The organism is Paenibacillus sp. F4 (assembly GCF_002894905.1).
GTDB classification, from domain to species: domain Bacteria; phylum Bacillota; class Bacilli; order Paenibacillales; family Paenibacillaceae; genus Paenibacillus; species Paenibacillus polymyxa_B.
Map to the genome: position 1 here is coordinate 198,477 of NZ_POVS01000004.1, position 115,343 is coordinate 313,819.

Here is a 115,343-nt window from a genome sequence, read left to right on the forward strand (position 1 = left end):
ATACGCGGCCATACACGTCCGCCTGCTGCCTCGTAAAGCTTCAATAAACGAGTAAGCTCTACTTCTCCGAACAAAGTATAGTAACTCGTAAAATCAATCGCCGGATCAGCTACTTCGGCCTCGGTCCAGTCCAGCATTCCAGTAACCTCTGTATTCGAAGAGACTAGAATATGGCCTGGGTGCAAATCGCCGTGTACAAGTGCGGAATATTCCGGCCAGTAGCTATCGTCTGCCAGCCAGGTTTGCCATCGTTGCCACAGCTCACCAGATACACCAAAGACGCGCCTTATTTCCTTCATCCGCTGGGCCATCAATTGCCGAACTTCGTCGTGCTGCTTTACGCGGACACCGAAATCTGCTGCCTGTTGGTGATCCGTCCGGTGCAACGCGGCTAAGGCTTTAGCGAGCGAAGCAACGAATCTTTCCGTCAGAGCCTCAGGATTGATGAACCATACGTAGCTTTTGGTTTCCATATCAATGGTAGCGGCAGGAGTGCCCTTCAGTTGAGGGTAGGCGATGAACTCTGGACTATACACTTGCCAATCCGGTACCGCTACAGGAAGAGTATCCCGAATCAACTGAAGCACTTTGTGCTCGTAAGCGGCTGATTGGACCACATCTGTTCGTCGCGGTGTACGTAGAACCCAAGGGGTACCCTGAATGTCTTTGGCGAATAGTGCACGGAAATCTAGCCCGGACTCGTTGAGCTCCAATCCTTCATGTAGTATGTGAAGCCCGTTGCTTTTGGCAAGGGCCAATATATCGCTAACGTCTTTTGAGTTAGTCAAGGAACGCTTTTCAGTCATATGAAACACACCTCATTGTTCAGATTTAGTTAAAAAAAAGGTAACTTAAACAAGCCTCAACCTTCCATTTAAAAAAACGGATTGAGCTTCATTGAAAAGCCTATCCTTTTATCTGAGACGCATGTAGTGAGTACACATGAAAGAGCAAACCTCCTTTACAAAATAGGGCATCTAACCCAGCACCAATATAACATCCTACATTGGAGGATGTCTACAATACGAGGAATAATATAAATGGCTACCCCGGTTCGCTTATCTGTGGGTTAGAGAAGTTTTTACAAGCTGCACATAGCAGGATACAATGGAAGTGTTAAAGAAAGGAGACGGATACTTTTGCAAAATGAAGAGAAAAAGACCGATTCCAAATCCGGCTCATCCAAATGGTACCTTGGTAGTGCAGCAGCATTGCTTCTTCTGAAAGGTAAGTCGTTACTCGCCCTATTAAAATTCAGTAAATTTGGCGGTGCGCTGATATCTATGGCGATAACGATTGGCACGTATGCGATCATTTACCCGTGGGGATTTGCGGTCGGGTTCGTGTTGCTGTTGTTTGTGCATGAGCTGGGGCATGTATTGGCCGCCAAGCGCAAAGGGCTTCCCGTGTCAGCGCCGTTATTTATTCCTTTTCTCGGTGCGCTGATTTCGATGAAACGGCATCCTTTGGATGCGCAAACAGAGGCGTATGTGGCGATGGGCGGCCCGTTACTGGGCACGGTTGGAGCCATGGCGGTATACGCAGGAGCCTATGCAATGGACAGTCCGCTATTGTATGCGCTGGCGTATGTCGGATTTTTCCTGAACCTGATCAATCTGCTGCCGATTCACCCGCTTGACGGAGGACGGATTGCTACGGCGGTGACACGCTGGCTGTGGTTGGTGGGTCTGTTGGGTGGAATCGTCGTCATTGTATATTTAAAATCCTTTTTGTTTTTCTTTATTTGGGCGCTCTTCGCCTATGATTTATACAGAAAATATGTCAAACGCAATAAAGAAGACGTCAAGGTCCAATCCCTATTGCAAAAGCCGCTGGTTAACGTACAGCATCTGTATGAGCAAGGATATCCGCTGCCCGGACCGGAGCATACGCGTAGATTATCCTTTAATACCTACTCGGATCTGGAGGGGCAGCAATATGTGACGGTGTATATGGAAAGTTTGGATGTGGAACAGACACTTCTGCTGCCACAGCAGTGTCTTGTCCAGCATGTATGGCTGAACGGTGTGGAACATATACCGACGCCGGATGCGTACCAGCTCAGATTGCTGTGTGGGATTGATTACATTCCGTTTGAAAATGATAAATATTACGAAGTGCCCGCATCATCGCGCTGGAAATTTGGCATCAGTTACTTAGCTTTGGCCGTATTCCTGATGGGGATGATGTATGTGGTGCACCAGCATATAGGGGATATTAGGCTGTGATCTGAATAATGAGTGCTTGGTCAAGATTTTAGATCATTAAGGCAACGGTACAGCTTATAGAAAATAGAGACAAAAGAGCGCGACAACCGCGATATTCGGTGTCACGCTCTTTTTTTGATTGAATAACACAGTGGAGCTTTTGCTATCCGTTCTTATATCTTAATTCTTTGTTCATCAGTAATGGGTTTTAACGTCTGGCGGTATTTAAGTGGGCTGGTGCCTGTCCAGCGCTTGAACTGTCTGCTGAAATGAGCCAGACTGGAGTATCCCAGCAGGGAAGCTACCTTGTTGAGTGGCAGATTGGGCTGTTGGATCAGCACCTTAGCCTCATGCAGCTTGGTCTCCGATAGATAGTGACGTGGAGAATAGCCGTATACCTTGCGGAACACTTCCTGGGCATAGCCAGAACTGATCCCGAGGGAAGCCGCCACATCTTCAAGACGGAACGCTTGCTCGCCAGATTCATCTTCCCGATAAGGCTTAAACCTTGATTGAATGGCTTCCATGATGGCCTTGGCATATTGAACGGATGAAGGCGCAATTCTGGGCTCCAAACCGGTAGATATCATTTGCGAGAATATCCCGAATAGCTCAAATAAGGCAATTTGCATACGAAAACGGTCTGCTGTCGTATATTCTCCGCTTTCTTGCACCATGCCAATCCAGCTATGGACGACCTTTTGCAGCTTGGTATTCGTTTCAGTACCCGCTGGAAAAAAGAGCTGATTGCTCTTAATCATTTCCTGACGGAACAATGGATCATCGACATTAAAATGAGAGCTAAAATAGTACATGCCGTTTGGGGATACACATTGACTCACATGCTTGAAACCCGGCGGAATAATTAAAATATCACCTTCCCCAACCGAATATACGTTATTTTCCATAATCGTTTCCTGACGACCTTCTAAAATGAGTACAATTTCAAAACCGATATGAGACTCCTCTGGCATGCACCAATCCGCTTTGACCCGGTGAATATGGGCGCCAAAAAATTTCACATTCCAGTCAATAATGGGCAGCCATTGGCAATCATGAAATAGAGCTGGATCAACATCAGGATTTAATATCATCAGATCACCTTCGATTAGGGCAAATTTTACACCGCTTAGACAATCTCATTGTATCTAACATTTAACTATAATAAAAGAGCGTTTACAAATGCTATAGTATAAGCTTTTATATAAAAGAAAGCGCTTGCGTTGCTATTTTATACGGATTATGTCGGCATTTCTATTATCGGTACTTTATTCGTACTAGCCCGTATATGGGATGCACTTAGCGCTCCGATCTTCGGCGTGATCATTGACCGGGCCAATCTAAAGGGCGGCTTGGTTCGTCTATATCTTGCACTTCGGAGCGATTGGAATCGGATTTTGCAAAATCCTGATAAACCTAATTGGAGGACGACTTGATGAAAAAGCTACTGTACGGTGTTGCTTATTATGATGAATATATGCCATATGACCGTTTGGACCAGGATATCCAAATGATGAAGGATGCGGGCATCAACGTGGTGCGGATTGCCGAATCCACTTGGAGTACGCATGAACCGCAAAATGGCGTGTTTGATTTTACCTCTGTGGATCGGGTGCTGGACGCCATGCATAAGGCGGGCATCGAAGTCATTGTGGGGACGCCCACCTATGCCGTGCCCACATGGCTGGTGAAGGAGCATCCCGATGTATTGGCGACAACGCCTCAAGGCCCGGGCAAATATGGGGCTCGCCAGATTATGGACATTACGAACCCGGTCTACCTGTTCCATGCCGAGCGAATCATACGCAAGCTGATTGGACGGGTGAGTCAGCATCCGGCGGTCATTGGCTTTCAGACGGATAACGAGACGAAGCATTACAACACAAGCGGGCCCAATGTGCAATTGCAATTTGTAAAGTATTTGCGGGAGCGGTTCGAATCGCTGGAGGAGCTAAACCGCAAATTTGGTCTGGACTACTGGAGTAATCGCATCAATAGCTGGGAGGACTTTCCTTCGGTGGTCGGAACGATTAATGGAAGTTTGGGCGCAGCCTTTTCCCAATTCCAGCGCAAGCTTGTGACGGACTTTCTGGCATGGCAGGTCGCGCTGGTGAAGGAATATAAGCGGGAGGACCAATTTGTTACGCAAAACTTTGATTTTGAATGGAGAGGTCATTCCTTTGGTGTTCAGCCAGACGTGGATCACTTTGCGGCATCGCAAGCCTTTGATGTGACTGGGGTGGATATTTACCATCCATCACAGGATGACCTGACTGGCATTGAAATTTCCTTCGGTGGCGATGTAGCGCGTTCGACGAAAAATAACAACTATCTAGTGCTAGAAACGGAAGCGCAGGCCTTTACCCACTGGGTTCCCTATCCGGGGCAATTGCGTCTACAAGCGTTCAGCCATCTGGCTTCCGGGGCCAATATGGTGGCATACTGGCACTGGCATTCCATCCATAATTCCTTCGAAACCTACTGGAAGGGTCTGCTGAGCCATGATTTTGAGCCGAATCCGGTGTATGAGGAAGCACAGACCATAGGGAAGGATTTTGCAAGATTGTCTCCGCATCTGGTCAACCTGAAAAAGAAAAATAAAACGGCGATTCTGGTCAGCAACGAAGCATTGACGTCGATTGACTGGTTTAAATTTAATATGAGCAGCCCGTTGAATTACAATGACATCGTACGTCGTTTGTATGACGAGTTGTATAAACTGAATATCGGGACGGATATCGTTCATCCAGGTACAGAATCGTTTGACGACTATGATCTCTTGATCGTCCCGGTCCTCTATTCTGCCCCAGACGCACTACTGGAGAAGCTGAACCGATATGTGGAAAAAGGTGGTCATGTCGTATACACATTCCGAAGCGGATTTACCGACGAGCATGTGCAGGTAAGAACGTCCCGGCAGCCGGGCGTGATTAGCGAAGCCTGCGGCATTCATTACAGCTTGTTCGTGGAGCCAAAGAAGGTGACGCTTAAGAATAATCCTTTTGAGGTGGCACCAGAGGACAATCAGGTAGATACGTGGATGGAGCTGATTACCCCGACGACCGCCGAAGTGTTGGCCTATTACGATCACCCGCATTGGGGAAAATATGCCGCGATTACGCAAAACCGCTATGGTCAAGGAACAGCGACCTACATCGGCTGTATCGTCAGCCCGGCGGTCATCCGCGAACTATTCAGCTCTGTAGCCAAAAAGGCGGGAGTATGGGGAGTGGATCAGGAAACGTCTTATCCGATCATTGTTAAATCCGGCACGAATGAGCTGGGACGGACAATCCGGTACTATTTTAACTATTCCGAACAAGCAGGCTCGGTGGTATATCCGCATGGAGACGGCAAGGAACTGATTGGGGAGCATGTAGTTACCCAAGGACAAACGCTTACATTAGAGCCTTGGGGTGTTATAATTATCGAAGAAGCGTAAATGATGAATAGTGAGCCACAACCGACTCACGAATAATATCATATAGGTATTCCCCGGGAGTATCCGGTACATGAAGCGCCCCTGCGAATTGCGGGGCGTTTTCGCATATGGCTGAATAGAGGAGTGCATCGCTATGACAACCCGAGCAGTCCGCTGGTTCCGGGCGCTGACGGCCCCGTATCGACGCAGCATTCAGCTCAAGCTGATCTTGACGATGATTGTTCTATCTGTGCTGCCGGTCATTGCTGTCACGGTGCTGGCTGCGGAAAAAAGTAGAGCTTCCATGGAAGCTGAAGTAGTAGAGACGAATATGTCCAATATGAAATGGACGGGGATCTATATCAGCGACCAGCTAGATCGTCTGAATCATCTGATTTACAGCATTCAGATCAGCCCTGATCTGAGCGATTATTTGAATGAGCGCGAGCCTGACAATCTTTCAAGCCAATTTAATGCCCAGCGAAAAATGCTGAATACGATGGCGAATGTGTATTATTCGGCCGGAAGTCATGTGATCGGCATCCAGCTTTATTTGAAGCAATCGCAAACCTTGTTTACCTTCAATAGTATGCAAAATGAAATTACGACAGTGAGCGGTATTCCCCCACAGTATGCCGAGATGTGGCAAGCGAATAAGGATTATTCGATTCGTCCAAGCTCTGCTGACCCGGAACGCTTTACTTTGACGCGCAGTATTCGGCGTTTTGAAGACCAGAAGCAGACGGGGGCTATTTCTTTGGATGTATTGTGGTCGCAATTCGATCAGACGCTGGGCCTCCTGGGACGAGGGGATCAGCATCAGGTGCTTATTACAGATGCAGATGGCAGGGTTATGTATCCAGCACAGGCTCGGCAGTCGCCTCCTCCTGCAAGTGTGCTGTCAGCTCTTCGTGACGTTAAGCCGGGCGCAGGGATGATTCAAACTGCTGAACATTATGTGTTCTATAATGATCTGGATGTAGTTGGGCTGAAGCTGGTCAAAATCGTACCCACTTCCTCCATTAACCACAGCGCTTTTTCAACGATGCTGTATGGTATTATCGTCGGCGTGATTTCAATCCTGGTTTCCATTTGCATTGCCGTTTTCATCGCATGGCGGACTGCACGTCCGATTGTTCATTTGGCGCGTTCCGTACAGGAGCTGGATATGATCAAAGGACCGATTGGACAGCCAAGTACACGCCCGGATGAGATAGGGCTGCTGGAAAGAAGTCTGCATGGGATGGCAGGCCGAATTCGCGAACATATTCAGGCGGAATACAGTATAAATTTGCAAAAAAAGACGGCTGAATTGAAAGCGCTCCAAGCGCAGATTCATCCACATTTTCTACAAAATACGCTGCAAATGATCGGAAGTATGGTGTTTTCGCAAAAGCCGGAGGACACCTATGAAGTCATTCGGTCGCTGAGTGAGATGTTCCGTTACGTGGTACGGGAACCTCAGGATTTGGCCTCTTTACGCGCAGAGCTCGACCATGTGGGACACTATATGCGCATCCAGCAACGGCGATTTCCACAAAGATTGGTGTTTCAGGTGGAGACGGAAGAACAGGCGATGGATATTCGTCTGCCTAAGCTATCACTTCAGCCATTGTTGGAAAACGCGTTTCAGCACGGTCTTGACCGAAAGGCGGGGGCATGGAGAATGGGGATTCGGGTGGAGATTATGAAAGAAGATGTGTGTATTACGGTTTGTGATAATGGAAACGGCATGGCCCCGGACAAGCTGGAAAAAGTACGGGCAAAGCTGGAAAACGCGTCGGAGGAACCGATCTGGGCGCAGGGTAGTCATATCGGATTGAGCAATGTGTCTTCACGCATACGGATGAATTTTGGAGTGCGCTACGGAGTGACGATAGATAGTGAGCAGGGAGTCGGTACACGTGTCACCGTCCGCATTCCATTTAGCTCAGCAGAGGAGGGAAAAGTATGATCAGAGTATTAATTGTGGACGATGAGCCGTGGAACCGCGATATTCTAAAGACATTTGGCACATGGGAGAAACTTGGAATGTTGGTAGTGGGTGAGGCTGAAGACGGAGACGAGGCGTTCAGGCTGGTCGGGGAGTTAGCTCCCCATATTGTGATTACTGATATGCACATGCCGGGTGCGGACGGAGTGGAGTTGCTGCAAGCGCTAAATAACCATTGTCCTGATGTAAAAATCATTGTCGTGAGCGGATATGATGACTTTGCGTATGCCAAACATGCCATCCGTTACAAGGCCGTCGATTATTTGTTAAAGCCAGTCAATCCTGCAGAGCTGAATGCAGTGTTGCTCAAATGCAAAAACGATCTGGAGGTCAAGGCTGCTGAACAGCAGCAAGAAGCGACGGAGCTGGATTATGAGTTTTTTCACAAGCTGACCCGGTATAAGCAACTGCTGCGTCTTTATTTTAATGAGTTGAACCGTGACGGGGTGAACATAACTTGTAGGCAGGTTATGCAGGAGCTGGAGAGTTATGGAGCACCAAGTCCACCTATGCTGGGCAGGCTGGTGCAGGAGCTTCTTTCCCTGCTAAAAGAGCTCACAGCGGATAACGGGCTAGATACTTCTACGGCAAAGGCAGGATTCCCACTGTCGCAGGATGCCGTATCCTCTGTAGAACATGCGCTGGAATTCGTATCGTCGTGCTATGTTCAGGAACTGGATCAGCTCATTCGGCAGCGGAAATACAAAAACAAACTGAATTTAGAAGAGGTACGGCGATATATCGACAGTCACTTTGCTGGGCCGATTACACTGGAGCAGTTGGCAAAAAACTTTTTTGTGAGTAAAGAGTATATGAGTAAGGTATTTAAGCAGGAGTATGGTCAAAATGTAACGGACTACATCGTAGAGCGAAGAATGGAAAACGCGCGGGAATGGCTGGTCAATAAACAGATTTCAATTAAAGCAGTCGCGGAGATGGCAGGATATGAGGATGTGTCTTATTTCTATCGGGTATTTAAAAAGCATTTTGGCATGGCACCCGGTGAAATGAGGAAGGAAGTTTAAAAAAGTCCAATCCAACAAGCTAAGGGCGTCCAATGGCAGAAGTGACCTCCCGCCTTATAATGAAAGCGTATACAAAACGAGCAGTACAAAGGAATTTGTCCTTTATGAAGTTCGCCCAGAGCTGAATAGAGGTTGAAGACCGGCGGCATAGCTGCTTTGAATAACAACTGATTTGCCGATGGGTAACAGTTATTTTCAAAATAGGGGAGGTCATTTTGAATGAAAGTGTGGAAAGGTGTATTGAGCACGATGCTGGTTGGCACGTTATTGGCCGGGTGTGGAGCGAATTCTTCAGGCAGTGACAGCAGCGGTTCCGGTGGAGACGGCAAAACGGTGAATCTCAAAATGTTTATTGCTCAGCCCCGTTTGAAGGAGCACTACGATAAATACATTAATGCTTTCGTAGCGAAAGAGAAGAAAGATAAAAATATCGACGTTACGGTGCAACTGGAGATGCCACCTGCTGACAACGCCGCACAAATTTTGAAGACAAGACTCGCATCCAACGATGCGCCGGACGTATTTGCATTACACGCGGTGAATGAAATTCCTCCGTTTTATAAAGCGGGCTATTTGGAGGATTTGTCCGGTCAGCCTTTTGTTAACAAATTGATGGATAGTGTGAAGCCTTCGGTGACAACCAAAGACGGAAAGGTCGTAGCGGTTCCTTTGGAGACGATCTCATGGGGCTACTTGTACAATAAAAAGATATTTAAGGATTTGGATTTGCAGCCGCCGGGAACGTTGACCGAAATGAAGGCTGTGGTCGAGAAGCTGAAAGCGAATAATGTGAAACCGTTCCTGTTGTCCTACAAGGAATCCTGGATTCCACAGCTGTTTGTGCCTTTGACAGCAGGTGCGATGATGAACACACAGAATAAAGATTTTATCGAACGGATGAATCAGGACCAAGGCTCCTTTTCCGAAATGAAGAGCATGTTCGATATTATTGATCTGGTGAATAGCAACGGTACTGACAAGGCGCTGGAAATCGGCGGGGATGATGGATCGGCTGCGTTTGCCTCGGGTAAAGCGGCGATGTGGATTCAGGGACCGTGGTTTGCAGAAACGATTTTAAAATCGGATCCGAAGATGGATTTTGGGGTAGCACCGCTGCCGATTAATGACGATCCCAATGCGACATTGATCAATTTGTCCACTTCGACTTCGCTGGCTGTATCCTCCACAAGCAAGAACAAGGAGGTTGCGCTCGATTTTGTTAACTATGTGCTGGATGACAAGGATTCTAGCGCGTTCTATGAAGCATTGAAATTTAACCCGATCTCCAAAGTGCATACGTTTAAAAGCTATCCTTGGGTTAATGACGCTACCGAATACGTGAAAGCAGGCAAGTCGTACCAAGATCCATCTATCCCGCAAGCGGTCAAGGACGAGGCAGGCAAATCGCTACAATCCTATTATGCTGGTCAGCTCTCGCAGGATGACGTCATTAAGGCGCTGGATAAGGCATGGAAATCGTATAACAAAGTGAACAAGTAACGGTAACCTATAGAATTACACCAGGAGGGAGAGACTCCATGCCTTTTAAAATCTATAAAAAATACGTCATGCTACTGGCGTTTACGGCCCCGGCGCTGATCTTTTATGCTATCTTCCTGCTCATTCCAACGATCAGCGGCATGTACTACAGCTTTACAGACTGGAACGGATTGAATCCCAATTACAGCTTTATCGGCTTGGGGAACTTTGTGGAATCGTTGAAGGAAGACCCCGATTTTCTCAATTCCCTTTGGTTCACCCTTAAATACGTATTGGTCATGATTGTGCTGCAAAATGTGCTGGCGCTGGCACTGGCAGTGTTGATTGAGTCGCGTACGCGTACCAAAGGATTTTTCCGGACAATATTTTTCATGCCCAATATGATCAGTACCATTATTAGCGCATTTATGTGGACATTCGTTTTTTCTTCCGTGCTGCCACAGATCGCCGAAAAGACGGCTATCGCTTTTCTGGGCCAATCGTGGCTGGGCGACCCGAAAGTATCTTTCTTCTCTATCATTATTGTATCGCTCTGGAATGGTGTCGGTTATATGATGATCATCTATCTGGCTGCGCTTCAAGGTGTACCACAAAGCTTGAAGGAGGCTGCTATTATTGACGGGGCGAACGCATTTCAGACATTGCGAAGCGTAACGATGCCGATGATTACTCATGCGATTACGATCTGTTTCTTCCTGACGCTGAATGGTGCCTTCAAGGTGTATGAGGTCGTATACGGATTGACTGGCGGGGGGCCGGGGCGCAGTACACAGGTGATTACGATGAACATTTATGAGGAGGCCTTCTCCAACAACTTCCGTTATGGTTATGCGAGTGCCAAATCCGTTATTTTGTTCGCGATCGTTCTAATCTTCACCCTGATTCAGCTGCGTGTCATGAAGAAGAGGGAGGTGGAGGCATGAGGCTGAAGAAAGCCAATTCCTTGCTGATTACGCTGATTCTGTGCGTGGGCGCTGTCGTGTCCTTCTTCCCAATCTACATGGCGGTAATTAATTCGTTCAAAACACAGGGCGAGATGTTTGCATCCTTTACGGCGCTGCCGACGAAGCTTCACTTTGAAAATTACAGTCAGGCTTTTCATCAGACTCATTTGCTGAACAGCGCCCTTAATTCCACGATTATTTCTTTTATCGGCATTGGTGGCATTGTGATCTGTTCGGCACTGGCAGGCTACAAGCTGTCTCGTACACAGGGAAAACTGAGCAGTTCGATTTTCTTCCTGTTTGTCGCATCGATGCTGGTGCCGTTCCACTCTATCATGATACCGCTTACACGAATGGCGAAAGATTTGTCCGTTCAAGGCAGTACGTACGGCTTGGCCCTGATCTATATCGGCTTGGGTGTGAATATGGCGATCTTTTTGTATCATGGATTCGTCAAATCCATCCCGCGTGAGCTGGAAGAATCCGCACAAATGGATGGCTGTAATGAGTTTCAAACGTTCTTTCGCATTATATTTCCTTTGCTGCTGCCGATCACAGTTACCATCGCGATTTTGGATTTTCTGTGGATTTGGAACGACTTTTTGCTTCCATTGTTGATGCTGACGGATGTGAACCATTACACCCTGATTCTCTCGACCAATATGCTGTTTGGAGAGTACAACAAGGATTGGTCGCTTATTCTGGCCGCACTCGTGCTGACCTCCATCCCGGTTATCCTGATCTATGCCTTCTTTCAGAAATTCATTATGGAGGGCATCGCAGAGGGAGCGGTTAAGGGATAAGGTGGAAAGCCTTCCTATCAACAGGGAAGGCTTTTTCTCTGATTCAGCTTTTTTCGCGCCAACGTTTCAATAAAAAGATAGGAAGGGTTATAAACAAAATTGCAAAGGCTACAATGATCCACCACTGAGGGTCAATGATATACAAACGACTCCGATCAGCAGAACTGTTGTTATTATGGAAATTCTCACTTTCAACATTGTTTTCTTACTCACCCTAGCTTCTAATTTTGACAGCGTTATGAGGGTGATTGCAGTTAACGCAGCAAAAAATATGGAGGTAAATGAATTATAGATAATACCAACTCCTTGATCTAATTACTCACCCCGGATTTGTTTGGATTTAATGTATAAAACAACAATCCTCCATTAAGACAACTTTCACTTCGAGAAATTAGCTGATAATAAAAAATAAAAGCGAAATGATGATCAAAAATAGATATATACTGGAAATCCGTTTTCCGATCGTAGCTCCAAACTCTTTAGGATTTTTATATCCAATGATTAAACTGGGAATAAAAAAAATACTGGATAGAAAAACGGTGTAGTGAAACCTAGTATTATCAACACTGTTAGACCAGGCGGGCAATCCTAAAAAGGAAAGCAGCTGGTCTCCCAATATGTAATTGCCAAACTCGAAAGAAAAAACCATGCCAAGAAGAGATAAAAGCAGTGAAAGTGATCCCCAACCTATTTTTTTTCTGTTTTTTCTCAACAATTCAAAGATAATTAGTAAAATTACAATTGCTTGTATGCTGTATGTCAACATGATTGAAAACATAAAGTACCTCCTCGAACATTAGAATCCAATGATAAGATGTCAATTTCGGAAATGAGTATACCATTTTTTGGAATGTTTTTATATGCTTTTCAATACAGCGATCGTAAGATCAAATGGAACGCGAAGCGTCTCTAGCCATACAATATTTCATCTGAATGTAAAAGGAGATGATTATGTTGGCTACCTTCTCGGCCGCGCTTCAAGTGAAAAAGCGGATGGCCAAGCGAGTCTTAAAAATGTCCGGTGTCCACGGCATTGGCGTAGGATACAGGGACCCGGCCCATCCCAAAAAGGGAGCCGCTGTCATTGTGTATACGGACCGTCTAGCGTCGGCCTCTACTGGACTCCTGTCGGCCACCGCCTTAGGAAAGAAAACGAACGTTCCAGTCCGAATTGTAAAAACTGGAAAGATCAGAGCCAATGCCACGGACTACAAAGTGCGCATACGCCCGGTCATCGCCGGCTACAGTGTCGGGACGATTGAAGGCTCCGGTTCAACCGGACTCATCGTCGCCCCAACTGGAGCGCCGGCGACGCGTTATCTTTTTAGCAATAACCATGTCCTCAATCCCTCCAATACAGACAATCGGGAGGCTACAATACAGCCAGGCGGAGCCGATGGGGGGACGGTTACTCAGGATCGTATAGGAAGGCTGTATCGTTACGTACGCTTGAATCCCACCGGTACAAACCTGATTGATGCGGCGCTTTCGCTTCCGACCCGTAACAACCTGCTCAATCCGCGTTATGCTACGGTAGGAGCGATTCCAGGTCATGTTACCGCATATCGCATAGGAGAAAGATTGAAGAAGGTTGGGCGTACGACCGGACGGGTCAATGGCACGGTAGAGTCCGTCTATACGGACCTGCAAATCAATTATGGCAGAGAGTTGGGCTTACTGACCTTCGAGGATCAGACGGTTATTAGAGGTACGACTCCCGTATCACTACCTGGGGATTCTGGCTCTGTATGGCTCAGACAGTCAGATAATTATGCAGCTGCGGTCAACTATGCAGGCACGGCAGATGGTCGCTTATCCATAGCCTTTCCGGTGCAGTGGGCGATGCAGGTATTCAACACACGGATAGCCCGCCCCAACGGGGCAGGCAGTGTGCTCAGGGTAGATACAGGTTCTTCCCCTCGCTCCTATACTAGGCAACTTACCAGTGAGGAACTGGTTCGCTTAAGACCAAGAACGACACGCATTAGACGAAGCTAAACGCCCTCCAGATGGAAAAGCTGCCGCTGATCGTCCCAATAAAGCGGTCGCTTTAAAAGCTTTCCGAAGGACTGCTTGCTTCGGAAGCATCATCTCCCCGGATTTCTCCCCTGATTATAGACTTAACTTAAGTAATCCGGGGGTGGAGCTAATATAGGAAGAATCATTCACGATACCAATCATTTACGACGATAATGATTCACGACGCAAATCATTCACGGTACAAATCATTCATAATCTAAAACGTTAACGGCATGAATGAATACATTCTAATCTGCTCCTTCAGCATATGAATGGGCTCCCACATCATGGGCTGTAATGATGCTGCTTGCTGAGGCCAAGCCCCGGATTTCCTGAGCGGTTAGGGCTCTGTTGTAAATAATCAGTTCATCCACTGCACCGTTCAGGTAGGGATCATCAAACTGGGATTTCCCAATGTAGTTCCGGTCTGTCAGTCCAAGGCTGGAAGGCTTGAGCGTCATGTTCGTGTTACGCGTCGCCTCTACACCGTCCAGATACATCATTCCAGTATTGCCTGACAAAGTCACGGCGACATGCTTCCAAACCCCTGTTGCCAGCTCTGGCGCATTCAACTGTTGTTCCTCTCCGTTCCCCGAGACAGTGATAGCAAAGCGCATACCGGTTCCCTCGGCTTTGGGTGTCAAAAACATATACCGATTCGTGCCTGCTCCAAAATCAAACAGGCGTGCCCAGCCGTTATGCGTGTTCACCCGTACCCACGCGGCAATCGTAAAGTCATTTAGGCTGCTAACGATACCACCGGGCAGGCTAGCATAGGCGTCTGTACCGTTAAAGTGCAGGGCATTGCCTTTCCGTCCGGCTCCCCACGCACCTCCATTTACACTGGCCTGCTGTCCATAACCTGACGAATCGGCAGCGGTAGATCCGGCCGTTTCGTCAAATTCATAACGGGCTACAATGTCTCCGGCGGGAGACGGGTTGTCTGTACTCGACTGGATACGGATATCATAGTTGGCTGCCGTACCGATATTCAGTCTGACCGTGGTCGTAGAGCTGTTAGCAGCCGTGACTGATCCGTTTTTTGTGCCGTCTACGAGCACGTCATACGTACCTGCCGCAAGTCCGGTCAAGCTCATAATGGTGGTGTGAGTCGTGCCTGGAGTCGTGTTTTTCAGCGTCAGGCGGATGCTGTTCTTGGACTTAGTCACGATGGCCGAGCTATATTGGTCCCGATTCAGCTCCAAACTCAGCTTTTGGGTGATCAGATGCAGTCGCTGGAATACACCGTCTTTTGGAGTGATCGCGTAGCTGTTACTGCTTTCTGTAACGTCACAGCCATAGCCGAACAAGCCGAATATTGGATCTACAGCAACATCCGAGCTTAGGATTTTAATGGCTCCAAACAGCCCCAGATCGGCTTCCCCGGACATCCCGCGCCATCCGTTAAAGAGGGGGCCGCCGTCCAGACCGAGTGCGCCATAATTGCCCTTGCCCGCCTGATATGTCCACGACACCGCCCCGATATTGGCAGGATCAGAGCTGATCTGTCCCGAGTTAATCGCCCCGATGTTCGCCAGCTTGGCGGCATAGGACAGACGCTGATCCACTTCGGGCTTGGACGAATGCCGACGTGTCCAGTCATCCATCGCATAGCCGGCCAGTGAAGTGGTGTACTGGAAGTTCCACCAATTCTCTCCGGTGATGGTGACCGGATCGGCGTAATAGTACCAGACAGGCATATGACCGCGTGCAGCACGCGTTTTGGCGTTGATTTTGCTCATCATTGTCGTGTTGTTGTTCATTTTGGCGAGTGTATATACGGCTTCTTCACCTGTATTGTCATAGTTATACTCAGAGCCATAAGGATAGGTGGTGTTTTTGAAATTGTTGTACTTGGTAGCCATTTTGGCAATCAGGTCGTTAGCCTCGGTGGTCAAGCCTTCTTCCTGAAGCGCTTTAATAATATCAGGTGTAGTTAGCTCACCCATGAGTCCCGTGTTCCAGTTATAAGCAACAGGGCCTTCATACAACGCTTTAAAAATACGATAAGCACGTAGCAAATATGTGTTTTTGCTATTGCGATAGCTGATCAGGTTGGGATACAGATTGGCAAGTTTATACATGTTAAAAAATGTATTATAAATGTGCGGATAGGCATAGCCCCGGTACGTTGGTGTTGTATTAGGCTGCGGCATCAGGAAATCAGGAACCAGATAATCGGTATGATGGCCTTCCATCAAATTCGTCCAGATGGCCACCTCCAAATAATCATCGACTGCCTTGATTTCAGATGCTACAGGCTTCTGAACGTTTTTCTCCGCCAGAAACTGGCCGTGAGTTAGTCCCCAATCATCACCCCAGCCCCAGTAGCCAGCAAAGCTGTTGCGTTTGGCCTTGTATTGCATCATCCAGTCATCAAAGACCTTGTCCCTCAGGTCGCCCGGCACGTTCCATTGGGTGCTGTTGACCATGAAGGTAGAGTGACGCTGAAGTGCAGCTTCGACTGGCTCGATGGCATAGAACTGGAGAACGGTTTTTTCGCCGTTACCATAGTTTACCGTAATATTGTTATGTCCCAGTCGTCCCAGTGTAAGTTCATATATTTTATGGTTTGTAGGGGCAGTTTCCAGATAGCTGATGGTCGTTTCAGAGGGATATTGCGCTGTGACAGAGGTAATGGATTTGCTGGTATGCAGATCAAATTTGGCCTTGAGATTCGTCGGGAAAATCATACCCGGAACCACGGTCACGTCCACATGTCCCTCACTGTACAGCCTGTCCTTTACAGCCTGCTCGTCCGCTACCTTATAAAATTTAAAGGCATACGTTTTGCTTTCACCAGGAGCCAGCGACAGACTGGTGCTTCCGAGATAGCCACGGTTGGTGCTCTTGATGACATTGGAGTGGATATAGAACACATTCAGTCCTTCGGACCAGCCACCTTGCTCCATAGCCCAAGTGCTGCCGGGATGCTCCTCAGTTCTCCAATGGTCCTGATATTCGAGACCAGCACCCGTTGAGGCATCAGGGATTAGCAGTACATACGGTCCGATGCCGCTAGGTCGTCCAGCGGTAATAAAGGAGCTGTTATGGCCTACAAAGGAGTGTGAGAGTACTCTGGTTTCATAAATTTGTTCATTATTGCCACCGGACCAGTACTCGTTAAACGGAAGCGGCAGTCCCCAATCTCCGATCTCCAGCGTTTGATTAGAGGTGTTTGTTACTTTCATTTGCCAATGCAAATAATCGTTAACCAACGAATAAGTTTCATGTAAAATGAAATTACGTATTCCCTGATTGTTTGATGAATTCTGATAGGCTACCTGGACACTGTTTCCAGAAGAGGTGATCTGGCGCGCATCAGCAGAATTACTTGTCCATGCCCGAGTCCACGCTCCGTTGCCGAGACGATAGGTGAACATGAGTTCACCCAGCCACTGATGATCCGACGTATTCTGTTTAGGTGCGTTGGAGCTGTTCATGACATAGTTGGTATTAAAAGTGTCCCCTACCAGCCGTAAGGAAGAGAGATCGCCGTAATCTCCGACAGAGATGGAGAACACTTGATTAGATAGTTGTACTGCCATGCTATCAACCTCCTAACAAAGGTTCGTGAGCGTGCTCACTACGTTAATATATGTGTGAGAAATACTTTTGCTACCCTATGTATGAGAATTGATAGAAAATAGATTCATATAGATGTCCTAGAGGGCTCTCAATCGTGGAGGTAGAGGTATTATGAAAATTAAAATGGAGTTGCCAAAGATTCCTGTCGACTTGCCCGTATTAAATGAAGAAATGTATTCCTTACGATCCAAAGGCGAATATCGTATGGGTTCTGTAGAGGATATGATTTTGGATAATGTGGAAGCGGTTAAGGTTTCATTAGAGAAGATGACTTTTAAAAATGTAACGATCATGGAATCGTCATTGCCGGAAAGTGAATGGACAGACGTCATTTTTGATAAATGCGATCTGTCTAATGTTCATTTTTCCGGTTCCTTTATCCATCGGGTAGAGTTCAGGAACTGTAAACTGCTTGGAACAGACTTTTCCAGAAGCAGGCTCCAAAACGTTCGTTTTTCGGATTGCTTAGGGGATTATTCGATGTTCCGTTTTGCTAATTTTAAGCAAGTTGGTTTTGAGGATTGTTCTTTAATAAGTGCCGATCTGTATCATTTAACACTACAAAAAACCTTTTTTAACCGTTGCAATCTGGATCAAGCGGTGCTATCCGGGTCCAAGCTCAAAGGGATTGATCTGAGCGATTGCGAATTTGATGGGTTACAGGTGGATATAGAAGATTTGAATGGCTGCATCATTTCACCGCATCAGGCTTCATCATTTGTAGGGCTGTTGGGGCTAGTGATTAAATAAGGGAACTCCTCACTGATTTTTAATATGGTCCCAAGCCTGGCGCAGACGGTTAAACCCTTCAATAATTTGTTGCTCCGTTAAATGGGCAAAGATAAAGCAGGCAGATGGAGGCCCCGGTGTCAGTCGGTAATCGGCGGCATCACGCCATGTGACTCCGTAAAATCGTGCTGTCTGCATCAAATGATGATACTGGTCAGACTCATGCTTCCAGATGGCATAGGCATGTAGTCCGCAATCGTTCTGATGCCAGTGAAACAGTTCACTTAACTGCTGTATTTCACGCTGAAACACGTCGTAGCGTGATCTGTATATTCGAGTCATCCGACGCACATGACGAGCGTAGTCGCCACGCATCATAAAACGTGCCAGTGCTCGCTGTTCTAATCGGGCAGGCGGCAGGGGATCGTATAGTCGTTTGGCAGCTGTCAGCGCTTGGGCTAATTCAACGGGCAGGATTGCAAAGCCGAGTCGAAGGCTGCTGAACATGCTTTTGGAAAAGGAGCCGACATAGATGACACATTCTGTGTGATCCAGTGCTTTTAATGGTTCAATGGGTCGTCCTGCCCAGCGGAATTCACTGTCATAATCGTCCTCAATGATCCACGCTCCCTTGGATGCTGCCCATTGCAAAATGTGTTGACGGCGTGTTAATGGCAACACTGCACCGGTTGGAAACTGACGCCCCGGCGTAACAAATAGGAGCTTGGAATCCCAATCCTGTGGGACAATTCCATATTGATCCATTTCAGCAGCATGTATCTGTCCGCCTGAAGCAGTAACTGCACGGTAGATGCCGGTATAACAGGGATTCTCCAATACAATTCGATCTTGTTCATGAATAAGCAACTGACTTAATAACGTGATCACTTCCATGGAACCACTGCATAATACGACTTGATCCGGCGTGGCCGTAATTCCGCGTGTTCTGCCAACATGATGGCAAATCGCTTCACGCAGCCATTCATCACCGCTCACTGGTGCAGTCGTCGCGTCAGCCGAGGGCTTTTGCAGATCTTTTCCAGCGGCAGTCATTGCGCTTTTCCATGCGATCTGTGAATTGCCCTCCAATACAACTTCTCCTGCCTGAAAAGAAATCAAAGGCTGTTGCGCACTGTCTCTATCTGTAGCAGAAGCAGGAGTCGATTGTAAGTTTCGTTCCCTTTCGATCTGCATGATTCGTTGTCCCCATGCTGACAGAGCAGGGGCTTTTTGTTTTGCAACAGGTGAATTTTGGTTCTGCTGGTTGATTAGAGATTTGTCGGGCAGCGTCGCTGTCTGTTGCATAACAAAGGTTCCTCTGCCTACTGCCGAGTCTACATATCCTTCTGCCAACAGCATATCGTATGCCTCTTTAACGCTCCCTCGCGAAATTCTATACATCACAGCCAGATCACGAGTGGAAGGCAGACGCATACCACTGGCTAGGGAACCATTGAGGATTCCCTCACGAAGAGCATGATACAATGCCAAATATTTTAAATGATATTTTTGAAGCGCACGCTGATAAGCAATCGTAATATCCATACTCTTCTCCTTCGATTGGACCACTCATTTTCGTTCATATTGGATCTTTTTATGAATCCATTTTCAACATAATCTGAAATGTATCATTGGTCAATAGATGGAAGGAGAGTTCCCTGTGAGAAGAAAAGAATTTACGGTGGCAGAACAAGAGGAAATAGAGCAGTTTCTGAGCGAGGTCAGTTTCGGATTTTTAGGCTTGAACAGCGAGGATGGTTTTCCGCGTGTGGTTCCCTTGAATTTCGCTTATGGAAACGGCGTTTTTTATATTCATGGCAGCCGTGCTGGAGAAAAGATGGAGCGGATGAAAGAGGATAATCGGGTTACTTTTTCAGCCGCCAAAGAATATGCGCTCATTCCGTCTTATTTTACGGATGAACATATGGCATGTCCTGCGACATCATTTTTTAAAAGTATTACCGTGCGTGGTCATGCGGAGCATGTAGTGGATTTGGAAGAAAAAGCATCGGCCTTTTCCATTTTTATGAGTAAGCTGCAACCGGAAGGCGGGTATGACACGATTGATGCCAGCGACTCTCGGTATGCTTCACGCTTGAAAGGGGTCGCTCTGATCAAAATTGTACCAGAGGAATGGACTGCCAAGTTTAAATTCGGTCAAAATGTCAAAGATCAGGAACGTCAGCAGATTATCGACGGCTTGCAACAACGGGGGCTGGATGATGATCTGACAACGATTGAGATGATGCGCAAATATTGTCCTCATCACTGAGCGTAATAAATTCCTGCTCGCTCACCGTCAGATTGGTTAATTATACCTTGTAGGGAGATGCCCTTGATTTTCCAAAACTTTCAGTCCTTCTGTATTAGGACTTTTGAAGGACAGGTATATATCATCCTCAAGCCCGTTGTTCTTACTGCAAAGGAACTTTATAATACGATAGATTTGTGGCGTAAGGGGGCAAGACCGTGATGAGAGCAGGAGTCAGAAGTCGGGAAAGTCGAAGGTTGTTACTGGAAGCGGGGGCTGAAGAGTTCGCTCAGACGGGGTTTTATCAGACTAAGGTAAGTTCGATCGCGGCACGTGCAGGATTGACACAGCCGGATTTTTATATTCATTTTGAAAGCAAGGAACAAATGTATGAGGAGCTTGTGGAGAGCTTTCGTACTTTGGTGAATGAAACGGTACAAAGCATGAAGATTGGCCCAGACCTAAGCGAGGCTGAAATTTTGAGACGGGGACAATTGTTTCTGGAAGCTATTTTTCGCGTGTTGTCTAACAATCCGGCGATCACTCGTGTCGGATTTTACCAGGCGGCAGACTCGGTGCGCATTAAGGCGGAAATGGCCGAGCATATCAAAAAGCATCTGCTGGCGGCGCAACGATGGGGCTCCTGCCGTGAGGAACTGGACCCTGAACTGACAGCAGAATGCGTGATCGGCTTGATTGAACGGCTGACGTTAACTAAATTGCTACCTGGACGTGAAAGTCCGTCTGTGCTTGCCAAGCAGGCACGAAATCTCCTGTATCACGGCATGCTCGGTTCCGAAGAATAACAGGACTATACAATCCCAACCTAGATTTGGGCGGCAGGTGCGGCATTTGTCCCTATCATGAATGATGGCATAAGCATAAGATGCTCTTGTAAACCATGAAGGGAGGAATCACCATGTCTGGAGTAGGCGCTGGTTATGGAGCTTTTACATCTACAGGAGCGATTCTGGTACTTTTCATTCTGCTCGTTATTATTTCCAAAGCATTTATCATCTAATTCGTAGCTTAAGAATTTAAATTCGGGCGAATTGCTGTAATCAATAGGGAGGAGGAACTTAAGATGGGTGAAGTAGATAGAGGTTGTGGCGGTTGTAACATGTTTACCTCCACTGGTGTTATTCTGGTTCTCTTCATTTTACTGGTTATCATCACTCGTACTTGTTTCATCTAAAGCTATATTCATGGGCTTGAGCACCGATGCTTCGGGTCTATGACCGTGTAGGTCAAACCAGAAACCGTCTCTAACAGAGGCGGTTTCTTTATATATTAAAGTTAACGTTGACGTTAACGTTATATAGGCGTAGTATTTATATATAATCTTTTTCATAAGGTGGGTGTCATGGTTACGTATAAAATTGATGAGGTCGCCAAACAGAGTGGTCTGACGAAGCGAACCATTCGTTATTATGAGGAAATTGGCTTATTGCCCTCCCCGCAGCGTAGTGAAGGAAATATGCGGCTGTATACGCAGGAGGATGTAGATTTATTAAAAAAAATAGTGAGTGCCAAGGAAGTACTTGGATTCTCCTTGCAAGAGCTTCAGCGTTACATGTCCGCAGCGGAAATGCTCAAAGGTCAGCGGGAGGAATATCGCGAGCGAACAGAGCATTTGCAACCGAACGAACGACGGGCCATGTTGGAGGATATGGAAGGTACACTGAACGAACAGTTGGAATTAATGGAGGGGAAAATCAACAGTATCCGTATGATCCAGACTGAGCTGGAGGGGTTGCGGGTCAGGGTGCGTGAACGCAAGGTTCTTCTGGATGAGGAACTTGATCACGACCCATCATAACAAGAACATTTACATTCAGATGTGGAGGTAACATCATAATATGAGTTCACAACATGCATTACCTGAAGAGTTAAAAGAACGCTCAGGCTTGCTGTCTCAACCTAAAGCCGTATGGGCGGTCGCCTTTGCTTGTGTTATTTCATTTATGGGTCTGGGATTAGTCGATCCGATTCTTCCGGCCATTGCCGATCAGCTTCATGCTACGAAAAGCCAAGTGTCATTGCTGTTTACCAGCTATAATCTGGTGACAGGCGTTGCGATGCTGATTACGGGCGTCGTATCAAGTCGATTGGGTGTCAAATGGACGCTATTAACCGGGATTTTATTTATTATTGTGTTTGCCGGATTGGGCGGCACGGCCAATACAGTTGGCGGAATTGTAGGCTACCGAGCAGGCTGGGGTTTGGGGAACGCTTTGTTTATCGCAACAGCGTTATCTGCGATTGTAGGTCTGTCTACTTCTGGAACAGCTAAAGCAATTATTTTGTATGAAGCGGCCTTGGGCCTCGGGATTTCAGTGGGTCCGCTACTGGGCGGTGAGTTAGGCTCCATTTCCTGGCGTGGTCCGTTTTTCGGTGTAGCCGGACTGATGGTAGTGGGATTTTTGTTCATTACGTTTATGCTGCCTTCGATTCCAAAGCCCAAAAAACGCGGTTCCATTGCCGATCCGTTCAAAGCGCTTAGTTATCCAGCTTTACTCACGCTCGGCATTGTAGCGTTGTTATATAACTTTGGATTTTTTACGTTGATGGCGTATTCTCCATATGTAATGCATCTGGACGAGCATGGTTTAGGTTATGTATTTTTTGGCTGGGGAATTATGCTGGCCTTTACCTCGGTGTTTGTAGCACCGAAGATTCAAGCACGCTTGAGCGTGGTATCTTCCATTAGTATCATGCTGACGCTATTTGCCATTGATTTAGGTGTTATGGCGATTGGGACGGTAGCTGGCTCGCCAACGACTGTCATTGTCGCCGTCATTGTAGCTGGTATTTTTCTGGGGATTAACAATACATTGATTACAACTGCTGTTATGCAGGCTGCTCCAGTGGAGCGCTCGACAGCATCTGCGGCCTACAGCTTCATGCGTTTTTTGGGCGGGGCAATTTCGCCGTGGCTTGCAGGGAAGCTGTCAGAGTGGTACTCAGCAGAAACCCCGTTTTATTTTGGAGCATTGATGGTACTGATTGGTGTAGCTGTGCTGATCGTACGTCGTCGACATATGCAGGATATTCAAGTGGATGCACACTAAGATTGAACTTCTGAGGAGGAAAAGAGTATGAGCGAGTACAAACATATTCTGGTCGCGATTGATGGTTCGGAACACGCTATGAAGGCGCTGGAGACAGCCAAAACGTTGTCTAAACAGCTTCAGGGGAATCCGCATCTGACTGTATTGCATGTAAACCCAGCTCTATCCATGAATGAGCCCCCGATTGGGGTGGATGTGGATGAACGGATCGAAGAGGAGGGGCGTCATATCTTAGAACCTGCATCTGACTATTTAAAGGACGCGGACATCCCTTGCCGTATGCTAGCGGGTCATGGTAATCCAGCGAGTATCATTTGTGAAATTGCAGATCAGGAAAAGGTGGATCTGATCATTATGGGAACACGGGGAAAAGGACTTGTTTCCGAAATGATACTGGGCAGCGTGAGCCATCATGTGATTCAGCATGCACCTTGTCCGGTGTTGACGGTAAAATAGATGGTAAAAGGAACGTTGATATCAAGAGAAGGAGGGAAAAGCATGCAGCAACATTTATTTATTGGTGGAGAATGGAAAGCTGCTTCATCGTACACGACGTTGAAATCACCGTATTCCGGGGAAATCATTGCTGAGGTGGCAGAGGCCACGTCAGAGGATGCCAAGGCTGCTATTCAAGCGGCCTCTGATGCACGCTCGGAGATGCGGGCCATGCCAGCGCACCAGCGGTCAGCCATTTTGGAGAAGCTGGCTAACCTGCTGGAAGAGCGGCGTGAGGATGCAGCGCGCATCATTGCACGTGAAGCGTCCAAACCATGGAAGGCTGCGCTGGCGGAGGTTGATCGGACGGTGCAAACCTACAAGTTCGCAGCTGAAGAAGCCAAACGGATTCACGGGGAAACCATTCCGCTGGATGCCGCACCGGGCGGCGAGGGTCGTATGGCCTACACGCTCAAAGAACCAGTAGGGGTAGTCGGAGCTATTACACCATTTAACTTCCCGATGAATCTGGTCGCTCATAAGGTGGGTCCCGCGCTGGCAGCAGGCAATACGATCGTATTAAAGCCTGCGGAGCAGACACCGTTGTCGGCTTACCTGATCGCAGAGCTGCTGGAGCAGGCTGGATTGCCTGCGGGCGCTCTTAACGTGATCAGCGGCGATGGTAAAACCATTGGCGACGTACTTGTCACTGATCCGCGCGTCAGCTATATCACTTTTACCGGTAGCCCGGCGGTCGGTACAGAAATTCGCTCCAAGGCTGGCTTGAAGCGGGTCACGCTGGAGCTGGGTTCCAACGCGGCCGTTATTATCGACCGTGATACGGATGTGGACGCGGTCATCGACCGTTGTGTGAGTGGAGCCTTTGCCAATCAGGGGCAGGTATGTATCTCAGTTCAGCGTATTTACGTTGCTGATGAATTATATGATACCTTTGTATCCCGATTTATAGAAGCAACTCAACGTTTAAAAATTGGAGATCCGCTAGAGCCGGACACGGATGTATCCGCGCTTATTTCAGCCAAGGATGTCGAACGTGTCCGTGAGTGGCTGGAAGAAGCGGTTCAAGCAGGTGCGAGGATCGCTCTGGGTGGCCAAGCCAAGGAAGGTATTTTGGAGCCGACGGTTTTGCTCAATGTGGACCCGAGTTCCAAGGTGTCCTGTCGTGAAGTGTTTGCCCCACTTGTGCTGATTCATTCTGTTGGCTCTATAGATGAAGCTGTAAACCATGTGAATGATTCGATCTATGGCCTACAGGCGGGAATTTACACACGTAATATCACGACTGCGCTGGATGCAGCGGACAAGCTTGAGGTTGGCGGCGTGGTGATCAATGACATTCCAAGCTTCCGTGTCGACCATATGCCGTATGGCGGTGTGAAGCAAAGCGGCACCGGACGCGAAGGCGTAAAGTACGCCATGGAAGAAATGCTGGAGACAAAGCTGATCGTAATTAAACGGTAGTAGTTATATAAAAGCCTATCTGATGAACATAGATAGTACGTTTTGCGTATGTCTGCTCATTAGATGGGCTTTTTTTCACCTTTTGCGCGATTGTCAGATGAAAATAAAGTGTTTTCTTAGTGCTTTGATTAAGATAGGGTTCCTTTTAAGCATTACATGCTACCCGCATACGTTCTTTAGTTAGATATTGGAGATGGAATGTAGGGAGGAGGAAGTAGCCCAAGCGAAGGCGTGGGAGCGTCCTTTTATTGAACTAACGGGCAGGTTAGTTCAATAAATTATGCTAGAATTACATACACGCATAAGAAGTCGCTATATTGGCGGCTTTTTTAGTTCTGTGGATGACAAATTGAACCGATTATAGTATGTCGTCGTTGAACTCAAATTTTAATTAGCTAACCGATTTGTTCCCTACTTGCTCCATTTCGGTTTGGGAAGAAACGTAAAATGCTCAATTAACCGATTTTCAAACAAATATCAGTATAGGGTTCCCAGTGCTTCAACTGTAAAAGGTTTCAGTTCGCCGAACCGTCCTTTCCGGATTTTTATCGCCCATTCTGGGTCTACTAACAACGAGCGCGCCCAACGGCCACCAGATCAAATTCATCTAGCTCAAGTCTTTTGATCAAACCATCAAGACAGGTAACCTGGGTTACTTGGCCAGAAGCTTAGGAACGCAGGAATTCTTCGTTCAACCCTACTGATCCGACTGTAATGGTCGGTCGTCCAGTCAACGATTTGACCCATCCTGCCAAGTTTAAGTCAGAGCCTTCAAATTCCGGTTCCCAGAATCGCCGGGTCGAACAATGGTAAATATCGACACCCGCAGTTGTCAGCGGCTCAAGGAATGACGACAATTGCTCCGGAGTTTCCGCCAGCTTGGCCGAATAGTTTGAGTTTTTCCATTGAGATATACGTAGAACAATCGGAAAATCGGGACCAACTGCATTCCGAATAGCACGAATGATTTCTACAGCAAAACGCGTTCTCCCCTCGATACTGTCGCTGCCGTATCAGAAGCGGGACGATAGATCATCAAGAATGACTGGCTAATCTAACATGATGGTTCAACTGAACATAAAAAGAGATGACCCCGATAAATTTAGGGTCATCTCTTGCTAAAAAACAATTGAATGAAAAAAAACGCTATGATATAATCGATAACGTCATTGACAAATCAAAAAAACTGTACACATTATTATCCTTATCTTCATTGTACATCTTGGACTTTGATTTGTCAATGCTCTTTTTATCCCCAAAAAAAACGGGAAAAGGAGCGTGCTCAGGGGAAAATAGGAACGAAAGATTGGCGTCTGGAACAGGAGCGGCTGAAATAGGTCAAAAACAAACTGCAAGCAAGAATTGATGACTGGAGCCGGAGGTTGGTGGAATGTGCGATCAGGCTGCGTACATCTCAAGCGGTTTTGAGAAGAAGTACGCGGCGACTGACGTCGGCGGTGACTAGGCATGATCATGTTTGTTCGTTTTTTTCTCAATTTAATTGTTAGGGGAGATGTTGAATGAATTCACTGGTTCTCGATTTTCAAGAAATGGATAACACTCAGCTTTTGCTTGTTGGCGGAAAAGGGCTGCACTTAGGGGCATTATCCAAAATGGAAGGAATACACGTGCCAGAAGGGTTTTGTGTTACAACGGTGGGATACCAAAAAGCCATCGAACAAAATGAAATGGTTCATGCTTTGTTGGACCGGTTATCTGTGCTTAAAGTAGAAGATCGAGAACAAACTAATGAAATCAGCAAGAAGATTCGACAGGCCATTTTGGAAGCAGCCGTTCCTTCCGATGTTGTGAAAGCAGTTGCTCACTATCTCTCCCAGTTTGGCGATGAATATGCTTATGCCGTGCGTTCAAGTGCGACTGCTGAGGATTTGCCGCATGCTTCTTTTGCTGGTCAACAAGACACCTATTTAAATATTATCGGCAAAGAATCCATCTTGGAGCATATCCGCAAATGTTGGGCTTCTCTATTTACGGAACGCGCAGTAACTTACCGAATGCAGAATGGATTTGATCACAGCCAAGTTTATTTATCCGTTATCGTTCAAAGAATGGTGTTCCCACGGGCTTCAGGGATTTTATTTACCGCTGATCCCATCTCTTGCAATCGAAAGCTGCTTTCTATCGATGCCAGTTTCGGACTTGGAGAAGCGCTGGTCTCCGGCTTGGTATCTGCCGATTGTTATCAAGTTAAGGATGGGGAAATCGTCAGCAAGAGAATAGAAACCAAAAAAATGGCGATTTATGGACGAAAGGAAGGCGGAACAGAGACCAAGCAACTCAATCTTGATCAGCAAAAGACGCAAACACTTACTGATCAACAAATTTTACAACTGGCACGCATGGGAAGACAGATCGAAGAATATTTCGGCTGCCCCCAAGACATCGAATGGTGTTTGGATGATGATACATTTTATATTGTCCAGAGCCGGCCGATCACCACTTTATATCCCATTCCTGAAGCAAATGACCAGGAAAATCACGTGTATGTATCTGTCGGTCATCAGCAAATGATGACAGATCCTATTAAACCACTAGGGATATCGGTTTGGATGCTAACAGGTGCCCCGCCCATGTTTAAAACTGGTGGTGGAAGGCTGTTTGTGGATATCACGAAGGGCCTGTCTACATCGGCTGGCAGGCAAAATTTGTTGGATGTTTTAGGGCACTCCGATCCGCTCATAAAAGACGCGCTTATTACCATCATAGAGCGGGGAGATTTTATAAAATTGGACCCAACTGACAAAAGCGAACCGGGGCCCGTAAAAAGCCATAAGGGTATGTCTCCTGTGGATATTCTGGAAGAGGCAGGAAGCGATCCGGCAATTGTTGCTGCTTTGATTAAGAGTAGTGAGACATCGTTATCAGCGTTAAAACATAACATCCAAACGAAATCAGGATTGGATATATTTGGTTGTATCCTGGAAGATATGCAGCAACGGAAGCAGCGTGCGTCAGATACGAAAAATTTGAGTGTGATTATGGCCGCCTTCCATGCTTCAGCATGGATCAATGAAAAAATGAATGACTGGTTAGGTGAAAAAAACGCAGCAGACACACTTTCCTTATCTGTACCTAATAACGTCACTTCAGAAATGGGTATGGAGCTACTGAATGTTGCAGATGTGATTCGTCCCTATCCAGAAATAATTGAGTACCTCCAACAGGTAAAAGATGATAACTTTTTGGATGAACTGGTTCAATTCGAAGGCGGCCAGCAAGTGTGTGATGCTATTGCTGCTTTTCTCGACAAATATGGAATGCGATGTGCCGGGGAGATCGATATTACAAGAACACGCTGGAGTGAAAAGCCAAGTGTACTGGTACCCATGATCCTCAGTAACATCAAAAACCTTGAGCCTGGCGCCAGCAAACGAAAATTTGAGCAAGGGCGACAGGAAGCTTTGATAAAAGAACAGGACTTATTAGCCCTATTGAAACAATTACCGGGTGGTGAACAAAAAGCCGAAGAGACAAAACAAATGATCGACCTGATCCGGAATTTCATCGGTTATCGTGAATATCCGAAATACGACATTGTTAGTCGTTACTTCATTTATAAGCAGGCTTTACTAAAGGAAGCGGAACGACTCGTACAAGCCAACGTTCTTCATGAAAAAGAAGATATTTACTATCTCGCTTTTGAAGAATTGCAGGAAGCCGTGCGCACAAATAAACTGGATTACCAGGTCATCGACAAACGAAAAAATGAGTATAGATTATATGAAAAACTAACTCCGCCACGTGTTATCACGTCTGATGGTGAAATTATTACGGGTCAGTACAAACGGGAAAATATCCCCGCCGAAGCTATTGTAGGCCTAGCTGTTTCTTCGGGCGTTGTAGAGGGACGGGCACGTGTGATCCTGAATATGGAAGAGGCTGATCTGGAAGATGGCGATATACTTGTGACCACCTTTACCGATCCCAGCTGGACTCCATTGTTTTTATCCATAAAAGGCTTGGTTACGGAGGTGGGTGGACTGATGACTCATGGAGCCGTTATCGCACGTGAGTATGGCTTGCCAGCCGTTGTGGGAGTGGAGAATGCGACCAAACTGATAAAAGATGGGCAACGAATTCGCTTGCATGGAACAGAAGGGTATATCGAATTATTGTAATGGATAAACACGGCAGTTGAATTATGTGTGTTACTGATGCCGTATCCTAGCCCGAAATTGACGGAATCTATTGACCGAGGATTAAGAAACAGGAAGGCCCATGTGCTAGGGTTAGGGTCACGACAGGGGAATTCTCGATGGGATCATCGGGGTAACACACCTCCGGTGTGATACTCTCGCCAGTCTCGACGTTCACCAGTGTCCCGCATGCTCTGAGGTCGGCTGATTCAAGCTTCGGTTGCCTAAGGAATCTCATTTAAGTCCGATTGCGGAGGATTGTACTTTAACTCGGTTCTTTCAAGAGACGGATGCTCTTGAGCATACGAGCTATTATAGCTTCCTGTATATACAAATCCATATAAATTGAAAGAGGTAGGGGAGCGAAATGAAGTGACAATAAAAAGACCGTTTGGTACTGGGTCATTCGCAATAGTTGTTCTAACTTTAGGGTTTTTATTTAATTTTAAATTTCAAAACGACTTCATGTTGAGCCATTATCTTTTTAAGTTATTCAATTGGGATATATATACGAATGAAACCGAGGGGTATCACATTCCATTTATGGCTGCTATTGTATTTTGGTTACCAGCAGTGATAATTTCGAAAAAATATCCAAATAATTTTGGAACTTCTTTGTGTTATAGGGTGGGAGGAGTTATGTTGATTCTTAGTATTATAGTGTTTGCAGTTTACTTGTTTGGAACTCTTGTATAGAAACAAGCGATGATTAAGGTTCGTCGTTTGGTTAAACTAACGGGATACGTTATTTCAATAAAGATAAAAAGGTAGCCGGTCATATCAATCGGTTGCCTTTTTTAAACTAACGGGCAGGACAATGGGGAGCATACTTGTGCTCGCTTTAGTTTGTCTTAAAAATAGGCTGAATGTAACCCAGTTGAATTCCTTTTGAAACGGCTTCCAGCGAGGAGGAGACTTTCAGCTTTTCAAATGTATGCTGCAGATGGTTTGAGACTGTTCGTTCACTGATATAGAGCATGCTAGCTATTTCCTTGCGTTTAAATCCATCGCTTAACAGCTGAAGAATCTGCTTCTCACTGTCTGTCAGCGTCTCGATAAATTCGATGGAAGTGGGGAAATGAAGCAGCCCGTTCTGGATATCCAGCAGCGCTTGAACAACCTCTTCGGGGTCCATATGTTTATTCAGAAAACCTTTGGCCCCTATTTTTTGCGCCTCATACCGGTACACCGGCAGATCATAGCCGGTCAGCATCACGATGTTGGCCTCCGGAACTTCATGCAGAATTTGCTTGGCAAGCAGAATCCCGTCCTCACTGCCGGAGGAACTTAAGTGGATGTCCATCAATATAATGTCGGGCCGCTCCCTCTTGATGACGGAAACCGCTTCGGACACGTTCGATACGGATTGAAATCTCTCGATTTCCGGAGTGCCTTCCAAAGCGATTTCCAGACTTTTGGCAAACAGGGCATGATCATCGATCAAAATAATGCGCATAAGATCCTTCTCCTTTCATTGGAAAGTATACCTTCACTGACAGACCTCCACCAGGGGCCGAGTCCAGGATGATTGAACCGTCGATCAGAGCGAGCTGTTCTCGAATCGACTGCATACCTTTCGGCATTCCCGTCCTGTTAGGATCAGATGGCTTTAAGCCTATGCCGTTATCTTGTACCATTAACTCCACATGGCCCGTGTTCAGAGAGAGCTTGATGTAGAGAGCGGTTCCTTTCGAGTGTTTTAAGGCATTGGTGGTAAGCTCTTTAAGCACTCGATACACGATATAGTTGTAAGGCTCAACCAAGAAAAAAGTATCGTCGCAATCAAATGAAATGTTAAATCTTCTCGTTGGATACGTCTGCTGAACCATGCTCAAAAGATTGCTCAGATTTTCCTTAAAAGTCAAAGTATTAAGCAGGGTGGGATGGTATTCCTGCATCTGTTGCCGGATCGACAGGTTCAGACGGTCCAGCGCTTCCATGATCAAGCTGCGGACATCCGGCCGATCCGATTTGTTCATCATATTCCGAACAGACAGCAAGTCCTGAAGGATGTCGTCATGCAGATAATGCGAAAAATCTCTTTTGATCGATTCCTCCCGCTCGATTTGATGCAGAGACCTTGCATAATAGCTGTCCATACTCCCCATCGAATTTTCGCTGGCCTCGTCTGACCGTTTCTTGGCGTGAAGATACAACAATAGAGCATATACTTGTATGCATACGAGCAGGCCGTGAGCGATGATAAAATATTCGCTTGGCTGAAGCCGCAGCAGCAGGGAAATCACGCTAAACCAACCCACCGTCCCGAATAAAAGGGCCAGCGCCGTTTTCCCTCGAAACAGCATGACAGGCAGGTCCCCGGCATATGTAAATGCAATTCGGTGGATGCTGAACAAGGGCAGGATAAGAAACGGGTAGATTCCAAGTCCCTCGACATATTCCGGCTGTGTTCCAAAGCACAGCACATAGCCGACAAATATCGCAGCTGCCGCCAAGGCCCAAGCGCCAAACTGCTTCCATTCGCTCCGAAGAACAAACAGGATTCGTTTTCGATGCACATAACACAGGAAGACGCCTGCTCCAAAGCTAAGCAATAGCTGAACCAAAAAAAGTAAATGAAACCATGAATCCCGGATCATGCCTGCCAGCAGCGTTATGACGCATGTCGCTTTTAATAAGAGGTCCGTCTGCATTTGATACATGTAAGCCGAATCTTGAAAGAAAAAAGCGAATACAAACCGGTAGGAGACGTATAAAAGTACTGAAGACGATCTTGCAGACTCCCGTGGTTCACTTCGACGAAACTGGACTCCAAGTGGAGGGGAGAAAGCATTGGCTCCATGTGGCCGGCACTACCAGCCACACCCATTACACGATCCATGCTCGTCGCGGGCTGAAAGGTCTCGAGGCCGCAGGAATACTTCCTAATTATGAGGGAATCGCCATCCATGATGCATGGAAGCCCTATTTCGCCTACGACCAGTGTCAACATGCGCTGTGCAACGCTCACCACCTTCGAGAGCTCACCTATATTCTGGAGCAGGAGAAGCAGCTATGGGCAGGCCGCATGATCGAACTGCTCGTTGACATGAAACACGCAGTGGATGACAGGAGGACTCGTGCAGAGTCGTTCACAGTGGCAGAATTAGCTGGTTTTGCCGAACGGTACGATCTCATTTTAGCGCATGGTCGATTGGAGGAATCGATGAAAAGTGCTCCCATTGAGCAAAAACGAAAAGGGCGGCTGAAGCAAAGTAAAGCCAAGAACTTGTTGGACCGTTTGGAATTTCATCGCTTGGACGTACTCTCATTTTTGTGTGAATTCCACATTCCTTTCGATAATAACCAAGCGGAGCGGGACGTTCGCATGATGAAAGTCCAGCAAAAGGTCTCCGGAACGTTCCGTAGTGAACAAGGGGCGAAAACCTTTTGCCGTATACGAGGCTTCCTATCCACCTTGAAAAAACATTCCCTTCCAGTGTTCGAAAGTATTCAGTCCGTGCTTAAAGGGAATGTTGCTCTTCCCATTTAATTTTTCCCTAAGGGGTGCGCCGCACCCCTTATTTGCGTTGGCTATAAGATCGGTACCTGAATAGTTACCTTTCACGATAGCAAAAAATCGATTTAAATCAACAAGCTTCGCTACTTCGCTTTAAACCGGGTTAACTTGTCTGCCGATTTCCGATACGGCCGCAATTCATCTCTCCCTTTGCATATTTAGAATGCAGCCCTACATGGTCCATTCCGATGTGCCAGTTCACCTGTTTAACCGGTCTTTAAGCAGCATTGCTGCAAATAGGACGAGAAAATTTTTATATTCATTAACATGTGCTTGTTATCCCCATCCAACTTGCTGAGCAAAATCCCTCCCTCCAACAAGGAAAATGCAAATGATGCTAGCGCATCAACATCCAGATCCTCTCTAAACTCCCCAGCTTGAATACCGTCACGAATAATACTTTTCATCATATCCAAGAACGTATGCAACCCTTGCCTTGCCCGACCACAAAGCTCCGGATGAGTATCGTCACTCTCTACAGCCGTATTCTGCATGGGACACCCTCCAATAAATGGCGGATCGTTGATAACATCCTCATAAACACGAAAAAAAGCAATCAACCTTCCTGACGCAGACTGCTCATGATCGGCCGCCTCTAAAATTTTTCTGGTGACTATGCTAGCAGCATAATTATAGGCTTCCAGCGCTATCTCGTCTTTACTGGCGAAATGTCGATAGATGCCCCCCTTCTTGATTCCTGTGTCGGCAATAATATCGTTCAGCGATGTACCGGCATATCCTTTCTGGTTAAAAACTTCAGCCGATTTTATAATGATGTGCTCCCGTGTTCTATCCCCTTTTTTCATGAGCTCCTCCGTATGAACTTATTCTATTTCATTTGTTTTAAACAAATTATACAATTCTGGCCTTGTCATTTACTAGAATCATGATAAAATAAAAGATACCATTCGGTCTCTTTTTTTATTGTACAGCAAGCCATTCCAAAATGAAATAGCCCTGGGCTGGGCCATTCACCAAGGGGACGCAGGGTACTCTGATCATGGAAGAACTGATTTCTTTTGATTTCATGACAGGCATCCGCCTGTTTGGAATAAATAAAACATTTAGGGGGATTTTTCAATGACTGTAAAAGTAGGCATTAACGGTTTTGGACGGATCGGACGACTCGCTTTTCGCCGAATACAAGATGTGGAAGGTGTCGAAGTTGTAGCGATTAACGACCTTACGAATGCTAAAATGTTAGCTCATCTGCTCAAATATGATACTACGCAAGGCACTTTTCACAGTGATATTGAAGTCCATGAAGGAGCTTTTAAAGTAAACGGCAAAGAGATTAAGGTTCTGGCTAAGCGGAATCCTGAAGAACTCCCTTGGGAAGAGCTGGGCGTTGACATTGTTCTCGAATGTACAGGATTCTTCACCACGAAAGAAAAAGCCGAGCTTCACCTGAAAGGTGGAGCGAAGAAAGTCGTCATTTCTGCCCCTGCTACAGGCGATATGAAAACGATCGTATACAACGTGAACCATGACACGCTGGACGGAACTGAAACGGTTATTTCCGGCGCTTCCTGCACAACGAACTGCCTGGCCCCTATGGCTAAAGCTTTGCACGACAAGTTTGGTATCCAATCAGGGCTAATGACGACAGTTCACGCTTACACGGGCAACCAAAACACGCTTGACGCTCCAGATCCAAAAGGCGACTTCCGTGCCGCGCGCGCCTCTGCGGTGAACATCGTTCCCTACTCAACCGGTGCCGCAAAAGCCATTGGCCTGGTTCTTCCGGAACTGATGGGAAAACTGGATGGAGCATCCCAACGTGTACCTGTACCAACAGGTTCCGTGACTGAACTCGTTGCCATATTGAATACGACGGTAACGGTTGAGCATGTTAACGCTGCTATGAAAGAAGCTTCCGATCCAGAAACTTACGGCTACACGGAAGACGAAATTGTATCTTCCGATATCAAAGGTATCACATTCGGTTCGCTCTTCGACGCCACGCAGACGAAAGTTCTGACAGTCGGAGACCAGCAACTGGTGAAAACCGTAGCTTGGTACGATAACGAAATGTCTTATACAGCCCAACTGGTTCGCACTTTGGAGCATTTCGCTAAGGTCGCTAGATAAATAACCTCCCCAAATCAAAAGATGGAAGAAGGAAAATCCCATGGAGGATGCTCTCCACAATACTATGGTCGAGAAAAACGAAGTGCTCCTTCTTCCCCGTGAAGGCGTTATTATTACGTTGCTTTGCATTACCGTTGTGTTGGTCACTATGAATACGGCCATGTTTAATTTGGCGTTAAACGATTTAAGCCATTATTTTAACTTGCCGGTATCTATCGTTTCATTGACGGTCACCAGTTATTCTATCATGTTCGCCATCTCCTCGATAACCTACAGCCGGTTGTCTGATTTTGTTCCGTTGAACCGGTTGTTCGCCATTAGTCTGGTTTTGACGGGAGGCGCGTCGGTTGGGGCGATGCTGAGCAACCATTTCTGGATACTGCTTGCGGCACGCGTTTTGCAAGCTGCCGGTGCCGGTGCGGCGCTCTCCCTGTCTATCGTTTTTCTGACCCGTTACGTACCGCTGGTGCGCCGGGGAAAATCGATGACGTTCATCATGTCCTCCGTGTCACTGGGGTTTGGGCTAGGTCCGGTGATCGGCGGCTTTGTGGTGCAATATCTCGGTTGGAAGTATCTCTTTGCAATTACATCCTTGTTGATGTGCATTGCCCCGCTGCTTATGCGTTATATTCCAAAAGAGTCGCTGTCCAAACGGTCTTTCGATTTACTGGGGGCAGTGGCACTGAGCGCAGGTACAGCAGGTCTGTTGCTATTTTTCACCAACTTTCATCCCGTCGCCTTGTTGATCGGAATCTCGGGGCTGCTCGTCTTTGCTCTGCGTATCCGCCGAGCGAAGCACCCGTTTGTGCTGCCGTCATTATTAGCTAACAGAACCTATCTTGTGCTTGCCTTACTCGGGGTCTTATCCTATTTATGCAACTTTGCAACGCTTTTTTTGTTGCCACAAATGCTATTGAACCATTTTGGTTTGAGCGTAAGTCATGCCGGTTTTGTTATTTTTCCGGGGGCTATTTTGTCCATATTGCTATCGAGAATGATCGGGGCGATGATCGACAAGCGGGGAAACAGCAGGATGTTGCGTACGACTCCCATGCTAATACTTTTGGCGGCCGTATTGTTCGCAGGAGTGGGTACCCAATTTTGGATAGCGGATGTTTTCGTGTACATGCTGATGAACTTAAGCTTTGCTATCATCAGCAGTAGCGTTTCAAACGAAATTTCGTGCATATTGCCCTCTTCTCAAATTGGCTCAGGCACGGGATTGTTTCAACTGATGCAATTTATCAGCGGGGCATTCAGCATTGCCGTGATGTCTAGCGCAATGGATTGGCAAAAGCATCTTCCGACTAGCCATGCGTATGCAAACCTATTCTGGGGACTGGCCATGGTAGCGGTTTTGGCCAATTTGTGTGCTTTTCTGTACGTAAGACGACTAGCCCAAAATGCGGCGTTGTCGAGAATAAGTTGATGGGCATCTTCAAAGGTGGGGCTTCGTTTAATTAAATGCGAATATTTGTTTTTTATCTATTCCCCATCCCCTTCCTCCAAATTATAGATAGGGAATGTTGCTCTTCCCATTTAATTTTTCCCTAAGGGGTGCGCTGCACCCCTTATTTGCGTTGGCTATAAGATCGGTACCTGAATAGTTACTTCGCGTTTACTATAAACGATTAGTTGATCGAGGAATGGCCAAGAGAAAAGCAATAGGTCATGTATGCGGTAAGATTGCACAAGTTCTGTACTCATGCCTTAAAAACAACGAACCGTATGATCCGTTCAAACATGCGAGCAAAATGGGAGTAATCCTTGATGGCGATAAAGTAAGATTAAAGATCCCAGCTAATGTAGAAGATTATGAACGCCAGGCAGATGAGTTAGCGGACGATGATGTTTTGTAGTCACAAATACCTTACACTGCCTTACTTAATGCCAAAGAGAGCCTATCCCTTTATTAATTGGAAATGATTTAACCTCCAAATCAAAGTGATGGGCTTATTTTCTTTCTCCTAAGCACTACACTACATTAGACTGGTAAATACTTGGATAAATGTAATTAGCTTGAGTTTTAGACCGTTGGAACTGTTCCACCGTCAATATTATATTCACTTCCTGTAATTGAAGCGGCCCGGTCGGATACCAGAAAAGCAACAAGCTCAGCGACTTCTTCTGGTAGTCCTGGACGACCAATTGGAATTCCTCCCAACGAGTCCATCAGTTGCTTTAATGCACTTTCTCGGTCACCTGTCGTCTCAGCAATCCGATCAATCAAACTTTGTGCTGCCTTCGTTTCGATAAAGCCTGGCGCAACTGTATTAATACGAATGCCTTGAGGCGAAAACTGCTTGGATAAACCTTTGCTGTAAGTAGTTAAAGCTGCTTTGGCTGCAGCATAAGCCAATGTTGCATCATATAGCGGCAAGCGACGTTGAATAGATGAAATATGAATAATAACACCGGAACCCTTTTCCACCATAGCCGGCAGCAGTCCACGGTCTAAACGGACGGCAGCAAACAGATTGGCGTTAAAAGTTTGCTGCCAATGCTCGTCTGTCAAGATAAGAGCTCCCCCGGATGGGGCTGACGAGCCTCCAACATTGTTGACAAGAATATCTACACCGCCTAGGCGCTCAAGAACACTGTTTACTACTTGATCTACACCTTCAGGCGTACTAATATCGGCTGGAATAAACAGGTCTGGATTTTCTAAATTAACTGGAGTAGTTCGAGCCGTAGTTATTACGGTAGCACCTGCAGCCGTAAGTCTCTTAGCAATAGCCTCTCCCATTCCTTTGGTACCACCTGTGACCAAGGCCCTTTTGCCTTTAAACTCACTTAAAATGCTTTCTAATTGAAAACTCATGCGAATAATTCCTCCTAAATTTTACAATGTGGTTGAGAAATACCTCTAGGTATCTCCACTCCGAGTTTACTTGTCTTACGAACCTTACAAACTATCGACAATGACACCCCGGTACCGCCCTCCGCGCAGTCGATGCTTTAGGGCTTTTTGATAGGCTGGACTAAAGTACCAAGCTTGTGCTTCCTCAAAAGTGGGGAATTCCAAGATGGCCAGCCCTTCAATAGCGGGTCCTTCGAGGACTTGGTATGCGCCATACATTGCTAGGGGGGTGACGGAATGTCCCGCCAAACCTGCCGGTGCCAACTCAGAATAGAGTTGGAGTTCAGTTTGATCGGTACTCTGTTCACGTATAAAAACAACATAAGCGGGCATATTCGTTTTCCCTTTCTTATTTTTTAATTTCTTTATGGAAGTGTAATAATCAGTTCTTTAATTTTATTGTTGTTTACTATAAATTGATGTTTAAGTAGGAGTGGATCGGGAAGATTCGATTTATCAAAGTCTCCGTCTACTTTCGCAATTACGACGATGGTATTATTACTGTCATCCATATCCACGATCTCAAAGGTGACATTCGGCCCCAATATTTCTGCTTCACACCATGATTTTATGGCTTCCATACCTTTGATTTCGCGATGATTATCCAAGATCAACGCATCTTTATCGAAAGCGGAAGTAAGTACTTCAAGCTGGGATTTGTTCGCTGATGTAAAGTAAGTTTCTACTGCCGATGGCAGGGTTCTATGTGGATTCATTGATCCTTCAACCTCCTAGGGTGAGTATGTTGTGAGCGATAACTTCAAACTCATCATAGCAGTAATAATATGACTACATGGTGTCATATTATAGAGGATCATTTAAATTTCTTTTCATCGTTTCTAAATGAGACAATATTCTTGTACGTACTTGTTCGGGGCTAACCCCTATAAGGAGGGGACCAAAGGACAGCAGATAACTGTCCAGCCAATTGCCTACAGGAAATTGTGCCGTGACGGAATAAGAGCCGTCTTCCTTCTGAGTAATTGTTTTCTCGGCAAATTCATCGTATACGCGGTAAGCTCCTTGAGCAGAAATGTGAAGAGTTACTTCAATGGTATGAAGCAAGTCGTTCATCTTTGTATCTGTAGATGCTACGACCGTTCTTGGCTCATAACTAATTTCGGTAACTGCAATCTCTTTCATTCGGCTAATCTTAAATACACGATGACTTTCGGTATTTAAACAGTAACCTTCCATATACCAGGATTTATCTTTAAACAAGAGCTTGGCAGGTTCGACGCTACGATAACTCTGTTCTCCGGCGACGTTATAATAGCGGAACTTTATAACACGGTTTGTGATTATTGCGTTGCGTATAAGAGTGAATAGCTGTCTCTGGCTGTTTTGGCTTCCCCATGGCGAAAAATCTACTTCGATCCAGTTTCCCATGTCTTTTTTAAAAAGCCTACTCAACTTGTTTAACACTTCTTCTACCTGTGGGATGGTAGCTGTAGCCACACTCTGAAGGGCCATTAAGATATCATCTTGTTCCTGCTCAGACAGTAAAGAGGTGTTAAAGACATAACCCTCCATCAATGATATTCCGCCACCCTTGCCTCTACTGCTGTAGATGGGAATCCCAGCTGCGCTTAAGGCATCTATGTCCCGATAAATCGTTCGTGTGGAAACCTCAAAATGCTCTGCCAATTCATCAGCAGTCACTTTTTTCTTATGGAGTAACATATAAACGATTTCAAAATGTCTGCTTAACGGCATACGCTTCACCTCTCTCGGTAGCATACACCTTATAACATGACATTATAAAGTCATATTAAGTGATTGCTCTACATCACACCCTAATGGGCATCAACTGGGGGACTTTATTTTCTTTGAACAGCGATAATAACACTGCCTTTGGATCAGATGTTTAAATAATCTTTTTGACAAGTTGAACAAAAGCACTTGCAAAGTAAAAAGGAATAAACTATACTGAGGCCAATCATTAGTAATTGATCAATCACTAACTGGATTAACAAGCAACGGAGGTGATATTCATGAGCAGGATACCGCTCAAGTTTACTGAACGTATCTTTATCGGAACTATGGATTGAGCATATTCAGTTAATTGAAGGAGTACGAAGTTAAGTAATTGATCAATCACTTATTTTAAAGTAAATGGAGGAGAGAACATGAAGCATCTTATTATTTACGCACATCCATCCGAGGGAAGCTTTAATCATGCAATTTTGACCACAGCAATCGAGGGGCTAAAGCAAAAAGGACATGATGTGGTTGTTCGTGATCTATATGCAATCAACTTTCAACCTGTGATTAGCAGCAGCGAGGTCATTGGAGGAATCGGAGAAGATGTTGTACGGGAACAGGAATTTTTGCAATGGGCAGAGGTAATCACCCTAATTTATCCGATTTGGTGGACCGGGATGCCAGCCATTATGAAAGGGTATATAGACCGCGTATTCTCTTACGGATTTGCTTATAAATATGTAAATGGAGTGCAAATGGGATTACTCAAGGGAAAGAAAGCCATTATCCTCAATACACAAGGAAAATCACATGCGGAATATGCCAGCAATGGTATGGATCAAGCACTTCGCTTGACGTCCGACAAAGGCATATTTGAATACTGTGGACTTGACGTCATGTATCATCTATTTTTCGAGTCGGTACCTCAATCTGATGAAGATACGCGTAAGAAGTGGCTTCGCCAGATTGCAGACATGGCCAGCAAAGCCTAATATTTATGTTCAGAGCCAGAGGATTAAGCATTAGGGGAATCGAAGTAGCCAGTGGCTAACCCAAAAGGCATCGCGTGCATTTGCAGGCGATGCCTCTTTGGTTGGTTCAATATTGAATGTGTTCCAATCGACACTCGCTCATGGCAAGCGCCAATTTGTTACAATAAGGGTTGGGTATTAGTTTTTCCGATTTTTCCGATTGGCGCTACGAGATCCACCGGAAGGCCACTGTGATCCACCGCCTTGATGACCGCCGCCTTGATTATGAGGAGGCCACCACTGTGAGCCACTACCCTGATGACCACCGCCTTGATTATGAGGAGGCCAATGCGATCCACCGCCTTGACCGCCGCCCTGACCACTGCTTTGTCCTGCAATAGATGGCATGCTTGGATAAGGGCCCTGAGCCTGACTGATTTGAGTAACATCAATATAAGACTGTGTCCCATTAGGATATAGCACTAACATTGATTTATTAGTGGGATCTACGCTTTTTACGAAAGCAACGATCTGTTGACCATTCACAGTAAATATTCCCCATAGATTAACAAAATTGCTCACTTCAGTAGTGGTCGCGAAATGTGGTTGTAACGGCCCCATCGAACGATGAGAAGACTGTTTAGACAAGGTGTGTATCTCTCCTTTAAATTGAATTTTGTGACATCATATGTGCAAACGTACTTGTTGGAATGGGCAATGTTCCTACAAGATATTTTCTTGAAAAATTCATTGTCCCCAAAAAGTACAAAAAGCAGCATTTTTGCAACGATCCCTATTGTCAGCCCGTTAATTAAAAACGGCAGCCAATCCTTTCTGGACGGCTGCCTTTTTATTTTTGAAGTTGACTTCAATAAAATGAGAGATTACTCATTTTTAGTTCTGTAAGGACATTTTATTTTTAGGCTTACTTCACTAATAAATGTTGACCCCAATAGCAGGATAGCGCCGAATATTTGAAATAACGTCATACTTTCGCCTATCACAAGTGCTGAAATCAATAATGATGTTAGGGGATCTACATAACTTAATATAGCGATGCTTTGACCACCTATACCTTTCATTCCGGAAAAGAATAAGTAGAACCCCACGCCTGCATGCAGGATACCTAATATCAAAATGAGGATAACGGAATTGCCTGATAACTGATATATTCCTAATTTCTCTTGAGTAATAAAAAGAACAGGAATCAAGAATATGGATGATAATAATAGTTGTACAATCGTGATTTCCAGTCCATTCATATTCCTAATAAATTTGTTGGTCAAAGTCAGGATTGCATAAAAAGTTGCCGCAATAAGTCCATATACGATACCAATCAAATGATTGCCGTCTTCTCCGTTACTCGCGCTCTGTAAAATTAATATCAACCCGAAAAGGGCAGCACAGGCGCATAAACATTTTTTTAGGGAGAGCTTTTCTTTAAGCATAATAGGTGACATCCCTATTACCAAAACAGGAGCGAAATAGTAACTTAAAGCGGCATTAGCGATTGTTGTTTCCTTGTAAGACTGAAAGAGAAAGACCCAATTTAAGCTCAAGGCGATGCTTGCAAGTAATAATGCAAGAGCATTCTTTTTTATGTTAGGCCAAGATACTTTATTCTTGGTTATGATGGAGATTCCGAACAATAACAAACCGCCAATCAGACTCATGAATAAAGCTATTTCAATTGAACTCAAATCGATATACTTTGCAAAAACGCCAACTGCACCGAAAATCACCATAGACAAAACAAAATATACTTTTTCTTTCATTTTTTTCCCGCTTTCTACTAATATGATGGTTAGACCGACAAGATATAGTCTGCCCTTGCATACAGTAGAATCTATGGAAAAGGAACATCAAACTTCATGTAGATACCTTCACAGTAGATCCTACTGTTGTGGTTCTACTGGGGGGGCTATAAAATTATACATTTTTATCCTCCTTCAACAGTGGATTCATTCTTATAAGTCCTAGCATGTTTTTTTAGTATAACACACGAAATTTAACTTGATTACGCTATAAAATACCATATATCAATTCCGTTAATCCCTCCGATAATTTAATGAGTTGCAGCCAAAATTTTTGCACATACCCGGAGATGGATCGTTACAGAATTATTCATTCTTCGATGTCATCATCGTTAATGAAATACGAGGACAGACATACTTATCGCATCAAGATCATCATCCGGCTTTAACATGTGCAATCACTGAGGATTGCGCATAGTCTAAATATTCAGCAGCTTTTTTAAATCCTCTTATTAAAGGTTATAAGGTGACGAAGCTCAATGTAACAACCGCATTTAGACAACAGCGATTATTTTATAGATGAAAAAGCCATTAAATAGCGGCTTCTAGGGGTATCAATTTATATCATCTAAAGCCAGACCCATGAAGAGAAGAGGGTATCCTTAACCGGATATCCTCTTCCGTCCTATTTACTATTTCCAGTAAATTCTATTCATTTGGGTATACAACGACCTTCAAACATTCGCTTTTATAGTTTAGTGCACGCTCCATTGCTTCATAGGTTTGCTCCAATGGATATTTATCAGTGATTAGTACCTTAGCGTCAATACTACCTGACGAAAGGAATTCAATCCCCTTCGGATAGGTGTTGGCATAGCGGAAAATACCGTAAATATCTATCTCGTTATCCGCTATGAAAGGAACATTGAAAGGAATATCCGCCTGTGCAGGAAGGCCGACAATTGCCATCTTGCCTCCGCGTGCCAAACTACCAAGTGCAGATTGGAGTGCTTTAGGATTACCTGCAGTTTCCCAAGCTGTATCTACACCATGACCGTTAGTGATTTGTTTGATTTCTTTCTCCGCATCCTGCTCCAACACATTGATGGTATGTGTAGCTCCCATCTTCTTGGCAGCTTCAAGGCGGAGAGGCTCAAGATCGGTTACAATGATTGTCGAAGCACCATAAGACTTAGCAGCGGCTACAGCCATCAAACCGACAGGTCCCATACCCATAATTGCAATAGAAGATCCAGGCTGCAATTGGGAGCGGGCAGCCGCATGGATGCCTACCGAGAATGGTTCAACCAGAGCCGCCTCCTCGTAGGTCAGGTTATCAGGGATCTGGAATACAAAATCCTCTCGCATTTTAAGATATTGAACAAAGGCCCCATCAAACGGAGGGGTTGCCAGAAACTCTACCTTAGGACACAAATTATATCTGCCAGACTTGCAGGCCTCACATTTGCCACAGCTCACGCCCGGTTCAATCGCCACACGGTCTCCGACCTTGAAGCGACTTTCATTGGATCCAACAGCCACGATATCCCCAGAACATTCATGTCCGAGAATGAATGGTTTCTCTACGACATAGTTACCGATTCGTCCATGCGTATAATAGTGCAGATCAGAGCCGCAGATGCCAACGGCTATTACTTTTATCAGAACTTCATCTGGACTGATCTCTGGTACAGGAACTTCTTCTATCTTGATTTCGCGAGTATTATGCATAACAGCAGCCTTCATTGTTTGGGGTACTTGATAGTTTGTCATAGATTACAACCCTTTCTGTTTATAATTGAGATTTTGATTCTTTTTGGTATAAGTCTGATACAATCCGGTTAAAAAGTCTGGAATCGAGCTTGTAAAATAATGCTGCAACGATACCCATAATGCTTAACAATGCAGGAACCAGACAGAGTAGAAGTGCTATTCCAGTGAGTGCCGATGAAGTTTGTACGGCATCCGGAACATATCCTGAAATCTCAAGGATGTAACCAGATAGTGCTCCTGACACCGCAATTGACAGCTTTTGTCCAAAACTGAATATGCCATAGATGAGCCCTTCGGTACGGTACCCTGTCTTCCATTCGGAGTATTCTACAGTATCGGGAAGCGCCCCCCATATCACTGCCGCAGGCATCCCACCTATTAAGCTGCTTAACAGTGTCCATACTATAACCATAGGTAGATTGCTATAGTCTGTATAAAACAGGGCAACACCGCAGATCATCGTGCCGGATAGACCCAGAATGATAGCGTTTTTCTTTTCCAGCCATTTGGTTAGAAGCGGTGCAGCCAGAGTACCAATTAGATTACCGCCAAAGGTAAGCAACATGAATAACGACAGTAAATCCGTACGGTCCAGGTTGTAATTTACGTAGTAAATAGAAATCGATGAACGGATACCTGCCGCAGCTTGGAATACCAGATAAATAAACGATATCAACAGCAGGGGTTTATTCAGCAGTAAAACCTTAAGGGCTTTCTTAAACGGAAGAGACACGGCTTTCTTGGCCGAAACCCGTTCCCGGGTGCCTGCAAAACAGATCATGTAGAACACTAATGCGAATACAGAGTAGATCATCAACGTGTTACGATAGCCGACCTGGTCGTTATGGGGCCAGAAATGTTCGATAATCATCGGCGTCATGACGGAGACAATGATACTGCCTATCATGGAACCAACAATACGGTAAGATGACAGGCTGACACGTTCCAGAGGATTTTGTGTCATCGCTGATGTGAGCGCACCATAGGGTGTTCCGATGAAGGACATCATGGCCATAATTGCAATGTACGTGATGTATGCGTATACAACTTTACCGGTCATACTAAATTCAGGTGCAGAGAAACACAATATACCTACGATAGCCATTGGAACCGCACCAAACAAAATGAAAGGCCGCAGCTTTCCCCATCGTGTCTGGGTTCGGTCGATAATAAAGCCCATACCTAGATCTATAAATCCGTCCAGGATTCGTACAAGAAGAAACATTGTTCCTACAATGGCAGCCGGCAGTCTGACAACATCCGTATAAAAGAACAGCATATATGTCAGCACCATCGACCAGTAGAAGTTGATGGCCAGATCGCCGCTTCCGTAAGATAGCTTTTCTAAAATACTCAGCTTATGTGGTTCCTCTGAGTGTACGGTGGTATGCTCCGCCCTTGCCAAAGTGTTGTCCATTAGCGATCCTTCTTTCCAGTTGATTAGATACCTTGCTTGTTTTCAATAAGATTGTATATAGTTATGGAATTGCTATCTATCTTTTTGAACTGTCCATTTCGTACAGCGCGGCTGTACATTTATTGTGAAAGAAGTAAGGAGTGTGGGGATATTGGCAGAATTGGATAAAAGGGTAGAGTTCGCTGAGTTGCTTGCTGATGGCATTTCAACCCTCAGGGAGCATCCCGAATACCGAACCCGCCGTAAGAAAAGAGAATCGGTTCCCTCAGGTAGATCCTTTTCCGAATCTTATATGGACCGTATTGCAGCCCGGATCGGTGTATCTTCTAATACTATTAAAAGTTGGATGGGTCAAATGGGCCCTAAATATATCCCCAGCCGAGTGGAAGACGGCAAACTTTTGGGTCTTCTGTGGATCATTATGGAAAAAGAAGTAATGAATACTCGTTGGTTCAACGACCTATTGCTGACCACTTCCATTCCGGTTATTGATCCTCCAACTGCGGATTGGCTGATCTCCTGCTTTCGCAAAGCTAAAGTTTTGCTGGATAACGGATCGTACGGTACTCCGGCAGATCAAGAGATCAAAAATCTGGTAAAGACGTTCTTCACTGATTCGCAATCCATTGAAGCTGAAGAGGAACACTCCTATCTCCTTGAGCATAATCTTCCCGGCCGCTGGACAAGCTCCTTTATTGGGCGCCTGCATGATCTCGAATATATATCTTTATGGCTACGCTCTCCTTCCCCCATCTGTCTTCTGACTGGCTGGGGAGGCATGGGTAAAACGACGATTGCGCTGGAAATCGCATATGCTTGTATTGGTGATCCACATGGCGAAGCCAGCTCCCCGGCTTTAGTTTGGCCTGACCTTTCCCATGTTATCTGGGTGAGTGCCGAACTACGAAATTTGACCTTAAACGATTTTTTAGACACCATTGCATATCAGCTAGGCCGCAGCGAATTGCTGGAAAAATTACTGAATGAGAAACGTTTAGTTGTGCGGAACGTACTTGCTTCGGCCGCTCTACAGAAACCGTTGCTGCTGATAATCGATAGTATAGATATGGCCAATAATGAAATTCATGAATTTGTGGCTACAGTTCCACCCGGCGTGAAAATCCTATTAACTGCACGTGAGAATCACAGCCTGCTACATGCTCTCTCACAGAAAGAAATATACACAATTACACTGAATGGACTTGAGCCCATGGAGGCTCTAACCTACTTTAAAGAGGAAGTAAATTACCAAATACAAATGAGTTATCAGCCTGCCAAGAAAGAGCGCCTTAATAAGCTTCTGACAGATGATGAAGAAGCATTACAGCGGCTCATCATGGCTACGGCAGGCAACCCAAAGGCAATCTCCCTGATTGTCGCTGACCTTGCTGACGATGATATTCAAGTCAGTGAGCTGATCAATGAAATTGCTCGTTCCGGGCACAATCTCTCCTCTCTGTTTAGTTTTCTGTTCGGTCGAAGTTGGGAGCGCTGTACGGAAGAAGCACGACGGTTATGGCAGACATTCGGCTTTTTTAGTGATTCGACCGTTGAAGACAGCTGGGCCAATACGGCGGGACTTAATCAGAAGAACTTTTATGAGGCCCTTCGTTTGCTGAGAAGCTTCTCCTTGGTCGAAACGGAGCGAAGCAACGGCCGTCTCCACTATCAGGCACATCAAACAGTCCTCACCTATGGAGAACAGCACCTTAACGACAACCCTGAGTTGGAAAAGGAACTTCGGAGGAATTGGAGTTCGTATTACCTTTCTTATCTAGATACTCATCTCAAGAGGGAGCAGCCCACTGAGGCGTATTGGAGCTTTTTGTTAGGAAGAGATCTGGCTCCGGTAAAATCCGAGTGGCCAAACATCCTTAAATTGCTCAAGTGGGCAGATAATCATGATTCCAATACTCTAATTCAAATCATGTTAAGAATAACCCATTTTTTAAGTCGGATTAATCTAGAGACAAGGACAGAATACTGCATTAAAGCTGCAAAATATGCAAGCTCTGCAGGGAACCCGATGTTGGCAGCTATGTTTTATATTGATGGTGCTGGTTGGTCACTCATTGAGACCGGTGAAAATGAGAATGGACTTCACTACCTTGGAGAAGGGCTGAATGAATTAGCCATAATGGATCAAAGTGACCCTGACGCTACGGATTTGAAGATTCTTGGTGAGGTATTAAAGGCAAGATGCTACTTAAAAACCGGCCAACTGGATGTTGCTCAGGCAATAATTAGGGGAATAATCTTTGAGCCATACTCCCCTCTTATTCTTCACCGTCTGCTTTTGGTTAAGGGTGAGATCAGTTCAATGAAGGGCAATTTCGAAGAAGCGACTGCACAGTACGAACAAGCTAATGAAATAAGCCGAACTTATGGCGGGGAGAAGACAATTGAGGCATATTTTAACCTAGGAGTAGCTTATGTAAAGCAGGCACAGTACGAGAAAGCTGAATCAGCCTTTGAGCTTTTGCTATATGATAAAAACCATCCTAATCAAATCGAGTTAATCTATTACCAGTACGGAACGGCCCAGCTTCTAGCTGGCAGAGGACTCTATAACCAAGCAGTGATGCTTATCCTGAACGTACTTACAAATATTGAATCCTGGGGCCGTTTAATTGACTTGAAGCAAGAGGTCGATTCTTTCTATAAATATCTAAGAAGTAAACTAAGGGGCGATACCGGTTAACTGCTAAGAATGGATAGGCTTACGAATGAAAAGCATTTGGTTTATAGCATCAAAAATGGAAGAGTGTGGGGTGGTTTACCGTAGAAAAATGAATAAATAAATGAAATGACCTTCTCAGATTAAGGAAGGTCATTTTTTAATTCAGGAACCATTATTAAATGTAGCACAGCCTTCTGCTTATAGGCGTTCTCGCTTGCAAGTCATTCACTGGTTCTTTATACCTAGTGTGGAATTTTCGCATGGACGTTCATGCGTTTTGTCGGTTAGCTATGATGCTGCGTATCACGGTTCAAAAGTAGCTACACATGATGAAATCTCTGGTGTATATCTATGTAGGGTATCAAGCTGTAGTTAGAGCATTTTTTTGAGCTGGGATATACGGGCTTGGGAAACCTCAAGTATTTTGGCATATTCGTGCTGTGCTGCATTGGGGTGTTTTTGCATTAATTCTTTTAGACTTTCGATCATCTGTTGTGTCGATCGTCGCAGACGTTTGGGCTCTTTAATAGATCGTTGTGAGTTGGATAAAGCTGATTTGGCTGGTCTTAGGATAGGGCTAAAATGTATTCCCTTTTTTAAACTTTCAATACATTCCCCGCAAATAAAGCTGTCTCTAAAATAAGTTAATTGTTCTGTTGAACCACACATTTTACACGTCACCCCAGTATATTTTCGAAAGGCAAGAATACCAGTTTCCTCATCTGCAAAAATCTCAACAGGATCACCCACATTATAATCCATGGAAATTCGCATTTCTTTGGGGATAACGATACGGCCTAACGCATCTAGGGGACGTGTCATACCTGTACTTTTCAAATGATAACCTCCTTTTTTTATATCCTTATAATACTAAATAGTTATGATAAAAAAGAATAGGCTTAGAGAAGCAATCGCATATATTTAGTAAACTGTTGAAAAGTATACAAGTAATTTCCAAAATATGTTTTGTTATTGGGGGAAACGTGTTGAGGAGATTATAAAGAATTTCCGATATATATTCATAAAGAATATTCTAGTTGGCAAGAAATTGTTAGTAACACGGGATAAGGAGCTGTGAATTACACTATTACAGAAACAACTTAATTTTGCACTCTTTACTATGAAAACTTATACTTATCGTTAAAGCTGACTTGAAGAGAAAATAAAAGAACGAGGAGGGGAATAACTATGTACTCCATTAAAGAAGTTCAAATGAAGAGCGGATTGCCCGCATCTACTCTTCGTTATTATGAAAAAGAAGGCATATTACCTGATGTGGGTCGGGATGAAGGTGGAAGAAGGGTATATACCGAAAAACAAATCGATTGGATTAGGTTCCTTATGGCTATGAAAGATACAGGGATGACCATTGAAGAAATTAAGGCATACCTTGAGCTAAATGTAAAAGGAGAAGCCACAATCCAAGAGAGAAGAGATTTCCTTGTAGCCCACAAAAAGAAAGTGGAAGAACATGTGGCACGAACACAGTACAATTTGGAGAAAATTATTCAAAAGATAGCCTTTTATGATCATGTGGTTATGGGGAAAAGCCTCTCTTAGGTATCGTTTGATCTGTAAATAGTGGTAAAGTCAAATCGAATAGATGGAGCCCCCGGCATATTTGAGAATACGTGCTGGAGGGCTTTTTTGCATAGATATCTAAAGATGCAGATTCTAGGTCGTAAGTATGGAAAATGGTTGGCAAATGGGCGGTTCACAACGCGCTTATAGGGTAAAAGTGTAGTACCAAGGTGGGCGAGTGGGGGGCGTTGACTCTCACGCCACGTGAGACTGTAGACTGTCAAGCAAGGGAGGTGAAGCGGAATGGCTTATACGGTGAAGGAAGTATCTAATCTGTCGGGAATCAGCGTACGAACTTTGCATTATTATGATGAAATAGGATTGCTGAAACCGCATCATATTGGGAATAATGGATATCGCTATTACGAACAGGAACAACTGTTGAGGCTTCAGCAAATCATGGTGTACAGGGAACTGGATTTGCCTTTATCTGAAATTGGAAATGTGCTGGAGCAAACCAAGGAACAAAAAGCCGAGGTTTTGCAGGAGCATCGAGCCAAGGTTGAGGCCAAAGTCTTCCGCTTGCATACTCTCCTACAGACCATCGACGAAACGGTGGCTCATTTGAAAGGGGAGCAAGCAATGAAACCAGAGGACATGTACCAAGGGTTTAATCCGGAAAAGCAGGAAATGTATGAACGTGATTTGACAGAACGTTATGGTCAAGAGGCTCAGGAAACAATTCAGGAGAGCAAGACGGCGACGAAGAACTGGAGCAAAGAGGATTATTTGGATTCGCAGGCAGAGGCTGATCAGATTCATCGGCGGCTGGCAGAAGCCATGAATAAAGGATTGAAGCATAACAGTGAAGAAGTACAGGCGCTAATCCGCCGTCATCTTCAATGGGTAAGCCGATTCTATACCCCTACAGCAGAAATTTATAGCGGGCTGGGAGATTTGTATGTGGAGCATGAGGATTTCAATAAGATGTATGAAGGCTATCGCCCCGGACTGGCTGAGTATTTGCGAGACGGGATGAAGGTTCTAGCCGAACGGGAATTAAATTAACAAAGGGTGAACAACAAGCCAATTCCGATGGCTTGTTGTTTACCCTTTTTGTGTGTAAAGCAGCTTACATGCTGCTTTGTGCTGTTCTCATGCCTTGCTGGCTGCTGTTTCCGTAATGTTGCATGCCACTGCTTGCGAAATGCTGTCCAGTCGTTCCCATATGTTGCGGAAAGCTGTGATTCATGTGGCTTCCTGTATTAAAGGAGGTTGGTTGCATACTGCGGGAAGCAAAGCTATCGCCAAATCCGGGCTGAGTCATTTGACTGCTGGAACGGATGGAGTTTTCCAACTGACTACACAGTTGAATAACTTGCTGGTATTGCTGCATAGCCTGCTGGTGATGCTGAATTGCAGTTTGGATCATTTGAGCTGCGCTTCGTTCACGTTGCACCAGGCTTTCAAGACTGGATGCATTTTGTTGTTCTTGTTGCAGCAACTGCTGATACATGGCAGTTCCTTGCTGTGTTTGTTGTACCAATTGTTGCATGATTTGTTCACATTGATGAAGTTGTTGTTGTGGAGCCATGTTGTTGTACATGAATCATCAATCTCCTTCGCCGGATAGTTTTGGGTTTCAGACCCTCCTATATTGTGGCGAAGGAAGACGATATATATGCGCTATTTTTGGTTATAGGCTGGCTACCAGAATAGCCGTAAATTCCTCTAGGAATACACGATCTTCGTGATCAAAGCGACCTTTTAGCGGGCTGTCAATGTCCAGCACTCCAATCAGTTCCCCATTCTTGACAAGGGGAATAACGATTTCACTATTGGAAGCAGCGTCACAGGCAATATGTCCTGGAAACGCATGTACATCATCTATAACAAGTGTTCGTTGTTCTGCTGCTGCGGTACCGCATACGCCACGTCCCAATGGAATCCGTATACATGCAGGTAAGCCCTGGAAAGGACCAAGTACAAGCTCAGTGCCATCATAAAGATAGAAGCCGCTCCAATTAATATCTGGAAGGAAATGACCAAGTAATGCTGAAGCATTTGCCAAATTGGCAATGGTATTGGATTCATCATGAATAAGTGCCCGGAGTTGTCCGAGAACCGATTCGAATTGTTCATGACGTGTGCCTTCGTAAGGTATAGTTTGAAACATGTAGAGTTCACGCTCCTAACATTAAATTTTCACATTAAGTGTTGTATATATCGCCAAAAATAGGTAATTATCCAATTCGCTTTTACCATTGGTTAATTAATTTAAGATATAACGATTGTATATATTCAGTCAAGTGGAAAATCACTCTGTAACCTTTCGGTATTCTCCGTACTCTAACCTCTGTACAGAATCATTTTGGGAAGGGGAAAGCTGCCCTCATCTGTTTCCAGCTTATCCTCTATGGGTAAAAACAGTGTAACATGGTGGCCTAGGCCAGAGAGGAGTTACAATTATGCATGCAGATGTTCAGAACTTGTTTATCCGTATACAGATGCTTTCTTATGCACATCAGAACGATCTCACGGTAAGAGATATTCAACCTGTGTTGGAAGAGCGCGGTTACCGTGTAGGAGAACGTGAGGTCAAGCAGGAGCTTGAAAACCTGACGCAGGAAAACTTTCTGACACCGCATGATGATATGTTCAGCATTACCGGCGCAGGGATCGATGAATTACAGGAAATTCAGTCGATGCTGGGTGTACTGTACAAGGATGTTGTGAAAAAAACCACTCGCACCACAGTTTAATCTCTTAATAATATAGAAGATGCCCTTCTAATTCCTAATCCTAGGAACAGGAGGGCTATTTATATATATAAGCTTCTCAGCTTTAAATAAGGTTGTGTTTGTTGAAGGTGTATGCTTAAATGTAGCGTATATTTAGTCATTTTAATGCTGGAAGGATGATTGAACATGTGTGCATATGCATGTAAGGGGCATGTACCACCGCTGGAAAGTCCGCGTCTTCGGCTGCGAAGGATGGAAAGCGGGGATGCGGCTACGATGTTCGCTTGCTGGTCTGACCCGGAGGTTCACCGTTATATGAATCTTTCTGGTATGTCAGGACGTGAGGACGCAGAGGATATGATTGAGCTGTTGAATGAGCTGGCGAAGACGGAGGATGCGCTGCGCTGGGGAGTAGAGCTGAAGGAGAACGGGAAGTTGATTGGAAGCTGTGGTTTTAATTATTGGCAGACGGAGGGAGCTTATAAAGCCGAGATTGGTTATGAAATAGCCAAGCCTTATTGGCGACAGGGTTACATGACCGAGGCGCTACGCTTGGTGCTGTCATTCGGGTATAACACGATTCGGTTGAATCGGATCGAAGCGCTGGTGGACCCGCGTAATACAGGCTCGCAAGCCCTGCTGTCCTCGATGGGCTGGACACAGGAAGGACTGTTGCGGCAGGTACAGCATACATCTACAGGCTTTAAGGATATGCTGATGTATTCTTTACTGCATGAAGAATGGCTCAGACTGGAGGCACAACGAAATGCTGTTTCAGTATAACGGCGGTTCATCGCCGCTGCACAGGCTAGGGCCGTTAAGTAAGCTAATATGGGTGGGATGCTTTAGCCTCCTGTCGATGGCTTGGGATTCGACGTTGCGGGAAGCAGCACTCTTGGCTGTACTGATTGCTGTGGCTGGCTTGGGCGCAGGTTTGCCCTTAGCACGCCAACTTCGGGCTATGTCGTTCCTGATTGGTTTAGGTATTCCGTATTTTATATTGTCTATCCTAGCGATTCGAGAAGGACATACCGTGGCTGCATGGGGACCCATTGTCATTACAGCAGAGGGGCTGGACATCGCAGGGGCGTTAACGTTGCGGATTTTTGTGTTGTTTTTGGCATCTTATATCTATCTCTCGACGACCGATCCCCGAGATTTTGTGCAGGCATTGAATCTGCGCTTGCGTGTTCCTTATCGGTTTGCGTTCGGTATTTCGGTGGCACTGACGTTTCTCCCCTTATTGGAAGAAGAAGGGAGAACAATTATGGCAGCACGGCGTGTTCGTGGACAGGAACCACCACGAGGGTGGAGCAATCGGTTATCATGGTGGAGCGGGTATGCGGCTGCCGTGTTGGTGAATGCTGTAAGACGGGTTCAGCAGACGGCGCTGGCTATGGAGGGCAAAGGTTTCGGTGCTTATGCAGAACGGACATATCTTCGTACACTGAACAATGGGCGTTTAGGCAACTTATGTGCGGTGACTGCTGTATTAACTACGGCTGTTTTATGGTGGAGCTTATAAAGTGAAGCCTCTTATTTTTGTTCTTATTGTCAACCTGTAAAATATAATTAGGTTGACAATAAGGCTGCAAATGAATACATTTATACAGTAGCAGCTTTTACAAGGATCAGAGCTGTAATCTTATAGATTAGATAGGGAGAGGAGTCAAGAAATACATATGAAGGAATCTCGTATGTTTGCAAAGTTTACAACGCTGGATATCGTACTCATGGCGATGCTGGCCACGTTGAACGGCGTCATGACCGTGTATTTGTCGCTCATTAACAAAACATTAAACAGTCTGGGAGGGCCTATCGCAACTTCCGCTATTGTCGGGCTGTACATGATATACGGCTTGTTGGCTTATTATATTATTCGTAAGCCGGGTACGGCGGTTATTGCTTATGCATTTGGCGCGGTGGTGCAATCCTTTATGGGCTCTGCCTATGGAATTGCTTCTATTATCGCGGCGGCTGTCTGCTATATGATAGCGGCTGAGTTGGTATTTGCCTTGTTGCGGTATCGACGCTGGAACGCAGTTTCGCTGATGCTAGTGGGTGGGGCTATGGTTCCGCTGTGGTTTATTGTCGCAGCCAATATGTTTGGCTATATGCATTGGGGCTGGAAGGTGCTGACGATTGCACTGGTCGTTCGTATCCTGAGCGGCATTGTCCTGTGCGGTCTGCTGACGAAAGTGTTGGGTGATGCTTTAAATCGTACGGGACTGTTAAAACGTTTTGAACTGGGACGCGCTTCACGTGCATAGCCGTGGCTATACATGTGGTTATATCTTCAACAATGGGGATCGAGGATATTTCAGTTATGAATGAACATAGTGATTATAATTCTAGCCGTAAAATAGCCGTATCCTTGAAGAATTTTGGCTATCGGTATGATGATCAGGTAGAGCCAGCGTTACATGGTCTGACACTGGACATTGCGGTGGGTGAGCATGTAGCCATTGTCGGAGCCAGCGGAAGTGGAAAGTCTACGCTATGTCAGCTACTTCATGGCGGGTTGTCCCGTTCCGGTGAAGGCGAACGGACGGGGGAGCTGACCGTGTACGGGATGGACCCCGATACCGCTGATCTGGCTACTGTCGCCACCACTGTCGGCGTGGTGCTTCAGGACCCGGATGCTCAGCTGGTGCAGGGAATCGTCGAAGACGAGATTGCTTTTGGGCCGGAGAACCTGCGCGTGCCTCCGGCAGAAATAGCGCAGCGCATTGCTGCTGCGCTGGAGGCCGTCGGCCTAGCTCCCGAGCGCGACTCCTTCGTGCGGCGCCTCTCGGGAGGCCAGCGCCAACGCACCGCGATTGCTGCGGTACTGGCGTTGGAAGCGCCGCTGGTCGTGTTCGACGACGCAGCTGCGCAGTTGGACCCGCCGGCTGTACGCGACTTCGCCCTGTTATGTCGGCGGCTCCATGCCGAAGGCCGGACGGTGGTCACTGCGTCCGGCCGTATAGACGATGATGCGCGTGCAGCGCAGCGCATCATCGTCCTGAAGGGCGGGACCGTGCAGCTGCAGGGTCCGCCAGAAACGCTGCTGCGCGAACATGGTGCGCAGCTGGCCGCCTTGGGGCTGCTCCCCTCTCCCGCAGGGAGGGGAGACATGCCGCGTGAGCCGGGGGTGAATCCCGGCTCAGCAGCGGACCGCACTGGGCAGCCGTTGTTGGAGGTGAAGGGGTTGACCTTCACCTATCCCGGCAGCCAGCGGGCAGCGCTAAAGGGCGTGAGCCTAGCTCTTGCGCCCGGTGAACGAGCCGTATTGCTGGGTGAGAACGGCTCGGGTAAAACCACGCTCGGTAAGTTGCTCATGGGCCTACTCCCTGCACCGAAGGGGTGCATGCGGTGGGAGGGGCAGGATATGGCGAAGCTGCCAATTTACCAGCTGGCTGCCGGAATCGGTTATGTGTTCCAGCAGCCAGAGCATCAGTTTGCAGCTGCAACGGTGTGGGAGGAGTGCTTGTACAGCGTGCGCGCCAAGCTTGGTTTACGGACCGGGGAGCCGGTTCCCGCTGCATATGTGGAACGGGCGCAGCGCTTGCTGGCCGCTGCCAGGCTGGAGCACAGACTGGATGCCTCCCCGTACCTGCTAAGTGGAGGCGAAAAAAGGCTCTTGAGCGTTGCGGCACAGTTCATCTTGCCCAAAAAGCTATACATTTTGGATGAGCCTACCGCAGGAACGGATTACGAAGGAGCGAATATTCTACTTCGTATGTGCACAGAGCAGTCTGCCGAAGGTGCGGCTTTTCTGGTCATCACCCACGATATGCAGGTAGCTGAAAGCTTTGCCAGCGATGTTCTGTGCATGGAAGAGGGCCATCTCTATAAAATGGAAAATAGTGAGATTAATCATACGATTATAGTTGACAAAAATTAACGATATGTAGACAATAATATATATACATCGTACAAAACAGGCGGCCTATATAGGCCGCCTGTTTACGATTATGCAGTGAGGGTTATAATCCATTCAGGAAAGGTTTGCCGCACAGATACAACACAGTTTTTATAAGGAAAGGATTTGTGATTTGCTTGGGAGACGATAAACCTATGAAGCGCGGACTCGTGCTGACAGGTGTTCTATTGGCCACTTTTCTGGCCGCAATTGAAGGAACGGTTATCGGTCCAGCGGGACCGACGATTGTTAGCGAGCTGGGTAGCGTGAATTTGCTCAGTTGGATTTTCACGGCATATTTGCTGACGATGGCTGTGACCACGCCCATTTTCGGCAAGCTTAGCGATTTGTTTGGCCGAAAACCCATTTTTTTAATCGGCTGTTCGTTGTTTGTACTTGGCTCGTTGCTTTGTATGCTGGCTGGTAGTATGGAGCAGCTTATTATCTACCGGGCTATACAAGGGATTGGTGCGGGTGGTGTCATTCCCGTTACCTTTACCATCATCGGTGATATATACAAAATGGAGGAACGCGGCAAAGTCCAAGGCATGATCAGCTCCGTATGGGGAATTTCTTCCCTGATCGGGCCTCTCTTGGGCGGTTATGTGGTTACCTATTTTGGCTGGGAGTGGATTTTCGGCTTTAACGTCCCCTTTGGATTGCTGGCTATGTTCTTCATCGCCCGTTACTTGCGTGAACAGGTAAGCAAGCGTACCGCACGTATTGACGTGCCGGGAGCGGTTACCTTTACCATCGGGATGACGGCCCTCTTGCTCGTATTGGCACTGGGTGGGCAGTATATCGGCTGGGCTTCTCCTGAATTGCTGGCCTTGGCTGCCGTAGCCATTTTGTTCCTGATTCTGTTTTTGGTTATTGAAAAACGCGCTCAGGAACCGATGGTGCCACTAAAGCTATTTCGGATACGGGATATTGCTTTTTCCTGTGCCGCAGCACTGTTAGTCAGCACTCTATTGATCGGACTGACTAGCTATCTTCCACTATGGATTCAAGGTGTACACGGTGGAGATGCCGCTTCATCTGGTCTCGCGCTGGCTCCAATGTCCGTAGGCTGGCTATTTGGCTCCATGATCGGAGGACGCATTTTGCTGACCCTAGGCTCGCGTCGAACCTCTTTGATTGGGCTGACCCTGATTGTATTGGGGGCTTTCGTCATGACCTTGATGGGCCAAACGGCTCCGATCTGGCTGCTGTTCCTGTCTACATTGTTGTATGGACTGGGATTCGGCTTCTCGATAACTGTGTTTACGATTATTGCCCAGTCCTCGGTCGGATTCCAGCTGCGTGGCGCGTCTACAGCTTTGAATACATTCCTGCGCACGTTGGGGCAAACGATTGGGGTTGCAGCCTTCGGCTCATGGCTGAATTATCGCATTGCTGCCCAGACAGCAGATGGACAGCTTACACAGCAAGGGGTAACGCAGGAGGATATTAACGGTCTGCTTGCACCTCATGCTTCACAGAGTCTAAGTGACAAGGTTGCCGGATTACTTCGTTCTGTACTAGAAAACAGTCTGCATTCCCTGTTCGTTATCATGGTCGTTATTGCAGTTATTAGCTGGTTTGTCGTCCTCGGACTGCGGAACCGTCCGCCGGGAACGGAAGAAGAGGCAGATCAGCGCATAAAGACACCACAAAGAGAACATGCATAAAAAATAATATAAATCTTTCATTATAAAAGAGATAGCTCGGACCTTGAATAAAAGTCCGGGCTATCTCTTTATTCAAAGGTCTCTCCTCCTACTGATTCAACAAAAACCATCTCGTATAGGACCAATAAATTTCCCAGCATACAAAAAGGAAATAAAAATCCCCTTGAGATTGCGATATATTCATAGGGTATAGGTAACAAAATGGTAAAAAAGTCTTAAGAAATTGTAACAAAAAGTTTGTTTCTGAATTGAGCTGTAGGGTACTAGGAACCATTTTTTTGAACCCGCTTACAAATTGGGCTTTGTATGATTTATTTTAGAACGATTTTGCATGTGAATGAAGCAACCAACCTAGCAAAATGGGACACGAAAAAAAATCAAGTAGCAAATTTTTCTGAATGTAATAAAAATGAAAAAAAATAGGAATTTTCAGAAAATTACTAGGAAAATATGAGGATGAAATTCATAGAGGAACCTGTTTTCTTACCTCACATAATAGGGCTTTTCAGTCTATATCAATCGTTTGACATACCATATAAAATGGTCCTACCAACCAAAAAGTTGGGTTTCAAATCTAGAAGCATAATTAGATTAAGGGAGATGGAGTACTTGAAGTTTAACAAATGGTTCAGTAAAGCAGCCACTGCAACAGTAGCAACTACCTTGCTGTTAGGAGGCGGCGTTCAGGCTTTTGCCGAGGAAAATGATGCATCTGATCTCAAAACAGACAATGCATTTACGCAAATTACGCGTAATGACATGCTGAATATTTTCAAACAGCAAGGCAAAGAGAAATATGAGGTTCCGTCCTTCGATGCGTCTACAATTAAGAATATTCCTTCTGCTATTGGTCGCGACAGCTCAGGCAAACTGATTGATTTCGATGTCTGGGACTCTTGGCCGTTACAAAATGCCGATGGCACAGTAGCCAATTACAAAGGGTATAATATCGTTTTTGGATTGGCAGGCGATCCTAAAAGAGGCGAGGATACATTCATATACCTGTTCTATCAAAAAGCGGGCAATACTTCACTGAGCGGCTGGAAAAATGCCGGCAGAGTATTTAAAGACAATGATAAATTGCTTGCGAACGATCCGATTCTAAAAAATCAGTCAGAAGAATGGTCAGGTTCAGCTACCTTAACCTCTGATGGACAAGTACGTTTATTTTATACCAGCAGACAGCCCTATGATCCGAATAACAAATTATACGGCAAGCAAACCTTGAGCACGGCTCAAATTAATGTCTCTCAGCCTGATGATAAGACACTGAAAGTAGATGGAGTCGAGGATTTGAAATCGATCTATGACGGTGGAGATGGGAAAACCTATCAAAATGTGCTGCAAAGCGTCGGAGTGGATATGGATAACCATACGTTTAGAGACCCTCACTATGTCGAGGATCAAGGCCACAAATATATTATATTTGAAGCGAACACAGGGACAGAAACGGGCTACCAGGGCGAAGATTCGATTCAAAACCCAGCTTATTATGGCGGCAATAAGAAATTCTTCACGGAAGAGCAACAAAACCTGCTGCAAAGCCCTAAGAAAAAGGGAGCTGTGCTGGCGAACGGCGCACTGGGTATCGTTGAATTGAATGATGATTATACGTTGAAAAATGTAATGCCTCCTTTGATTGCATCCAATCTGGTAACAGATGAAATTGAACGGGCGAATGTGTTTAAAATGAACGGTTTGTGGTATTTATTTACGAGTACAAGAGGTTCCAAGGTGACTGTAGATGCGATCGGTGACGATGATATTTACATGCTGGGTTATGTTTCTACTTCCTTGACAGGGCCTTATAAACCGCTGAATGGAACCGGTCTCGTTCTTCACCAGGATCTGGATCGTGATGATGTTACCTGGACGTATGCCCATTTTGCTATCCCGCAAGGTAAAGGCAATAACGTAGTCGTGTCGAGTTATATGACCAATCGTGGGCTTTTCCCGGATCACAAATCTACTTTCGCGCCAAGCTTCCTGCTGAATATTAAAGGCTCGAAAACGTCTGTTGTGAAAAATGGTATTTTGGAGCAAGGGCAAATCACGGTTGATCCAACGAATGACAAAAAAGAATCTCCAGATGAGTATGGAAAGAAATAAGTAGGTATATGCAGTATGTCCGAAGGCGGCGGCTTGGTAGCTTACCGATCTGTCGTCCATCGGACGATACATAACGATGCAATGAGAGGTAAGGAGGATCGTCATAATGAGAAAAAAAGCTCCCAAGAGCATTTGGATACGATCCGTTGTAATCATCACAGGCTTAACTATACTCATAGCTATGGGTTGGAATATGTACCAACAGGATGCAGGCAAACCCCAAAAATCTGCTGCAACTCCAAAAAATCAAGCGAATCAAAGTAAGCATACAACACCGACCTATCGGGCAGCCTATCATTTTACCGTCCCGGATAAGTGGAAGAATGATCCTCAACGGCCTATTTATATGGATGGAAAATATCATTATTACTATTTATATAATCGTGATTATCCCAAAAAGAACGGTACAGAATGGCGACATGCCACATCAACCGATCTGGTTCATTGGAAAGATGAAGGGGTGGCGATTCCAAAATATACGAACCCGAATGGAGATCCTTGGTCCGGTTCGGTTGTGATCGATGATAATAATACCGCCGGTTTTGGAAAAGGCACGCTGGTAGCCATTGTGACACAGCCCTCTGCAGATGGCGGAAAGCAGGAACAATTTTTGTGGTACAGTAAGGACAAAGGCAAGACGTTTACTTCTTACCGCAACAAGCCTGTGATGTCCAACCCCGGTACAAAGGACTTTAGAGATCCCAAAATCATCCGAGATACTCAACGTAATCAATGGGTGATGGTCATGGCAGAGGGAACGAAGATTGGTTTTTATGAGTCTGATAATTTAAAGAATTGGCGGTATACGAGCGGCTTTCAAACGGAAAATATCGGGCTCGTGGAATGTCCTGATCTTTACCGGATGCGTGCGGATGATGGAACCTATCAATGGATTCTAGGCGTGAGCGCCAATAGCAAATCAACAGGCGGACCCAACACGTATGCCTATTGGACGGGGGACTTTAATGGAGAAGCATTTCTCCCTAATCACAGTGAACCTGAGTGGCTGGATTATGGGTTTGACTGGTATGGTGCAGTTACGTTCGAGGAAGGAAAAGATAAAGATAAATATAGCCACCGTTATGCTCTGGCCTGGATGAATAATTGGGATTATGCCAATAACACGCCTACCCTAAAGGAAGGCTTTAATGGAATGGATTCGATTGTTCGCCAAATTCGACTGAAACATACGGCAGATGCTGGATATCGTTTGGTTTCACAGCCGGTACCCAATTTGGAGCGATTCCAAACATCCAAAAAATCATTAGGAACGATTAAAGTAGAGGGTGCTCACCGGCTTCCGGTAGCAGGCGATGCCTATCAGTTAGAGGCGGATGTATCTTGGTCCACGATTAAAAATGTAGGATTGAGGCTTCGAGAGTCGACGGATGGCAAGCGTCATGTCGATGTGGGTGTCTCAGTGGACGGTCAATACTCCTACGTAAATAGAGTCAACACCGGGCAGCCGGATCAGAGTGGAAAATATGTAGAGAGCAAGGCGCCTTTTGATGCTAATAAGAAAAAGGTCCACCTGAACATTCTCGTCGATAAAACCAGCATTGAAGTGTTTGTAGATGGTGGAGAAGTAGCTTATTCCTCTTTAATATTTCCGCGGTTAGAGGATCAGAAAATTACTCTTTTTTCCGATGGCGGTCCGGCTGTGTTTAACAATGTAGTGGTCAAACATTTTAGCCGATAGCAAGCAGGTATTTATGCTGTTCGTAAGCTTGGGCATATTTCGCTCTATTCAGGTATATAAAAAGTCCACCCATGAATATAAGGGTGGACTTTTCTGTGTAAATCTAAATTTTCGTTTTAGCACAGCTATAAGATTGTTCGTTTATTCACAAACGATTAGTTGCTAAAATTACTATTCATTCTATTTGTGATAAGGTGACAAGTTATCAGCGCTACGGCCCAATTTTTTGAGCAAGCCGATGAGTTGATCTCTTTCAGTTTCACTGATTCCGCTAAAGGCACGTTCAATTTGACGTGTATAATCAGGATAAATTTCGTCCATGACACGTTGTCCTTCGTCCGTCAATTCTGCATATATAATCCGACGATCTTGGTCGCACGGGTGACGGTGCAAATAACCGCGGCTTTCCAGTTTGTCGATAACATAAGTGACATTTCCGCTTTGCAGAAGCAACTTTGCTCCAATTTGTTGGATTGGCTGTGCGCCCTTGTGATATAAAACTTCCATCACGGCGAAGGCCGTTGGGTTGAAGCCCACCGTTTTGATGCCAGCAACCGCATGCTCGTTTACACTTTTGAATGACTTGGCAAACACGCTATACAAATGCATGGATTGCTGTGTCACCAATGTTCGGTAATCTATCATCTTCATTCCGCCTTTATGTATGGATTTGGGCATCCTTTGACCGCTCGGCTCGGATGACCGGGCAACCATACCCTTGTTACTAGCATAAAGGGATTTACGTAGCGAAAACATGCGATTTGTCACAGTAGCTGCTTTTTTAACTATTTAATTTCAAAGCTTTAAAGTAAATTTTTGAAAAATAAAGGTTTTGAATGTAAAAATACTGTTCCGGTTGGTTATATTAAAAATAACATACCTAGCTTGATGAACCCCAATTAAGCAAATAAGCTACTTCAGAGGAGATGAAACACATGGATACAGGTTCTTTCCGTTTTCAATTTCGTGATCCGCAGCAAGCCGCCCAAGCCTGTGAAACATTAAAGGAAATTGGATACTCCGCCAGCACAAATGGTGACACAGGTCTCAGTGTTCATATTGAGAACCAGGATGTGCTGTCTGCATTGGAAATTTGCCAAGCCTATGAAGGAAGCATGATTGAGGTAGGGACTCTTTTCTCTAAACCGGATGAATATCCCGGTTTGCAAGGAAATATAGGTGTACAACATCCAGGTTATAGCCCGGAAGATTGGATTATCCCGGCACACACAATCAACGAAGACTGGAGCGAAGCTTATAAAAATGGCTCCTCTCAAACGTACACTAATACGATGGAGGAGCACAACGTCAGCTCTGATCAACAACCTGAAGACGAGGTGGATGGATTTTCTGGAAGCATCCATATCTGATTTTGTCCTAAAAGTCATGATTAGAATTTGAGTCTTCACTATTCAGCTCATATTAGGATAAAGCTCCTATAAGACCATTAATTATTGTGGCTTTGAAGGAGCTTTTTTGTGTGAGAAAAACTCAGTTAGAGCTTTCACCAGAATTGAAATTCTGTAGGATATGCATAAATAGCACTACAGCAGGGAATAACAATTTCAGAAAGAAGGTCTTAACCTTGCAAAAATTAGGAGTTCACGAAAAATTGGAATTACATGAGCTACTTACGTTTAAAACAACTTGCCTGACAAAAGCCCAAACCATGATTCCTTTAGTATCAGACACAAATTTAAAAAACATTTTGCAGCAGGATGTTAACGGTGGCACACAAGATATTCAACAGCTTAGAAATCTGCTCGTGTAATTTAAAGGAGGATTAACGTGAATTCTATTGTTCAGAACATGACTGGAATGGGCGGAATGACGGATCAGGTGATCGCTTCAGACCTGTTGATTTCGGCTAAAAGTGGAATTAAAAGCTATGCAATTGCCCTGACAGAGTCAACCAGTTCGGAAGTTCGCAATGTTCTTTGTGACCAATTGAGCAAAGCTGTTAATCTTCATGAACAAATTTTTAATTATATGAAGAACAATGGCTACTATAATGCTTATGATCCAGAGCAGCAAATACAAATGGATATTCAAAATGCAGACAAAGCACTTTCTTTGTCTAAATTTTGATAATTAATTAACGCAATAAAAGAATTATTTATTTAGTCCCAAATGAAGTCTCTGGTTTTATGTAGAAAAAGTATCAGCAAACCTTAAACGAGTTTGCTGGTGCTTTTTTATTATATAAATAGTCACACTTCTAATCCAGAAATCACAAATAACGAAATGAATTGCTGTCCACATGAAATATGGTGAAGAAGGCAAACATAATATCGGAGAACTAGGTCTCAATATCAGGAATAGGGTGATTTTCATTATGGGCAAGTCTTCAGCTGTTAAGCAAAAAGATCAAAAACTAAAATGGTGGCAACTTAGCTTATTAGGCGTTGCAGGTACCATTGGTACAGGATATTTCCTCGGGTCTGGCTTAGCGATCTCCATAGGTGGTCCAGCCGTGCTGATTGCATACTTTTTTGCAGCAGTGGGAACATATGTGGTGTTTGATGCCCTTTCGCGCATGACGGCAGATCATCCTGAACAGGGTTCTTTCCGTTCCTATGCCCAAAAAGCATTTGGAAGTTGGGCAGGATTCGGCAGTGGATGGGTGTATTGGTTCTCAGAATTGCTTATCAATGGGAGCCAACTAACCGCGCTATCTATATTCTCACGCTTTTGGTTTCCTCAGGTACCGATGTGGATCTTTGCGGCAGGCTTCGGGATTTTAGGGCTTGTGATTGTTTTTTTTGGCAATAAGGGTTTTGATCGAGTTGAAAATGTACTGGCCATCATTAAGATGGCAGCTATTGTTATGTTTCTGGTCTTGGCCGTTGCTCTTTTGGCAGGCTGGATTGGAGGAGGAAAATATAATCCGAAGTTCCCCATCAGTTACAAAGAATTTTTTCCGACTGGGGGCATAGGATTGTGGTCATCTTTTATTTTTGCCTTTTATGCATACGGAGGTATTGAAGTGCTCGGAATTATGTCTAATCGGCTTCAAAAACCGGAGGATGCACCTAAAGCAGGCAAGGTAATGCTGATTACACTGGTTACAGTGTATGTTCTTTCGATTGGTCTGGCTGTGTCTATGGTGCCATTAAGTGCCTTTAACCCGAAAGAAAGTCCTTTTGTGCTTGCGCTTAGCAGCGATCATCTGGTTTTTGTACCTCATTTATTTAATGGAGTGCTTATTATTGCAGGGTTCTCAACGATGACAGCCTCTCTATATGCAGAGACATCTATGATGCTTACGCTTGCACAGGAAGGAGATGCGCCCACATTGTTTTCACGGAAGTGGAAGGGCAAATATCCTCTTTATGCACTTAGTTTGATCTCCGTTGGATTAATCTCAGCCATCGTAATGTCGTTGCTGCTACCGGGAAAAGTATATGAATATATCACTACTGCAGCGGGTTTAATGCTGTTGTATAATTGGTGCTTTATTTTGCTGTCTTCAGGTAAGCTACTGGAATCGAGCAAATCAAACAATATTAAACGTTGGATTGGATTATTGTTGATAGCTATGGCCGTGGTCGGATCATTTTTTCATAAACTTAGCCGCCCGGGAGTGTATATCAGCTTACTGCTTGTTTTGTTAATTGCAATATGTGACCTCATTGTACAATGGGTTCGCCGAAAGCACGCCAAGGAATCTCATTAACGTTGTCAGTGAGTTAAGCGTTAGCGTAAAAAAAGTAATTGAAATGCTTGTACGCCAAAATAAAAGCCAAAACCGATAAGAGATAATCCGGACATCCAAGAGATGGTTTTAAGCAAGCCGGTTTTTAGGAACCTCCGGAAAATACTTGAAGCGGCTGCCATGGTCACATCCCAGAGTAACACGCCTAATACAATCGCTCCGCTATAGATCATTAGTTGTTGTACTGGATATGTATTAGCGACGTTTGCGAGTATGGATCCGTAAATCCCAAGCCAAAAAAGGATGGAGAGGGGATTAAATAATGACATTAGAAAACCGGACATAAAAGAGTTACTTAATGTATTACCATTTCCCCTTAATTCAGACTCTGAAATCACACCTGCATTTTTGATGCTTTCAATACCTGTATACACAAGTACGAAAAAACCAAACAGCCATAAAAAAGCTTTGACAAACGGAGCATTAAGAAGGTGAATCATTCCCAAATAAACAAGCAGCATATAGATAATGTCTGCGGTTATTGCACCAAGCCCAATAAACCAGGCGTGCCAAAAACCATTCTTGATACCCCGATCCAACTGTGCGGCATTAATCGGTCCAATGGGGGCCGAAAGTGACAGACCAAGAAAAATATAACTGATAAATGTATTAATGGTGACTCCCTCCTTGATTTTTTATTGGATGTTATGTATTTTGTCTACTTTAGTTTATTCGGACAAACCCATTTGTAAGACCATATTTTTTGTGCGTATATTGTAGGAGTAGCTTCGTTATTGCCAACCACCTATCGATGAATTAAATCTAAAAAAGGAGCTCTAATTCCGTTCACACAAGGATTAGAGCTTTTTTAATACAGGTTATAAAAAAAGTTTATTTGATCGAATAATTGGGGTTGACACTTTTATTGAAAGCGCTTATATTTATCTCGTAAACAATACGTTATATAACGTTATATAAAAAGGAGAGGTAAAAATGAATGTACAACAGACGGTTCAAACGATTTATGAACAAGCGAGTGGGAAGATTTCCGAGGTGTATTTAGTAGCCTGCGGGGGCTCATTAGTCGATATGTATCCCTCAAAATATTTTCTAGATAGTGAAGCAAAGAAGCTGGTAGCAGGGATGTATACGGCAAATGAATTTGTGCACGCGCTGCCAAAACGATTAGGTAAAAACGCTGTAGTCATCGTTTGTTCCCATGGAGGAAACACGCCGGAATCGGTTGCGGCTGCTAAATCAGCCAAAGAGAAAGGCGCTTACACCATCGGCTTAACCCACAATAGTGAAGCGACACTGCTCAATTATTCTGATTATTCATTCCTCTACGAGTGGGGAGATGAGAGCGATGTCAAAAATAACCCGATGGCTATTATTTTGGAGCTTACTGTTGAACTGCTTCAAATCGCTGAAGGTTATGTGCATTATCAAGCTTTCCAGAACGGCTTGGGAGTAATCAATGGAATTATTAACCGAGCAAAAATACAAGTTGAACCGCGTGCCAGTGTATTCGCTGACAAATATCGCAATGAAGATCTCTTCTATATCCTGACCAGCGGAGCTTCTTATGGACATGCGTACGGATTTGCTATCTGTTCTCTGATGGAAATGCAATGGCTTCATGCGGCTTCAATCCATTCCGGTGAATTTTTCCACGGACCGTTTGAAGTAACGGATAAAGAAACTCCATTTATTCTGATGATCAACGAAGGACGCACACGGGCATTGGATGAGCGGGCACAGACTTTCCTGAATCAATATGCCGAGAAAGTGGAAGTGATCGATGCGAAGGAGCTTGGAATCGGAACCATTGCCGACGAGGTCGTCGAGTTTTTTAACCCGGTTTTATTTTACAGCATTGTATGTGTTTATCGTGAAGCACTCGCAAATGTACGCAATCACCCACTGGAAACTCGTCGTTATATGGGCAAAGTAGCTTACTAAGCGCACTTACCAACAGGAGGAAAACCATCATGAAAGTTCTAGGCATTGGTGATAATGTGGTAGATAAATATGTTCATCTGCGCATGATGTATCCTGGCGGCAATGCGCTTAATTTCAGTGTGTTTGCCAAAAAAGCGGGAGTAGATGCAGCCTTTATAGGAGTATTCGGAGATGATAATGAAGCACAGCATGTAGAACACATTCTCCGTGAGCTGGAAATCGACATTTCACGGTGCAGATATCACAGCGGTGAGAACGGCTGCGCACGTGTAACCCTGGAAGACGGAGACAGAGTATTTCTGGGCAGCAATGAGGGAGGAGTTACACGTCTCCATCCGCTGGAGCTGAGTGAAGATGACAAGGCCTATGTTGGCGGGTTCGACCTTATTCACACCGGCTTGTACAGTCATACAGGGCACTTGCTGCCTGAATTGGAGATGCTGGGAATCCCTCTTTCTTTTGACTTTTCGGATGATTTCGTAGATGCACAGGTGGAGAAATATATTGCGTATGCCGATTTCGCTTTCTTCTCTTGCAGCCATATGACGGATGAAGAGACACAGAACTATATCCGCTCCAATCGAAAAAAGGAGGGGCAAATCCTGGTAGCCACACGCGGCGGAGATAGATCTATTGCCTATGATGGTACTAAGTTTTATTTTCAAATGCCTGATTCCGTTGACGCTGTGGATACGATGGGGGCAGGAGACTCTTATATAACCGCCTTTTTACTGAGCTTTTTGAAAAATGGTAACATTCAGGACGCTATGGCAGAGGGATCGAGGGTTGCCGCCCAGAGCTGTCTGGTAGAAGGTTCTTTCGGATACGGCGTCCGTTACTAAAAAATTATGTTCAAATATCTTCACTTGTAAGAATATGTAACATTTGATACTCTAAGTGGGAGTAATATAACGTTATATGACAAGTGAGGGCACATTATGTTGAATTCAGACCAAGCAGAGCCATTATATATTCAGTTACAAAAAGCAGTCAAAACCGCTATTCATAATGGAACATTTACGCAGGGGAGTCGTATACCGACCGAAACTGAGCTAAGCGAGACCTACAATGTAAGTCGAATTACCGTAAGAAAAGCCATTGCCGAATTGGTTCATGAAGGTTATCTGACCAAACGTCAAGGAAAAGGTACCTTTGTCAATGTACCCAAAATTGGGCGGAAGATTGAACATGTCATCAGCTTTACGGCTGCCTGCAAATCCAACGGCCTCTCTTCACACAGTGTGGTTACAGAACGTGAAATCATAGAAGCAGATGAGGAAATTGCACATCAGTTGCAGCTGCCACAAGGAGAAAAAGTGTTATATATTCAGCGTAAAAGATACGCCGGTGATCGACCGCTAATGCTGGAAAATAATTTTTATCCTTATGACCGATTTTCTTTTCTAATGGAAGAGCAGTTGGAGGGCTCTGTATACGAACTGTTGCGTCATAAATACAGCATCGATCCTAACCAACCGGGAGAGACGATATTACAAATCGCTTTGGCGGATGAATACCAGGCAAAGCTGCTGGAGACGACCATCGGACAGGCGTTGTTCTACATGCATACGATTATTTATGATCAGCATGGAAGCCCCGTTCATGTAGGTAAACAGTACATCATTGGAGACCGTTATCAATTCTCAATATAAATCCGTATGCCTGTTATGTAATGTTGTTATTCAGGTACGGCGCAGCTTCTGCTTCCACTCCATGAGAGAAGCAGAAGCGATATTATAACGTTATATTACGTTATGTTATGGGGCGAATAAATAATGAGGGGGTGAAATTGTGCAAGGGAAGAATGACACATTAGCGGACAAAGTTTTACTGTCAAATGCTATTTTTAATGGCTTAGAAAATGAAGCCTCGCCTGGGTTTATTGCACTGCAGGGAGAATGTATTGCAGCAGTGGGGCGTCCCGAGGAGGCACAAGCTTGGATAGGAGCGGGAACGGTTGTCTGTGATTTGGGTGATGCTTTTATCATGCCAGGAGTTCATGACAACCATGTATTTTTTACCGGATATATGTCGATGCATCGGGGCGTGGATTTGACTCATGCAGCCTCGATTGAAGAAGCAATGGAATCCATGCTACAAGCGGCAAACAATCTTCCGCCAGGGAAAGATGTAACCGCTTACGGGTGGAGCGAGGAAGGATGGGGCAAGCTGCCTGAGCAAAGCTTGTTGGACGAGCTGTTCCCTGATCGGGCGGTAATTGCCATTAACCTAAATAAAAGCTACTGCTGGATGAACCGACTGGCTCAGGAGAAATATCAATTTTTGCCGGATCAATGCAGTGCTGAGGCACGCGCTTTGCTGCTCCAAGCTATGATGCAGGAACACAGCCTTGTCAAACAAGAGTTTGTGGAGTTTTGCCGCATACTAGCTGCACGAGGAGTTACTTCCATAAAAGATATTGGCTTTGATCGGCATAGCGAGCTGCTGCCGATTCTAGAAGAATTGAAAGAAACAGGAGAACTGCCGCTCAGATTTCATTTCTCGCTTGAACCCGTTGTTGAATCGCTTGATATTGCCACCGGTATGAAGTATAAAGCACTTTATAATGGAGACCTTATTCGTTTCCAAGGATACAAGCTGATGCTTGACGGCGTCGTAGCAGATCATACGGGGGACATGCTGGAACCTTACGCAGATATGCCCGGAGTAACGACTTTGAGTACGGTTGACTACAAAAAGATTGAAGCCTCTGTGCTGGAAGCAGACAGCCAAGGTATCAAATGCTGCCTAACTGCAGAAGGTGATGCTGCGATTCGCCAAGCGGTATCCATAATTGAAAAATGCCGCGAACAACAAGGTAATAACCTTATCAGACATTCGATCAGTGACCTTGAGTATCCTCATCCGGATGATCTGACAAGAATGGGAGAGAACGAAATTTTTGCCGAAGTCTATGCCCAAATACTGCTGCTGAATCCTTCTTACGAAGATGCTTATATGTCTGCTGTGGTAGGAAAAGACAATGAAAACCGCTTTTATAATTATAAATCCATGCTGGATGCTAACGTGCCGGTCACCATAGGTACTGATCTGCCTTTATTCATCACCAGTGTTCCCGATTCGCTATATGCAGCCTCTCACCGATTATTCCCGGATGGCTCGCCTGCAGGAGGCTGGTATCCTGACCAAGGGATGCCGCCATCCGAAGTTTTAAAGGCATGGACCATTAATGGAGCCAAACATTGTTATATGGAAGAGGTTACAGGTACGCTGGAGGCTGGAAAATATGCTGACATCGCCGTTTTTGATCGCGACCTCCTTAACGCATCCGCTGGTGACATCAGGGACGCCCAAGTGATATTGACCATTATGGGAGGGAAGGTTACGTATAACCATTCTTGGAATGAGGGATAAACATGAACATCAAGAATATGAAATGGAAATTATCCTTGCCCCATAGCTATACTTTAATATTTTTGATTATTATTACAGTCGCCGCATTGACATGGATTGTGCCCAGCGGACAATTTGAGCGTCATGAAGTGACAGTGAACGGTGTGACCAAAACGGCGATCGTTTCGGGAACCTATCACACTGTACCCAAAACTGGTGAGAACGGTGATTTAAGACAAGGACTCCCCCAAATCCTAAGCGCTCCTATTGCGGGGATTATCAATGCCGCCGATGTGGTCTCTTTTGTCCTTATTGTGGGCGGCTCCTTCGGGATTATACTGCAGACGGGAGCCATTGACCGTGCCCTGACAGCTCTTGCCAGGCGGCTGAAGAATAAGGGGATTCTGCTTATTCCAATTGCCATGGTTATATTCAGTCTCGGAGGCTCTACCTTTGGAATGAGCGAAGAAATTATTCCGCTTTATGCGATTTTTATTCCATTAATGTTTGCCCTAGGCTTCGATTCTATGACTGCTATTCTCATTCTATTTCTGGGAACGCAAATTGGCTATGTTGGTTCGACTGTTAATCCATTTTCAGTATTGATCGCCCAGGGGATCGCAGGAGTAGAGGGGAATCCTCAGCTCTGGCTGAGATTTATTGAATGGCTTGTATTTACTATGATTTCTATTGCCTTTACGATGTGGTATGCGCACCGGGTTAAGAGAAATCCGGAGAAATCCATTGTTTTTCAGAGTGATATTATAAATCGCGAGCATTTTATAAAAGAAAATACAGGTGAGGACGTCGTCTTCACGTTTCGGGACAAATTAATTATAGGTGGATTTATTGTAACGCTTGGAGCAATTGTCTGGGGAATTTTGGCCAAAGGCTGGTATATGACTGAAATCGGCGCCCTTTTCTTCGCACTCGGTCTTTTTGTCGGGATAGTTACCAGGATGAGCCAAAAGGAAATAGCTGAAAATTTTGTAAAAGGCTGTGGAGAATTCATCTACGCTGCAGTGATCATAGGTCTCGCCCGCGGAATTCTAATTATCGCCGAGCAGGGTATGATCATCGATACTGTATTGAATGCACTCGCAAGCATTCTGGAAGGATTTCCAAGTTACTTGTTCACTACCATTATGTTGGTTGCACATAATATTATTACTTTCCTGGTTCCATCTTCTTCGGGGGAAGCTGCACTAACAATGCCTGTACTTGCACCGCTTGGCGATCTTGTAGGTATCAATCGTGAAGCAGTAGTCACAGCGTACCAATTCGGTAACGGGTTAACCAACTTAATTTCACCGACAGGTGGAGTGCTACTGGCGGGATTGGCCATTGCCCGGATCAGCTTTGGACAGTGGCTGAAGGTAATCTTCAAGCTATTCCCCATCCTGTGGTTAGTTGCTGCTATTTTTGCTGCGATTTCGGCTGCGGTGGGTATCTAATAAATCAAGTGAGAACCCTTGTCTTTTAAAGACAAGGGTTTCTTTTTGTGCATAAGTTTACGTGATTAATGAATAATATGGATAGCATTTTCCTAAGGAGGAAATAAAATTTGATGCATGCTGATAATAGATTACTCATTGCTGCTCTAGGCGGTGTGAATGAAATCGGGAAAAACATGTATTTCATCCAATACGATCAGGATATTGTCGTTATCGATTGTGGCTCCAAGTTTCCTGATGAAAATTTGCCTGGTATTGACCTCATTGTACCGGATGTCACCTATTTGCTGGAAAATCAGGATAAAGTCAGAGCGCTCATTGTGACTCATGGGCATGAGGATCACATCGGAGGTATTCCCTATTTGCTGAAGCAGATTAATATGCCCGTTTATGGGACAAAGCTCACCATCGAATTAATTAAGATTAAGTTAAGGGAGCACAACCTTTTACGTGATGCTGAGCTTCATCTTATAGATGCGGATTCAACCGTTCAAGCGGGAACGATTCAGGCCTCCTTTTTCACCACGGTCCACAGTATCCCGGATTGCCTGGGTGTCTTTTTTCAGACACCGGAAGGAAATGTGGTCCATACCGGAGATTTCAAATTCGATATGTCTCCCGTCAGTGGACCTTTTCCCGATCTTCATCGAATGGCTGAAATAGGAAAGAAGGGGGTAAAAGTGCTGCTCTCCGAAAGTACAAATGCGGAAAGGCCAGGATTTACTCCTTCAGAACGTTTGGTTGGCGGACATATTTTGGATGCTTTCGCCAGAGCCAAACAGCAAGTATTTATTTCTACATTTGCATCCAATGTGAACCGTGTCCAACAAGTCATTGACGCGGCTGTGGAAACAGGTCGCAAACTGGTTTTACTCGGACGCAGTATGATAAATGTGGTTTCGGTGGCCAAGGAGCTGGGCTTCTTGCACATGCCTGAGGACTTGTTGATTGAGGCGGGGGAAACAGAGCGGTTTCCCGCAGAAGAAATAGCAGTTTTATGTACCGGAAGCCAGGGAGAGCCGATGGCCGCATTGTCACGTTTAGCCAATTCCCTGCATCCCAAAATCGAAATTTTGCCTGGTGATACGGTCATCATTGCTGCGGGAGCCATACCGGGGAATGAGCGAAACCTTTCCCAGGTCATTGATAACTTGTATGTGCTAGGTGCCCAGGTTATTTATGGATCAGGCAGCTCCACGGGGATGCACGTATCCGGTCATGGCAGCCAGGAAGAATTAAAATTAATGATGACCCTGATGAAACCTGAGTATTTGATTCCCATTCACGGTGAATTCAGGATGTTGTATCAGCATCGTCAGCTAGCGGAGTCTGTGGGGATTCCGATGGAGAATGTATTTATCGTCCATAACGGTGACACTGTTCAAATCGAAGAGGGAAGGGCATCCCTAGGGCCCAAAGTAGCAGCCGGCAATAGCTTAGTAGACGGGTTGGTAACAGGGGACGTAGGTAATATTGTACTACGAGACCGTAAAAAGCTTTCTTCAGACGGAATGCTGATTATTGTGATGACGTTGAGCAAAAACGAGAAGCAAATGCTCGCAACGCCAGAGGTCATTTCAAGAGGCTTTGTATATGTTAAGGATTCCGAAGAGCTCATGAGTCAGATCCACGACACGATTATGTCCACAGTGAACGAGTTAACAGAGATCGAAATGAGTCAGTGGGGACTGATTAAGCAGATGTTAAAAGATGATGTTGGCCGGTTTATTTACAGTCAGACAAAGAGAAGACCCATGATTTTACCTATCATTATTGAGGTATAGAATAGCGGCAAATGTCAAAACAAGATAGAGCTTATTCAATACGCGATTACTCAAAAAAAGACTTAAATCAGCAATACAACTGATTTAAGTCTTTTTGATTTCCTTCCTACTTTCCTATAAGAATGCGGATGTAATGGCGGTTGCAGCGCAGCGGAGGATTTGAATCTGGAGAAGCGACAGCGTTCGCCTTTGCCACGGAATTCTTACCCTTAAATGTTTTATATAATCAAGAGAATCCTGTGGCAACAGCGATCGTAAGATCAAAGCCTACGCGCAGCGTCTTAATCGCTTACAGCCGCTTGGGTTCCTGCTGTATGCCCTGTCGTAAACGCCGCTGTAATATTATAACCACCTGTGTAACCGTGAATATCGAGAATCTCACCGCAGAAGAACAATCCAGGCATCAGCTTGGACTCCATTGTTTTCGGATTAATTTCCTTCAAATTCACACCGCCCCCGGTAACAAATGCTTCCTTCAGAGAGAGCGTACCGTTCACACGGATTGGAAACGCCTTAATGCGATGAGCAAGTTCTTGCCACTGCTGCTTGGGAATATGATCATAGGTCAAGTCCTCACGCAGTTCGGCTTGCTGGAGCAACAATGGAATCAAGCGTTCCGGTAAATAAGGCTTAAGCACATTTTTGATCGCTTTTTTAGCATCGACCGATGCCAATTCCAGCGTCTCACGGTAGACTTCATCGGCATGTTTGTGAGGCTGCAAATCGAGAGTCAACAACACCGTGTTTACCTTATCCTTTTTCATTCCCTTGACGACAAACTGACTGCACCGCAAAGCAGTTGGGCCAGATAGACCGAAGTGTGTAAAAATCATATCTCCTTCATGGACGACAACTTTCTTTTGCTTCGCATTCCATACGGTCAGACTGATATCGCGTAAGGATAGTCCCTGAAGCTCTTTCGTCTGGATGAACGTCTCGCCTGAGGTCAACGGCACCTCTGTTGGATACAGTTCCGTAATTGTATGCCCTGCTTGTTCTGCCCATGCATAGCCGTCACCTTCCGAGCCTGTATGCGGGACGGATTTGCCGCCAACGGCTACAATGACATTACGGCTTTGTAGGATTTCACCGGAACGCAGCCGCACCCCAGCCGTATGACCTTCATTGTAAATAACCTCTTGAACAGGACAGCTTGTCCGAATCTCGACTCCTTGAGAGCGTACCTTGTTGATCAAAGCATCGACAACTGTTTTGGCTTTGTCCGTCACTGGAAACATACGCCCATTATCTTCTTCCTTTAAGGCTATACCCAGCTGTTCAAAAAAGGCAATGATATCCCGATTGCCGAAAGCCGCCAGTGCACTGTGCAGAAAACGGCCATTGCCGGGAATGTGCCGAATGAGTTCGTCTAGCTCTTTGGCATTCGTGACATTGCAACGGCCTCCACCAGAGATCCCCAGCTTTCGCCCGAGTTTATTTCCCTTTTCCAGTAAAAGCACCTTAGCGCCCTCACCGCTGGCAGCGGCAGCAGCCATTAATCCGGCTGAGCCGCCTCCGATCACAATAACGTCGTAAGTCATAAACCTCTTCCTTTTCGTCGACAAATTTTCAAAAAATTCAGAATGGTGTAACCGATTTTTCATCATATCGTAATACCGTCGCTTCAGATAGCCTTAGAGCACAGTAAACACGTATATATTTCAATTTGCAGGAATTTAAAACGCGTAAAAACGTTCCTGTTATATACATCTAGTATTTAGCAGATTTTGTCGTTCTACACCGGGATTTTAACACATATATTGTAATATATTGTAGCCTGTGCTTTAATTCAACTAACGGCGTCAAGGAAAGATGATGAGGGGGAGAAGTCCTTGTTAATTGCGTTGAAGGAAAGTGTGCTCCAAGTTCTCCTTGCCGTTATATCGGCGGGTTTTTTCTCTATATTAACGGATTATGGGGATAAGAAAAAGGTTTGGGGCGGCAATCTGCTTCCTGGACCCAATCAAGGAATACTGTATCTGTGTTGCTTGCCAGCCATATTGCTATGTACACTCTTTCAATATCAGTCTCCGTATGGTCTACCTTCCAATCTCGGTATTATTCCCCTTGCTGTTGGCATCATGTACGGTAGACGTCGCACTGCCTTCGTGCTCGCCGCTTCCGCACTGATGGGTGTCCTGATTATAGCCCAGTCGACAGAAATGTCCCCGATGTATGTGGGCACGGGTTTTATTCTTTTTCCTTTTATGCTGCTGCATGGCAAGTTTTTTCAAAGAGGAACCTTGTTGGACAAAAAACTCCTAATCTCCGCATATGTTGTGGCTGATATGCTGTTTAAGGCGATATTTCCGCTATTGTGGGGCAAACAGGATATTTCGGTATACATTCCTGACTTACTTACAACGTTCTGGAATATTGGTGCAGGTGTGCTGGCAAGTTTTACGGTCGTGAGTCTGATGCATAATGCCTTTGAGAAGCTGGCGCTGCGGCGTGATGTGACTGAATTTACGAGCAAATACTTAATTGAAGTGGATAAGCTGCGTCAAGTTATGGATTTGATGCCGTTATCTCTTGTTACTCTGGACAGCGAAGAACGAGTTATACATATGAACAAAACGATGCTGGAACTCTACCAGGACTTCGATCCCTACATTACACTGCCTGAGGTAGTAGGCCGTCCATTGACCTCGTTATATGGTTTTAGCGCTTTGCCTGTGGTTAACGAACGAGTTGCAAAAGCGTTGGAAGGAGAGGCGGGTGCTGATTTTATAAATGTTACTCCCAAAGTATTCTTCTCAAGTTTCCTTCCTATTCGTGATAAACATGTAAACCAAACGACAGGCGTCATTATCGCCTTGCAAGATATTACAGAGCTAGAGACGCTGCGCAGTGAGCTAGGCAATTTCGAGAGGCTCAGTCTGGTCGGACAGATGGCAGCGGGCATTACTCATGAAATACGTAATCCGATGGCGGTTGTGCGTGGTTTTTTACAGCTTATGCGTGAGAAAAGTCCAGAATCTCTCAACCATTACTACCGCATTGTGATGGAGGAACTCGATCGGGCGAACGGGATTATTAACGATTTTCTTTCACTGGCCCAGAATCGGATTGTCGAGAAGGAGCAATGTCATCTGCATGATATTATTCGCGAACTGACGCCTTTATTGTGGGCAGATGCGAATCTGAGGGGGCAGACGATTGAGCTAAAGCTGGAGGAACATGTGACGATGTTGCATTTGAACCCTAAGGAAATGAAGCAGTTGCTGCTTAATTTATCACGTAATGCGATGGAAGCTATGGGGGAAAAGGGGGTGCTGACCATTTCGACTCATGAGGAAGGGGATTTCGTGGAACTGGAAGTAAAGGATACAGGTCCGGGAATTCCACAAAAACAGCTTGAAAAGCTGTTCCAACCTTTTTACACCACCAAAACGAAAGGTACAGGTCTGGGGCTGGCCTTATGTCAAAGTATAGTGGAGCGTCATCACGGTACGATTGCCGTAGATTCGGTGGAGGGAATGGGCACGCAGTTTAAAGTCCGATTGCGCAGAACCGTCCCGACTTACCGGGATCATGCTGAGCCTCCTGTCATGAATTCGATACAGAAATAATCGTGCAAATATATAGCCGGATTTTTGCAAATTACGTGAAAAAGATTGTATAATGAAATTTAGATGTCCATGCCTTTACTACGGCAAAGGATGAAATTAGAAACGTAGTATACATGATTTTTGGAAAAGGAGTGAAAGAATATGTCTATGTCTTTCGATCAATATATGAGAGATTCAGTTCAGCCAATGCGCGATGAACTGACGAATCTTGGGATTCAGGAACTGCGTACTTCTGAAGATGTGGAGGCCAAGCTGCCTAATGCTAAAGGTACAGTGCTGGTTGTTGTGAACTCGGTATGTGGTTGTGCCGCAGGTCAATGCCGCCCGGGTGTGGCTGAAGCACTGAAGCATGATATTACGCCAGATCATCTGTATTCGGTTTTTGCCGGACAGGACAAGGAAGCAACAGCAAAGGCTCGCGAATTTTTCGCACCTTACCCACCGTCATCTCCTTCTATCGCGCTGTTGAAAGACGGCGAGCTGGTTCACTTCATCGAGCGTCATCAGGTGGAGGATCGTTCGGCAGATCAGATCGCTGCTGATTTGACCAGTGCATTTGATCGTTTTTGTCGGTAAGACTGCTCAAGCTATGCCCCGCATTTTTCGCCTGCGAAACTTGCCGGGGCTTTTGCATGTTGGCTTGTGAAGGAAATTCCTAAAAAAGAGGTGCTTATCTGATGAGTTTGCAGGAACAGATTATTGCTGAATTGGGAGTACAGCCTACGATTAACGTAGAGGCGGAGGTCCGTAAGCGTGTGGATTTCCTCAAGTCGTATGTAACGAAAACGGGAAGCAAAGGGCTGTTGATCGCCATCAGTGGCGGGATTGACAGTGCCGTAGCAGCCGCTTTGTGCAAGCGGGCTACAGATGAATTGACGCAGGAACAAGGGGACGAATACAAAACACTGGGTGTATTCCAGCCATACGGCCAACAGGAAGATATCGAGCATAGCTACGCGGTAGCCAAAGCGTTCGACCTGAAATATGCTGGGGAAACGAACATTAAGGAAGCCGTGGATAAGGTTGCCGTGGAAGTAGAGCATACGTTAAAGGATATCGGTCTGGAGCGTTCCATTACTCCGCAAGTGAGAGGGAATGTAAAGGCAAGAACACGTATGGTGGTTCAGTACGCACTCGCGAATGAGCTGAATCTTCTCGTCGTTGGCACAGATCACGCTTCAGAAGCCATCACAGGCTTTTATACCAAATGGGGCGATGGTGCAGTCGATATTACGCCACTTAGTACGCTTAACAAACGTCAGGTGCGCTTGCTGGCCAGCTATCTCGGAGTTCCGCAGGCCATTTTGGACAAAGCGCCTACAGCAGGATTGTGGGAAGGCCAGACGGATGAAAAAGAACTGGGGATCTCCTACGAAGCAAACAGCGACTACCTGGAAGGCAAGGAAATTGACCCGGCGGCACGCGAAAAGCTGGAAAGCTTCTTTACACGTACAGCGCATAAGCGGACAAGCATCCCAGGGGTGTAAGCATTAATCATTATGGAATTGCAAAATCCTGAAGTAAATAAATGCGGCGATCCGCCCGGCGGATCGCCGTTTGTATTGAAGGAGCAATAATTTAATTGGCGATCCACTCAATGAAGCGGCGGGTTTCGGTAATCGCTTGATCCAGTGGAAGGCTACCTCCCTGGAATGGATGAACGGTATTAAAGGTATGATTGCCGCCTTGAATTTGTACCCATTCGATGTCGGGACGAACGGATGTGAGCAGGGCAGAGCCTTCCCGTAGACGTTTGGAATCTTCAGTTCCCTGGATCAGTACAGCTGGGAGCTGGCTGTTGGCAAGTCTGTCTACAATGGCAAAACGCTGTCGATTTTGTTCCAGGTCTTCCAGAATGACAGCATCCAGCGGAAGCTGTTGTCCGGTTCTGGCGTTCTCCACATAGCTGCGCCCCTTGGCGCGCATTTCTTCTTTTTGCGGTAAAGTAAACAAATCAAGATCTGTCACGCCATTCCATGAAATGACGCCAGCAATCTCGCCGGGATGATCTAGAGCATATACAAAGCAGCTTCCCGCGCCTCGGCTATGTCCTAACAGAAACAACGGCAATTCTCTGAACTCATGACGTGCTCTCAGATTGGATAGCAATAGTTCCAAATCCTCTTGTTCGCGGCTATAGGTGTTGCGTGCGAACTTTTCCAGTTCGGTAAAATTCTCTAGATCCTCACCTATGCCATTATGTGAAAAGTTGAAGGTCACAACATGGTTATCCATACTCAATGCTTCTGCTATATAGGGGAACATGCCCCAATCCTTAAATCCTTTGTAGCCGTGAGCGATAATGAGCAGGCTTTTGGCTGTATTTTTAGCGGGAAACCAGGAAGCCCGGATCACCGCATCTGTTCCTGCTTCGGTACCTGCTTCAACAATAATGGTTTCTGACATCCTATCCTTCCTTTCTACGGGAATTTTTTTAAATGGGCATATCAGCTGAATTTCAAAACATTCACCTATAGCCTTTCTTATTTTAACATATTTTGGTGCCGCTTTTACGCCTTTGTGACTCGCCAGGGTGTGGACGCACTGTTACAATAGATCCAGTAAAGTAAAAAGGACGGGGAATACCCAAATGATCTACGGAATTGGACATGATGTGCTGGAAATAAGCCGTATGGCTCATATTTTGGCAGGTAAATATGCAGACGCGTTTTTGAATCGGGTGCTGACCCCGGCAGAACGTGAGCTTGCTGTGGAACGCAAGGGTAGACTAACGGAGTTCGTAGCAGGGCGCTTTGCCGCCAAGGAAGCGATAACGAAAGCCTTCGGTTGCGGAATTGGGCAAATCATCGGGTTCGGCGATATGGATATTTTACCGGAACCTGGGGGGAAGCCAGCAGTTTATTTGTCTTCATCCGCATGGGATAGACTGAGATTGCCGTCTACAGGTGACTCGAATTACAGCATTCACTTGAGTATTACACATCAGCCTAACATTGCCTCTGCTTTTGTGATTGTCGAATATAAGGAGATGTGATGTGATGACTACAAATACATTGGAACAAAAGCGTTATTTCAGCTTTGAACTGTTGAATTGGTATACACGTAACAAGCGCGATTTGCCGTGGCGCCGCCATCGGAATCCTTTTTATATCTGGATCTCGGAAATTATGCTTCAGCAGACGCGTGTGGATACGGTCATTCCGTATTTTAATCGCTTTATTGCACGTTTTCCTACAATTGAAGCGTTGGCGGAAGCACCCGAGGAGGATGTGCTTAAGCTGTGGGAAGGGCTGGGTTATTATTCGCGGGCCCGGAATTTGCAAACTGCGGCAAAACAAGTAGTTGAGCTTCACGGCGGGCAGGTGCCGGATGATACACAAGCTGTCGCTGCACTGAAAGGAGTAGGCCCGTATACGACGGGGGCGATTATGAGTATCGCCTTCAATCGACCAGAGCCTGCTGTGGACGGGAATGTGATGCGTGTGCTGTCGCGTTATTTTCTCATTGAAGAGGATATTATGAAGGGCAGCACGCGGGCGCATATGGAAAGTCTGGTACGGGAGCTGATTCCCGAAGGAAGGGCCTCTGATTTTAATCAGGCTCTGATGGAACTGGGGGCGCTGGTCTGCACGCCGAAGTCGCCTCATTGTCTGACCTGCCCGGTCATGGAGCATTGCTCGGGCAGGTTGGCAGGCCGCGAGGAGACACTGCCAGTCAAGACCAAGGCGAAGCCGCCGCGGCTGGAGCCGCGTTCCGTAGCCCTCATCGAGGGCAGCGGCGCGAACGCAGGCTGCCTGCTCGTACGACAGCGGCCAGCCAAGGGCCTGTTGGCCCGCATGTGGGAGCTGCCGCATGAGCTTGCCGGGCCGGAGGGCTACAACGGCCCGGTGCCGGATGAGCCCGCCATGGACCATCTGGCGGCTCATTTGCTGGCAGAGGGCGTACTTGCGCGCCCGGTGCGGTTTGTACGTGAGGCGGAGCACACGTTCAGCCACATTCACTGGAACCTGCGTGTGTTCCAGTGTGAAGAGGTCGCCGCCCCTGCCGGGGAGGCGGTAGGACATCCGCTGGCTGCCGAGCAGCGGGCCAGCTATAGCACCGGAGCGAAGCCGGGTGCATTGATTACGCTGGCTGAGCAGGCGGAGCACACGCGCAATGTGCTGCCAGCGGGATACCGCTGGATCAGCGAAGCGGATATGGCCACCTTGGCGTTTCCCAAGGTGTTCCTCGATCTGATCACCGAGTATTATACGAAGCAAAAAGGGAACTGATGTTAATTGAATAGCTGTCAGCCAAAAAATAAAGTATTAGACTGAGCCTAGAAAATGGAAACAGCGACAACCAAGGACGAGAAAATAAAGTCCTAGACTGTCGCTGTTTCCATTGAACTAACGTTTCCCGTTAGCTTAATGAGATTACACTTAACCCTTTTTCTTTTTCTCATGACGGATTGTAATATGAAGTGTAACACCTGCTTGAAAGAAAAAAAGAGCCCTGGCCGGATTCGTGTAAAATGAAGGTTCCTACACCAACAGGGGAAAAGTGTCGAGTCATCACGAAGGAACGGAAGGTATCTATCGACGATCTGCTGTGAACTGAAATGCGCTGATTCATTCCATTCCTATCAGGTAGGCCAAGCCCATATCCCTTGATTCTAAGACTCTAGAAGTCTTGACTAAAACACTTTAAGGATCACTCGGATAGAAATCTGGAAATTTTCTCACAGAGGCGGTCAGGTACTTCCAAAGGAGAAAGATGGCCGGTTTGAGAAATAACATGTAGTTCTGCATGAGGTATACGTGGCAATAATTCACTTGTCATACTTTCTAATCGATCCACGGGATCAGATTCTCCTGCTAGAACTAGTGTGGGTACATTGATGTTTTTCACTTCTGCAGATATGTCCTCTTGCATGGCAGTTTTTGGCCATGCTGCACGAGCTAACGGTGCACTGTTTTGCATATCTTCAAGCACCATTTCGCGAATATGTTCTTCTAAAGGCAGTAACGCAAGATTACTAAGAGCAATCTCTGCCCCCTCACGATTATCATAAAAATGCACCATTGCATTCCTTAGTTCTTGTGGCATATTTTGAGGACTTGGAGGAGATGGTGCAACTAAGATTAAGGCTTCTAAACCAGAAGGATTACGCGAGGCCAATAACTGTGCTGCTTTGCCACCCATGGAATGTCCAACAAGCACATAACGTTTCAAACCAAGCTCTTGAATAAGAGCATGTGCATCATCAGCCAGGTCTTCAATCGTATAAGATGTAGCAGACTTATCAGAGCTCCCCCATCCGCGTTGGTCATAAGCTATACAACGGTGTTCTTCTTTTAAAACGTCAATCATTTTACTCCAGGTTCGTGTTGACCCTCCGTAAAAGTGCAAAAACACAAGCGCGGTATCTCCTTGTCCTTGTTCTTCAACATGAAGATCGAGTCCATTTACATGATAGAACATCAAAATCACTCCTTATAGTATCAGTAACAGTTACTGTTACTGATACTTTTTATAAGACATCAGGTCATCAATTAAATGTCAATTTTCTTGTAACATTTTTAGTTTGATTTGGCTCTTGAAAATCAATACACTAAAATAAGCATGAATAAGAAAGAAGGGCCGTGCAAAAATGGGAAATCGAAGCCAACAGTTCTCTGTAGCCGTTCATATCTTATGCTTTCTTGAATTCAATAAAAACGGACGAACCACATCGGAATTACTTGCGATGAGTGTGAACGCGAATTCGGCAGTTATTCGCAGAATTATGAGAAAACTAACTAAAACAGGTCTTATTACATCCACGCTTGGAACCAATGCAGCGATACGGCTTGCAAAAAATGCAAATGACATTACACTATTGGATGTATACCGTGCTACTGTTGAAGATCATCAAGAGTTTTTTATCATTCACCAAAATACAAATCCCACGTGTCCGGTGGGAAGTAAAATGCCTCATTTATTAGATGGAGTATACTCTCAAGTGCAAGCGACCATGGAAAACGAATTGTCAGGCATTACAATAGAACATCTGGTCGAGGATGGAATTTAGAAACGAGGGGAATATCGTCAATAAAGGGGTTAATTCAAGGTGATTCAGTTTGAAATTTTAAAACTGTTGATAAAGAGGTAACCCACTTTGCCCTCCACGCTAGCGACCTAATGTCAGAACGTCTAGCTTGGAGGTGACTTACTCTAAATTTCTAAGAAACAATATGGATGCAAACATGGAGTTAAGTCAACGAACCAAGTTCCGTTTGGAAATGGGGCCAACAAACAGTGCCGAAACTACGCTCATATGATCCCCGTCAAAGTTTCTTTCAGTAATAACATCTTCTATTATTGACCTATAGTTCCTCGTTTATAATTGAAGTACTACACTTTATTCCTCGATAAAAATTCTCTTTACTACAGCTCAAATCGTCGTCGGAAAACATTGAACAAAAGCAGCCGATCGACGTGATCGGCTGCTTTCGTGATTTCATTGGGTTATCGTTTCCTAGTTCAATTCCATCAGTATTTGATTTGCGTAAGAATCCCACTCTACAGTGGGAATAGATGACTGTTTCGCAGTCTCACGGAATTTTTCCTGATCCTCTAAGTACTGTAAACACGCTTCCTTTACCGTGGAATGATTTTTTTAGCACATACGATTTCTACGCTTCGCTTCGACTTTCAATAAATCTGGACTCAACTACATCTGCTGACAAAGGTTAAGAGTATACATTTTCATTCAGTCTTACTAGACGTTTTTTCAGCGTGGTGTGTTTGACTATGTAATCTCTTTGCTGCAGAAAATACTGATGTTTTTCCTGCGCAAGATAACCAATCGATAATTACTCCTCGAACCATAAAGTCGCCTCCTCAAAGTATTATCGCCTGCCCGTTAGCAGAACGACGGCAACCGATTCTATGTTGGCTGCCGTCGTTTTATGATAAGTCCAATAGTAGGACCTTCCAGAGGCTTGACCTCAATATATGTGTCCTAACATTAATATTTCCCAAACCCTTTTTCGCAAGTAATATCCGACGTGAGAATGTCATACAGGTTTTGCTTGGATTCATCTAATTTTTGTTGAACGGCTTCAATCTCCGAAATTTTTTTTTGTATCAGCTTTACATGCTCATCCTTCGATATTCCGTTTTTCGAGATCATGGATTGGATATCCCTAATCGAAAAGCCAACTGCCAAACAATGTTTAACAACGTTCAAATGATGAATGATGTCTGAAGTATATACCCGATAATTATTTTGATCCCTTAATACGTATTCATCCGTGATAATGCCTATTTGCTCATAATAACGGATCGTTGAAATCGGAAGATCAATACTTCTTGCTACTTCACTTATCTTCATAACCATCACCCCGTTTTTATCGCTTGCTATAAAGTATACTTTATAGTTTACCATCTTGCTAGTAATGATGAGTAACATCATTTCCAAACTCAACCGAAAAAGGAGAGAAAACTGCATGAGTATCCATACAGGAAACTACCACAAAACAAACGACTTCAACAAAATTGTTTTGGAACGTCGTTCCGTTAAAGTCTACGATCCCGAAGTGAAAATCAGTCGGGAGGAAATGAGCGAAATTTTAGCGGAAGCTTCCCGTGCCCCATCTGCCATAAACATGCAACCCTGGCGTTTCCTTGTGATCGACAGCGACGAAGGAAAAGAAAAACTTGCGCCACTAGCCTCCTTCAACCAGACACAAGTTTTGACATCTTCGGCTATCATTGCGGTATTTTATGACGCTAACAATGTTGCATATATGGACGAGATTTTCTATAAAGCAGTAGAACTTGGCTACATGCCGCAGGACATCAAGGACATGCAATTGCAGCAGACCAGGTCGTATTATGCGAGCCTGACTCCATCTGCTTTGCGCGACATAAACATGCTAGACTCTGGTCTTGTTTCGATGCAGCTGATGCTTGTAGCTCGTGCCCACGGCTATGACACCAATCCAATGGCGGGTTACGACAAGGAACGAATCGCGGAGGTTTTTAACATGAACAAAGAGCGCTTCCAGCCGGTCATGCTGCTTTCGATTGGTAAAGCGAGTAAAGAAGGCCATCCATCCTACCGTTTACCAGTAGATACGATTACCAGTTGGGCTTGAGCGAATTTTTGAGGGATTGGATGTAGAGCGAAAAACAATATCAGTCTAATACTTTATTTTTCAGTCTAGAACTTTATTTTCTTTGACAATAGCGGCAGTATGGACATGAGGTTGATCCATGCTGCCGCTATTTTTCTGTTTTTGGAATGAATATGCCTAATTTAGTTGCGAACGAAGCGTGTTATTTTTGGGGATTTTTTCGGTATTCGGATGGAGTCACCTTGTTGACCGTTTTGAACATTTTGGAGAATAGGAGTACATCCTTATACCCTACAGACCGAGCAATATCCCCGATTTTAAGGGAAGTATTTCTTAATAGGGAGCACGATTTTTCGATCCTCAAATGCAATAAAAATTCCTGCGGTGACTTATTTAGTTGCTGTTTAAATAAACGATGCAAATACGAACGGTCAATTGAAATGTACTTGGCAATGTCACTTACGGTAATGAAGTGTGAATAGTTTTGCTGAATGAAGAGAAGCGCTTCTTTAATATACCGCTGCTGTCTTACCTCAGGGTTGACTTCCTGATTAGGGTAATGTTCAAACATCAGATACAGAAATTCGTACAGCTTGGATGCAAGCAGCAGGTCTTTGTTGGATTTCAGTGTAGAAGAAACGACGATGCTTTCCATACAGCGGGCAAGGCTGCCCTCCGCTTCAAACCAGAAAATGGGATTGTCCCTATTGATACAGGTCCGGCTTAGATATTCTTTTGCTTGCACCCCATTAAAACCAATCCAGATATATTCCCATGGGTCGACTTCATCTGCTTCGTAGTAAATTAAAACCTTCGGCTCAATAAAAAAAGCATCGTTTTTCTCCAAATGATAGATTTTATCGTTGACTTTAAAGATCCCTTTTCCTTTTAAAATATAATGCACCATATACCCGCTTCGAATGGCTGGACCATAAGAGTGTTTGCTGGTACAGCTTTCTTTGCCACATGTGTATAAATTGAGATCCAGGTTGTTATAGGAATGATTGGAAAAGTGTGAACTCATTTGTTTTCACCCCTTAATTCATCTCTGCATATTATCACACCGTTTCATATAGAGTCTACATTATTCCATATAATTATTGAAATAATTCAATTATTATTAGGATGTAAACAATAAGTAAACAACATAATTTATAGTTTTTGGAAATCGTACTATTGGCTCTATAAGGGGGTTGCTATGGCTATACACATCGATAAAGAGAAGCTTTTATTCCATTTACAAGGCAGCAATACGAGTTATGTCATGCAGGTTATACGAGATGGTTATTTAGCCCATCTATATTGGGGAAAGAAAATTCGGAACTATCGGGGAAGCAATAAAATCATCTTTATGGATAGAGGATTTTCACCCAATCCGGATGGCGAGGATCGAGCCTTTTCACTGGATACCATCCCACAAGAATACCCGTCATTTGGAAATAGTGATTTCAGAATTCCTGCGTATCAGCTTCAATTGGAGAATGGTTCTACCGTGACAGATTTTCGGTATAAAGAACATCGGGTTTACCAAGGCAAACCAAAATTGAAAGGGCTTCCTTCTACTTATGCAGAGGATGATGGCGAAGTAGAAACCCTGGAAATCGTCCTTGAAGACCCATTAATTGATGTAAAGATTGTACTATCCTATAGCCTATATCAAAAGCGGGATGTCATTACTCGTTCAGTCCGTTTCGATAATGAAGGTCGGCAGCAGCTAAAACTGCTTAGAGCGTTAAGTGCTAGTGTGGATTTTCGTGATGATGAATACGAACTAATTACCTTGTACGGTGCGCATAATAATGAAAAAAATATAGCAAGGCGAAAAATTTTACCCGGAATTCAAATGGTAGACAGCTGCCGTGGAGCTAGTAGCCCTCAACAGGCACCCTTTATGGCACTTGTAAGAGAAGGGACAGATGAAGAACAGGGTGAAGTGTACGCCTTTAATCTGGTGTACAGCGGGAACTTTACGGCCCAGACTCAGGTAGATTCCTATCGGAACACAAGAGTCACCATGGGGATTAATCCTTTTGATTTTACATGGCTGCTTGAACCGGAGGAATCGTTCCAAACGCCTGAAGTGGTCATGGTATACAGCGAAAATGGCTTGGGCGGCATGTCGAGAATTTATCATGAATTATACAGGAACAGATTATGTCGTGGGCCTTTTCGTGACAAAGAGCGGCCGATCCTGATTAATAACTGGGAAGCCACTTACTTTAACTTTGATGCTGACAAGATTGAGCAGTTGGCGAAGGAAGCTCAAAGTGTAGGAGTGGAGCTGTTTGTATTGGATGATGGGTGGTTTGGAAAACGGGATGATGACAATACTTCATTAGGCGATTGGGTGGTGGATCGTCGCAAACTTCCAGATGGATTGCCGGATCTTGCAAACCGCATACGAAATCTGGGTCTGGAGTTTGGTTTGTGGTTTGAACCTGAAATGGTATCCATAGACAGCGATTTATACAGAAAGCATCCCGATTGGTGTATCCATGTCCCCGATCGTCCGTATACGTTGGGAAGAAATCAGCTGATGTTGGATTTATCAAGGAAGGAAGTGTGTGAGTACATTATTAAGTCGGTTTCCGATATTTTATCGGACGTTCCGATTACTTATGTAAAATGGGACATGAATCGTCACATGACGGATGTGGGTTCGGCAGCCTTGCCACCTGAGAGACAAAGGGAGACTTCGCATCGTTATATCCTGGGACTCTATAATATTATGGAAGAGCTTACATCAAAGTTTCCCCATGTCTTATTTGAGAGCTGTTCTAGTGGAGGAGGCCGTTTTGATGCCGGCATGCTCTATTACATGCCTCAGACCTGGACGAGTGACAATACGGATGCCATTTGCCGACTGAAGATTCAATGGGGAACAAGTCTTGTCTACCCTCCGATTACTATGGGGGCACACGTCTCCACGGTACCCAACCATCAAGTGGGTAGAATAACTCCCTTGGAGACAAGAGGTTATGTCGCCATGGCCGGTAATTTTGGATATGAGCTGGATCTGACGACATTAACCGTTGAGGAAAAAGAAATAGTAAAAAAACAGATAGCTCTATATAAAGAAATTAGATCGCTCATTCAATTTGGGAAGTTTTACAGAATAATTAATCCGTTTGATGAAAATGAAGCCGCATGGAACTTTGTGTCGGAAGATCAAACGGAAATGGCGGCCAGCTATTTCAAGGTTTTATCCCAACCCGCAGCCGCGATTAAAACGTTAAAATTCAAAGGTTTGAATCCAGACTACGTTTATAGAAATGTAGAAACCGGTGAGCTGTTCGGCGGTGATGAATTAATGCATGTCGGCATAACGCTTGCCAGGGTAAAGCAGGACTTTTTAGGCATGTTCTGGAGATTTGTTAAAGAAGACATCTGATTCAGCTAGAGGGGGTTTTACTAGATGGAAGCAAAAGAAAAGCAGTATAAGCAAATTTCTCAAGAAATTTTAAAATATATCGGTGGTGAAGACAACATTATCGGTGTGGCCCATTGTGCCACAAGATTAAGAATTGTACTTGAGGACAATGAAAAAGCGGAATTAAAAAAGATTGAAGATATTGATCTGGTTAAAGGCGTTTTCATAGCGGGGGATCAACTACAGATCATTTTTGGAGCAGGGTTGGTCAATAATATCTATGCCGTATTTTCCAAACTGACCGGAACGGAAGATATGTCATTAAGTGATGTCAAAACGAAGTCCGCACAAAGGCAAAATCCTTTTCAAAAAGCCATTAAATCGCTGTCAGATGTCTTCATTGAGATCATGCCGGGAATTCTTGCCGCCGCATTGTTAATGGGGATAACCGGACTATTAGGTCAGAAGGGGTTATTCGGTCCTAAATCGATTGTGGAGATGTATCCAATTTTTCAAGGGATCAATCGCTTCGTTCAAATCGTTTCTACGGGTATTTTCACCATCCTGCCGCTACTTGTTGTTTATTCTGCAACCAAGAGATATGGCGGTCGTCCGATTCTGGGGCTTGTGCTGGGTGCAATTATGCTTCATCCAGCCCTGGCGGATGCCTTTGAGGTAGCTAAAGGGAGTCAAAACCCGGAATCGATCAGTCTTTTCGGCCTTCCCGTACAGTTGGTTGGATTTCAGGGTGGTATTATTATTGCTCTAATGATGGGATATGTGGTAGCCAAGTTGGATCAGTTTTTTAACAAAAAGGTTCCGGACATGATTAAACTATTTTTGGCACCGTTGCTGACGGTCTTTGTTTCTTCCCTGCTATTGTTTACCATTATCGGCCCTCTTGGGCGAGAGTTAGCTAGTCTGGTGACTGTTTCGCTGCTTTGGATGACGCAAAACCTAGGAATATTCGGTTTTATGTTTTTTGCAGGCATTCAGCAGATCATTGTTATTACAGGCTTACATCATGTTATGGGTGCGGTAGAAGCGCAGCTGTTAACCGATACAGGCAGAAATTTTATCAACCCGTTGGCATCAGTAGCTTTGATGGCTCAAGGGGGCGCCGTTTTGGGGTATATTCTTTTGAATCGCAAAGACACCAAGGTTAAAGAAATGGGTTACTCTGCATTCGGGTCTGTACTTTTTGGAATCTCGGAACCAGCGATCTTCGGGGTCACTTTAAAGTATAAGTTCCCCTTGGTTGCTGGATGCCTTGGAGGAATGATTGCGGGAGCATATGTATATTTAAGCAAGCTGACAGCCATAGGATTCGGAACCACGGCTCTTCCTGGCTTTGCAATTGCAGCGTCAGAGAACCATGGTCATATGAATTATCTTATCGCTCATCTTATTGCCCTGTTATGTGGAGCATTATTTACATTGGCTTACGGTGCTTTCAAGAGCAAGGGGTCAACAGTCTGAACCAAGAGAATATTGATTAGGTTGAAAAAACTTAATCAGTTACAATCAAGATTTTATGAAAACGGTTAAAAAAAGAGAATATTCGTGGAATAGACAAGAGAGTATAGATGAAAAAGTAAAAGAGCCGTCCTTAGTCGTTAAAAATGACAGGGGACGGCTCTGAGTCACATGAATATACTTGTATGTTCGTTAAAGCTAATCGATTCCACCATCGCTTTCAATCAGCCCTTTGCCGATTACATTGGCCGAAACCGGAGGCTTGCCGAGCTCCCGAGACCATATGGACAACTGCCCAATATGGTGGATTTGGTGGGCAATGACATGGCGCATCACCTCGCCCCAGGCATCAATTACAATTCTGCCGTCCGGGAGGTGATCTTCAAACCTTTTCCGTTCCAGACCATCATGCCAGGCGAGCACGAACGGCTCGACATCGAGTCGAAACTTTGCATCCAGCTCACGGACTTTGTCGAGCGTATCATACAGAGAGAAGTCTTCCTGAAAGTCGGGTTTGCCCTGAATCGTTTGAATCCAGCTCCACTCCACATCAACGATATGAAAGAGTGTCTTTAGAATGCCGCCGACTCCGCCGACGCGTTGTTTCAGTAATTCCTCCTGCGTCACCTCTTGACACCAGCGGTACCATTGTTCCCGAATCATCCAGTTGTAACGAAAAAAAGTCTGCATCCATCAACCTCCAGGGACTATATTTAAGAATCATCTCCACCAGTTTACTATGGAATGCCAAAAGGGCTGTCTCATTCGTAGAAAATCTACTTTTGAGACAGCCCTTAACTATTAGGATAGAGATGTTGTTACTGGCTTATTTCTTTGCAGCCGCGTAACGTTTGTTTACTTCATCCCAGTTGATTACATTGTAGAATGCTGCAATGTAGTCTGGGCGTTTGTTTTGATATTTCAGGTAGTAAGCATGCTCCCAAACGTCCAGTCCAAGTACCGGAGTCAGACCTTCGGACAGCGGGCTATCCTGGTTTGGAGTGCTAGTGATCGCCAGTTTGCCGTCTTTGCCAACAACCAACCAAGCCCAGCCGCTACCAAAACGTGTTGTAGCTGCTTTAGTGAAGTCTTCTTTAAATTTGTCGTAGCCGCCCAGCTCGTTGCTGATTGCTTCAGCAATAGCACCTGTCGGTTGTCCGCCGCCGTTAGGGCCGATAACTTCCCAGAACAGGCTGTGGTTGTGGTGTCCACCACCGTTATTGCGAACCGCAGTGCGGATGCTTTCAGGAACGCTGTCCAGATTGGAGATTAGATCTTCCAGACTTTTGCTTTGCAGTTCAGGAGCGCTCTCCAGAGCTGCGTTTAAGTTCGTTACATATGTGTTATGGTGACGATCATGGTGAATTTCTACTGTCAGTGCATCAATGTGCGGTTCCAGTGCGTCTTTTGCGTAAGGAAGTTCTGGTAATTGAAATGCCATAGTAAAATCCCTCCTGGTTATATGGTTGGGTAAGTGTTCCTATGTAATAATACCCTCGATAGTTATATTAAACCGCATTCAGCCTATTTTATCAACATTTTTGTTTGTAAAATAGCAAACTGGGCAATACGGCCTGGTAGCTAGCATGTCCAAAAACCCGATTGGAATACACAATACATAGGTAATAAGAGGTAAATTGTGAACTTTAAAATGTAAACGCTTTATATACAGCGCTTACATGAGAAAAAGGGATGTATTCCATCAAAAAGTATGGTTTAATGGTCAAGGAAGCAGAAATTTCGGCTTTTTTGTCGTCTGCTATAATCTGTCATGTCTATGACATGACGAACTTGAGGGCGTACACCCTTTTCCTGTTCTTCATTTCATATATAGCAGATCGTATGCATTTTTATCATAATGCCTTGTGATTAACACCATGATAAGAAATTTAAGGATTTATGTAAAAATGACGGTGCTGTCTCAATTTTTTTATTATGCTTACGAAAAGGGAGATATTACTTATGCACGTTCGTTCCTTTCAATTAAGTGATGTGAACTCAGTAACGGAACTCATGCAAATTGCCTTGTCAGAGGAGTGCTACAAAGAGACGGTGAGTGCGTTTGCCCGTCAGCTTTCGTGGGATTCCGGTTTGATCATCGTTGCAGAAGAAGAGGGTGAGATCGTTGGTGCTTTGATCGGCACGATCGATCAGAATGATGGTTGTTACTATCGTATCGCTATTCACCCGGATCGTCGTCGGATGGGAATCGGCAAATCGCTTGTGGAGTCCATGGAGCAGCGTTTTCAGCAACGTAAGGTTAGCCGTATTTGGGTAGCAGGGGACAAGCATAACAGTGCGGCCATGCCTTTGTACGAAGCGATGGGCTATGGAGCAAGCCAGATTTTACAGGCTTTTCAGAAGCTGAGTATTTTGGCGCCTCATTAATCGGGAATCGAAATAAAGAGAATTGAATAACATTAAGTATAATATTTACATTTAGAGCATATCTGAGTAACCGTTGCAATCGGGTACGGGATATGCTTTTCTATTTATAACAGGGTTGAGGAGGTTTAATAATGGACGCTTTGGCTCCTTCGTCAGGCCCGCTTCCCTCGCCGGAAACGTCCAAACCATCAGGTCGCTCTGGTTACATACGCGATTGGTTAGTCACCCTGCTGATCGGCATGGTCGTCTTGCTGCTTCTGAACCTGTTCGTATTTAATTTGTCCACGGTCAGAGGACATTCGATGCAGCCGACGCTAATGGAAAGCCAGCATTTGTTCGTTAACAAGCTGGTTTATAATTTTCATGATCCGGGCAGGGGGGACATTGTGATTTTAAAAGATCCCGATTCCAAACTGTCGAGCCCAAGATTTTTAGTGAAAAGAGTCATAGGTATTCCGGGAGATGTAATCCGGGTTGAGCATAATCATTTGTATGTGAACGGTAAGCTGCTAAATGAACCTTACACCAACTCGGACGTGGAGGATGGTGATTATGGTCCTTTTACGGTGGAGCCGGAGCACTTTTTTGTCATGGGAGATAATCGCCATACTGCAGCAAGCAAGGATAGCCGCTATTTTGGCAGCATTAAATCTCAAGATTTACTGGGACGTGCAGAATTTATATTTTGGCCGATATCTGAGTGGAAATGGCTATAGAGCAACTATAGTTTGAAATTAATGCGGAACACGTCCGAACCGATCAGGACCATGACGGAGCAGGCGGTTACCGATGAGGAAAGGAAGAGGATGATGAAAGAAGTGATGGTATATACCGACGGTGCTTGTTCGGGAAATCCGGGTCCTGGGGGCTGGGGAATCGTTTTGCTGTATGGGGAGCATCGTAAGGAGCTGTCAGGTGCCGAGAAAATGACGACAAACAACCGTATGGAGATCAAGTCCGTGATTGAAGCACTGAAGCTGCTCAAGGAGCCTTGCCATGTGAAAGTACACAGTGACTCTGCCTATGTCGTCAATTGCTTCAAACAGGGCTGGATTAAGAATTGGCTTCGTAATGGCTGGCGCAACAGTAAAAATCAGCCGGTGGAGAACAAGGAACTATGGGAAGAACTGTGGGAACTGATGGGTAAGCATGAGGTTGAATATGTGAAGGTTAAGGGGCACAGTGACAACGAACTGAATAATCGCTGTGATTTTCTAGCGACCAGTGCTGTTAAAAATTTACGGTAGCATCTGCTGCTATTTTCTGTTGAAATTTGAGATATGAGGATTTTGCAAAATCCTCATATCAGTAATTATAAAAAAGTGGAAGAGAGGTGAGTATCGGATGCAACGCGGACTGACTCGGGCGGCTGCCGGAACCGCTTCGACTTGGGCTTCGCTCAAGCAGGAAATTATTGAGGCGGCTCCAGGGCTGGGTATCGACTCCATCGGGTTCGCATCCGCCGACCCCTTTCTGTCTCTGAAAGCTATATTGGAAGAGCATCGGGCTAAAGGCTATGAATCTGGTTTTGAGGAGCCGGATATTGATAAGCGGATCTACCCGGAGCTGTATGGCTCACAGCCAGCATCTTTGATTGCCATTGCGGTGGCGTATCCTTCCAAAATGAAGGACCCGCCGAAGTCGGACAAGGGGAAGTACCGTGGTATTTTGGCGCGTTCAGCCTGGGGGAAAGATTATCATCTGGTACTGCGCGAAGCGATGGAAAAGCTTGAGGCTTTTATAAGTGAGCGGGTGCCTGATGCCATATTGAAAAACATGGTGGATACCGGAGAACTGTCGGATCGAGCCGTTGCGGAACGCGCAGGGATTGGTTTTAGCGGCAAAAATACGATGATGATTTCACCGACGCTGGGATCATGGATTTATCTAGGTGAGCTGTTGACGAACATTCCTTTCGAGCCAGATGAACCGGTAACGGATGGTTGCGGCGAGTGTACCAAATGTTTGGATGCCTGTCCTACGGGCGCGCTTGTGGGTCCTGGACAGCTGAATGCCCAGCGGTGTGTGTCCTTTTTGACGCAAACCAAGGGCTTTCTGGATGAGGAGTTTATGCGGAAGATAGGGAATCGGCTGTACGGATGTGATACCTGCCAAATGGTATGCCCCAAAAATCGGGGTCTCAACTGGGATCACCATCCCGAGCTTACACCCGATCCTGAAATTGTGAAGCCGTTGCTGCTGCCGTTATTGGATTTGAGCAACCGTGAATTTAAAGATCGATTCGGTCAAAGTGCGGCGGCTTGGCGGGGGAAGAAGCCGATTCAACGCAATGCGGTCATTGGACTGGGCAATTTCAAGGATATCAGCGCGGTGCCCAAATTAACGGAGGTTTTATTGGATGATCCGCGTCCTGAGCTTAGAGGCACGGCGGCGTGGGCTTTGAGTCGAATAGGAGGGGAAAACGCTATGACAGCGATCAAGCAAGCATCAGAGAAGGAACAACATGAGCAAGTACGCGAAATGATCGCACAAGCGCATTCCAAACTGGAGGAACAAAAGCAGGCAGAACAGCAAAAGGATTCTGAATTATCAAAATCAAAAGTAACGGCCGAGAACTCGCAGGGTCCAACTACGATTTATTATGATGAAATGGAGACACCTGTGGGCACTTTGACGCTGTGCGCTACAGATCGGGGGCTGTGCCGAATAGACTATGGCGTTTTTCATGCAAGGGAAGCACTGCTTCAGCAATGGGCCCGGACATGGATTGGGGAATATGTCTATGTGCAGGAACCTGACAAACTGCGCGAAGCCGCAGATCAACTGCGTGAATATTTTGCGGGAGAACGACGGGAATTTAGTATAGCCTATGATTTGAGAGGGACTCCTTTTCAAGAACAGGTATGGCGTGCACTGCAAAATATTCCGTACGGGCAAAGTGTGTCCTACAAAGATATTGCGGAATCGATCGGCCGAGCCAAGGCGGTACGTGCTGTTGGGGAAGCCAATAACAAAAATCCGTTACCCATCCTGTTTCCATGTCATCGGGTATCGGGTGAAAACGGAAGTTTGGTCGGTTATGCTGGAGGCTTGCCAGTCAAGACGAAGCTGCTGGATTTGGAGAAACAATAAGGACATATGTTTGCAAAAAGTGATTTGCTAGCTGTCCCATGTTTTGCTATGATAGGTTCGTGCAATTCAAGATGTTTCATATAAATATACAGAGGTGACGACTTCGTGGTGTGGAATATTGTCATTCCGATTATTACCCTGATTGCTGGTTTGGTTGGGGGATTTTTCATCGGTGCTTATTATCTTCGTAAACAGCTTGAAAAGATGCAAAACGACCCTGAAACGCTGCAAAAAATGGCCAAACAGATGGGTTACAACCTGAATGGGAAACAAATGCAAAAAGCCCAGCAGATGATGAAGAACCAACAGTTCTCCAAAAATCAGCCTGGTCCGCGTAAAAATCAGGGCCGTCGGAAATAATGAGCAACGTGAGCACGGATGCCGCATGAGGTTGCTGCATAGAGGAGGATTACTGTGGCTGGCGTAAAAGATTATATTAACCGCAAAGCTGCGGATAACCGGGATAAAATCGAGTACCATGTGGAGCAGATTTTACAACTGATCGGTGAGGACCCCAAGCGTGAAGGGTTATTGGAAACACCGGCACGCGTTGCGCGCATGTATGAGGAAATATTTGCGGGTTATGAGGTTGATCCCCGGGATGCGTTGGGTGTGACATTTGACGAGAATCACGAGGAGCTTGTGATCGTGAAGGACATCGTTTATTACAGCCAGTGTGAGCACCATATGGCTCCTTTCTTCGGAAAAGTGCATATCGGCTATGTACCCAGCGGCAAAATTGTAGGATTGAGCAAGCTTGCACGTCTGGTAGAGGCAGTGACCCGCCGATTGCAGGTACAGGAGCGTATTACATCACAGATCGCTGATATTTTAAATGAAGCAGTCTCCGCTCACGGGGTTATGGTGGTCGTGGAAGGCGAGCACCTGTGCATGTGTGCAAGAGGTGTCAAAAAGCCTGGTAGCAAAACAGTAACGTCTGCGGTACGCGGTACGTTTCGTGATGATGCAGCGCAGCGCGCAGAATTTCTGTCGCTGCTCAAGGATTGATCGAACATCGCAAGACGTTTATGTGATGAACAAAAAAAGGGTGGTTTACGCATAGGCGTAGCCACCTTTTTTTGTTAACATCAGAAATAGAGACGACGGGATAGCCGCCTTAAAATAATTAGCCTATGGATAACAGTTATTTTTACAGATAGGGGATAACGTATGGAGAATGTACATAGATCAACAGAAAAAACAACAGCTTTGCCTGAGTTGCAGTGGTTTGAAGCGCCACTCGCGGCCACTCAGGAGGACGTTTTGTCTCCGCTGGCTTGGGAGGAGCTGGCCTGTCGGCAAGTAGGGAAAGGAGCTACACCCATTTTGCATCTATGGCGGCATCCGTCAGCGCTTGTGATCGGTCACCGGGACCGCAGGCTTCCCTACGCCCCACAGGCGATGGAGCGAGTGCGCAGCACGGGAACCTCGGTATGCGTACGCCCCTCGGGTGGAGCAGCTGTCATGCTGGACAGGGGGGTGCTGAACCTGTCCTTGATCCTGCCGAATCCACAGCGGGCCATCAGCCTGCATGAGGATTTCCGGCTCATGGCAGCGCTAATTGCCGATGCGCTGGTTCCGTGGTCTGGCGAGGCGCAGACCGGAGAAATCCCCGGGTCCTTCTGTCCCGGGGATTACGATGTCAGCGTCCGGGGCCACAAGTTTTGCGGCATTGCACAGCGGCGCCAAGCCAAGGCGTATATCATCACAGCCTTCGTGATGATTGAGGGCAGTGGTGCAGAGCGTGCACAGGCGGTGCAGCAGTTTTATACAGAGGCAGCCGGAGATACGCCGGCGGGCGTGCAGCAGCAGGATTACCCCCGGGTGAATCCAGCAACGATGGGTAGCCTGGCAGAGCTGGCTGGCGTGCCGTCTGTTGAGGCGTACACGGCATCTCTGCGCCGTGTCGTTGAGAGCCGGGCAGCCATTTTACCTACCGATGGCTGGCTGGTACACCCGGAAGGATTGACCGAACAAATGGCAGCGCTCAGAGAGCGATACGATTTGCAGGTGTAGTTTGTCTTTAGTTTAGAAGCTTAGAAGGGTTGCCATCTCAGCTTGGAGGCTTGATCGTAGCGTGCTTCCACTTCAGGCCAGTTAACGACATGCCACCAGTCTTCGATATATTTGTTGCGTTCGGCCTGATGCTTTAAGTAATATGCATGTTCCCATACATCTATCGCCAGCAGCGGAATGGACTCCCATTGAGTCAGATTCTGGTGCTTTTCGGCCTGCAAAATTTCAAGCCGTCCCGCGCGCGGACTCCATACCAGGATCGCCCAGCCGCCACCCTCGACCTTTTCGGCTGCCGAACTGAATTGTTTTTTGAATGCATCGTAGCTGCCAAAATCTTTTTTAATCTGTTCAGCCAGCGGTCCGCTTGGGTTTCCACCACCTTGAGGACTCATGATCGTCCAAAAAAGAGTATGCAGGTAATGGCCTGCGCCGTTGAATGCCAGTTCCCGTTCCCAATGTTTTACGAGGTCAAAATCACCTGTTTTTCGGGCTTCCTCCAGCTTCTTTTCCGCTTTATTCAGGTCATTCACATAGCTTAAATGATGCTTGTCATGGTGAATACGCATCGTTTTTTCATCAATGTACGGTTCAAGTGCATTATAAGGGTAAGGAAGCGGCGGTAACCGATGTCCCCCAATAGGAACAGGCCGGCCGATTGAGGTTTTTTCCGTTGCTGAAGGTTGCGCCTGGCTGGACTTGACGCCTTTAGTCGCCCATGTGCCTTCTCCCCTTATGCCTGCCTGCCGTTCTCGAAACGCTTCCTCTGAGTAATTCTCACCCTCTGTAGCTACATGATACAACCTAGCAGCCCTTGCGATGGAGCCAGGTTCTTGAAAGGGGGTTGTCGAGATCAGGAAATATTGGCTTTCATGTGCCGCGTGTAATACAACTCCGGCGGCTTTTGGCTGCTGACGCAATGCATGACTGTGCTCGCTTAGCAGACCGAGCTGCCGTACATACTCCTGTGACTGACGGTTTGCGGTTTGCAGCAAATCGTCCAGTCGACGATTTAATTCTTGTGAGTCAGGCTGAGCGTTTAATGCTGACTCTGACGATGGCATCTTTACAGATGATGATGCGTCTAATCCCCTTGACTGTTTTGAATGTTCAGTGAATTCGTGTGTATGTGCTTGTGGAGCAGCCGACATCTGTTTCCATTCCTGATGCCACGCCTGATCTGCCGGATCGAGTGCGCTCCGTTGCTCTTCAAGCAGCTCTATGGCGGTGCGTTCCGTCTGTTCGAATACAGTCCGCCAATCATCCAGCAGCCGTACATAAGTAGGCTCCAGTCCCTCGGTAGCGGATTTAATCACTTCCACATGCCAACTTTCCTGCTGCTTCCAATGCCGAATTTCCTCCAGCACACGTAAGGGCAGGAAAGACCCATAAGTACTCAGCATCGTTTTTTACCTCCCGTATCCCACTATGGCTATCCGGCCGATCTGGCAGATCTGCCCTGGATGCATACGTACCCAGTATATTCGCTGTCCCATCAGGAATATGTCTATGAACTCCCTTAATCCGGTCACATCTGTTACGTAAAACAATGAATACCCATGGAAAACGAAAAAGAAACCCAGCTATGGCACGGGTTAAGTGTCCATAGACAGGCTTCTTCAAGGGGAAGAATACAATACAGTTCTTCGAAAAATAATACTTTACTTCGTATTCGTTTGTTTGTGGGCATCAGCGACGATTTTCTTATCCTCCAGCTCCTGTACACTGCTTAGAAACGTCGATACCCGTCGCAAATATTCACGAGGGTGTTCTCTGAAAATAAGCTCATGTATCCCGTTTTTGACAATCCATACACTGGAAAGCGGGTTAGTCTGATTGGCAGCGAGCTTTTCCGCAATGGGATAAGGAGCCTTTTCATCCTGTGTACCATGCACAAACATGATCGGGAACGGATAGTTTTCCTTTTTAACCTCCTGATATGGAATCTGATGTAAGCTGGTGCCGTTCAAGACTGGAAACAGCAACTCCAGAATTTCCAAAGACGGATGTCTTGGCAGATTAATTTGATTGTGAATGTTATGGTACAGCGTATCTGGCTCCAGCAGGAAGGTGCTGTCCAAAATCATTGCGTCCACATCCTTGGTTTGCAAGCCCGCCTGAAGAGCGGTTCCTGCCCCCATGGAGAAGCCCCATACGATAATCTCCGACGAGCCGCGTTGCTTCGCAAGCTGAATTGCTCCGAGGAGCTGTTGGGATTCTGCTTTGCCTCCGGTTGCGACTGCTTTGCTGTTTTGTGACGCAAATCCATAATCGAACATGACCACATTAAAGTTCAAACTGTGGGCATAATGCGCCAGATCATACATGGGAATCCAGCTTTCTTCGCGGTTAGCCCCATAACCATGGCTGAAAATAATCGTTTTCCGCGATTGATCCGCCGGGATATACCAGCCTTGTACCATGCGGCTACCATCCTTGGCAGGGAAGCTGACTTCCTCATAAGGCATGCTTTTGGCCTGCATCGGATTAGAGTACAACGGTGCAACGGTGGGATTCGTAAGTACCCAAGCGATGTAAGCATGCAAGGCAATAAAACAAAACAACAGAAAAAAGACGACCGACAGCAGCAGAGCAATCACAACGTGCTTGAACCGCAGCAGACGGGGATTAAAGAGTGGGGTGGACGGCTCCTGAACAGCGGTCTGTAGCTGAGCGTTGCGCTGGGATGTCGAAATCATGTAAGAGCCTCCTTATATAAAATTGATCTTCGTTTCATAGAATTTAGGTATAATTCCACTTGAAAATAGTAGTGTAGATCCGTATAGATACCTATTATCGTATGATGGGGATTATCCAAAGTCAACGCCTGAACCGGAAAAGTAAAAATGATGCAAAGAATTGTCGATGTTTGTTCTCGTTCTGTAATATGGTTGTCACAAAAACATCGGTTTACAGTAGCCGCGACTATTCTATATAATTTATGTAACCATGTTTCATAGTGTGAAACGAATATGGATACAAGAGGAGCGGTTCAAGATGGAAGACCGTAAATTAACCGTTCGCGCTGTAGAGCGTGCACTTGATATACTGCTGTGTTTTACTGCAAATTCGGATCTTGGCCTGACGGAGATTGCCTCCAAAATTGGTCTACATAAAAGCACGGTTCATCGGCTGCTGACTACGTTGGAGGATCGGGGCTTTGTCGTTCGGAATGCCGAAACGGAAAAATATCGACTTGGCTTCCGCATTTGGGAGCTATCCACGCATTTGTCCCAAAGTGACGAGCCGGCAGTGCTGTTACAGCCTGCAATGGAAGGACTACGTGACCGTCTGGGGGAGACGGTCAGCTTGTACTTACGGGACGGCAGTATGCGTATTCGCATACAAGCCGTGCAGAGCAATCAGGCGATCCGCAGGGTCGCGCCTGTAGGTGCGCGTATGCCGCTGGCTGTAGGGGCCTCCAGCAAGGTGCTGGCGGCCTTTATGCCGCCGCAGGAGCTGGAAGCCCTGCTAAGCGGGGATGAATGGCCGCTCTCGGTAGACCCGGAGGTCTATAAAGCCCAGCTACAGGACATTCGCGAGAAGGGCTATGCGACCAGCTATGAAGAACGGGAGCCAGGGGCTGCTGCTGTGGCAGCGCCAATTGTGAACCGGAAGGGACAGGTCACTGCGGCTTTATCTGTATCTGGCCCGGTCAGTCGACTTGCACCCGAGACGCTACATGACTTTGCTCCGATTTTGATCGAAGCGGCGAAGGAAATGGGGCTTATGCTTCCGTAACAAGAATGAACACAGTTGAAGCAAGCAGAGTGATTTGATGGGGAACGTCTCCTTGGTAAAGGGAACCTAAAAGGGTTGCCAAAGCCATAAATTTAAAGTAGTCTGGTAAGGAAGGCGGGATGTCTGTTATATCCGCCTCATGTGAATAGAAGTATCACAGTTACTGGGGGAGCCTGTAATGCCGGGCTGAGATGGAATCGTGCAAGATTCCGGACCCTTTGCACCTGATCTGGATCATACCAGCGTAGGGAAGTAATCGGCCATTGAAATGTATACGCGGCTGCTGTCTACGGTGACGCATTGGAATAGGATTATTCCACATGCGTACTGTCTGGATAGCTGCCTCGTTAGATTAGCCGGTTCCCTGGGGAACCGGCTTTTTTGCATAGATCAGCGCCACCCTGGGAATGGTTCCGGATCGGTGTGTCATTTCATCGAAACGGGAGGAATGGACAATGAAGCCGACAGAAGTAGAAGGAACAAAAGAAGTTGAGGTAGAGAAGACAAACGGGGAGCAAGCCAGTGGGGTAAAACCCTTTCCGGGAAGCCGTAAGGTATATATTCAAGGCTCGCGGCCGGATATTGCCGTGCCAGAGCGCGAAATTGCTCTTCATCCTACACATACGCCGCAGGGCACGGAGCATCATGAGCCATTGCGTGTGTACGATACGAGCGGTCCCATGACCGACGAAGCCTATCAGGTCGATATCCGTCAGGGCCTGCCTCCATTACGGCGAGCTTGGGCACTGGAACGGGGCGATGTGGAGGCTTACGAGGGACGCACCGTCAAGCCGGAGGACAATGGACTGAAACCTGGCTCGAAACGGGAGACAGTTGAATTTCCCGGCGTGACCAACCGTCCGCTTCGTGCTTCGCAAGGTCGTACAGTGACACAAATGCATTATGCGCGGCAAGGGATCATTACGCCCGAAATGGAATTTGCGGCGATCCGCGAAGGGGTGGAGCCTGAGTTTGTACGGCAGGAGTTGGCGGCTGGACGAGCCATTTTGCCTTCGAATATCAATCACCCGGAAAGTGAGCCAATGGTCATTGGGCGTCATTTTCACGTGAAGATCAATGCGAACATTGGTAATTCTGCGGTTACCTCCTCCATCGAGGAGGAAGTGGAGAAAATGACTTGGGCTGTGCGTTGGGGCTCGGATACGGTTATGGACCTGTCCACAGGCCGTAATATCCATACCACACGTGAATGGATCATTCGGAATTCTCCTGTACCGATTGGGACTGTGCCGCTGTATCAAGCACTTGAAAAGGTGAACGGTGAAGCAGAAGCGCTGACGTGGGAGCTGTATCGCGATACGCTGATTGAGCAGGCGGAGCAGGGAGTGGACTATTTTACAATTCATGCGGGTGTATTGCTGCGGTATATACCGATGACGGCGAATAGAATGACGGGAATTGTGTCCCGTGGCGGGTCGATCATGGCAGCCTGGTGCCTTGCGCACCATCAGGAGAATTTTTTGTATACACATTTTGAAGAAATCTGCGAAATTATGAAATCCTATGATGTGGCCTTTTCTCTCGGGGATGGTCTACGTCCAGGTAGTATCTATGATGCGAATGATGAAGCACAGTTTGCAGAGCTGGAAACGTTGGGCGAGCTAACGCAAATCGCATGGAAGCATGATGTTCAGGTCATGATTGAAGGGCCAGGACATGTCCCTATGCATAAAATCAAAGAGAATGTGGATTTACAAATGGAGATTTGTAAGGAAGCTCCTTTCTATACCTTGGGACCGCTCACGACGGATATTGCCCCCGGATATGATCATATTACTTCAGCCATCGGGGCGGCGATGATCGGTTGGTTCGGGACGTCCATGCTGTGCTATGTTACGCCTAAGGAGCATTTGGGTCTGCCCAATAAGGATGATGTCCGCGAGGGTGTCATTACCTACAAAATTGCGGCACATGCTGCCGATCTGGCGAAGGGTCATCCACGGGCGCAGCAGCGGGATGATGCTTTGTCCAAGGCACGCTTTGAGTTCCGCTGGCGGGACCAGTTCAATCTGTCGCTTGATCCCGAGCGTGCCTTGTCCTACCATGATGAGACGCTACCGGCAGAGGGCGCCAAGGAAGCACATTTTTGCTCGATGTGCGGCCCTAAATTTTGTAGTATGCGCATCACTCAGGACATTCGCGCCTATGCAGCGGATAAGGGGTTGAACACTCAAGAAGCAGTAGCTGCGGGGATGCGTGAGAAGGCAGAGCAGTATCGGGATGGAGGTCAGTAAAACGAACATGTGAGTCTAGGGACAAATGAATTAAAAAAGCCGTGGTTCTCTACAGTCGATGTAGGAAACTACGGCTTTTTAGCTTATGTAAAGCGGGATCATGCAACCGGATAAACGGCGCCTTATTTTTTACCCATTTTTTCATTCAAAATGTCCTGAAAGCTGAGCTTCTTCTCCGAGCTATCTTCTTTCTTCTGCATACTCACCGCGTTGGCACGTTGGTATTGGTGGTGAAAGGGCATCAGGGTGTGGACGGTTAAGTTCATTGTATTCATGTAGGTCATTCCTCCAATTCCATATTGTCAAATTCAGATTGAGTTGCTTAGGACGTCTGTATAGGACTATTTGTATGTACTTGATGTCGTAATGCTATGTAGGTTGCTTGGTAATGTTTCAATCATTATACCCACATTTTTTCAAAGTAAAACGCTTTTGACATAAAACAGGAAGATGGTCATATGTGTCCAAAATGTCGATTAGGAGGATGGTCGTTTTTGAGGAAAATGTGCCTAGGTCTAAAACAAGGGCTAGAGGCCCGTTTTCTTAGTTTAGTAGTCGGGATTGTGTTATTTTGTCGAATAACCTTGTAAAAGGACAATTTTGCGGAATCCAAGTCAGGATTGAGGCAGTCTGGTGGCGAATTAAAGTGTCAAAGTTGTATTGACTTTATGTTTGGTAGTAGATACCATGAACTGGTTGTCAGCGTATTTTGACAACAAGAGTCAGCCAATCCATCTGGCGATTCATCCTTTGAAATGTTAGAGAGAGGATTAGAGCATATATGAAAAAAAGTATTGCAGATATCGCATTTATTATTCTGGGTGCATTTTTTTTCGCGCTAGCTGTTAATCTGTTTGTAATCCCGAATGAGTTTGGCGAGGGGGGCGTTACAGGGGTCACGATCATCCTGTACTACCTGTTTCAGTGGTCTCCCTCGATCGTCAATCTGGTGATTAATGGCTTGCTGTTGATTGTCGGATATAAATTTTTGGACAAGAGAACGACCCTGTACACTATAATTGCGGTCGCCTTTAACTCGCTGTTTTTACATTTAACGGTCAACTGGCGGATTGATTCGCATGAGCCGACGATTAATGCTGTATTTGCCGGAGTTTTGGTGGGGGTCGGCATTGGCTTAATTGTACGGGTAGGTGGCACTACGGCGGGAACGGTCATTTTAGCCCGAATTGCCAACAAGTATCTGGATTGGAATATCAGCTATGGCCTGCTGTTTTTTGATTTGATTGTCGCGTTCTCTTCTTATTTTATTATTGGTCCGGAAAAATTGATGCTAACTATCGTTATTTTGTACGTTGGTACGAAGGTGATGGACTTCATGATCGAAGGACTGAACCCGAAAAAAGCGGTCATGATCATTTCGGAGCACCAAGATAAAATTGCCGAGATGGTCATTACGAAAATGGATCGTGGAGTTACTGTCCTGTCAGGCCACGGCTATTACACTAAAAATCCAAAAGAAGTGCTGTATATCGTCATTAGTAAACAAGAGGTGTCAGCGCTTAAAAAGATAGTGAAAGCCATCGACACAGCAGCATTCATCACTATTCATGACGTGCGGGACGTGTTCGGAGAGGGTTTTCTGGATATTTCGAAATAACTCGCGTGCGAAGGTAAGGTTATAGGAGAATAGGGTAGGAAGTCGGTCTTGAGGGATCGGCTTTTTTTGTTTTTGTGATGTTTCTTCCATTTTTGGTATTGGAAAATATGCATAATAAAGAGGAGTCACTCAATTCCTGTTATATGGAGGGTTTGGCGGGATGGAGAATAAGGGTAATTATGATGTAAAAGAAGAATTCAAGAAGCCGTGGACGCATGTGTCTATTTTTTTTATCATGTTGCATGTTATGAATTTTGCTTTATTTTCCTCCTCACTTCATTCCACTAAGGATCGTATAGCATTGTTATATTTTCCATTAGTTACTATGATTATTACATTAGCAATCGTAGTATTGAATCCAAGGTATTCTAAGCATAGAGAATCCTTTTCTGAGCATATGTTGGCTTCCTATCGTAAGATTTGTGCAAGTGTATTTATTGTACTTGATTTGATTTTCCTTGCACTCATGTTCAAATATTCAGGCGAATTTCTGTTCAGCACGCTAAAATTAGCTTTATTTTTATCGGCTATTTTGCATTTAGCGGTGGGAATATCTTTTGCTACAATAACACCTAACCGTCTAATTGGTTTGAAGTTCCCTTGGCTACTTTCGAATGAAATGGCATGGAAGAAGACGCATCGTATCTCTGCTTATATTTGGATAGCCTTTGGCTTATTCGGGATCGCTATAGGATTAGGACAAGAAGTTAATGTGTATATGGTGCTCGCATCTTGTTTACCAATGATGATTAGTTTTATTACTTCTCTCTTTCTAAGCCATAGGTATAAAAATATAGACTGCTAAACATGTATTATATGAATCGATTTAGCTTTATTAGGAGGATTTCCATGCGAAGTAAATTAAATTTTTCTAATGTATTGTCATTTCTTATTTCTGCTTTACCTTTCGTCATCTACCAATTCATGTATTCGACAATGCCCAGGAATATAGCAATCCACTACAATTTCAATGATGTGGCTGATCGTTTTGTTGACAAATCCAATCCTGAGGTATGGTTGTTGTGTGGATTTAGCTTCATATCTTTTATAATTATGCTAACGCTCCAACCCTATTTCAGTCGTCAGTTCAAGAGCGAAAAAGGCTCTGCAATCATGGAAAGCCTGCCCGGTCTCTTCACACTCCTTATAACCCTAGTGTTCTCAATTATTGGAATATGTTTCCTTTTGAAGGCTTAAAGCATGTAAAAAATCCCCTCTCAATTCGCAGTTTCCGCTGCATTTGGAGGGGATTTCGTTATTTACACGCTCTTTACTCTTGAATCATCTGACGCAACACGGTTTGCAGAATACCACCGTTGTGGTAGTAGTCGATATCGACAGTGCTGTCCAGACGGGCGATTACCGGGAATTCGAACTTTGTGCCATCCTCGCGTTTAGCCACAACCGTAAGCTCTTGACCAGGCTTCACGTCATTGTCGATGCCAAGAATGTCAAACGTTTCACGACCGTTCAGCCCCAGGCTGGACCAGCCATAGCCTTCCTGGAATTGCAGAGGCAGTACACCCATGCCGACCAGGTTACTGCGGTGAATCCGCTCGAAGCTTTCGGCAATGACAGCCTTAACGCCCAGCAGAAGCGTACCTTTGGCCGCCCAGTCACGGGAGCTACCTGTGCCGTATTCCTTACCAGCAATGACAATCAGGTTCTGATCAGCTGCCTGATATTTCATGGATGCATCATAGATGGACATTTCCTCATCCGTTGGCAAGTATTTGGTCACGCCGCCTTCAGTACCTGGAGCCACATTGTTGCGGATACGGATGTTGGCGAATGTACCGCGCATCATGACCTCGTGGTTACCGCGACGGGAGCCGTAGGAGTTGAAGTCCTTGCGTTCCACGCCATGCTCCTTCAAGTACAGTCCTGCCGGGCTGGAAGGAGCAATGTTGCCTGCTGGCGAGATATGGTCCGTTGTGACCGAATCATTCAACAGGGCAAGCACACGGGCATTACGGATTTCCTTGATATCCTGCACGCCATCCTGAAGTTTTTCAAAGAATGGTGGATTTTGAATATAAGTTGATTTTTCATCCCATTCATATAGTTCGCCTTCAGGAACCGGAATGGAGTTCCATTTTTCGTTGGCAGTAAATACATTCTCATATTTACGACGGAACATATCCGGGCTGAGAGACAGGCTGATGGCTTCCTTGATTTCCTCGGAAGTGGGCCAAATGTCTTTCAGGTAGACAGGCTGATTGTCCTGATCGTAACCGAGCGGATCATTCACCAAATCAATGTTCACCGTGCCTGCCAGCGCATAAGCGACAACCAGTGGCGGTGAGCCGAGATAATTGGCTTTGACCTGCGCATGCACACGACCTTCAAAGTTCCGGTTGCCGGAAATGACGGCTCCAACCGTCAAATCATGGTCTGTGATGGCTTGACTCACTTCGTCAGGAAGTGGGCCGGAGTTACCGATACAGGTTGCGCAGCCGTAACCTGCCACATGGAAGCCGAGGGCTTCGAGCGGTCCGATTAATCCGGCTTTTTGCAGGTATTCCGTCACGACGAGGGAGCCCGGTGTCAAGCTTGTTTTAACATAGCCTGGCTTTTTGAGCCCGCGCTGCACTGCTTTTTTGGCCAGCAAGCCCGCACCGAGCATAACGCTTGGATTGGAGGTATTCGTGCAGCTTGTGATAGCTGCAATAACGACTGCTCCTGTACCCAACTCGCTGGTGGAGCCGTCCGGATGGGTCAGCGGAATCTTCTGGGCGATTTTTTCATCGCTCAGTCCATAGCCGCCTTTGTCCACTGGGGTACGGATAATGCCTTCAAACGTTTCTTTCATGCGGCTAAGCTCAACACGGTCCTGTGGACGTTTGGGTCCGGCGAGACTCGGTACAACCGAAGCCAGATCCAGCTCAATCGTATCGCTGAACACAGGGTCCGGTGTATCGGATGTGCGGAACATGCCTTGGGCTTTGTAATATTCCTCTACGAGGCTTACTTGTTCATCGGAACGTCCGGTGCTGCGCAGGTAGGCCAGCGTTTCCGCATCGACCGGGAAGAAGCCAATCGTTGCGCCGTATTCCGGTGCCATGTTGGCAACCGTCGCACGGTCAGCCAAGCTGATGTTAGCCAGACCAGGCCCGTAAAACTCTACGAATTTGCCGACTACGCCTTTTTTACGCAGCATTTGCGTAACAGTGAGCGCGAGATCGGTGGCGGTAGAGCCTTCCGTCAGACTGCCTGTCAGCTTGAAGCCAATCACATCGGGAGTGACAAAATACAGCGGTTGCCCCAGCATACCCGCCTCTGCCTCAATCCCGCCGACACCCCAGCCAACAACACCAAGGCCGTTAATCATCGTGGTATGGGAGTCTGTTCCTACGAGGGAATCTGGAAAGACGACCGTTTCACCGTCAATGGTTTTGGTGGCGGCAACGGAGGCGAGATACTCCAGATTGACCTGATGAACGATACCGGTGGATGGCGGAACGGCCCGGAAGTTGTTGAACGCCGTTTGCGCCCAACGCAGAAAACGGTACCGCTCCTCGTTGCGTTCAAACTCTACATTAATATTGTAATCCAGCGCATCACTGGTACCAAAAGCATCGACCATGACCGAGTGGTCGATAACGAGATCGACGGGAACGAGCGGATTGATTTGCTTCGGGTCCCCGCCTGCTTTTTTCACCGTATCACGCATAGCTGCCAAATCGACAACCACCGGGACACCGGTAAAATCCTGTAGCACGATGCGTGCAGGAATGAACGGAATCTCCTTGTTGGTGTCACGATCCTCAGCCCAGCCTGTCAGCTGTTGCACATGTTCTTCCGTAATGGCGCGACCGTCAAACTGTCGAACCGCGGCTTCCAGCAATACTTTAATGGAGAAAGGCAACTTGGCGATACCGCTTTTTCCTTGTTCCTCCAGTGCCTTAAGACTGTAGTAGCGATAAGGCTTCCCGTTAACTTCCAGACTACGGGCAATGGAGAATTGATCTTTTCCTGACATAAGTATTACCTCCTTGAAGTGGATGCTTGGGGGGAAAATAGGGATGTCGTTTTTTCGACGTCTTGCACACTTGGTTTAAATTGGTTGCGTTCTCAATTACATCTTCAGTGGTTCATTACGTGTTAGAGGTTGTGATGAATGTAATTTGTTTCATTAGATGAAACATGATTTCAAAATGATTGCTTTTGGATTAAGTATACCGTTTTCAGACGGTTCCGTAAAGTTTTTTTGGCCTAAATGATGCGTTGCAGATTGGAAAATAAAACGTTCCGCTCCCTCGCGTTTCGATGTTCATACCAAGCTTTAGAGATTCATACTTATAGTATAGAGAGCATATCAGACCAGAGAGGGAAGAAAGGAAGTTATTCATCATTCCGGTTATCCCCGGAAAAGGATAGCGGGACGAATATGGAGGGATTGGGATGGGGGAGCGGGAATGGAAACAGGCCCTTTTTGCTTACGTGAATCAATACAATCGCAGTGAAGTGAATGGTGTACCGCAGCCGGATGAGTATCTGGAGGTGGGTCAGCGGATGGAACGAGCAGCACGTGCGGCCAGATTGGAGCAGTGGTACAACGAACGGGATGCTGTTCCCCTACGCAGCGAGACACGCGCCAAGCCGCTACGAATGGTGCAGGATACCCCGGATGAGGCTGTGGTAGATGTACAACTGCATGTCCGACTCTTTTATGAGAAGGGTGGGATGACTCACCGGGAGGATCGGATCGAACGGGAGCGTCTGACGTTCACACGCGAGGGTGAAGCCTGGCAGGTAGCGAGAATTGAGCGCGATCCGGCAGAAAGGAAGCCAGCGGGGGGAGAGGTTCCTTTTGAACAGGCTTCGTTTAATCAAGGAGGAAATCTGCCGCTGCTGAATCGCGGTGTGCTGGGCTTCGGCTCATCAGCACGTCCCAGCCGATATCGCCGCGAAGAAGCAGCGGCCTATGCAGATCAGTGGTGGGATAGCTTCAATCCGGAGTTTGAAGGTTTTGATGTGGATTGCACCAATTATATCTCGCAATGCCTCTTTGCAGGGGGAGCACCGATCCACTATACTGGTAAAAGAGAATCGGGCTGGTGGTATAAAGGACGGGTCGCCGGACGTGAGCTGTGGAGCTACAGTTGGGCAGTTTCCAACAGTCTGGAGCGGTATTTGGGCTCCAGCTCATGGGGGTTGACTGCTGAGCAGGTGAGTCGCCCAGAGCAGCTCATGCTGGGGGACGTCATTTTTTACGATTGGGATGGTGACGGAACCTTCCAGCACAGCACGGTGGTCACGGCCTTTGATGCGGGCGGCATGCCGCTAGTCAATGCACATACGGTAAGCTCCAGACATCGTTATTGGGACTATAAAAATTCGTATGCGTGGACCGACAACACGGTATATCGCTTTTATCACATCGCCGACTATTTTTAAATGAGATGATGGATAACAGGTACAGTGATGCAAATCAGTCACAATGACGAAAGCAGGAAAGCGGAGGATAGGCATGGCAAATCAAAAATTGACCGTAGGGCTAGTGTACGGTGGCAAATCGGGCGAACATGAGGTTTCGCTGCAAACGGCGTATGCGGTAATGAACGCTTTTAACTATGATAAATACGAGATTATTCCTTTTTATATTACGAAGGCTGGCGATTGGCGTAGAGGGGCGCTATTAAGCGCTCCTCTGGCTTCTGTAGAGCAATTGAAGCTGGAACGCGCAGAGGGCGGCACCAAGGCGGCATTAGATACGTTGTTTGGCAAGCTGTACGGAGAGCAGACGCTGGATGTGCTGTTCCCGTTGCTGCACGGCACCTTTGGCGAGGACGGAACGATTCAGGGTCTGTTCGAAATGGCGGATATGCCTTATGTCGGTGCGGGAGTGCTTGCTTCGGCAGCAGGTATGGATAAAGGCGTCATGAAGAAGCTGTTTGAGCATGCAGGATTGCCGCAAGTGAAATACTGTTACTTTAATAGTACACAGTGGGCGCAAACCAGTCATGATCTGGTACGTAACATGGAAACCGAGCTAGGTTATCCTTGCTTTGTCAAACCGGCCAATCTGGGATCAAGTGTCGGTATTTCCAAAGCCAGTAACCGAGAAGAGCTGGAAAAGGCTGTAGATCTGGCTTTGCAATTTGACCTAAAGGTGATTGTCGAGGAGTACGTCGATGCCCGTGAGATTGAGGTCAGCGTACTTGGCAATGATGAGCCGATTGCCTCGGTACCGGGTGAAATTGTATCGTCGAGTGATTATTACGATTATGCTGCCAAATATACGGATGGACAATCGGAAATGCTCATTCCGGCACCGTTGGATGAGGAAGTGGCAGATCGTATTCGTGAAGCCGCATTGCAAGCATTCCGCGCTCTAGAAGGCTGCGGGATTTCCCGTGCCGATTTCTTCGTCAGACGCTCGGACGGACATATCCTTATTAATGAAGTGAATACGATGCCTGGTTTTACACCGTTCAGTATGTATCCATTACTGTGGAGAGAAACCGGCGTATCCTATGCAAGTCTGCTGGACCGCATGATTGCCCTTGCACTGGAGCGTTATGAGCGCAGGTCGGCACTGCACTACGAGAACTCATAAACGAAACAAAGGGGAGCTGATCACTCTCCTTTTTGTTCATATATATGGCATATCTTTGAGCACTACACTAAACCCTTAATGATGAAAGGTGGCGGCTACACATGGGATTTCAAACTGAATTTAACTCAGTGTGCAAATTCAAGAGCGAGCAAGAACTTTACGAACTCCTGGAATACGGACGTGGCAAAATGGTTAAATCCGGGCTGCGCGTGTTTCCGACAGGCCAGAAGGTCATCGCTTACAGCGTGGACAACGTGGCAGTAGCCATTGTGCAGATTGTGGGCTGTATCGCCGAAATTAATTTCCAGGGCGATGAAGTGACCGAAGTTGAGATGATCCTCATTCGTAAGCTGAATGAAGAGGAATCAAGAATTCAGACCGCATTGGCGGATGAAATGTTTTTTGGAGCACAGCAGCAATCCTAGCTGCTTTCTTCTTGCAATTTGTGCGATAACACCGAATCAGCAGGTGCTTTTCCGGGTATGATCAGTAGAAAAGGGTTTTAGGTCACAGAACGAAAGCGGCCTTACCATCTACTGCGACTGCTGAAAGGAAGACACCCTATGATCGTAAGGTTCGGTTATGTAGCCATGTCGGTTACCATTCAAAATGCATCCCCCTCTAAAACCATGACATTGAGCAGCTTTAACAAGATTGGAGACCGAGAAGCTGCAATCCGCAAGCTAGAACGGATAGCAGCCGAAAATCTCCATAATACTTTGAGGCTGCTGCGCCATAATCGCGCGAGTGATATCCAGGTCTATCGTTTCTCATCCAAGCTGATTCCGCTAGCGACCCATCAGGATCTGCGGGATTGGGACCCTTTTCAGGCGCTTGCTGCTGACTTTGCAGAGGTTGGGAACTATGTCAAGGCGAATAGGATGAGGGTGTCGTTTCACCCCGATCATTTTACAGTGTTAAGCACTCCCCGTCCTGAGGTGTTGCAGAGCTCCATTAATGATCTGAAGTACCACAAAGCGATGCTGGAGGCCATGGGACTCGGTGCCGAAGCCAAGAACAACATTCATATTGGTGGTGCATACGGAGATAAGGTGACCTCAGGCCAGCGTTTTGTAGAGCAGGTTAGTGCTCTGGATCTTTCGTTAAGAGAACGGTTAACGCTGGAAAATGATGATAAAACGTTCAATGCGGTGGAAACGCTGGAGGCTTGCAAATTGACGGGGCTACCGATGGTTCTCGATATTCATCATCAATGGGTGAATAATGAGGGGGAGAAGCCGTGGGAGCTATGGCCGGGAATTTTGGATACCTGGAAAGGGGAATTGGCCCAAGCCGGATCTTCTGTGGATCATCCATTGCCGCCCAAAATCCATGCGTCCAGTCCCAAAAGTGAAAAAGATCCTCGGGGCCATGCGGACGGTGTTCTAGTGGAGCCGTTGCTTACCTTTTTGCGCAATATTGCCGGATATACGGATCGGATTGATGTCATGCTTGAAGCCAAACTTAAGGATGAAGCGTTATTCGGGTTGATGAATGAACTGCGCCTTCAGGAAGGTAATGGGGTTAAAGTGCTGGATGGAGCTTCCGTAGAAATTACGCCTTAGAAAGTAGCATTTTGCGGATAAAGCTCCCATTTAGAGAAACTTTATGCAGTTTATTGTGTATACTAGAATGTGTAAACTAGCAAACTTGTACTGAAACAGAGATGGTTAAGAGACTGTGCTGTAGGGCAGATTCGTAAACCACGTAACAATGATATAGAAAGTAGAGTGAACACGTTGAACGAACATGAAAACGAAAAGGTTCCCTATATCGTATCAGGAAAAAGCTATACTGCCGTGGCTATTAACGCAGCATCTAAAGCCGGGGAATGGATTAAGAGCAGACTTGGAACTGTTGAACATTTGAATACCAAACAGTCTCCTACGGATCTAGTGACCGAGGTAGATAAAGGTGCAGAGCAGATGATTCGCAGACTGATTCTGACCCATTTTCCCGATCATGCCATTTTGGGTGAAGAGAGTGTAGAGCCGGGAGCCGAAGCTTCGGCCCGTGCATTAGAGGCTGCCCGTGAAGAGGAATATTTATGGATCATTGACCCGGTAGATGGGACTACCAATTTTGTGCACAGTCTGCCGTATTACAGTGTGTCTATTGCCTTGGCCCATCGTGGAGAGTTGATTGTCGGGGTCATTTATGATCCGTCCCGTGATGAAATGTTTGTAGCGGAAAAAGGAAAAGGCGCGTATGTACATGGCAATCGCATGCAAGCATCGAGAGAAGAAACACTGGGAGATAGTCTGGTCTGCATCGGCTTCCCACCGGACCGTACGTATGCACAACCGCTAAATATGAAAATTACGCAGGTTCTTACACCTCAGGTACGCGGCATTCGGGCGCTGGGCTCGGCAGCATTGCATCTGGCTTATGTAGCGTCAGGACGGCTGTCGGCTTATTGCGAAATTGGTTTGAATGCGTGGGATGTAGCAGCGGGCGCTTTGCTGGTACAGGAATCAGGCGGTACCATCACCGATACATTGGGCAGACCTTATGACCTGAGTGTACGGCATATTGCAGCTACGAATACAGCTATTCATTCTCAACTTATTCAAGTGCTGAAAGAAGCAGACGCAACCGGGTTATAATTCTACGTAGAACATCATCCTGAAGGAGGAAATCGCGATGAGCCAATCCGAAGAATTGGAACGCCAGCTCAGTGAACTGCTGACGGAAGGCGAAATTCGTGAGAATGAGGCCAAAAAGCGGGAACGGCTCAGCCCTAAATATGAGGTGCGGGTTCAGACTCATATCGATCCCATTGTTGAGGAGACACGTAAATACCGGAGTATGGCACGGGAACTTGATGACCGATACGACGAATATATGAGCAAGGCGGACAAATCGAAACCTACCGATCAACGCTAAGCAAATACAAATACCTCTTGCCGAATGACCAAGGCATGGGGTATTTTGTATGATATAT

General features: G+C 45.8%; 102 protein-coding genes, 1 pseudogene and 1 riboswitch (1 of these 104 only partly in view). Of the genes and pseudogenes, 70 read left to right on the top strand and 33 right to left on the bottom strand.

Features of this window, described 5'->3' with window-relative positions; translation table 11 throughout:
• Window positions 1–806: the 5' portion of a macrolide 2'-phosphotransferase gene (locus tag C1T21_RS01590; RefSeq protein WP_103046933.1), read on the bottom strand. Its footprint begins 145 nt before the window's first position; only the first 806 of its 951 coding nucleotides appear in the window; it begins with the start codon at window positions 804–806; the stop codon falls past the left edge of the window.
• Window positions 807–1,139: 333 nt separating this feature from the next.
• Between C1T21_RS01590 and C1T21_RS01595 the strand changes: the two genes are divergently transcribed.
• Window positions 1,140–2,228, top strand: coding sequence for a site-2 protease family protein (locus C1T21_RS01595; RefSeq protein WP_103046934.1), 1,089 nt, complete (start codon window positions 1,140–1,142; stop codon window positions 2,226–2,228).
• 152 nt (window positions 2,229–2,380) lie between these two features.
• Here C1T21_RS01595 and C1T21_RS01600 read toward each other — a convergent pair whose 3' ends face one another.
• Window positions 2,381–3,301 (bottom strand): AraC family transcriptional regulator, encoded by a 921-nt coding sequence (locus tag C1T21_RS01600; RefSeq protein WP_103046935.1) that lies wholly within the window; start codon window positions 3,299–3,301, stop codon window positions 2,381–2,383.
• A gap of 129 nt (window positions 3,302–3,430) precedes the next feature.
• Here C1T21_RS01600 and C1T21_RS27675 point away from each other — a divergent pair, with 129 nt between their 5' ends.
• From C1T21_RS27675 to C1T21_RS01635, 7 genes are all read left to right on the top strand, one after another.
• Complete coding sequence (locus tag C1T21_RS27675; protein ID WP_223822008.1) at window positions 3,431–3,643, top strand: MFS transporter; 213 nt, start codon at window positions 3,431–3,433, stop codon at window positions 3,641–3,643.
• Complete coding sequence (locus tag C1T21_RS01610) at window positions 3,643–5,649, top strand: beta-galactosidase (RefSeq protein WP_103046936.1); 2,007 nt, start codon at window positions 3,643–3,645, stop codon at window positions 5,647–5,649. The genes C1T21_RS27675 and C1T21_RS01610 overlap by 1 nt, the downstream gene beginning before the upstream one ends.
• Before the next feature lie 133 nt (window positions 5,650–5,782).
• Window positions 5,783–7,582: a sensor histidine kinase gene (locus C1T21_RS01615; protein ID WP_103046937.1), complete on the top strand. Its 1,800-nt coding sequence runs from the start codon at window positions 5,783–5,785 to the stop codon at window positions 7,580–7,582.
• Window positions 7,579–8,646, top strand: a complete 1,068-nt coding sequence (locus C1T21_RS01620) for a response regulator transcription factor (RefSeq protein WP_103046938.1) — start codon at window positions 7,579–7,581, stop codon at window positions 8,644–8,646. Before C1T21_RS01615 ends, C1T21_RS01620 begins: the two co-directional genes overlap by 4 nt.
• A gap of 219 nt (window positions 8,647–8,865) precedes the next feature.
• The gene (locus tag C1T21_RS01625; protein WP_103046939.1) at window positions 8,866–10,146 is read left to right on the top strand and encodes an ABC transporter substrate-binding protein; all 1,281 of its coding nucleotides are present in this window, start codon (window positions 8,866–8,868) and stop codon (window positions 10,144–10,146) included.
• A gap of 38 nt (window positions 10,147–10,184) precedes the next feature.
• On the top strand, window positions 10,185–11,069 hold the full coding sequence (locus C1T21_RS01630) for a carbohydrate ABC transporter permease (protein ID WP_023986930.1): 885 nt from the start codon (window positions 10,185–10,187) through the stop codon (window positions 11,067–11,069).
• Entirely contained in the window at window positions 11,066–11,893 is an 828-nt protein-coding gene (locus tag C1T21_RS01635; RefSeq protein WP_103046940.1) for a carbohydrate ABC transporter permease, read from the top strand. The genes C1T21_RS01630 and C1T21_RS01635 overlap by 4 nt, the downstream gene beginning before the upstream one ends.
• Before the next feature lie 391 nt (window positions 11,894–12,284).
• On the opposite strand, the gene C1T21_RS01640 is transcribed toward C1T21_RS01635, so the two are convergent.
• Entirely contained in the window at window positions 12,285–12,671 is a 387-nt protein-coding gene (locus C1T21_RS01640; protein WP_103046941.1) for a hypothetical protein, read from the bottom strand.
• Window positions 12,672–12,844: 173 nt separating this feature from the next.
• Between C1T21_RS01640 and C1T21_RS01645 the strand changes: the two genes are divergently transcribed.
• Entirely contained in the window at window positions 12,845–13,891 is a 1,047-nt protein-coding gene (locus C1T21_RS01645) for a hypothetical protein (RefSeq protein ID WP_103046942.1), read from the top strand.
• A 269-nt stretch (window positions 13,892–14,160) separates the two neighbouring features.
• Here C1T21_RS01645 and C1T21_RS01650 read toward each other — a convergent pair whose 3' ends face one another.
• Window positions 14,161–17,460, bottom strand: a complete 3,300-nt coding sequence (locus C1T21_RS01650; RefSeq protein WP_103046943.1) for a DUF5695 domain-containing protein — start codon at window positions 17,458–17,460, stop codon at window positions 14,161–14,163.
• Window positions 17,461–17,611: 151 nt separating this feature from the next.
• Here C1T21_RS01650 and C1T21_RS01655 point away from each other — a divergent pair, with 151 nt between their 5' ends.
• Complete coding sequence (locus C1T21_RS01655) at window positions 17,612–18,250, top strand: pentapeptide repeat-containing protein (protein ID WP_103046944.1); 639 nt, start codon at window positions 17,612–17,614, stop codon at window positions 18,248–18,250.
• Window positions 18,251–18,259: 9 nt separating this feature from the next.
• Here C1T21_RS01655 and pdxR read toward each other — a convergent pair whose 3' ends face one another.
• Window positions 18,260–19,774 carry a MocR-like pyridoxine biosynthesis transcription factor PdxR gene (gene pdxR, locus C1T21_RS01660; protein ID WP_103046945.1) on the bottom strand — a complete coding sequence of 505 codons (1,515 nt, stop codon included), beginning with the start codon at window positions 19,772–19,774 and terminating at the stop codon, window positions 18,260–18,262.
• A gap of 115 nt (window positions 19,775–19,889) precedes the next feature.
• Here pdxR and C1T21_RS01665 point away from each other — a divergent pair, with 115 nt between their 5' ends.
• From C1T21_RS01665 to C1T21_RS01690, 7 genes are all read left to right on the top strand, one after another.
• Window positions 19,890–20,501 carry a pyridoxamine 5'-phosphate oxidase family protein gene (locus C1T21_RS01665; protein WP_103046946.1) on the top strand — a complete coding sequence of 204 codons (612 nt, stop codon included), beginning with the start codon at window positions 19,890–19,892 and terminating at the stop codon, window positions 20,499–20,501.
• Between the two features lie 200 nt (window positions 20,502–20,701).
• Complete coding sequence (locus tag C1T21_RS01670) at window positions 20,702–21,286, top strand: TetR/AcrR family transcriptional regulator (protein WP_103046947.1); 585 nt, start codon at window positions 20,702–20,704, stop codon at window positions 21,284–21,286.
• Window positions 21,287–21,399: 113 nt separating this feature from the next.
• Complete coding sequence (locus C1T21_RS27535; RefSeq protein ID WP_023986941.1) at window positions 21,400–21,501, top strand: hypothetical protein; 102 nt, start codon at window positions 21,400–21,402, stop codon at window positions 21,499–21,501.
• A gap of 342 nt (window positions 21,502–21,843) precedes the next feature.
• A complete protein-coding gene (locus tag C1T21_RS01675; protein ID WP_103046948.1) occupies window positions 21,844–22,299 on the top strand; it encodes a MerR family transcriptional regulator in 456 nt (151 codons plus the stop codon).
• A gap of 40 nt (window positions 22,300–22,339) precedes the next feature.
• Complete coding sequence (locus C1T21_RS01680) at window positions 22,340–23,551, top strand: MFS transporter (protein ID WP_069010958.1); 1,212 nt, start codon at window positions 22,340–22,342, stop codon at window positions 23,549–23,551.
• A 27-nt stretch (window positions 23,552–23,578) separates the two neighbouring features.
• Window positions 23,579–24,007, top strand: a complete 429-nt coding sequence (locus C1T21_RS01685) for a universal stress protein (RefSeq protein WP_103046949.1) — start codon at window positions 23,579–23,581, stop codon at window positions 24,005–24,007.
• A 42-nt stretch (window positions 24,008–24,049) separates the two neighbouring features.
• Complete coding sequence (locus C1T21_RS01690; RefSeq protein WP_103046950.1) at window positions 24,050–25,468, top strand: aldehyde dehydrogenase family protein; 1,419 nt, start codon at window positions 24,050–24,052, stop codon at window positions 25,466–25,468.
• A 477-nt stretch (window positions 25,469–25,945) separates the two neighbouring features.
• Here C1T21_RS01690 and C1T21_RS01695 read toward each other — a convergent pair.
• Window positions 25,946–26,481, bottom strand: a pseudogene (locus C1T21_RS01695) (oxidoreductase); the annotation flags it as partial.
• Between the two features lie 507 nt (window positions 26,482–26,988).
• Here C1T21_RS01695 and ppsA point away from each other — a divergent pair.
• Window positions 26,989–29,607: a phosphoenolpyruvate synthase gene (gene ppsA / locus C1T21_RS01700; RefSeq protein WP_103046951.1), complete on the top strand. Its 2,619-nt coding sequence runs from the start codon at window positions 26,989–26,991 to the stop codon at window positions 29,605–29,607.
• An 859-nt stretch (window positions 29,608–30,466) separates the two neighbouring features.
• Here the strand turns inward: ppsA and C1T21_RS01710 are convergent.
• Window positions 30,467–31,081: a response regulator transcription factor gene (locus tag C1T21_RS01710; RefSeq protein ID WP_103046953.1), complete on the bottom strand. Its 615-nt coding sequence runs from the start codon at window positions 31,079–31,081 to the stop codon at window positions 30,467–30,469.
• The gene (locus C1T21_RS01715; protein WP_103046954.1) at window positions 31,059–32,288 is read right to left on the bottom strand and encodes a sensor histidine kinase; all 1,230 of its coding nucleotides are present in this window, start codon (window positions 32,286–32,288) and stop codon (window positions 31,059–31,061) included. The genes C1T21_RS01710 and C1T21_RS01715 overlap by 23 nt, the downstream gene beginning before the upstream one ends.
• A gap of 71 nt (window positions 32,289–32,359) precedes the next feature.
• Between C1T21_RS01715 and tnpC the strand changes: the two genes are divergently transcribed.
• A complete protein-coding gene (gene tnpC / locus C1T21_RS01720; RefSeq protein WP_180984531.1) occupies window positions 32,360–33,118 on the top strand; it encodes an IS66 family transposase in 759 nt (252 codons plus the stop codon).
• A 233-nt stretch (window positions 33,119–33,351) separates the two neighbouring features.
• On the opposite strand, the gene C1T21_RS01725 is transcribed toward tnpC, so the two are convergent.
• Window positions 33,352–33,951, bottom strand: a complete 600-nt coding sequence (locus C1T21_RS01725; RefSeq protein WP_103046956.1) for a TetR/AcrR family transcriptional regulator — start codon at window positions 33,949–33,951, stop codon at window positions 33,352–33,354.
• A 274-nt stretch (window positions 33,952–34,225) separates the two neighbouring features.
• Between C1T21_RS01725 and gap the strand changes: the two genes are divergently transcribed.
• Both gap and C1T21_RS01735 read left to right on the top strand, forming a co-directional pair.
• Entirely contained in the window at window positions 34,226–35,236 is a 1,011-nt protein-coding gene (gap, locus tag C1T21_RS01730) for a type I glyceraldehyde-3-phosphate dehydrogenase (protein ID WP_103046957.1), read from the top strand.
• Window positions 35,237–35,276: 40 nt separating this feature from the next.
• Window positions 35,277–36,665, top strand: coding sequence for an MFS transporter (locus C1T21_RS01735; RefSeq protein ID WP_103046958.1), 1,389 nt, complete (start codon window positions 35,277–35,279; stop codon window positions 36,663–36,665).
• 597 nt (window positions 36,666–37,262) lie between these two features.
• On the opposite strand, the gene C1T21_RS01745 is transcribed toward C1T21_RS01735, so the two are convergent.
• The 4 genes from C1T21_RS01745 to C1T21_RS01760 all read right to left on the bottom strand — a co-directional run bounded on the left by C1T21_RS01745 (window position 37,263) and on the right by C1T21_RS01760 (window position 39,812).
• The gene (locus tag C1T21_RS01745) at window positions 37,263–38,057 is read right to left on the bottom strand and encodes an SDR family oxidoreductase (protein ID WP_023986947.1); all 795 of its coding nucleotides are present in this window, start codon (window positions 38,055–38,057) and stop codon (window positions 37,263–37,265) included.
• An 84-nt stretch (window positions 38,058–38,141) separates the two neighbouring features.
• On the bottom strand, window positions 38,142–38,429 hold the full coding sequence (locus C1T21_RS01750; protein WP_103046959.1) for a DUF1330 domain-containing protein: 288 nt from the start codon (window positions 38,427–38,429) through the stop codon (window positions 38,142–38,144).
• A gap of 32 nt (window positions 38,430–38,461) precedes the next feature.
• Entirely contained in the window at window positions 38,462–38,812 is a 351-nt protein-coding gene (locus tag C1T21_RS01755) for a nuclear transport factor 2 family protein (protein WP_103046960.1), read from the bottom strand.
• 88 nt (window positions 38,813–38,900) lie between these two features.
• Window positions 38,901–39,812, bottom strand: a complete 912-nt coding sequence (locus tag C1T21_RS01760) for a helix-turn-helix transcriptional regulator (RefSeq protein ID WP_103046961.1) — start codon at window positions 39,810–39,812, stop codon at window positions 38,901–38,903.
• A 413-nt stretch (window positions 39,813–40,225) separates the two neighbouring features.
• Here C1T21_RS01760 and C1T21_RS01765 point away from each other — a divergent pair, with 413 nt between their 5' ends.
• Window positions 40,226–40,792 (top strand): NAD(P)H-dependent oxidoreductase, encoded by a 567-nt coding sequence (locus C1T21_RS01765; RefSeq protein WP_103046962.1) that lies wholly within the window; start codon window positions 40,226–40,228, stop codon window positions 40,790–40,792.
• Window positions 40,793–40,969: 177 nt separating this feature from the next.
• Here the strand turns inward: C1T21_RS01765 and C1T21_RS01770 are convergent, their stop codons facing one another.
• The 4 genes from C1T21_RS01770 to C1T21_RS01790 form a co-directional block, all read right to left on the bottom strand.
• The gene (locus C1T21_RS01770) at window positions 40,970–41,419 is read right to left on the bottom strand and encodes a hypothetical protein (RefSeq protein ID WP_180984532.1); all 450 of its coding nucleotides are present in this window, start codon (window positions 41,417–41,419) and stop codon (window positions 40,970–40,972) included.
• A 236-nt stretch (window positions 41,420–41,655) separates the two neighbouring features.
• Complete coding sequence (locus tag C1T21_RS01780; RefSeq protein WP_103046965.1) at window positions 41,656–42,546, bottom strand: DMT family transporter; 891 nt, start codon at window positions 42,544–42,546, stop codon at window positions 41,656–41,658.
• Window positions 42,547–43,233: 687 nt separating this feature from the next.
• The gene (locus C1T21_RS01785; protein ID WP_103046966.1) at window positions 43,234–44,298 is read right to left on the bottom strand and encodes an NAD(P)-dependent alcohol dehydrogenase; all 1,065 of its coding nucleotides are present in this window, start codon (window positions 44,296–44,298) and stop codon (window positions 43,234–43,236) included.
• Window positions 44,299–44,317: 19 nt separating this feature from the next.
• Complete coding sequence (locus C1T21_RS01790) at window positions 44,318–45,715, bottom strand: glycoside-pentoside-hexuronide (GPH):cation symporter (protein ID WP_103046967.1); 1,398 nt, start codon at window positions 45,713–45,715, stop codon at window positions 44,318–44,320.
• 151 nt (window positions 45,716–45,866) lie between these two features.
• Here C1T21_RS01790 and C1T21_RS01795 point away from each other — a divergent pair, with 151 nt between their 5' ends.
• The gene (locus C1T21_RS01795; protein WP_103046968.1) at window positions 45,867–48,416 is read left to right on the top strand and encodes a tetratricopeptide repeat protein; all 2,550 of its coding nucleotides are present in this window, start codon (window positions 45,867–45,869) and stop codon (window positions 48,414–48,416) included.
• Window positions 48,417–48,767: 351 nt separating this feature from the next.
• Here the strand turns inward: C1T21_RS01795 and C1T21_RS01800 are convergent, their stop codons facing one another.
• Window positions 48,768–49,232, bottom strand: coding sequence for an AbrB/MazE/SpoVT family DNA-binding domain-containing protein (locus C1T21_RS01800; RefSeq protein WP_013308700.1), 465 nt, complete (start codon window positions 49,230–49,232; stop codon window positions 48,768–48,770).
• A gap of 351 nt (window positions 49,233–49,583) precedes the next feature.
• Here C1T21_RS01800 and C1T21_RS01805 point away from each other — a divergent pair, with 351 nt between their 5' ends.
• Together C1T21_RS01805 and C1T21_RS01810 are read left to right on the top strand one after the other, a co-directional pair.
• Window positions 49,584–49,955, top strand: a complete 372-nt coding sequence (locus tag C1T21_RS01805; protein WP_103046969.1) for a MerR family transcriptional regulator — start codon at window positions 49,584–49,586, stop codon at window positions 49,953–49,955.
• Window positions 49,956–50,219: 264 nt separating this feature from the next.
• Complete coding sequence (locus C1T21_RS01810) at window positions 50,220–50,984, top strand: MerR family transcriptional regulator (RefSeq protein WP_103046970.1); 765 nt, start codon at window positions 50,220–50,222, stop codon at window positions 50,982–50,984.
• A gap of 64 nt (window positions 50,985–51,048) precedes the next feature.
• Here the strand turns inward: C1T21_RS01810 and C1T21_RS01815 are convergent, their stop codons facing one another.
• Window positions 51,049–51,522: a hypothetical protein gene (locus C1T21_RS01815; protein ID WP_025719268.1), complete on the bottom strand. Its 474-nt coding sequence runs from the start codon at window positions 51,520–51,522 to the stop codon at window positions 51,049–51,051.
• A 90-nt stretch (window positions 51,523–51,612) separates the two neighbouring features.
• The gene (locus C1T21_RS01820; RefSeq protein WP_103046971.1) at window positions 51,613–52,092 is read right to left on the bottom strand and encodes a GAF domain-containing protein; all 480 of its coding nucleotides are present in this window, start codon (window positions 52,090–52,092) and stop codon (window positions 51,613–51,615) included.
• A gap of 292 nt (window positions 52,093–52,384) precedes the next feature.
• Here C1T21_RS01820 and C1T21_RS01825 point away from each other — a divergent pair, with 292 nt between their 5' ends.
• The 8 genes from C1T21_RS01825 to C1T21_RS01865 all read left to right on the top strand — a co-directional run bounded on the left by C1T21_RS01825 (window position 52,385) and on the right by C1T21_RS01865 (window position 62,039).
• Window positions 52,385–52,678: a hypothetical protein gene (locus tag C1T21_RS01825; protein WP_043882052.1), complete on the top strand. Its 294-nt coding sequence runs from the start codon at window positions 52,385–52,387 to the stop codon at window positions 52,676–52,678.
• A 165-nt stretch (window positions 52,679–52,843) separates the two neighbouring features.
• Window positions 52,844–53,440 carry a GNAT family N-acetyltransferase gene (locus tag C1T21_RS01830; protein WP_103046972.1) on the top strand — a complete coding sequence of 199 codons (597 nt, stop codon included), beginning with the start codon at window positions 52,844–52,846 and terminating at the stop codon, window positions 53,438–53,440.
• Window positions 53,424–54,182, top strand: a complete 759-nt coding sequence (locus C1T21_RS01835) for an energy-coupling factor transporter transmembrane component T family protein (RefSeq protein ID WP_103046973.1) — start codon at window positions 53,424–53,426, stop codon at window positions 54,180–54,182. Before C1T21_RS01830 ends, C1T21_RS01835 begins: the two co-directional genes overlap by 17 nt.
• 157 nt (window positions 54,183–54,339) lie before the next feature.
• A complete protein-coding gene (locus C1T21_RS01840; protein WP_023986963.1) occupies window positions 54,340–54,927 on the top strand; it encodes an ECF transporter S component in 588 nt (195 codons plus the stop codon).
• Window positions 54,928–54,983: 56 nt separating this feature from the next.
• Window positions 54,984–56,543, top strand: a complete 1,560-nt coding sequence (locus C1T21_RS01845) for an ABC transporter ATP-binding protein (protein ID WP_103046974.1) — start codon at window positions 54,984–54,986, stop codon at window positions 56,541–56,543.
• Between the two features lie 173 nt (window positions 56,544–56,716).
• On the top strand, window positions 56,717–58,231 hold the full coding sequence (locus C1T21_RS01850; RefSeq protein ID WP_103046975.1) for an MDR family MFS transporter: 1,515 nt from the start codon (window positions 56,717–56,719) through the stop codon (window positions 58,229–58,231).
• Window positions 58,232–58,840: 609 nt separating this feature from the next.
• Window positions 58,841–60,340 carry a glycoside hydrolase family 68 protein gene (locus C1T21_RS01860; protein ID WP_103046976.1) on the top strand — a complete coding sequence of 500 codons (1,500 nt, stop codon included), beginning with the start codon at window positions 58,841–58,843 and terminating at the stop codon, window positions 60,338–60,340.
• A gap of 106 nt (window positions 60,341–60,446) precedes the next feature.
• Window positions 60,447–62,039 carry a glycoside hydrolase family 32 protein gene (locus tag C1T21_RS01865; protein ID WP_103046977.1) on the top strand — a complete coding sequence of 531 codons (1,593 nt, stop codon included), beginning with the start codon at window positions 60,447–60,449 and terminating at the stop codon, window positions 62,037–62,039.
• 180 nt (window positions 62,040–62,219) lie between these two features.
• On the opposite strand, the gene C1T21_RS01870 is transcribed toward C1T21_RS01865, so the two are convergent.
• The gene (locus C1T21_RS01870; RefSeq protein WP_013369372.1) at window positions 62,220–62,684 is read right to left on the bottom strand and encodes a MarR family winged helix-turn-helix transcriptional regulator; all 465 of its coding nucleotides are present in this window, start codon (window positions 62,682–62,684) and stop codon (window positions 62,220–62,222) included.
• 290 nt (window positions 62,685–62,974) lie between these two features.
• Here C1T21_RS01870 and C1T21_RS01875 point away from each other — a divergent pair, with 290 nt between their 5' ends.
• The 4 genes from C1T21_RS01875 to C1T21_RS01890 all read left to right on the top strand — a co-directional run bounded on the left by C1T21_RS01875 (window position 62,975) and on the right by C1T21_RS01890 (window position 65,715).
• Window positions 62,975–63,409 carry a hypothetical protein gene (locus C1T21_RS01875; RefSeq protein ID WP_103046978.1) on the top strand — a complete coding sequence of 145 codons (435 nt, stop codon included), beginning with the start codon at window positions 62,975–62,977 and terminating at the stop codon, window positions 63,407–63,409.
• Window positions 63,410–63,519: 110 nt separating this feature from the next.
• Window positions 63,520–63,810 (top strand): hypothetical protein, encoded by a 291-nt coding sequence (locus tag C1T21_RS28375; RefSeq protein ID WP_374703712.1) that lies wholly within the window; start codon window positions 63,520–63,522, stop codon window positions 63,808–63,810.
• 17 nt (window positions 63,811–63,827) lie between these two features.
• Window positions 63,828–64,127 carry a spore coat protein gene (locus C1T21_RS01885; RefSeq protein ID WP_258012329.1) on the top strand — a complete coding sequence of 100 codons (300 nt, stop codon included), beginning with the start codon at window positions 63,828–63,830 and terminating at the stop codon, window positions 64,125–64,127.
• A gap of 247 nt (window positions 64,128–64,374) precedes the next feature.
• Window positions 64,375–65,715 (top strand): amino acid permease, encoded by a 1,341-nt coding sequence (locus C1T21_RS01890; protein ID WP_103046979.1) that lies wholly within the window; start codon window positions 64,375–64,377, stop codon window positions 65,713–65,715.
• A 20-nt stretch (window positions 65,716–65,735) separates the two neighbouring features.
• Here the strand turns inward: C1T21_RS01890 and C1T21_RS01895 are convergent, their stop codons facing one another.
• On the bottom strand, window positions 65,736–66,368 hold the full coding sequence (locus C1T21_RS01895) for a LysE family transporter (protein ID WP_081112522.1): 633 nt from the start codon (window positions 66,366–66,368) through the stop codon (window positions 65,736–65,738).
• 319 nt (window positions 66,369–66,687) lie between these two features.
• Here C1T21_RS01895 and C1T21_RS01900 point away from each other — a divergent pair, with 319 nt between their 5' ends.
• From C1T21_RS01900 to C1T21_RS01925, 6 genes are all read left to right on the top strand, one after another.
• Complete coding sequence (locus tag C1T21_RS01900) at window positions 66,688–67,656, top strand: SIS domain-containing protein (RefSeq protein ID WP_103046981.1); 969 nt, start codon at window positions 66,688–66,690, stop codon at window positions 67,654–67,656.
• Window positions 67,657–67,685: 29 nt separating this feature from the next.
• Window positions 67,686–68,498: a PfkB family carbohydrate kinase gene (locus C1T21_RS01905; protein WP_103046982.1), complete on the top strand. Its 813-nt coding sequence runs from the start codon at window positions 67,686–67,688 to the stop codon at window positions 68,496–68,498.
• Between the two features lie 96 nt (window positions 68,499–68,594).
• Window positions 68,595–69,308 (top strand): GntR family transcriptional regulator, encoded by a 714-nt coding sequence (locus tag C1T21_RS01910; RefSeq protein WP_103046983.1) that lies wholly within the window; start codon window positions 68,595–68,597, stop codon window positions 69,306–69,308.
• Between the two features lie 139 nt (window positions 69,309–69,447).
• A complete protein-coding gene (locus C1T21_RS01915) occupies window positions 69,448–71,031 on the top strand; it encodes an amidohydrolase (protein WP_103046984.1) in 1,584 nt (527 codons plus the stop codon).
• Window positions 71,032–71,033: 2 nt separating this feature from the next.
• Window positions 71,034–72,464 (top strand): YfcC family protein, encoded by a 1,431-nt coding sequence (locus C1T21_RS01920; protein WP_103046985.1) that lies wholly within the window; start codon window positions 71,034–71,036, stop codon window positions 72,462–72,464.
• 113 nt (window positions 72,465–72,577) lie between these two features.
• Window positions 72,578–74,248, top strand: a complete 1,671-nt coding sequence (locus C1T21_RS01925) for a ribonuclease J (RefSeq protein WP_103046986.1) — start codon at window positions 72,578–72,580, stop codon at window positions 74,246–74,248.
• A 281-nt stretch (window positions 74,249–74,529) separates the two neighbouring features.
• Here the strand turns inward: C1T21_RS01925 and C1T21_RS01930 are convergent, their stop codons facing one another.
• Complete coding sequence (locus tag C1T21_RS01930) at window positions 74,530–75,789, bottom strand: BaiN/RdsA family NAD(P)/FAD-dependent oxidoreductase (protein ID WP_180984534.1); 1,260 nt, start codon at window positions 75,787–75,789, stop codon at window positions 74,530–74,532.
• Window positions 75,790–76,080: 291 nt separating this feature from the next.
• Here C1T21_RS01930 and C1T21_RS01935 point away from each other — a divergent pair, with 291 nt between their 5' ends.
• The 3 genes from C1T21_RS01935 (at window position 76,081) to nadE (ending at window position 79,307) form a co-directional block, all read left to right on the top strand.
• Entirely contained in the window at window positions 76,081–77,820 is a 1,740-nt protein-coding gene (locus tag C1T21_RS01935; protein WP_103046988.1) for a two-component system sensor histidine kinase NtrB, read from the top strand.
• Window positions 77,821–77,961: 141 nt separating this feature from the next.
• Entirely contained in the window at window positions 77,962–78,396 is a 435-nt protein-coding gene (locus tag C1T21_RS01940; RefSeq protein ID WP_013308727.1) for a BrxA/BrxB family bacilliredoxin, read from the top strand.
• A 101-nt stretch (window positions 78,397–78,497) separates the two neighbouring features.
• Window positions 78,498–79,307, top strand: coding sequence for an ammonia-dependent NAD(+) synthetase (gene nadE, locus C1T21_RS01945; protein WP_025722646.1), 810 nt, complete (start codon window positions 78,498–78,500; stop codon window positions 79,305–79,307).
• 91 nt (window positions 79,308–79,398) lie between these two features.
• Here nadE and C1T21_RS01950 read toward each other — a convergent pair whose 3' ends face one another.
• Window positions 79,399–80,226, bottom strand: a complete 828-nt coding sequence (locus C1T21_RS01950; RefSeq protein ID WP_025722645.1) for an alpha/beta hydrolase family protein — start codon at window positions 80,224–80,226, stop codon at window positions 79,399–79,401.
• Window positions 80,227–80,410: 184 nt separating this feature from the next.
• Between C1T21_RS01950 and acpS the strand changes: the two genes are divergently transcribed.
• Window positions 80,411–80,815 (top strand): holo-ACP synthase, encoded by a 405-nt coding sequence (acpS, locus tag C1T21_RS01955; protein ID WP_069291092.1) that lies wholly within the window; start codon window positions 80,411–80,413, stop codon window positions 80,813–80,815.
• Between the two features lie 4 nt (window positions 80,816–80,819).
• Window positions 80,820–82,052: an A/G-specific adenine glycosylase gene (mutY, locus tag C1T21_RS01960; RefSeq protein ID WP_103046989.1), complete on the top strand. Its 1,233-nt coding sequence runs from the start codon at window positions 80,820–80,822 to the stop codon at window positions 82,050–82,052.
• 421 nt (window positions 82,053–82,473) lie between these two features.
• Here the strand turns inward: mutY and C1T21_RS01965 are convergent, their stop codons facing one another.
• Window positions 82,474–83,244 carry an alpha/beta fold hydrolase gene (locus C1T21_RS01965; protein WP_103046990.1) on the bottom strand — a complete coding sequence of 257 codons (771 nt, stop codon included), beginning with the start codon at window positions 83,242–83,244 and terminating at the stop codon, window positions 82,474–82,476.
• Window positions 83,245–83,413: 169 nt separating this feature from the next.
• On the opposite strand from C1T21_RS01965, the gene C1T21_RS01970 reads away from it, so the two are divergent.
• A complete protein-coding gene (locus C1T21_RS01970; RefSeq protein ID WP_103046991.1) occupies window positions 83,414–83,833 on the top strand; it encodes an Rrf2 family transcriptional regulator in 420 nt (139 codons plus the stop codon).
• 939 nt (window positions 83,834–84,772) lie between these two features.
• On the opposite strand, the gene C1T21_RS01975 is transcribed toward C1T21_RS01970, so the two are convergent.
• Window positions 84,773–85,138, bottom strand: a complete 366-nt coding sequence (locus tag C1T21_RS01975; protein WP_025722641.1) for a MerR family transcriptional regulator — start codon at window positions 85,136–85,138, stop codon at window positions 84,773–84,775.
• Between the two features lie 115 nt (window positions 85,139–85,253).
• Here C1T21_RS01975 and C1T21_RS01980 point away from each other — a divergent pair, with 115 nt between their 5' ends.
• On the top strand, window positions 85,254–85,904 hold the full coding sequence (locus C1T21_RS01980) for a nitroreductase family protein (protein ID WP_025722640.1): 651 nt from the start codon (window positions 85,254–85,256) through the stop codon (window positions 85,902–85,904).
• Window positions 85,905–86,085: 181 nt separating this feature from the next.
• Here C1T21_RS01980 and C1T21_RS01985 read toward each other — a convergent pair whose 3' ends face one another.
• On the bottom strand, window positions 86,086–86,907 hold the full coding sequence (locus C1T21_RS01985) for an AraC family transcriptional regulator (RefSeq protein ID WP_103046992.1): 822 nt from the start codon (window positions 86,905–86,907) through the stop codon (window positions 86,086–86,088).
• A 174-nt stretch (window positions 86,908–87,081) separates the two neighbouring features.
• On the opposite strand from C1T21_RS01985, the gene C1T21_RS01990 reads away from it, so the two are divergent.
• A complete protein-coding gene (locus C1T21_RS01990; RefSeq protein WP_103046993.1) occupies window positions 87,082–89,274 on the top strand; it encodes an alpha-galactosidase in 2,193 nt (730 codons plus the stop codon).
• A 24-nt stretch (window positions 89,275–89,298) separates the two neighbouring features.
• Window positions 89,299–90,732, top strand: coding sequence for a PTS transporter subunit EIIC (locus C1T21_RS01995; RefSeq protein ID WP_103046994.1), 1,434 nt, complete (start codon window positions 89,299–89,301; stop codon window positions 90,730–90,732).
• Window positions 90,733–90,927: 195 nt separating this feature from the next.
• Here the strand turns inward: C1T21_RS01995 and C1T21_RS02000 are convergent, their stop codons facing one another.
• Together C1T21_RS02000 and C1T21_RS02005 are read right to left on the bottom strand one after the other, a co-directional pair.
• Window positions 90,928–91,419, bottom strand: coding sequence for a DinB family protein (locus C1T21_RS02000; protein WP_103046995.1), 492 nt, complete (start codon window positions 91,417–91,419; stop codon window positions 90,928–90,930).
• Between the two features lie 136 nt (window positions 91,420–91,555).
• Window positions 91,556–92,170, bottom strand: coding sequence for a superoxide dismutase (locus C1T21_RS02005; RefSeq protein ID WP_023986992.1), 615 nt, complete (start codon window positions 92,168–92,170; stop codon window positions 91,556–91,558).
• Between the two features lie 521 nt (window positions 92,171–92,691).
• Here C1T21_RS02005 and C1T21_RS02010 point away from each other — a divergent pair.
• From C1T21_RS02010 to C1T21_RS02040, 7 genes are all read left to right on the top strand, one after another.
• On the top strand, window positions 92,692–93,117 hold the full coding sequence (locus C1T21_RS02010) for a GNAT family N-acetyltransferase (RefSeq protein ID WP_023986994.1): 426 nt from the start codon (window positions 92,692–92,694) through the stop codon (window positions 93,115–93,117).
• Between the two features lie 131 nt (window positions 93,118–93,248).
• On the top strand, window positions 93,249–93,833 hold the full coding sequence (gene lepB / locus C1T21_RS02015; RefSeq protein WP_103046996.1) for a signal peptidase I: 585 nt from the start codon (window positions 93,249–93,251) through the stop codon (window positions 93,831–93,833).
• 93 nt (window positions 93,834–93,926) lie between these two features.
• Window positions 93,927–94,364 carry a ribonuclease HI gene (gene rnhA / locus C1T21_RS02020; RefSeq protein ID WP_023986996.1) on the top strand — a complete coding sequence of 146 codons (438 nt, stop codon included), beginning with the start codon at window positions 93,927–93,929 and terminating at the stop codon, window positions 94,362–94,364.
• Window positions 94,365–94,461: 97 nt separating this feature from the next.
• Complete coding sequence (gene queG, locus C1T21_RS02025) at window positions 94,462–96,210, top strand: tRNA epoxyqueuosine(34) reductase QueG (protein ID WP_103046997.1); 1,749 nt, start codon at window positions 94,462–94,464, stop codon at window positions 96,208–96,210.
• Between the two features lie 105 nt (window positions 96,211–96,315).
• A complete protein-coding gene (locus tag C1T21_RS02030; protein WP_013308742.1) occupies window positions 96,316–96,570 on the top strand; it encodes a YneF family protein in 255 nt (84 codons plus the stop codon).
• A 54-nt stretch (window positions 96,571–96,624) separates the two neighbouring features.
• Window positions 96,625–97,218 (top strand): GTP cyclohydrolase I FolE, encoded by a 594-nt coding sequence (gene folE / locus C1T21_RS02035; protein WP_013308743.1) that lies wholly within the window; start codon window positions 96,625–96,627, stop codon window positions 97,216–97,218.
• A 162-nt stretch (window positions 97,219–97,380) separates the two neighbouring features.
• On the top strand, window positions 97,381–98,226 hold the full coding sequence (locus tag C1T21_RS02040) for a lipoate--protein ligase family protein (protein ID WP_103046998.1): 846 nt from the start codon (window positions 97,381–97,383) through the stop codon (window positions 98,224–98,226).
• 20 nt (window positions 98,227–98,246) lie between these two features.
• Here the strand turns inward: C1T21_RS02040 and C1T21_RS02045 are convergent, their stop codons facing one another.
• Together C1T21_RS02045 and C1T21_RS02050 are read right to left on the bottom strand one after the other, a co-directional pair.
• Window positions 98,247–99,626 (bottom strand): Fe-Mn family superoxide dismutase, encoded by a 1,380-nt coding sequence (locus tag C1T21_RS02045; RefSeq protein WP_103046999.1) that lies wholly within the window; start codon window positions 99,624–99,626, stop codon window positions 98,247–98,249.
• 258 nt (window positions 99,627–99,884) lie between these two features.
• Complete coding sequence (locus tag C1T21_RS02050; protein WP_103047000.1) at window positions 99,885–100,922, bottom strand: alpha/beta hydrolase; 1,038 nt, start codon at window positions 100,920–100,922, stop codon at window positions 99,885–99,887.
• Window positions 100,923–101,220: 298 nt separating this feature from the next.
• Between C1T21_RS02050 and C1T21_RS02055 the strand changes: the two genes are divergently transcribed.
• Together C1T21_RS02055 and thiC are read left to right on the top strand one after the other, a co-directional pair.
• Window positions 101,221–101,964: an IclR family transcriptional regulator gene (locus C1T21_RS02055; protein WP_025721640.1), complete on the top strand. Its 744-nt coding sequence runs from the start codon at window positions 101,221–101,223 to the stop codon at window positions 101,962–101,964.
• 155 nt (window positions 101,965–102,119) lie between these two features.
• Window positions 102,120–102,232, top strand: a riboswitch (TPP riboswitch).
• 187 nt (window positions 102,233–102,419) lie between these two features.
• A complete protein-coding gene (thiC, locus tag C1T21_RS02060) occupies window positions 102,420–104,219 on the top strand; it encodes a phosphomethylpyrimidine synthase ThiC (protein ID WP_103047001.1) in 1,800 nt (599 codons plus the stop codon).
• A 122-nt stretch (window positions 104,220–104,341) separates the two neighbouring features.
• Here the strand turns inward: thiC and C1T21_RS27185 are convergent, their stop codons facing one another.
• The gene (locus C1T21_RS27185; protein WP_010348453.1) at window positions 104,342–104,494 is read right to left on the bottom strand and encodes a hypothetical protein; all 153 of its coding nucleotides are present in this window, start codon (window positions 104,492–104,494) and stop codon (window positions 104,342–104,344) included.
• A gap of 506 nt (window positions 104,495–105,000) precedes the next feature.
• Between C1T21_RS27185 and C1T21_RS02065 the strand changes: the two genes are divergently transcribed.
• From C1T21_RS02065 to C1T21_RS02075, 3 genes are all read left to right on the top strand, one after another.
• Window positions 105,001–105,837 (top strand): YitT family protein, encoded by an 837-nt coding sequence (locus C1T21_RS02065; protein WP_023987004.1) that lies wholly within the window; start codon window positions 105,001–105,003, stop codon window positions 105,835–105,837.
• A gap of 160 nt (window positions 105,838–105,997) precedes the next feature.
• Window positions 105,998–106,642 carry an SdpI family protein gene (locus tag C1T21_RS02070; protein ID WP_103047002.1) on the top strand — a complete coding sequence of 215 codons (645 nt, stop codon included), beginning with the start codon at window positions 105,998–106,000 and terminating at the stop codon, window positions 106,640–106,642.
• 44 nt (window positions 106,643–106,686) lie between these two features.
• Entirely contained in the window at window positions 106,687–107,034 is a 348-nt protein-coding gene (locus tag C1T21_RS02075) for a DUF1648 domain-containing protein (protein WP_103047003.1), read from the top strand.
• A 73-nt stretch (window positions 107,035–107,107) separates the two neighbouring features.
• Here C1T21_RS02075 and acnA read toward each other — a convergent pair whose 3' ends face one another.
• Window positions 107,108–109,819 carry an aconitate hydratase AcnA gene (acnA, locus tag C1T21_RS02080; protein WP_103047004.1) on the bottom strand — a complete coding sequence of 904 codons (2,712 nt, stop codon included), beginning with the start codon at window positions 109,817–109,819 and terminating at the stop codon, window positions 107,108–107,110.
• 422 nt (window positions 109,820–110,241) lie between these two features.
• Here acnA and C1T21_RS02085 point away from each other — a divergent pair, with 422 nt between their 5' ends.
• The 6 genes from C1T21_RS02085 to C1T21_RS02110 all read left to right on the top strand — a co-directional run bounded on the left by C1T21_RS02085 (window position 110,242) and on the right by C1T21_RS02110 (window position 115,285).
• Entirely contained in the window at window positions 110,242–111,237 is a 996-nt protein-coding gene (locus tag C1T21_RS02085) for an amidase domain-containing protein (RefSeq protein ID WP_023987006.1), read from the top strand.
• A 73-nt stretch (window positions 111,238–111,310) separates the two neighbouring features.
• A complete protein-coding gene (locus tag C1T21_RS02090; RefSeq protein WP_103047005.1) occupies window positions 111,311–112,399 on the top strand; it encodes a D-alanine--D-alanine ligase in 1,089 nt (362 codons plus the stop codon).
• A 101-nt stretch (window positions 112,400–112,500) separates the two neighbouring features.
• Window positions 112,501–112,824, top strand: a complete 324-nt coding sequence (locus tag C1T21_RS02095) for a hypothetical protein (RefSeq protein ID WP_007428793.1) — start codon at window positions 112,501–112,503, stop codon at window positions 112,822–112,824.
• Window positions 112,825–112,962: 138 nt separating this feature from the next.
• Complete coding sequence (gene uvsE, locus C1T21_RS02100) at window positions 112,963–113,964, top strand: UV DNA damage repair endonuclease UvsE (RefSeq protein ID WP_103047006.1); 1,002 nt, start codon at window positions 112,963–112,965, stop codon at window positions 113,962–113,964.
• 174 nt (window positions 113,965–114,138) lie between these two features.
• Entirely contained in the window at window positions 114,139–115,005 is an 867-nt protein-coding gene (locus tag C1T21_RS02105; RefSeq protein ID WP_103047007.1) for an inositol monophosphatase family protein, read from the top strand.
• 37 nt (window positions 115,006–115,042) lie between these two features.
• Window positions 115,043–115,285, top strand: coding sequence for a hypothetical protein (locus C1T21_RS02110; protein ID WP_076293115.1), 243 nt, complete (start codon window positions 115,043–115,045; stop codon window positions 115,283–115,285).
• The last annotated feature ends 58 nt before the right edge of the window (window positions 115,286–115,343 follow it).

What these genes read in the sequence shown, in the direction of transcription:
- C1T21_RS01835 (WP_103046973.1), top strand. Translation starts at nt 53,424, where the DNA reads ATGCTGTTTCAGTATAACGGCGGTTCATCGCCGCTGCACAGGCTAGGG.
- C1T21_RS01870 (WP_013369372.1), bottom strand. Translation starts at nt 62,684, where the DNA reads ATGATAGATTACCGAACATTGGTGACACAGCAATCCATGCATTTGTAT.
- C1T21_RS01815 (WP_025719268.1), bottom strand. Translation starts at nt 51,522, where the DNA reads ATGTACAACAACATGGCTCCACAACAACAACTTCATCAATGTGAACAA.
- C1T21_RS01670 (WP_103046947.1), top strand. Translation starts at nt 20,702, where the DNA reads ATGAGAGCAGGAGTCAGAAGTCGGGAAAGTCGAAGGTTGTTACTGGAA.
- C1T21_RS01625 (WP_103046939.1), top strand. Translation starts at nt 8,866, where the DNA reads ATGAAAGTGTGGAAAGGTGTATTGAGCACGATGCTGGTTGGCACGTTA.
- C1T21_RS01640 (WP_103046941.1), bottom strand. Translation starts at nt 12,671, where the DNA reads ATGTTTTCAATCATGTTGACATACAGCATACAAGCAATTGTAATTTTA.
- C1T21_RS02005 (WP_023986992.1), bottom strand. Translation starts at nt 92,170, where the DNA reads ATGGCATTTCAATTACCAGAACTTCCTTACGCAAAAGACGCACTGGAA.
- C1T21_RS01725 (WP_103046956.1), bottom strand. Translation starts at nt 33,951, where the DNA reads ATGAAAAAAGGGGATAGAACACGGGAGCACATCATTATAAAATCGGCT.
- C1T21_RS01900 (WP_103046981.1), top strand. Translation starts at nt 66,688, where the DNA reads ATGAATGTACAACAGACGGTTCAAACGATTTATGAACAAGCGAGTGGG.
- C1T21_RS27535 (WP_023986941.1), top strand. Translation starts at nt 21,400, where the DNA reads ATGTCTGGAGTAGGCGCTGGTTATGGAGCTTTTACATCTACAGGAGCG.
- C1T21_RS01735 (WP_103046958.1), top strand. Translation starts at nt 35,277, where the DNA reads ATGGAGGATGCTCTCCACAATACTATGGTCGAGAAAAACGAAGTGCTC.
- C1T21_RS01825 (WP_043882052.1), top strand. Translation starts at nt 52,385, where the DNA reads ATGCATGCAGATGTTCAGAACTTGTTTATCCGTATACAGATGCTTTCT.
- C1T21_RS01675 (WP_103046948.1), top strand. Translation starts at nt 21,844, where the DNA reads ATGGTTACGTATAAAATTGATGAGGTCGCCAAACAGAGTGGTCTGACG.
- C1T21_RS01790 (WP_103046967.1), bottom strand. Translation starts at nt 45,715, where the DNA reads ATGGACAACACTTTGGCAAGGGCGGAGCATACCACCGTACACTCAGAG.
- pdxR (WP_103046945.1), bottom strand. Translation starts at nt 19,774, where the DNA reads ATGGATATTACGATTGCTTATCAGCGTGCGCTTCAAAAATATCATTTA.
- C1T21_RS02055 (WP_025721640.1), top strand. Translation starts at nt 101,221, where the DNA reads ATGGAAGACCGTAAATTAACCGTTCGCGCTGTAGAGCGTGCACTTGAT.
- C1T21_RS01600 (WP_103046935.1), bottom strand. Translation starts at nt 3,301, where the DNA reads ATGATATTAAATCCTGATGTTGATCCAGCTCTATTTCATGATTGCCAA.
- C1T21_RS02010 (WP_023986994.1), top strand. Translation starts at nt 92,692, where the DNA reads ATGCACGTTCGTTCCTTTCAATTAAGTGATGTGAACTCAGTAACGGAA.
- C1T21_RS01685 (WP_103046949.1), top strand. Translation starts at nt 23,579, where the DNA reads ATGAGCGAGTACAAACATATTCTGGTCGCGATTGATGGTTCGGAACAC.
- gap (WP_103046957.1), top strand. Translation starts at nt 34,226, where the DNA reads ATGACTGTAAAAGTAGGCATTAACGGTTTTGGACGGATCGGACGACTC.
- C1T21_RS01620 (WP_103046938.1), top strand. Translation starts at nt 7,579, where the DNA reads ATGATCAGAGTATTAATTGTGGACGATGAGCCGTGGAACCGCGATATT.
- C1T21_RS01910 (WP_103046983.1), top strand. Translation starts at nt 68,595, where the DNA reads ATGTTGAATTCAGACCAAGCAGAGCCATTATATATTCAGTTACAAAAA.
- C1T21_RS01865 (WP_103046977.1), top strand. Translation starts at nt 60,447, where the DNA reads ATGAGAAAAAAAGCTCCCAAGAGCATTTGGATACGATCCGTTGTAATC.
- C1T21_RS01745 (WP_023986947.1), bottom strand. Translation starts at nt 38,057, where the DNA reads ATGAGTTTTCAATTAGAAAGCATTTTAAGTGAGTTTAAAGGCAAAAGG.
- C1T21_RS01980 (WP_025722640.1), top strand. Translation starts at nt 85,254, where the DNA reads ATGAGTATCCATACAGGAAACTACCACAAAACAAACGACTTCAACAAA.
- rnhA (WP_023986996.1), top strand. Translation starts at nt 93,927, where the DNA reads ATGAAAGAAGTGATGGTATATACCGACGGTGCTTGTTCGGGAAATCCG.
- C1T21_RS01990 (WP_103046993.1), top strand. Translation starts at nt 87,082, where the DNA reads ATGGCTATACACATCGATAAAGAGAAGCTTTTATTCCATTTACAAGGC.
- C1T21_RS01985 (WP_103046992.1), bottom strand. Translation starts at nt 86,907, where the DNA reads ATGAGTTCACACTTTTCCAATCATTCCTATAACAACCTGGATCTCAAT.
- C1T21_RS01920 (WP_103046985.1), top strand. Translation starts at nt 71,034, where the DNA reads ATGAACATCAAGAATATGAAATGGAAATTATCCTTGCCCCATAGCTAT.
- C1T21_RS01940 (WP_013308727.1), top strand. Translation starts at nt 77,962, where the DNA reads ATGTCTATGTCTTTCGATCAATATATGAGAGATTCAGTTCAGCCAATG.
- C1T21_RS01830 (WP_103046972.1), top strand. Translation starts at nt 52,844, where the DNA reads ATGTGTGCATATGCATGTAAGGGGCATGTACCACCGCTGGAAAGTCCG.
- C1T21_RS02070 (WP_103047002.1), top strand. Translation starts at nt 105,998, where the DNA reads ATGGAGAATAAGGGTAATTATGATGTAAAAGAAGAATTCAAGAAGCCG.
- C1T21_RS01950 (WP_025722645.1), bottom strand. Translation starts at nt 80,226, where the DNA reads ATGTCAGAAACCATTATTGTTGAAGCAGGTACCGAAGCAGGAACAGAT.
- uvsE (WP_103047006.1), top strand. Translation starts at nt 112,963, where the DNA reads ATGATCGTAAGGTTCGGTTATGTAGCCATGTCGGTTACCATTCAAAAT.
- C1T21_RS01785 (WP_103046966.1), bottom strand. Translation starts at nt 44,298, where the DNA reads ATGACAAACTATCAAGTACCCCAAACAATGAAGGCTGCTGTTATGCAT.
- C1T21_RS01810 (WP_103046970.1), top strand. Translation starts at nt 50,220, where the DNA reads ATGGCTTATACGGTGAAGGAAGTATCTAATCTGTCGGGAATCAGCGTA.
- C1T21_RS01615 (WP_103046937.1), top strand. Translation starts at nt 5,783, where the DNA reads ATGACAACCCGAGCAGTCCGCTGGTTCCGGGCGCTGACGGCCCCGTAT.
- acnA (WP_103047004.1), bottom strand. Translation starts at nt 109,819, where the DNA reads ATGTCAGGAAAAGATCAATTCTCCATTGCCCGTAGTCTGGAAGTTAAC.
- C1T21_RS01925 (WP_103046986.1), top strand. Translation starts at nt 72,578, where the DNA reads ATGCATGCTGATAATAGATTACTCATTGCTGCTCTAGGCGGTGTGAAT.
- C1T21_RS01710 (WP_103046953.1), bottom strand. Translation starts at nt 31,081, where the DNA reads ATGCGCATTATTTTGATCGATGATCATGCCCTGTTTGCCAAAAGTCTG.
- C1T21_RS02090 (WP_103047005.1), top strand. Translation starts at nt 111,311, where the DNA reads ATGGCAAATCAAAAATTGACCGTAGGGCTAGTGTACGGTGGCAAATCG.
- C1T21_RS01715 (WP_103046954.1), bottom strand. Translation starts at nt 32,288, where the DNA reads ATGTATCAAATGCAGACGGACCTCTTATTAAAAGCGACATGCGTCATA.
- C1T21_RS01645 (WP_103046942.1), top strand. Translation starts at nt 12,845, where the DNA reads ATGTTGGCTACCTTCTCGGCCGCGCTTCAAGTGAAAAAGCGGATGGCC.
- C1T21_RS01965 (WP_103046990.1), bottom strand. Translation starts at nt 83,244, where the DNA reads ATGTTCTATCATGTAAATGGACTCGATCTTCATGTTGAAGAACAAGGA.
- thiC (WP_103047001.1), top strand. Translation starts at nt 102,420, where the DNA reads ATGAAGCCGACAGAAGTAGAAGGAACAAAAGAAGTTGAGGTAGAGAAG.
- nadE (WP_025722646.1), top strand. Translation starts at nt 78,498, where the DNA reads ATGAGTTTGCAGGAACAGATTATTGCTGAATTGGGAGTACAGCCTACG.
- C1T21_RS01750 (WP_103046959.1), bottom strand. Translation starts at nt 38,429, where the DNA reads ATGCCCGCTTATGTTGTTTTTATACGTGAACAGAGTACCGATCAAACT.
- C1T21_RS01765 (WP_103046962.1), top strand. Translation starts at nt 40,226, where the DNA reads ATGAAGCATCTTATTATTTACGCACATCCATCCGAGGGAAGCTTTAAT.
- C1T21_RS01680 (WP_069010958.1), top strand. Translation starts at nt 22,340, where the DNA reads ATGAGTTCACAACATGCATTACCTGAAGAGTTAAAAGAACGCTCAGGC.
- C1T21_RS01610 (WP_103046936.1), top strand. Translation starts at nt 3,643, where the DNA reads ATGAAAAAGCTACTGTACGGTGTTGCTTATTATGATGAATATATGCCA.
- C1T21_RS02065 (WP_023987004.1), top strand. Translation starts at nt 105,001, where the DNA reads ATGAAAAAAAGTATTGCAGATATCGCATTTATTATTCTGGGTGCATTT.
- C1T21_RS01995 (WP_103046994.1), top strand. Translation starts at nt 89,299, where the DNA reads ATGGAAGCAAAAGAAAAGCAGTATAAGCAAATTTCTCAAGAAATTTTA.
- acpS (WP_069291092.1), top strand. Translation starts at nt 80,411, where the DNA reads ATGATCTACGGAATTGGACATGATGTGCTGGAAATAAGCCGTATGGCT.
- C1T21_RS02000 (WP_103046995.1), bottom strand. Translation starts at nt 91,419, where the DNA reads ATGCAGACTTTTTTTCGTTACAACTGGATGATTCGGGAACAATGGTAC.
- C1T21_RS02110 (WP_076293115.1), top strand. Translation starts at nt 115,043, where the DNA reads ATGAGCCAATCCGAAGAATTGGAACGCCAGCTCAGTGAACTGCTGACG.
- C1T21_RS01975 (WP_025722641.1), bottom strand. Translation starts at nt 85,138, where the DNA reads ATGAAGATAAGTGAAGTAGCAAGAAGTATTGATCTTCCGATTTCAACG.
- C1T21_RS02085 (WP_023987006.1), top strand. Translation starts at nt 110,242, where the DNA reads ATGGGGGAGCGGGAATGGAAACAGGCCCTTTTTGCTTACGTGAATCAA.
- C1T21_RS01875 (WP_103046978.1), top strand. Translation starts at nt 62,975, where the DNA reads ATGGATACAGGTTCTTTCCGTTTTCAATTTCGTGATCCGCAGCAAGCC.
- C1T21_RS02075 (WP_103047003.1), top strand. Translation starts at nt 106,687, where the DNA reads ATGCGAAGTAAATTAAATTTTTCTAATGTATTGTCATTTCTTATTTCT.
- C1T21_RS01780 (WP_103046965.1), bottom strand. Translation starts at nt 42,546, where the DNA reads ATGAAAGAAAAAGTATATTTTGTTTTGTCTATGGTGATTTTCGGTGCA.
- C1T21_RS02045 (WP_103046999.1), bottom strand. Translation starts at nt 99,626, where the DNA reads ATGCTGAGTACTTATGGGTCTTTCCTGCCCTTACGTGTGCTGGAGGAA.
- C1T21_RS01760 (WP_103046961.1), bottom strand. Translation starts at nt 39,812, where the DNA reads ATGCCGTTAAGCAGACATTTTGAAATCGTTTATATGTTACTCCATAAG.
- C1T21_RS01630 (WP_023986930.1), top strand. Translation starts at nt 10,185, where the DNA reads ATGCCTTTTAAAATCTATAAAAAATACGTCATGCTACTGGCGTTTACG.
- C1T21_RS02040 (WP_103046998.1), top strand. Translation starts at nt 97,381, where the DNA reads ATGGAGAATGTACATAGATCAACAGAAAAAACAACAGCTTTGCCTGAG.
- C1T21_RS01755 (WP_103046960.1), bottom strand. Translation starts at nt 38,812, where the DNA reads ATGAATCCACATAGAACCCTGCCATCGGCAGTAGAAACTTACTTTACA.
- C1T21_RS01845 (WP_103046974.1), top strand. Translation starts at nt 54,984, where the DNA reads ATGAATGAACATAGTGATTATAATTCTAGCCGTAAAATAGCCGTATCC.
- lepB (WP_103046996.1), top strand. Translation starts at nt 93,249, where the DNA reads ATGGACGCTTTGGCTCCTTCGTCAGGCCCGCTTCCCTCGCCGGAAACG.
- C1T21_RS01930 (WP_180984534.1), bottom strand. Translation starts at nt 75,789, where the DNA reads ATGACTTACGACGTTATTGTGATCGGAGGCGGCTCAGCCGGATTAATG.
- C1T21_RS01805 (WP_103046969.1), top strand. Translation starts at nt 49,584, where the DNA reads ATGTACTCCATTAAAGAAGTTCAAATGAAGAGCGGATTGCCCGCATCT.
- C1T21_RS02095 (WP_007428793.1), top strand. Translation starts at nt 112,501, where the DNA reads ATGGGATTTCAAACTGAATTTAACTCAGTGTGCAAATTCAAGAGCGAG.
- C1T21_RS01820 (WP_103046971.1), bottom strand. Translation starts at nt 52,092, where the DNA reads ATGTTTCAAACTATACCTTACGAAGGCACACGTCATGAACAATTCGAA.
- C1T21_RS01905 (WP_103046982.1), top strand. Translation starts at nt 67,686, where the DNA reads ATGAAAGTTCTAGGCATTGGTGATAATGTGGTAGATAAATATGTTCAT.
- C1T21_RS01970 (WP_103046991.1), top strand. Translation starts at nt 83,414, where the DNA reads ATGGGAAATCGAAGCCAACAGTTCTCTGTAGCCGTTCATATCTTATGC.
- C1T21_RS02050 (WP_103047000.1), bottom strand. Translation starts at nt 100,922, where the DNA reads ATGATTTCGACATCCCAGCGCAACGCTCAGCTACAGACCGCTGTTCAG.
- C1T21_RS01890 (WP_103046979.1), top strand. Translation starts at nt 64,375, where the DNA reads ATGGGCAAGTCTTCAGCTGTTAAGCAAAAAGATCAAAAACTAAAATGG.
- C1T21_RS01690 (WP_103046950.1), top strand. Translation starts at nt 24,050, where the DNA reads ATGCAGCAACATTTATTTATTGGTGGAGAATGGAAAGCTGCTTCATCG.
- C1T21_RS01655 (WP_103046944.1), top strand. Translation starts at nt 17,612, where the DNA reads ATGAAAATTAAAATGGAGTTGCCAAAGATTCCTGTCGACTTGCCCGTA.
- ppsA (WP_103046951.1), top strand. Translation starts at nt 26,989, where the DNA reads ATGAATTCACTGGTTCTCGATTTTCAAGAAATGGATAACACTCAGCTT.
- C1T21_RS01840 (WP_023986963.1), top strand. Translation starts at nt 54,340, where the DNA reads ATGAAGGAATCTCGTATGTTTGCAAAGTTTACAACGCTGGATATCGTA.
- C1T21_RS01635 (WP_103046940.1), top strand. Translation starts at nt 11,066, where the DNA reads ATGAGGCTGAAGAAAGCCAATTCCTTGCTGATTACGCTGATTCTGTGC.
- C1T21_RS01850 (WP_103046975.1), top strand. Translation starts at nt 56,717, where the DNA reads ATGAAGCGCGGACTCGTGCTGACAGGTGTTCTATTGGCCACTTTTCTG.
- mutY (WP_103046989.1), top strand. Translation starts at nt 80,820, where the DNA reads ATGACTACAAATACATTGGAACAAAAGCGTTATTTCAGCTTTGAACTG.
- C1T21_RS27185 (WP_010348453.1), bottom strand. Translation starts at nt 104,494, where the DNA reads ATGAATACAATGAACTTAACCGTCCACACCCTGATGCCCTTTCACCAC.
- queG (WP_103046997.1), top strand. Translation starts at nt 94,462, where the DNA reads ATGCAACGCGGACTGACTCGGGCGGCTGCCGGAACCGCTTCGACTTGG.
- C1T21_RS01650 (WP_103046943.1), bottom strand. Translation starts at nt 17,460, where the DNA reads ATGGCAGTACAACTATCTAATCAAGTGTTCTCCATCTCTGTCGGAGAT.